The 115343-nt window shown below is 73.2% G+C and carries 96 protein-coding genes (1 of these 96 running past the window's edge); 57 read left to right on the top strand and 39 right to left on the bottom strand.

Annotated elements, in window-relative coordinates:
• On the bottom strand, positions 1 to 1312 hold the 5' portion of the coding sequence (locus FXF60_RS10195) for a hypothetical protein (RefSeq protein ID WP_151525866.1). The gene continues 752 nt to the left of window position 1, outside the view; 1312 of the gene's 2064 nt are visible here — the first part of the coding sequence; it begins with the start codon at positions 1310 to 1312; the stop codon falls past the left edge of the window.
• 98 nt (positions 1313 to 1410) lie between these two features.
• Between FXF60_RS10195 and FXF60_RS10190 the strand changes: the two genes are divergently transcribed.
• Together FXF60_RS10190 and FXF60_RS10185 are read left to right on the top strand one after the other, a co-directional pair.
• Positions 1411 to 2127, top strand: a complete 717-nt coding sequence (locus FXF60_RS10190) for a response regulator transcription factor (protein ID WP_151525865.1) — start codon at positions 1411 to 1413, stop codon at positions 2125 to 2127.
• Positions 2117 to 3145 carry a sensor histidine kinase gene (locus FXF60_RS10185; RefSeq protein WP_151525864.1) on the top strand — a complete coding sequence of 343 codons (1029 nt, stop codon included), beginning with the start codon at positions 2117 to 2119 and terminating at the stop codon, positions 3143 to 3145. Before FXF60_RS10190 ends, FXF60_RS10185 begins: the two co-directional genes overlap by 11 nt.
• A 72-nt stretch (positions 3146 to 3217) precedes the next feature.
• Here the strand turns inward: FXF60_RS10185 and katG are convergent, their stop codons facing one another.
• The 4 genes from katG to FXF60_RS10165 form a co-directional block, all read right to left on the bottom strand.
• Positions 3218 to 5410 (bottom strand): catalase/peroxidase HPI, encoded by a 2193-nt coding sequence (gene katG / locus FXF60_RS10180; RefSeq protein ID WP_151525863.1) that lies wholly within the window; start codon positions 5408 to 5410, stop codon positions 3218 to 3220.
• Positions 5407 to 5901, bottom strand: a complete 495-nt coding sequence (locus tag FXF60_RS10175; RefSeq protein WP_151525862.1) for a Fur family transcriptional regulator — start codon at positions 5899 to 5901, stop codon at positions 5407 to 5409. Before FXF60_RS10175 ends, katG begins: the two co-directional genes overlap by 4 nt.
• 72 nt (positions 5902 to 5973) lie before the next feature.
• Positions 5974 to 6711 (bottom strand): cytochrome c biogenesis CcdA family protein, encoded by a 738-nt coding sequence (locus FXF60_RS10170; protein WP_151525861.1) that lies wholly within the window; start codon positions 6709 to 6711, stop codon positions 5974 to 5976.
• A 1-nt stretch (position 6712) separates the two neighbouring features.
• On the bottom strand, positions 6713 to 7327 hold the full coding sequence (locus tag FXF60_RS10165) for a thioredoxin family protein (RefSeq protein WP_238335804.1): 615 nt from the start codon (positions 7325 to 7327) through the stop codon (positions 6713 to 6715).
• A gap of 71 nt (positions 7328 to 7398) precedes the next feature.
• Between FXF60_RS10165 and FXF60_RS10160 the strand changes: the two genes are divergently transcribed.
• The 3 genes from FXF60_RS10160 (at position 7399) to FXF60_RS10150 (ending at position 10796) form a co-directional block, all read left to right on the top strand.
• Entirely contained in the window at positions 7399 to 8364 is a 966-nt protein-coding gene (locus tag FXF60_RS10160; protein WP_151525860.1) for a threo-3-hydroxy-L-aspartate ammonia-lyase, read from the top strand.
• Positions 8365 to 8433: 69 nt separating this feature from the next.
• Complete coding sequence (locus FXF60_RS10155) at positions 8434 to 9540, top strand: ATP-binding protein (RefSeq protein WP_151525859.1); 1107 nt, start codon at positions 8434 to 8436, stop codon at positions 9538 to 9540.
• Positions 9537 to 10796: an MFS transporter gene (locus tag FXF60_RS10150; protein WP_151525858.1), complete on the top strand. Its 1260-nt coding sequence runs from the start codon at positions 9537 to 9539 to the stop codon at positions 10794 to 10796. The genes FXF60_RS10155 and FXF60_RS10150 overlap by 4 nt, the downstream gene beginning before the upstream one ends.
• A 49-nt stretch (positions 10797 to 10845) precedes the next feature.
• On the opposite strand, the gene FXF60_RS10145 is transcribed toward FXF60_RS10150, so the two are convergent.
• Positions 10846 to 11451 carry a GNAT family N-acetyltransferase gene (locus FXF60_RS10145; protein ID WP_151525857.1) on the bottom strand — a complete coding sequence of 202 codons (606 nt, stop codon included), beginning with the start codon at positions 11449 to 11451 and terminating at the stop codon, positions 10846 to 10848.
• Positions 11448 to 11963, bottom strand: coding sequence for an O-acetyl-ADP-ribose deacetylase (locus FXF60_RS10140; RefSeq protein WP_151525856.1), 516 nt, complete (start codon positions 11961 to 11963; stop codon positions 11448 to 11450). Before FXF60_RS10140 ends, FXF60_RS10145 begins: the two co-directional genes overlap by 4 nt.
• A gap of 57 nt (positions 11964 to 12020) precedes the next feature.
• Between FXF60_RS10140 and FXF60_RS10135 the strand changes: the two genes are divergently transcribed.
• From FXF60_RS10135 to FXF60_RS10085, 11 genes are all read left to right on the top strand, one after another.
• On the top strand, positions 12021 to 12824 hold the full coding sequence (locus tag FXF60_RS10135) for a ZIP family metal transporter (protein ID WP_151525855.1): 804 nt from the start codon (positions 12021 to 12023) through the stop codon (positions 12822 to 12824).
• Between the two features lie 109 nt (positions 12825 to 12933).
• Positions 12934 to 15504: an ATP-dependent chaperone ClpB gene (clpB, locus tag FXF60_RS10130; RefSeq protein WP_151525854.1), complete on the top strand. Its 2571-nt coding sequence runs from the start codon at positions 12934 to 12936 to the stop codon at positions 15502 to 15504.
• 225 nt (positions 15505 to 15729) lie between these two features.
• Positions 15730 to 16845, top strand: coding sequence for a phosphate ABC transporter substrate-binding protein PstS (gene pstS, locus FXF60_RS10125; protein WP_367889964.1), 1116 nt, complete (start codon positions 15730 to 15732; stop codon positions 16843 to 16845).
• Positions 16846 to 16946: 101 nt separating this feature from the next.
• A complete protein-coding gene (gene pstC / locus FXF60_RS10120; RefSeq protein ID WP_151525853.1) occupies positions 16947 to 17900 on the top strand; it encodes a phosphate ABC transporter permease subunit PstC in 954 nt (317 codons plus the stop codon).
• Positions 17900 to 19063, top strand: a complete 1164-nt coding sequence (gene pstA / locus FXF60_RS10115) for a phosphate ABC transporter permease PstA (RefSeq protein ID WP_151525852.1) — start codon at positions 17900 to 17902, stop codon at positions 19061 to 19063. Before pstC ends, pstA begins: the two co-directional genes overlap by 1 nt.
• Before the next feature lie 22 nt (positions 19064 to 19085).
• Complete coding sequence (gene pstB / locus FXF60_RS10110) at positions 19086 to 19865, top strand: phosphate ABC transporter ATP-binding protein PstB (RefSeq protein ID WP_151525851.1); 780 nt, start codon at positions 19086 to 19088, stop codon at positions 19863 to 19865.
• 54 nt (positions 19866 to 19919) lie between these two features.
• Complete coding sequence (locus FXF60_RS10105; protein WP_151525850.1) at positions 19920 to 20663, top strand: LppX_LprAFG lipoprotein; 744 nt, start codon at positions 19920 to 19922, stop codon at positions 20661 to 20663.
• Positions 20663 to 22429, top strand: coding sequence for an MFS transporter (locus tag FXF60_RS10100; protein WP_151525849.1), 1767 nt, complete (start codon positions 20663 to 20665; stop codon positions 22427 to 22429). Before FXF60_RS10105 ends, FXF60_RS10100 begins: the two co-directional genes overlap by 1 nt.
• A gap of 58 nt (positions 22430 to 22487) precedes the next feature.
• A complete protein-coding gene (locus FXF60_RS10095; protein WP_151525848.1) occupies positions 22488 to 22865 on the top strand; it encodes a VOC family protein in 378 nt (125 codons plus the stop codon).
• Positions 22866 to 22943: 78 nt separating this feature from the next.
• Positions 22944 to 23525, top strand: a complete 582-nt coding sequence (locus FXF60_RS10090; RefSeq protein WP_151525847.1) for an HhH-GPD-type base excision DNA repair protein — start codon at positions 22944 to 22946, stop codon at positions 23523 to 23525.
• A complete protein-coding gene (locus FXF60_RS10085; protein WP_238335803.1) occupies positions 23522 to 24739 on the top strand; it encodes an MFS transporter in 1218 nt (405 codons plus the stop codon). Before FXF60_RS10090 ends, FXF60_RS10085 begins: the two co-directional genes overlap by 4 nt.
• An 88-nt stretch (positions 24740 to 24827) precedes the next feature.
• On the opposite strand, the gene FXF60_RS10080 is transcribed toward FXF60_RS10085, so the two are convergent.
• On the bottom strand, positions 24828 to 25625 hold the full coding sequence (locus FXF60_RS10080; protein WP_151525846.1) for an exodeoxyribonuclease III: 798 nt from the start codon (positions 25623 to 25625) through the stop codon (positions 24828 to 24830).
• Between the two features lie 71 nt (positions 25626 to 25696).
• Between FXF60_RS10080 and FXF60_RS16525 the strand changes: the two genes are divergently transcribed.
• Together FXF60_RS16525 and aztD are read left to right on the top strand one after the other, a co-directional pair.
• Entirely contained in the window at positions 25697 to 26230 is a 534-nt protein-coding gene (locus FXF60_RS16525) for a DUF2231 domain-containing protein (RefSeq protein ID WP_192796684.1), read from the top strand.
• Positions 26231 to 26332: 102 nt separating this feature from the next.
• Positions 26333 to 27718, top strand: a complete 1386-nt coding sequence (aztD, locus tag FXF60_RS10070; protein ID WP_238335802.1) for a zinc metallochaperone AztD — start codon at positions 26333 to 26335, stop codon at positions 27716 to 27718.
• Here the strand turns inward: aztD and FXF60_RS10065 are convergent, their stop codons facing one another.
• Positions 27719 to 28129, bottom strand: coding sequence for an SRPBCC family protein (locus FXF60_RS10065; protein ID WP_151525844.1), 411 nt, complete (start codon positions 28127 to 28129; stop codon positions 27719 to 27721). It abuts the gene before it with no gap.
• Positions 28130 to 28173: 44 nt separating this feature from the next.
• Here FXF60_RS10065 and FXF60_RS10060 point away from each other — a divergent pair, with 44 nt between their 5' ends.
• Genes FXF60_RS10060 through FXF60_RS10050 form a run of 3 tightly spaced genes read left to right on the top strand, consistent with a single transcriptional unit; the run spans position 28174 to position 31286 of the window.
• Complete coding sequence (locus tag FXF60_RS10060; protein WP_151525843.1) at positions 28174 to 28974, top strand: deoxyribonuclease IV; 801 nt, start codon at positions 28174 to 28176, stop codon at positions 28972 to 28974.
• 48 nt (positions 28975 to 29022) lie between these two features.
• Positions 29023 to 29976 (top strand): hypothetical protein, encoded by a 954-nt coding sequence (locus FXF60_RS10055; RefSeq protein WP_151525842.1) that lies wholly within the window; start codon positions 29023 to 29025, stop codon positions 29974 to 29976.
• Positions 29973 to 31286 carry a polysaccharide pyruvyl transferase family protein gene (locus FXF60_RS10050; RefSeq protein ID WP_151525841.1) on the top strand — a complete coding sequence of 438 codons (1314 nt, stop codon included), beginning with the start codon at positions 29973 to 29975 and terminating at the stop codon, positions 31284 to 31286. The genes FXF60_RS10055 and FXF60_RS10050 overlap by 4 nt, the downstream gene beginning before the upstream one ends.
• Before the next feature lie 9 nt (positions 31287 to 31295).
• On the opposite strand, the gene FXF60_RS10045 is transcribed toward FXF60_RS10050, so the two are convergent.
• The gene (locus FXF60_RS10045; protein ID WP_202879605.1) at positions 31296 to 33191 is read right to left on the bottom strand and encodes a glycosyltransferase; all 1896 of its coding nucleotides are present in this window, start codon (positions 33189 to 33191) and stop codon (positions 31296 to 31298) included.
• 158 nt (positions 33192 to 33349) lie between these two features.
• Between FXF60_RS10045 and FXF60_RS10040 the strand changes: the two genes are divergently transcribed.
• Positions 33350 to 34576 (top strand): acylneuraminate cytidylyltransferase, encoded by a 1227-nt coding sequence (locus FXF60_RS10040; protein WP_151525839.1) that lies wholly within the window; start codon positions 33350 to 33352, stop codon positions 34574 to 34576.
• Positions 34577 to 34692: 116 nt separating this feature from the next.
• Positions 34693 to 35583: an N-acetylneuraminate synthase family protein gene (locus FXF60_RS10035; RefSeq protein ID WP_151525838.1), complete on the top strand. Its 891-nt coding sequence runs from the start codon at positions 34693 to 34695 to the stop codon at positions 35581 to 35583.
• On the opposite strand, the gene FXF60_RS10030 is transcribed toward FXF60_RS10035, so the two are convergent.
• Complete coding sequence (locus tag FXF60_RS10030) at positions 35576 to 36763, bottom strand: DUF6716 putative glycosyltransferase (RefSeq protein WP_151525837.1); 1188 nt, start codon at positions 36761 to 36763, stop codon at positions 35576 to 35578. The two genes, FXF60_RS10035 and FXF60_RS10030, sit on opposite strands and share 8 nt — an antisense overlap.
• Positions 36760 to 37836 (bottom strand): hypothetical protein, encoded by a 1077-nt coding sequence (locus FXF60_RS10025; protein ID WP_151525836.1) that lies wholly within the window; start codon positions 37834 to 37836, stop codon positions 36760 to 36762. The genes FXF60_RS10030 and FXF60_RS10025 overlap by 4 nt, the downstream gene beginning before the upstream one ends.
• A gap of 80 nt (positions 37837 to 37916) precedes the next feature.
• Between FXF60_RS10025 and FXF60_RS10020 the strand changes: the two genes are divergently transcribed.
• Genes FXF60_RS10020 through pyrE form a run of 3 tightly spaced genes read left to right on the top strand, consistent with a single transcriptional unit; the run spans position 37917 to position 40611 of the window.
• Positions 37917 to 38702 (top strand): SDR family NAD(P)-dependent oxidoreductase, encoded by a 786-nt coding sequence (locus tag FXF60_RS10020; RefSeq protein ID WP_151525835.1) that lies wholly within the window; start codon positions 37917 to 37919, stop codon positions 38700 to 38702.
• Positions 38699 to 40039 carry a glycoside hydrolase family 15 protein gene (locus FXF60_RS10015; RefSeq protein ID WP_151525834.1) on the top strand — a complete coding sequence of 447 codons (1341 nt, stop codon included), beginning with the start codon at positions 38699 to 38701 and terminating at the stop codon, positions 40037 to 40039. The genes FXF60_RS10020 and FXF60_RS10015 overlap by 4 nt, the downstream gene beginning before the upstream one ends.
• A 26-nt stretch (positions 40040 to 40065) precedes the next feature.
• Positions 40066 to 40611 carry an orotate phosphoribosyltransferase gene (gene pyrE / locus FXF60_RS10010; protein ID WP_151525833.1) on the top strand — a complete coding sequence of 182 codons (546 nt, stop codon included), beginning with the start codon at positions 40066 to 40068 and terminating at the stop codon, positions 40609 to 40611.
• 60 nt (positions 40612 to 40671) lie between these two features.
• On the opposite strand, the gene FXF60_RS10005 is transcribed toward pyrE, so the two are convergent.
• Entirely contained in the window at positions 40672 to 42474 is a 1803-nt protein-coding gene (locus tag FXF60_RS10005; protein WP_151525832.1) for a sunset domain-containing protein, read from the bottom strand.
• Positions 42475 to 42578: 104 nt separating this feature from the next.
• On the opposite strand from FXF60_RS10005, the gene FXF60_RS10000 reads away from it, so the two are divergent.
• Together FXF60_RS10000 and FXF60_RS09995 are read left to right on the top strand one after the other, a co-directional pair.
• Positions 42579 to 43259 carry a TrmH family RNA methyltransferase gene (locus FXF60_RS10000; RefSeq protein WP_151525831.1) on the top strand — a complete coding sequence of 227 codons (681 nt, stop codon included), beginning with the start codon at positions 42579 to 42581 and terminating at the stop codon, positions 43257 to 43259.
• A 5-nt stretch (positions 43260 to 43264) separates the two neighbouring features.
• Entirely contained in the window at positions 43265 to 44068 is an 804-nt protein-coding gene (locus tag FXF60_RS09995; protein ID WP_151525830.1) for a transglutaminase-like domain-containing protein, read from the top strand.
• Between the two features lie 8 nt (positions 44069 to 44076).
• On the opposite strand, the gene FXF60_RS09990 is transcribed toward FXF60_RS09995, so the two are convergent.
• Genes FXF60_RS09990 through FXF60_RS09980 form a run of 3 tightly spaced genes read right to left on the bottom strand, consistent with a single transcriptional unit; the run spans position 44077 to position 47434 of the window.
• Positions 44077 to 44919 carry a transglutaminase family protein gene (locus FXF60_RS09990; protein ID WP_151525829.1) on the bottom strand — a complete coding sequence of 281 codons (843 nt, stop codon included), beginning with the start codon at positions 44917 to 44919 and terminating at the stop codon, positions 44077 to 44079.
• Positions 44919 to 45851: an alpha-E domain-containing protein gene (locus tag FXF60_RS09985; protein WP_151525828.1), complete on the bottom strand. Its 933-nt coding sequence runs from the start codon at positions 45849 to 45851 to the stop codon at positions 44919 to 44921. The genes FXF60_RS09990 and FXF60_RS09985 overlap by 1 nt, the downstream gene beginning before the upstream one ends.
• Positions 45845 to 47434, bottom strand: coding sequence for a circularly permuted type 2 ATP-grasp protein (locus FXF60_RS09980; protein ID WP_151525827.1), 1590 nt, complete (start codon positions 47432 to 47434; stop codon positions 45845 to 45847). The genes FXF60_RS09985 and FXF60_RS09980 overlap by 7 nt, the downstream gene beginning before the upstream one ends.
• A gap of 115 nt (positions 47435 to 47549) precedes the next feature.
• On the opposite strand from FXF60_RS09980, the gene fbaA reads away from it, so the two are divergent.
• The 6 genes from fbaA to FXF60_RS09950 all read left to right on the top strand — a co-directional run bounded on the left by fbaA (position 47550) and on the right by FXF60_RS09950 (position 52905).
• Positions 47550 to 48578, top strand: a complete 1029-nt coding sequence (gene fbaA / locus FXF60_RS09975; RefSeq protein WP_151525826.1) for a class II fructose-bisphosphate aldolase — start codon at positions 47550 to 47552, stop codon at positions 48576 to 48578.
• Positions 48575 to 48985: a DUF3151 domain-containing protein gene (locus FXF60_RS09970; protein WP_151525825.1), complete on the top strand. Its 411-nt coding sequence runs from the start codon at positions 48575 to 48577 to the stop codon at positions 48983 to 48985. Before fbaA ends, FXF60_RS09970 begins: the two co-directional genes overlap by 4 nt.
• Before the next feature lie 176 nt (positions 48986 to 49161).
• Complete coding sequence (locus FXF60_RS09965; RefSeq protein WP_151525824.1) at positions 49162 to 50136, top strand: helix-turn-helix transcriptional regulator; 975 nt, start codon at positions 49162 to 49164, stop codon at positions 50134 to 50136.
• Between the two features lie 72 nt (positions 50137 to 50208).
• A complete protein-coding gene (locus FXF60_RS09960; protein WP_151525823.1) occupies positions 50209 to 51516 on the top strand; it encodes an adenylosuccinate synthase in 1308 nt (435 codons plus the stop codon).
• A 75-nt stretch (positions 51517 to 51591) separates the two neighbouring features.
• Complete coding sequence (locus tag FXF60_RS09955; protein WP_151525822.1) at positions 51592 to 52062, top strand: SRPBCC family protein; 471 nt, start codon at positions 51592 to 51594, stop codon at positions 52060 to 52062.
• Between the two features lie 165 nt (positions 52063 to 52227).
• Complete coding sequence (locus FXF60_RS09950; RefSeq protein WP_238335800.1) at positions 52228 to 52905, top strand: maleylpyruvate isomerase family mycothiol-dependent enzyme; 678 nt, start codon at positions 52228 to 52230, stop codon at positions 52903 to 52905.
• 66 nt (positions 52906 to 52971) lie between these two features.
• Here the strand turns inward: FXF60_RS09950 and FXF60_RS09945 are convergent, their stop codons facing one another.
• Genes FXF60_RS09945 through FXF60_RS09935 form a run of 3 tightly spaced genes read right to left on the bottom strand, consistent with a single transcriptional unit; the run spans position 52972 to position 55245 of the window.
• Positions 52972 to 54066, bottom strand: coding sequence for a winged helix DNA-binding domain-containing protein (locus tag FXF60_RS09945; RefSeq protein WP_151525820.1), 1095 nt, complete (start codon positions 54064 to 54066; stop codon positions 52972 to 52974).
• Positions 54063 to 54737, bottom strand: coding sequence for a YdeI/OmpD-associated family protein (locus tag FXF60_RS09940; protein ID WP_238335799.1), 675 nt, complete (start codon positions 54735 to 54737; stop codon positions 54063 to 54065). The genes FXF60_RS09945 and FXF60_RS09940 overlap by 4 nt, the downstream gene beginning before the upstream one ends.
• A complete protein-coding gene (locus FXF60_RS09935) occupies positions 54727 to 55245 on the bottom strand; it encodes a pyridoxamine 5'-phosphate oxidase family protein (protein ID WP_151525819.1) in 519 nt (172 codons plus the stop codon). The genes FXF60_RS09940 and FXF60_RS09935 overlap by 11 nt, the downstream gene beginning before the upstream one ends.
• Positions 55246 to 55326: 81 nt before the next feature.
• On the opposite strand from FXF60_RS09935, the gene FXF60_RS09930 reads away from it, so the two are divergent.
• Together FXF60_RS09930 and FXF60_RS09925 are read left to right on the top strand one after the other, a co-directional pair.
• Positions 55327 to 56172, top strand: coding sequence for a helix-turn-helix domain-containing protein (locus tag FXF60_RS09930; RefSeq protein ID WP_151525818.1), 846 nt, complete (start codon positions 55327 to 55329; stop codon positions 56170 to 56172).
• A gap of 29 nt (positions 56173 to 56201) precedes the next feature.
• Positions 56202 to 56633 carry a VOC family protein gene (locus FXF60_RS09925; RefSeq protein ID WP_151525817.1) on the top strand — a complete coding sequence of 144 codons (432 nt, stop codon included), beginning with the start codon at positions 56202 to 56204 and terminating at the stop codon, positions 56631 to 56633.
• A gap of 124 nt (positions 56634 to 56757) precedes the next feature.
• Here the strand turns inward: FXF60_RS09925 and FXF60_RS09920 are convergent, their stop codons facing one another.
• The 4 genes from FXF60_RS09920 to purD form a co-directional block, all read right to left on the bottom strand.
• Positions 56758 to 57387: an alpha/beta fold hydrolase gene (locus FXF60_RS09920; protein WP_151525816.1), complete on the bottom strand. Its 630-nt coding sequence runs from the start codon at positions 57385 to 57387 to the stop codon at positions 56758 to 56760.
• 133 nt (positions 57388 to 57520) lie between these two features.
• Positions 57521 to 61504, bottom strand: coding sequence for a phosphoribosylformylglycinamidine synthase (gene purL, locus FXF60_RS09915; protein ID WP_151525815.1), 3984 nt, complete (start codon positions 61502 to 61504; stop codon positions 57521 to 57523).
• A gap of 23 nt (positions 61505 to 61527) precedes the next feature.
• Positions 61528 to 62475 carry a phosphoribosylaminoimidazolesuccinocarboxamide synthase gene (locus FXF60_RS09910; protein ID WP_151525902.1) on the bottom strand — a complete coding sequence of 316 codons (948 nt, stop codon included), beginning with the start codon at positions 62473 to 62475 and terminating at the stop codon, positions 61528 to 61530.
• Positions 62476 to 62482: 7 nt separating this feature from the next.
• Positions 62483 to 63793, bottom strand: coding sequence for a phosphoribosylamine--glycine ligase (gene purD / locus FXF60_RS09905; protein ID WP_151525814.1), 1311 nt, complete (start codon positions 63791 to 63793; stop codon positions 62483 to 62485).
• Between the two features lie 321 nt (positions 63794 to 64114).
• Between purD and FXF60_RS09900 the strand changes: the two genes are divergently transcribed.
• The 7 genes from FXF60_RS09900 to FXF60_RS09870 all read left to right on the top strand — a co-directional run bounded on the left by FXF60_RS09900 (position 64115) and on the right by FXF60_RS09870 (position 72932).
• Positions 64115 to 66973, top strand: a complete 2859-nt coding sequence (locus FXF60_RS09900; protein ID WP_192796683.1) for an ankyrin repeat domain-containing protein — start codon at positions 64115 to 64117, stop codon at positions 66971 to 66973.
• Positions 66974 to 67135: 162 nt separating this feature from the next.
• A complete protein-coding gene (locus FXF60_RS09895; protein ID WP_151525812.1) occupies positions 67136 to 70120 on the top strand; it encodes a DUF4040 family protein in 2985 nt (994 codons plus the stop codon).
• On the top strand, positions 70117 to 70449 hold the full coding sequence (locus FXF60_RS09890; RefSeq protein ID WP_151525811.1) for a cation:proton antiporter subunit C: 333 nt from the start codon (positions 70117 to 70119) through the stop codon (positions 70447 to 70449). Before FXF60_RS09895 ends, FXF60_RS09890 begins: the two co-directional genes overlap by 4 nt.
• Positions 70446 to 71963, top strand: coding sequence for a monovalent cation/H+ antiporter subunit D family protein (locus FXF60_RS09885; protein ID WP_367889963.1), 1518 nt, complete (start codon positions 70446 to 70448; stop codon positions 71961 to 71963). Before FXF60_RS09890 ends, FXF60_RS09885 begins: the two co-directional genes overlap by 4 nt.
• Positions 71963 to 72340: a Na+/H+ antiporter subunit E gene (locus tag FXF60_RS09880; RefSeq protein ID WP_151525810.1), complete on the top strand. Its 378-nt coding sequence runs from the start codon at positions 71963 to 71965 to the stop codon at positions 72338 to 72340. Before FXF60_RS09885 ends, FXF60_RS09880 begins: the two co-directional genes overlap by 1 nt.
• Complete coding sequence (locus FXF60_RS09875; RefSeq protein WP_151525809.1) at positions 72337 to 72597, top strand: monovalent cation/H+ antiporter complex subunit F; 261 nt, start codon at positions 72337 to 72339, stop codon at positions 72595 to 72597. Before FXF60_RS09880 ends, FXF60_RS09875 begins: the two co-directional genes overlap by 4 nt.
• Complete coding sequence (locus FXF60_RS09870) at positions 72594 to 72932, top strand: cation:proton antiporter (protein WP_151525808.1); 339 nt, start codon at positions 72594 to 72596, stop codon at positions 72930 to 72932. Before FXF60_RS09875 ends, FXF60_RS09870 begins: the two co-directional genes overlap by 4 nt.
• 155 nt (positions 72933 to 73087) lie before the next feature.
• On the opposite strand, the gene FXF60_RS09865 is transcribed toward FXF60_RS09870, so the two are convergent.
• The 10 genes from FXF60_RS09865 to FXF60_RS09820 form a co-directional block, all read right to left on the bottom strand.
• Entirely contained in the window at positions 73088 to 73651 is a 564-nt protein-coding gene (locus tag FXF60_RS09865; RefSeq protein ID WP_151525807.1) for a DUF5063 domain-containing protein, read from the bottom strand.
• Between the two features lie 384 nt (positions 73652 to 74035).
• Complete coding sequence (recR, locus tag FXF60_RS09860) at positions 74036 to 74650, bottom strand: recombination mediator RecR (RefSeq protein WP_151525806.1); 615 nt, start codon at positions 74648 to 74650, stop codon at positions 74036 to 74038.
• Between the two features lie 184 nt (positions 74651 to 74834).
• Complete coding sequence (locus FXF60_RS09855) at positions 74835 to 75509, bottom strand: lysophospholipid acyltransferase family protein (RefSeq protein WP_151525805.1); 675 nt, start codon at positions 75507 to 75509, stop codon at positions 74835 to 74837.
• A 13-nt stretch (positions 75510 to 75522) separates the two neighbouring features.
• Positions 75523 to 77823, bottom strand: coding sequence for a DNA polymerase III subunit gamma and tau (locus FXF60_RS09850; RefSeq protein WP_151525804.1), 2301 nt, complete (start codon positions 77821 to 77823; stop codon positions 75523 to 75525).
• Between the two features lie 10 nt (positions 77824 to 77833).
• A complete protein-coding gene (locus FXF60_RS09845; protein WP_151525803.1) occupies positions 77834 to 80080 on the bottom strand; it encodes a HelD family protein in 2247 nt (748 codons plus the stop codon).
• 86 nt (positions 80081 to 80166) lie between these two features.
• Positions 80167 to 81183: a helix-turn-helix transcriptional regulator gene (locus tag FXF60_RS09840; RefSeq protein ID WP_151525802.1), complete on the bottom strand. Its 1017-nt coding sequence runs from the start codon at positions 81181 to 81183 to the stop codon at positions 80167 to 80169.
• A gap of 218 nt (positions 81184 to 81401) precedes the next feature.
• Positions 81402 to 82181: an IclR family transcriptional regulator gene (locus FXF60_RS09835; RefSeq protein WP_151525801.1), complete on the bottom strand. Its 780-nt coding sequence runs from the start codon at positions 82179 to 82181 to the stop codon at positions 81402 to 81404.
• A gap of 37 nt (positions 82182 to 82218) precedes the next feature.
• The gene (locus tag FXF60_RS09830; RefSeq protein WP_151525800.1) at positions 82219 to 84768 is read right to left on the bottom strand and encodes a glycogen/starch/alpha-glucan phosphorylase; all 2550 of its coding nucleotides are present in this window, start codon (positions 84766 to 84768) and stop codon (positions 82219 to 82221) included.
• Positions 84769 to 84926: 158 nt separating this feature from the next.
• On the bottom strand, positions 84927 to 85763 hold the full coding sequence (locus FXF60_RS09825) for a VOC family protein (protein ID WP_151525799.1): 837 nt from the start codon (positions 85761 to 85763) through the stop codon (positions 84927 to 84929).
• Positions 85764 to 85809: 46 nt separating this feature from the next.
• Positions 85810 to 86442 carry an ASCH domain-containing protein gene (locus FXF60_RS09820; RefSeq protein WP_151525798.1) on the bottom strand — a complete coding sequence of 211 codons (633 nt, stop codon included), beginning with the start codon at positions 86440 to 86442 and terminating at the stop codon, positions 85810 to 85812.
• A gap of 25 nt (positions 86443 to 86467) precedes the next feature.
• On the opposite strand from FXF60_RS09820, the gene FXF60_RS09815 reads away from it, so the two are divergent.
• Positions 86468 to 87202, top strand: a complete 735-nt coding sequence (locus FXF60_RS09815) for a glutamine amidotransferase (protein WP_151525797.1) — start codon at positions 86468 to 86470, stop codon at positions 87200 to 87202.
• Between the two features lie 133 nt (positions 87203 to 87335).
• Here FXF60_RS09815 and FXF60_RS09810 read toward each other — a convergent pair whose 3' ends face one another.
• A complete protein-coding gene (locus FXF60_RS09810) occupies positions 87336 to 88592 on the bottom strand; it encodes a glycosyltransferase (protein WP_151525796.1) in 1257 nt (418 codons plus the stop codon).
• Between the two features lie 206 nt (positions 88593 to 88798).
• Here FXF60_RS09810 and hutH point away from each other — a divergent pair, with 206 nt between their 5' ends.
• The 5 genes from hutH to FXF60_RS09785 all read left to right on the top strand — a co-directional run bounded on the left by hutH (position 88799) and on the right by FXF60_RS09785 (position 94395).
• Positions 88799 to 90406 carry a histidine ammonia-lyase gene (gene hutH / locus FXF60_RS09805; protein ID WP_151525795.1) on the top strand — a complete coding sequence of 536 codons (1608 nt, stop codon included), beginning with the start codon at positions 88799 to 88801 and terminating at the stop codon, positions 90404 to 90406.
• A 98-nt stretch (positions 90407 to 90504) separates the two neighbouring features.
• Positions 90505 to 92163 (top strand): urocanate hydratase, encoded by a 1659-nt coding sequence (gene hutU / locus FXF60_RS09800; protein ID WP_151525794.1) that lies wholly within the window; start codon positions 90505 to 90507, stop codon positions 92161 to 92163.
• A 78-nt stretch (positions 92164 to 92241) separates the two neighbouring features.
• Entirely contained in the window at positions 92242 to 93573 is a 1332-nt protein-coding gene (locus tag FXF60_RS09795) for a YjiH family protein (RefSeq protein WP_151525793.1), read from the top strand.
• A 36-nt stretch (positions 93574 to 93609) separates the two neighbouring features.
• Positions 93610 to 94029, top strand: coding sequence for a PPOX class F420-dependent oxidoreductase (locus FXF60_RS09790; RefSeq protein WP_151525792.1), 420 nt, complete (start codon positions 93610 to 93612; stop codon positions 94027 to 94029).
• A gap of 39 nt (positions 94030 to 94068) precedes the next feature.
• Positions 94069 to 94395, top strand: a complete 327-nt coding sequence (locus FXF60_RS09785; RefSeq protein WP_151525791.1) for a Uma2 family endonuclease — start codon at positions 94069 to 94071, stop codon at positions 94393 to 94395.
• 17 nt (positions 94396 to 94412) lie between these two features.
• Here FXF60_RS09785 and FXF60_RS09780 read toward each other — a convergent pair whose 3' ends face one another.
• On the bottom strand, positions 94413 to 94880 hold the full coding sequence (locus FXF60_RS09780) for an aminoacyl-tRNA deacylase (protein ID WP_151525790.1): 468 nt from the start codon (positions 94878 to 94880) through the stop codon (positions 94413 to 94415).
• A gap of 124 nt (positions 94881 to 95004) precedes the next feature.
• Here FXF60_RS09780 and FXF60_RS09775 point away from each other — a divergent pair, with 124 nt between their 5' ends.
• From FXF60_RS09775 to FXF60_RS09740, 8 genes are all read left to right on the top strand, one after another.
• The gene (locus FXF60_RS09775; RefSeq protein WP_151525900.1) at positions 95005 to 96222 is read left to right on the top strand and encodes an allantoate amidohydrolase; all 1218 of its coding nucleotides are present in this window, start codon (positions 95005 to 95007) and stop codon (positions 96220 to 96222) included.
• Positions 96219 to 97562 carry a formimidoylglutamate deiminase gene (locus tag FXF60_RS09770; protein WP_192796682.1) on the top strand — a complete coding sequence of 448 codons (1344 nt, stop codon included), beginning with the start codon at positions 96219 to 96221 and terminating at the stop codon, positions 97560 to 97562. The genes FXF60_RS09775 and FXF60_RS09770 overlap by 4 nt, the downstream gene beginning before the upstream one ends.
• Positions 97563 to 97660: 98 nt before the next feature.
• Positions 97661 to 98434: a hypothetical protein gene (locus FXF60_RS09765; RefSeq protein ID WP_202879604.1), complete on the top strand. Its 774-nt coding sequence runs from the start codon at positions 97661 to 97663 to the stop codon at positions 98432 to 98434.
• A gap of 57 nt (positions 98435 to 98491) precedes the next feature.
• On the top strand, positions 98492 to 99706 hold the full coding sequence (hutI, locus tag FXF60_RS09760) for an imidazolonepropionase (RefSeq protein WP_151525788.1): 1215 nt from the start codon (positions 98492 to 98494) through the stop codon (positions 99704 to 99706).
• A gap of 80 nt (positions 99707 to 99786) precedes the next feature.
• Positions 99787 to 101109: a sensor histidine kinase gene (locus FXF60_RS09755; protein ID WP_151525787.1), complete on the top strand. Its 1323-nt coding sequence runs from the start codon at positions 99787 to 99789 to the stop codon at positions 101107 to 101109.
• Positions 101106 to 101822, top strand: a complete 717-nt coding sequence (locus tag FXF60_RS09750) for a response regulator transcription factor (RefSeq protein WP_151525786.1) — start codon at positions 101106 to 101108, stop codon at positions 101820 to 101822. The genes FXF60_RS09755 and FXF60_RS09750 overlap by 4 nt, the downstream gene beginning before the upstream one ends.
• A 331-nt stretch (positions 101823 to 102153) precedes the next feature.
• Complete coding sequence (locus tag FXF60_RS09745; protein ID WP_202879603.1) at positions 102154 to 102915, top strand: ABC transporter ATP-binding protein; 762 nt, start codon at positions 102154 to 102156, stop codon at positions 102913 to 102915.
• The gene (locus tag FXF60_RS09740) at positions 102915 to 105404 is read left to right on the top strand and encodes an ABC transporter permease (RefSeq protein WP_151525784.1); all 2490 of its coding nucleotides are present in this window, start codon (positions 102915 to 102917) and stop codon (positions 105402 to 105404) included. Before FXF60_RS09745 ends, FXF60_RS09740 begins: the two co-directional genes overlap by 1 nt.
• Before the next feature lie 121 nt (positions 105405 to 105525).
• On the opposite strand, the gene FXF60_RS09735 is transcribed toward FXF60_RS09740, so the two are convergent.
• From FXF60_RS09735 to recC, 4 genes are read right to left on the bottom strand one after another with little or no spacing between them, the layout of a single operon-like run.
• On the bottom strand, positions 105526 to 106374 hold the full coding sequence (locus FXF60_RS09735) for a hypothetical protein (RefSeq protein ID WP_151525783.1): 849 nt from the start codon (positions 106372 to 106374) through the stop codon (positions 105526 to 105528).
• Positions 106375 to 106425: 51 nt separating this feature from the next.
• Complete coding sequence (recD, locus tag FXF60_RS09730) at positions 106426 to 108333, bottom strand: exodeoxyribonuclease V subunit alpha (protein ID WP_151525782.1); 1908 nt, start codon at positions 108331 to 108333, stop codon at positions 106426 to 106428.
• Complete coding sequence (locus FXF60_RS09725; protein ID WP_151525781.1) at positions 108326 to 111754, bottom strand: UvrD-helicase domain-containing protein; 3429 nt, start codon at positions 111752 to 111754, stop codon at positions 108326 to 108328. Before FXF60_RS09725 ends, recD begins: the two co-directional genes overlap by 8 nt.
• Positions 111751 to 115266, bottom strand: a complete 3516-nt coding sequence (gene recC, locus FXF60_RS09720) for an exodeoxyribonuclease V subunit gamma (protein WP_151525780.1) — start codon at positions 115264 to 115266, stop codon at positions 111751 to 111753. Before recC ends, FXF60_RS09725 begins: the two co-directional genes overlap by 4 nt.
• Positions 115267 to 115343 lie beyond the last annotated feature (77 nt).

Genomic DNA, 115343 nt, shown 5'->3' with positions numbered 1-115343 from the left:
GGCGGCGGGGGACCTCGGGGAAGAGCTGGTTGACCCAGGTGAGGCGCCGCGGGGTGGACACCAGCCGGGTGGGGGTCGCGGCGAGCTCCAGGTGCGTGTCGCCGCGCCGCTCGTCGAGGATCGGCACCCGGGTGCGGACGGTCGTGGCCTGCCCGCCCGGGTCCGGCACGGGCGCGGGCTCCAGCAGAGGGTATGCCGGGTCCGTCTCGGCCCCGGACGTCCCGACGAGGAGCTGGCCGGCCAGCCGGCCGACGGCGGCACGCACGGTGTCGGTGGTGAGGGCGCCCGCCTCGGCGGCGCGGACGGCGCCGTCGGTGCGCTCGCCGGTGAGCAGGCGGTGCAGGGCGAGCACCGACGGAGCAGGCGGCTGTGCCGCCTGCGTGCGGGTGTGCTCGAGCTGGCGCACGAGCGTCTCCTCGGACAGCTCGGGGTAGGCCGCGAGCGCTTCGCCCGACGCGGCCCGGGCCCGCTGGTGGTCGTACTCGCCCGGGGCCGCCAGGGCTCGCACCGTCACCAGCCGGCTGCCGCCGACCGGGTAGGCGGTGATCGCGAGCTGCTTGGCCGCGCCGGTCATGCTGACGACGCTGCGGTGCAGGGTGCTGGCGAGCAGGTCGATCGCCGTCAGGCCGGTGGCACCGAGGTCGGCCCGGCCGCTGAGCAGGTTGTTCTCGAAGGTCGCGCCGACCGCATGGCCACCGACGTCCCTCCAGTGCAGGCGTGGGACCGCCTCCGACCCGCCGCCGCGGGGCAGCGGGCAGATGACCTCCGGATCGGTGACGAAGCCGACGACAGGGGCCTGGGCCGGGCCGGCTGCCGCCACCGACTCGCGCAGCACGGCGACGTCACCGGTCCACGCCGGGTTGACCTGGGCGGAGAGGCTCGCGGGGCCGAACCCGAACCAGGCTCCGAGCTCCTTGTTCCACCCGGCCCAGGGGTGCTCGTCGCCCGCCGGGAGCTGGCCCTCCGGGACCTCGAGGAGCATCGGGTCGTCGAGGACCGCGACGAGCCGCTGCAGCGCACCGGACACCGCCGACCGGGTGCCGAACATCGACACGGTCGTCTCCAGCAGTCCGACCGTGGACCGTGCCTCCACCTGGACCGTGCCGCGGTCGGTCTCCAGCGGCCGCGACAGCTCACGGCGCAGCAGGAAGGCGATCGCGTCCGCGACGCCGAGGGTGGCGACGCTCTGGTGGGCATAGCCCCGACCGATCACCAGCCCGGCAGCGACAGGGGGCTCCCCGCCACCCTCGGGCGAGGCATAGGCCTCGCCCTCCACCCAGTCGACGTCCCCCACCCGGTGCCATGTCTGCATGGGTGTCGAACCTAGCCGACGTCGTGGCCCGGCCGCTCCCACGCCTCCGTCAGGGAACGGTAAGGACTCCGGGCAGCGCGAGCGCATACCCTCCCGGTGTGAGCACGGTGCTGGTCGTCGAGGACGAGGCGACGGTGCGGGAGGTGGTCTGCGCCTACCTGCACCGTGCCGGGCTGCCCACGCACGAGGCGAGCGACGGGCTGGTGGCGGTGCGCGCGTTCCCCGACCTGCGCCCCGCCGCCGTCGTGCTCGACCTGATGATCCCGGGGATCGACGGTTTCGAGGTGCTCCGGCGGATCCGGGCCGTGGACCCGAACGTCCCCGTCCTCATGCTGACCGCCCGGGCGAGCGAGCAGGAGCGGATCGCCGGGTTGGAGGTCGGTGCCGACGACTACGTGACCAAGCCCTTCAGCGCCCGTGAGCTGGTGCTGCGTGTGCAGGCGCTGCTGCGGCGCGCCCACGGACTCCCGGCCGGCGCCGAGCCGCCGGCCGGCACCGTGCGCGACGGGGACCTGGTGGTCGATCGGGGTGCCCGGCGGGCCGTGCTGGGCGGCTCGGAGCTGTCGTTGACCAGCCGCGAGTTCGACCTGCTGGTGCACCTGATGACCCACCCCGGCGTCGTGCTCGACCGCGACGACCTGCTGCGCGAGGTGTGGGGATGGGAGGTCGGGGACCGGTCCACCGTCACCGTGCACGTGCGCCGGCTGCGGGAGAAGGTGGAGTCCGACCCCTCGCGCCCGACGCGGCTGTCCACGGTCTGGGGCCAGGGATACCGCTGGGACCGGGCGACCCAGGAGGCCGACGATGAGGCCTGAGCTGGAGGCGATCACCCTCGCGGCCGGGACGGCGGGTGCGGTGGGGCTCGTGGGCGCCGGGGTGACCTTGCTCGTCGCGCGCCGGTCGCCGGCGGCCGCGACCCTGCTCGGGCCGGTGGTGGGCGTCGCCAGCATCGCGGCCGGGGTCGTCGTCACCACCCGGGCGATGTTCCTCTCCGAGCACGACTCGGCCCTGATCTCCCTGGTCCTGCTCGCCGCCGCCCCGGTCGCGCTCGCCATCGGCGTGCTGCTCTTCCGCAGCGTCCGCCGGCTCGACCGGCGGGCCCAGCAGCGGCTGGCCGACGAGCAGCGCGAGCTCGCCCTGGCCCGCAGCCGGCAGGAGATGGTGACGTGGGCCTCGCACGACCTGCGCACGCCGCTGTCCGCCATCCGGGTGATGGCCGAGGCGCTCGAGGACGGGGTGGCCGCGGACCCCGACGACTACCACCGGCGGCTGCGGTCCGAGGCCGACCGGATGACCGGCATGGTGGACGACCTGCTGGAGATGTCGCGCATCCGCTCCGGTCCCGGAGGAGGTGAGGCGGCACACCTCGACCTGGCCGAGCTCACCGACGGGGTGGTCGCCGGCCAGCAGCCGGTGGCCGAGGAGGGTGGGGTGCGCGTGCGGCTGGACGCCTCGGGTCCGGTGCCCGTCGACGGCGTGGCCGCACAGCTGGAGCGCGTCGTCGCCAACGTCGTCAGCAACGCCGTGCGGGAGACGCCCTCGGGCCGCGAGGTGGTCGTCGCCGTCGGTGAGCGGGACGGCCTGGCCCGGCTCACCGTCGACGACACCTGCGGCGGTCTGCGCCCCGAGGACCTGGAGCGGGTCTTCGAGCCCGGCTGGCGCGGCGGGACCGCGCGCACCGCGGCCTCCGGGACGGGAGCCGGTGTCGGGCTGACCATCGCGCGCGCCCTCGTCGAGGAGGCCGGCGGGTCGATCGACCTGCGCAACCACGGTCCCGGGTGCCGGGTCACGGTGCAGCTGCCGACGGCGTACGACCCACCACCCGGCCGATGAGCCCGGGAGCGACGCACGCCCCTCCTGGCCGCCGAGGCCGGGAGGGGCGTGCGTCGTGCCGACGGCGATCCGTCAGACGTCGTAGCGGTCCAGCTCCATCACCTTGACCCACGCGGCGACGAAGTCGCGGACGAACTTCTCCTCGTTGCCGGCGCTGGCATACACCTCCGCGACGGCGCGGAGCTCGGAGTTGCTGCTGAAGACCAGGTCGGCGCGGGTGGCCGTCCACGACTGGCCCGCCGGTCCGGTGCCCTCGAAGCGCTCGCCGTCGTCGACGCTGCGCCACGAGGTGCTGACGTCGAGCAGGTTCCTGAAGACCTCGGTGGAGAGCACACCCACCTGGTCGGTCAGCACGCCGGCGGTCGATCCGGCGGTGTTGGCGCCCAGCGCGCGCAGACCGCCGACCAGCACGGTCATCTCCGGTGCGGACAGCCCGAGCAGGTTGGCCTTGTCGACCAGGAGGTTCTCCGCCGGGAGCCGGTTGTCCCGGCGCTCGTAGTTGCGGAAGCCGTCGGCCCGGGGCTCCAGCCAGGCGAAGGACTCGACGTCGGTCTGCTCCTGGGTGGCGTCACCACGGCCTGGGGTGAACGGCGTCTCGACCGGCACACCCGCGGATGCGGCCGCCTGCTCCACCCCGACGTTGCCGGCGAGGACCACCAGGTCGGCGAAGGACAGGTTGGTCCGGCCCTGGATCTCCTCCAGCGCGGCGAGGACCGGCGCCAGCTCCTCCGGGTCGTTGACCTCCCACGACCGCTGCGGTTCCAAGCGGATCCGGCCGCCGTTGGCCCCGCCGCGCTTGTCGCTCGTGCGGTGGCTGGCGGCCGCGGCCCACGCCGTCTTGACCAGCTGCTGGACGGTCAGCCCGGAGTCGGCGATGGCCTCCTTCGCGCTGGCCACGTCAGCCTCGGTGGTGCCCAGCTCGTTGGCGGGGATCGGGTCCTGCCAGAGCAGCTCCTCGTCCGGCACCTCCGGCCCGAGGTAGCGGTCGACCGGGCCCATGTCACGGTGGGTCAGCTTGAACCAGGCTCGGGCGAAGGCGTCGGCGAACGCCTCCGGGTCCTCGTGGAAGCGCCGCGAGATCTTCTCGAACTCGGGGTCCAACCGGAGCGACAGGTCGGTCGTCAGCATGGTGGGCAGGTGCAACTTGTCCGGGTCGGCGGCGTCGGGCACGATCGCCTCGGCGTCCTTGGCGACGTACTGCGACGCGCCGGCCGGGCTCTGGCTGAGCTCCCACTCGTGGCCGAAGAGGATGTCGAAGAAGCGGTTGCTCCACTCGGTGGGCCGGTCGGTCCAGGTGACCTCGAGGCCGCTGGTGATCGTGTCCGTCCCATGGCCGGTCCCGTGGCTGTTGACCCAGCCCAGGCCACCGTGCTCCATCGGAGCGCCCTCCGGCTCGGCGCCGACGTGCGCCTCCGGGTCTGCTGCCCCGTGGGTCTTCCCGAAGGTATGCCCACCCGCGATGAGCGCGACCGTCTCCTCGTCGTTCATCGCCATCCGGCTGAACGTGTCGCGGATGTCCTTGGCGGCCGCGATCGGATCGGGGTTGCCGTTCGGTCCTTCCGGGTTGACGTAGATCAGCCCCATCTGGACGGCTGCGAGGGGACCCTGCAGGTCACGCTCGCCGGAGTAGCGCTCGTCACCGAGCCACTCGGTCTCCGGCCCCCAGTAGACGTCGTCGTCCGGTTCCCAGGCATCCACGCGGCCGCCCGCGAAGCCGAACGTCTTGAAGCCCATCGACTCGAGGGAGACGTTGCCGGTGAGGATCATCAGGTCCGCCCAGGACAGCGCGTTGCCGTACTTGCTCTTGACCGGCCAGAGCAGCCGCCGGGCCTTGTCCAGGTTGCCGTTGTCCGGCCAGGAGTTGAGCGGGGCGAAGCGCTGCTGGCCGGTGCCGCCACCGCCACGTCCGTCCTGCACCCGGTAGGTGCCGGCGCTGTGCCAGGCCATCCGGATCATCAGCGGGCCGTAGTGGCCGAAGTCGGCGGGCCACCAGTCCTGGGAGGTGGTGAGGATCTCTCGGATGTCCGCCTTGACGGCGTCCAGGTCCAGGCGGTTGAACGCCTCGGCGTAGTCGAAGTCCGCACCGAGGGGGCTGCGCACCGGCTGGTCCTTGGCCAGGATCTTCAGGTTGAGGCGGGTGGGCCACCACTCCCGGTTCGCGTCGCCCTGGGTCGGGTGGGCGCGGCCGCCATGGGCCACCGGGCACTGCCCCGTGGTCTCCTCGGCGTTCATCTCGGCGAGCTGGGCGTGATCGTCGGGCGTCATGCACTGTCCTTTCGCTGGGTTGAGGATGATCCCGCGACGGGTTTGCCGTCGGGAGCGTCGGTGGGGCCGTGCTCGCGGCAGGCGGCGCAGGTGCCCCAGAAGATGACCTCGGCCTCCTCGAGGAGGAAGCCGTCGGTCGCCGGGGAGCTCCCCGGGGTGAGGCAGGGCGCGTGGCCGACCGGGCAGTCGACGTCGGCCACCGCGCCGCAGCTGCGGCAGACGACGTGGTGGTGGTTGTCGCCGACCCGCAGCTCGTAGCGGGCGAGCGACCCGGCGGGCTGGATGCGACGCGTGATGCCCGCGTCCGTCAGCGCGGCGAGGCAGTCGTAGATCGCCTGGTGCGAGACGTTCGGCAGGTCCCGGCGGACCAGCGCGATGACGGTCGCCGTCTCGGCGTGCGGCGCGGTGGCGAGGACGCTCAGCACCGCCAGGCGCGGCTTGGTCAGCCGCAGACCGGCGGCCCTGAGCCGCTCCGGTGCCGAGACGTCCATGCCCCCACCCTCGCTGCTGATCTGGAACGTGTCAAGAAAAGGACTGGCCGCTGTCATGGTGGCGCCGCCCGCTCAGAGCTCCGGGATGAAGCCGGAGTCCAGCTCCCACGGGGCGACCGGCGAGTGCTCGAGGATCCACGCCTGCAGGTCACGGTCCCAGCCCAGGCCGACCACGAGACCGACGAGGACGAAGACCAGGCCGAGGCTGCGCTGCAGCCAGCCGCGGGGGTCGGCCGCCCAGCCCAGCCGCCGGACGAGCGACTGGCCGGCGATCGCGACGGCCAGCAGGGTGCCCCCGAGACCGAGGCAGTATGCCGTGAGCAGGGCCAGCCCGTAGCCGGGCTCGGCGGGGAGCACCGTCACCACGACGTAGGCATACAACGGGCTGCAGGAGGAGAAGACCGGGCCGAGGGCGGCGCCGGTGAGGACCTGGCCGACCACCCCCTCACGCCGACGCGCCGAGCGCAGGCCCGCCTGGCTGCGCGAGGCGAGCCGCAGGGCGGCGCTGGCGCGCTCCCACGCGGCCGGGAGGAGCATCGCCGCGCCCAGGGCGAGCAGGATCCCTCCGGAGAGCCAGCGCCAGACCCCCGGTGGCACCCCGATGAGGGCCGTGGTGCCCTTGAGCAGGAGGGTGAAGGCGGCGACCGACAGGCTCAGCGAGCCGGCCACCACGACCGCGCGCCGGCGCTGGGCGGCCGGGGAGGCGTCGCTGGCCAGCGAGCCGCCGACGATGACCGGCAGCAGCGGGAGCACGCACGGAGCGAGCGTGGTCAGGACGCCCGCCACCAGAGCGCCCAGCAGCGCCAGCAACTCAGGAGCCCTCGGTCTGAGCCAGGATCTCCTCGCCGGTGGTGACGCCGGTCCAGGTGCCGAGCTCCGCGCCCTCGGCGTCGACCTGGACGAAGGTGTGCTGCTGGGTCACGCCATAGGTCTGCCGCAGGTCGGTCATGGTGTCGTAGTCGACCTTGACGACGGTGAGGCCCTCGGGCACACCGTCCGTCGTGAGGCTCTCGTCGGTGGCGCGGCAGTCCGGGCACCAGTCGGCGTGGAAGAAGAGCACGACGGGCTGCCCGTCCTGGTGGTAGGCGGCGGGGTCCGCGGCATAGGCGCCGTGGTCGACGTAGCCGCTCATCGGCATCGCCTGCTCGCCCTCCTCATCCATCTCCTCGCCCTCGTCCATGTCGTCCTCGGAGGTCATGTCGTCGTCCATGTCTTCTGAGGCCATGTCGTCGTCCATGTCTTCTGAGGCCATGTCGTCGTCCGTGTCCTCGGAGGCCATCTCGTCGTCCATCTCCTCGGAGGCCATGTCTTCGGAGGTCGACGCCGGGGAGGCCTCGTCGCCCGACCCGGCATCGGTGCTGCCGCAGGAGGCCAGCACCAGGGCGGTGGCGAGCGCGGCGATCGTGGTCACTGGGGTGCGTGTCATGGCTCCAGCCTGCTCGGGGCCGGCGGGGAACGGTGTTGCCGATTCCTTACGGGTGTCGCAGGCTTTCGGTCATGACCGCGCCGCTCTCGTATGCCGACGTCGAGGCGGCCGCGGCCGTGATCGCCGGCGTCGCCCACCGGACCCCCGTCCTCACCTCCCGGCGGCTGGACGAGGAGGTCGGCGCGAGCGTGCTGCTCAAGGCCGAGCACCTCCAGCGGGTGGGCGCCTTCAAGTTCCGTGGGGCCTACACGGCGCTCTCCGCCCTCGACGCCGCGAGCAGACGGGCCGGCGTCGTGGCCTACTCCTCGGGCAACCACGCGCAGGCGGTCGCGCTCGCGGCCCGGGAGCTGGGCATACCCGCCACCATCGTCATGCCGCACGACGCCCCGCAGCTCAAGGTCGAGGCGACCCAGGGCTACGGGGCGCGGGTGGTCCGCTACGACCGCTACACCCAGGACCGGGAGCAGATCGGTGCCGACCTGGCCGCGGAGTCCGGGGCGACGGTGGTCCCGCCCTACGACCATCCGCACGTCATCGCCGGTCAGGGCACCGCGGTCAAGGAGCTCGTCGAGGACGCCGGGCCGCTCGACGTGCTCGTGACCCCGCTCGGCGGCGGAGGTCTGTTGTCCGGGTCGATCCTGGCCGCGCGCGAGCTCTCGCCGGGTGTCCGGATCTACGGCGTCGAGCCGGCCGCCGGGGACGACGCCCGCCGATCCCTGCAGGAGGGTCGGATCGTCCACATCGAGACGCCGGTCACCATCGCCGACGGGGCGCAGACGCAGCATCTGGGCGAGCTGACCTTCCCGATCCTGGCGTCGGGGGTGGAGGAGGTCGTGACCGCGACCGACGCCGAGCTGGTGCAGGCGATGCGTCTGGTGGCCGGCACGCTGAAGCAGGTGGTGGAGCCGACCGGGGTGCTCGGGCTGGCCGGTCTGCGCAGCGGCGCGGTCCCGGTCCGCCCGGGGGAGCGCGTCGGCGTGGTGCTCACCGGGGGCAACGTGGACGTCCGGCGGTATGCCGAGCTCCTGGGTGAGTAAAACAAGTAAAACTCACCGAGGCTGGTATAACAGATGAAACAGCCCGCTGACCCGAGGAGGAAATGACCGGTGACGAGGCGCGGCAACCCCTTCCGCCCCAGCTTCGGCGCCAGCCCACGCGTCGTGGTCGGGCGCGGTGACCTGCTGGACGAGTTCGACGTCGCGCTCGACGAGGGCCCGGGCTCGCCGATGCGGTCCATCCTGGTCAGCGGTGCCCGGGGGATGGGCAAGACCGTCGTGCTCAACGAGCTGGAGGAGCGCGCCCGGACACGCGGCTGGCACGTGCTGCGGCTGCCCGAGGGTCCGGGGCTCCTGGCCGAGCTGGAGCGCACGCTCCTGCCCGCCCGGCTGGCCGAGCACGACCCCGGGGCCGAGCAGCGCCGGGTGACCGGCGCCGGGATCGGCCCCGTGGGATCGGTGTCGACCGAGATCTCGCAGACCTATCCCGCCAGCCAGAGCGTGGGCAGCATGCTGGAGCGCCTGACCGAGATCGCCGAGTCGCACGGCACCGGCGTGCTGCTGACCCTCGACGAGGTGCAGGCCGCACCGATCGACGACGTGGCCCGGCTCGCGTCGGCATACCAGCACCTGCTGCGCGACGAGCGGGAGGTCGCCTTCGTCGGGGCCGGGCTGCCGGTGGGCATCGGCACGCTGCTCGACCAGCAGGGGTCCACCTTCCTGCGGCGGGCCGAGCGGGTCGACCTCACCCCGCTGCGCCACGACGAGGTCCGGGACGCCGCCGTCCGGACGGTGCGCGAGGCGGGGCGGGTGATCAGCCCCGAGGGCGCGGAGCGGCTGAGCGAGATCGCCCACGGCTACCCCTACCTGCTGCAGCTCGTCGGCTACCAGGCCTGGCGCGCCGCCGGAGACGACGAGGTCATCACCGCCACCGACGTCGGGACCACGCTGCCCCTCGTGGTGGACCGGATGAGCCGGCTGGTCCACACGCCCGCACTGCGCCAGGTGCCGCAGGGCCAGCTCGACTACCTGCGGGCGATGGCGGCCGACGACGGACCCTCCTCGACCGGCGAGGTCGCGGCGCGGCTCGGCGTCAGCAAGCAGCACGGCAACGTGGTCCGGAGCCGACTCATCGACCGGGAGCTGATCGCTCCCGCCGGGCACGGCCTGGTGGACGTCGCGCTCCCCTACCTGCGCGAGCACCTGAGGCGCGGGTGAGCGCCACGACCGAGCGGATCCGCATACCGTCCGAGGTCTGGATCCTCGTCGGCGCCTCCTTCGTCATCGCCGTCGGCTTCGGGCTGGTCTCGCCCGTGCTGCCGGGCTTCGCGCGGTCCTTCGACGTGGGGGCCACGGCCGCCACCATCGTCGTCTCCGCCTTCGCCTTCTGCCGGCTCGTCTTCGCGCCCGCGGGCGGCCGGCTCGTGCAGCGGCTGGGCGAGCGGCCGGTCTACCTCACCGGGCTGCTCGTCGTCGCCGCCTCGTCGCTGGCCACCGCGTTCGCGCAGAGCTACTGGCAGCTGCTCGTCTTCCGCGGGCTGGGTGGCCTGGGGTCGACGATGTTCACCATCTCCGCGATCGCGCTGCTGGTGCGGCTCGCGCCGCCGGGCATCCGCGGTCGCGTGTCCTCGCTGTGGGGCAGCGCGTTCATCATCGGCAGCATGGTGGGGCCGGTCATCGGCGGCCTCCTCGCCGGGTGGGGGATGCGCCTGCCCTTCGTCGTGTATGCCGTCGCCCTGGTCGTCGCCGCGCTCGTCGTGGGCGTCGGGCTCGGGGGAGCGCGGCTGCGGCCGCCACCGGGGGAGGCCGACCGCCCCGTCCTGACGGTGCGGGAGGCGCTGGGGAACCCGGCATACCGTGCCGTGCTGGCGTGCGGGGTGGCGAACGGGTGGGCCAACCTCGGCGTCCGGATGGCGGTGATCCCGCTGCTGGCCGCCGCGGTGCGCGACGAGACGTGGGTGGCCGGCGCGACGCTGACGACCGCGGCGCTGGGCACGGCGATCACGCTGCAGGTCACCGGGCGGTTCTCCGACCGGGTCGGCCGCCGACCGCTCATCATCGCCGGGATGATCATCTCCGGCCTGGCGCTCGGAGGCCTCGGGCTGAGCCTGCTGCCCGGGCTGGGGGCGACCACGTCACTGCTGGTCCTGCTGGTGCTGAGCTTCGTCTCCGGCATCGGCGCCGGCTTCGTCAACCCGTCGGAGCAGGCCGCGCTGGCGGACATCGTCGGGCAGGAGCGCAACGGCGGCACCGTGCTGTCCACCTACCAGATGGTCACCGACGCCGGGGTGATCGTCGGGCCGGTGCTGACCGGCCTGGTGGTCGACCTCGTCGGCTTCGGGACGGCCCTCGCGGTGACCGGGGTGGTGTGCGTCCTGGGTGGGCTGGTCTGGCTCCGCGCCCCCGAGACCCTCGCCCGAGCGGCGTCTCCCGCACCGTCTGCCCCCTCCCCTCCGGAAGTGACCACGGGATAGCACAACCTCCATCGGGAAGTTTGCCGATGAGGGTTGTGCTATGCCGTGGTCACTCCCCAGGGGGAGGGGGCTGGGCGTCGTGGGAACCGGCCCAGTCGCTCGCCAGCAGCCCCATGACGTGGCAGTCGACCCAGCCGTCGGCATACCGCAGCGCCTCCCGCCTGGTGCCCTCGAGCACGAAACCGACCTTCTCGTAGACGTGCCGCGCGCGGGGGTTGAAGGCATACACCTCGAGCTCCACCCGGTGCAGCCCGAGCTCCTCGATCGCGTGCCGCACACTCAGCCGGGTCGCCTCCGTGCCCAGCCCACGCCCGCGGGCGCCGCTGATCCAGATCCGGAACCCGATGGAGGCGTTGCCGGGATCGTGGTCCAGCAGCACGCTCTCGCCGACCACCTGGTCGCTCTCGCGGTCCACCACCGCCCAGACCACCCTGTCCACGTCGGTGGCCCAGCGGGCATAGATCGCCTGCAGCTGGTCGACGCTCCAGGGCAGCTCGTCCACCTCGTCGTCGGCGTGGATCGAGCCCGTCAGGCGGGACACCTCGAGGTCACCCATGAGCGCGTGCAGCCGGGCGACGTCGGCGGGCGTGACCGGACGCAGCTCGACCAGCTCTCCACGCAGCACGGGGGTGTGGGTGAGGTCCGGTGGGCTCACGCCAGCGCCCGCTCGAAGTGCTCGAGCACGTCCTCGCCGAAGAGCACGAAGCGCACCTCCTGCACACCCGGCACGGCGTCCGCGGCATGCCGCACCGTCGCCACGGCGACCTCGGCCACCTCGCCGGGATCCCAGCCGTAGACCCCGGCGCTGATCGCCGGGAAGGCGACGGACCGCGCACCGATCTCCTGCGCGACCTCCAGGCTGCGCCCAAAGCAGGAGGCCAGCAGGTCGGGGTCGGTCTGGCCACGATGCCGGTTGGGCCCCACGGTGTGGATCACCCAGCGGGCCGGCATCCTCCCCGCGCCGGTCGCCACCGCCTCGCCGACCGGGAGCCCGTCGTGCCAGCGGGCGGCCCGCACCCGGCGGCACTCCTCGAGCAGCTCCGGCCCGGCCGCGGCATGGATCGCCCCGTCGACGCCACCGCCGCCGAGCAGGGTCGAGTTGGCGGCGTTGACCACCGCGTCCACGTCGACGGTCGTGATGTCACCGAGCGCTGCCGAGAGGTCCATGACGTCATGGTGTCGCGATCCGGCATACTTCGCACGGCCACCAGGAGGAGGTTCGACGTGGCGTTCGCGCTGCTCGTCACCGTGCTGGCCGGCCTGTCCACCTGTGTCGGCGGCTGGCTCGGGACGCGCCGTCAGGCGCTGCATCCTGGCGTGATGGCCGCGGCGCTGTGCTTCGCGGCCGGGGTGATGATCACCATCTCCGTCGTCGAGATCGCCCCGTCGGCGCTGGATGCTCTCGCCGACCTCGTGGGTGAGCAGGCCGCGCTCGCCTGGGTGCTCGGCGCGATGGCCGTCGGGGCCGCGCTCGTCCACCTCCTCTGCCACCTCATGCCGCACCGGCTCAGCCCGGCCGAGGCCGGGGGTGGTGAGGACCTGCGCCGCATCCGGTCCGGCGCGCTCGACCTGGGACTGCTGCGCACCGGCCTGCTGCTGGCGGCGGTCGTGGGCCTGCACAACCTGCCCGAGGGCCTGGCCACGCTGGTCTCCACCCTCGAGGACCCGACGGGCGGGGTGATCCTCGCCGTCGCCATCGCGATCCACAACGTGCCCGAGGGGATGGTCGTCGCCGCCCCGATCTACGCAGCCACCGGGAGCCGTGCCCGGGCGATGCTGTGGGCCGCCCTCTCCGGGCTGGCCGAGCCGCTGGGCGCCGTGCTGGGCTACCTCGCGCTGCGGGTGCTGCTGCCGCTGGAATGGGTGGACCTGTCGCTGGCGCTGGTCGCCGGGATGATGATCGCGGTCAGCGTGGTCGAGCTGCTGCCCACCGCGATGAGGTATGCCCGTCGCCGCCGGGACCTGCTCGTCGGCTTCTTCCTGGGGGCCGTGGTGATGGTGCTCTCGCTCGCGCTGCTCAGCCTGTGAGCGGACCAGAGTTGAGTGGAATAGACTCAACTTTGACGCGTTGACTCCAGTAGACACCGACAGGGGAGTGGCCGGGCAGGCCACGAGCACGAGGAGCATGACAACAGCGATGGATCTCAATCTGACCACGAAGGCGCAGGAAGCGCTGTCCACCGCGGTGCGGGACGCCGCGGCCGCCGGGCACGCGCAGGTCGAGCCGGGCCACCTGCTGGCCGCGCTGGCGCAGCAGGGGGACACGACGACCGCCCCGCTGCTGGAGGCGAGCGGGAGCTCGACCGACCAGGCCCGGGAGGCGGCGCGGTCCGCGCTGGCGGCGCTGCCCTCGGCCAGCGGCAGCAGCATGGGCAACCCGGGGCTCTCCCGGGCCATGCACGCCGTGGTGAAGGGTGCGCAGGACGCCATGTCGGCCATGGGCGACACCTTCGTGTCGACCGACCACCTGCTGCTCGCGCTGGCCCGCTCCGGCGCCTTCGCCGGGCTGGACGCGGACGCCATCGCCGAGCGCATCCCGGCGCTGCGCGGGGGCAAGCCGGTCACCTCGGCCGACCCGGAGTCGACCTTCGACGCGCTGGGGAAGTACGGCACCGACCTCACCTCCCTGGCCCGCGAGGGCAGGCTGGACCCGGTCATCGGGCGCGACTCGGAGATCCGCCGCGTCGTCCAGGTGCTGTCCCGGCGCACGAAGAACAACCCGGTGCTCATCGGTGAGCCGGGCGTCGGCAAGACCGCCGTGGTCGAGGGCCTCGCCCAGCGGATCGTCGCCGGGGACGTGCCCGAGTCGCTGCGGGACAAGACCTTGATCTCGTTGGACCTGGGCTCCATGGTCGCGGGCGCGAAGTACCGCGGCGAGTTCGAGGAGCGGCTCAAGGCGGTCCTCGCCGAGATCACCGGCAGCGACGGTCAGGTCATCACCTTCATCGACGAGCTGCATACCGTCGTCGGCGCGGGCGCCAGCGGCGACTCCTCGATGGACGCCGGCAACATGCTCAAGCCGCTGCTGGCGCGGGGCGAGCTGCGGATGGTCGGCGCGACGACCCTGGACGAGTACCGCGAGAACATCGAGAAGGACCCCGCGCTGGAGCGCCGGTTCCAGCAGGTCTTCGTGGGCGAGCCCAGCGTCGAGGACACCATCGCCATCCTGCGCGGCCTCAAGGAGCGCTACGAGGCGCACCACAAGGTCGCCATCGCCGACTCCGCGCTCGTCGCCGCCGCGGACCTGTCCGACCGCTACATCAGCGGACGTCAGCTGCCGGACAAGGCCATCGACCTCGTCGACGAGGCCGCCTCCCGGCTGCGGATGGAGATCGACTCCTCCCCGGTCGAGATCGACGAGCTGCAGCGGCAGGTGGACCGCCTGACGATGGAGGAGATGCACCTCGCCCGCGAGGACGACGACGCCTCCCGCGCGCGGCTGGCCAAGCTGCGCGCCGACCTCGCCGACCGGCGCGAGGAGCTCGCCGCGCTCACCGCCCGCTGGGAGGCCGAGAAGGGCGGGCTCAACCGCGTCGGTGAGCTCAAGGCGCGGCTGGACGACCTGCGCACCCAGGCCGAGCGGCTGCAGCGGCAGGGCGACTACGAGGGTGCCTCGCGGCTGCTCTACGGCGAGATCCCGGCCGCCGAGACCGAGCTCGTCGCGGCGCAGGAGGAGGAGTCGGCGCTTAGCGTCGAGACCCAGGGCGTGCCGATGGTCAAGGACGAGGTGGGCGCCGACGACATCGCCGACGTCATCTCCGCCTGGACCGGCATCCCCGCCGGGCGGCTGCTCGAGGGCGAGACGGAGAAGCTGCTGCGGATGGAGGACGTCATCGGGCAGCGGCTCATCGGGCAGCGGCGCGCCGTGCGCACCGTGAGCGACGCCGTCCGCCGCGCGCGCGCCGGGATCTCCGACCCGGACCGGCCGACCGGCTCCTTCCTCTTCCTCGGCCCCACCGGGGTCGGCAAGACCGAGCTCGCCAAGAGCCTGGCGGACTTCCTCTTCGACGACGAGCGGGCGATGGTCCGCATCGACATGTCGGAGTATGCCGAGAGGCACGCGGTCGCGCGCCTCATCGGCGCACCCCCCGGGTATGTCGGGTACGACGAGGGCGGGCAGCTCACCGAGGCCGTCCGGCGCCGGCCCTACTCGGTCGTGCTGCTGGACGAGGTCGAGAAGGCGCACCCGGAGACCTTCGACATCCTGCTGCAGGTGCTCGACGACGGCCGGCTCACCGACGGCCAGGGGCGCACCGTCGACTTCCGCAACGTCATCCTCGTGATGACCTCCAACCTGGGCAGCCAGTTCCTCATCGACCCCACCACCGACGAGGCCACCAAGCGGGAGCAGGTCATGAGCGCGGTCCGCGCCAGCTTCAAGCCCGAGTTCCTCAACCGGCTCGACGAGGTCGTGATCTTCGACCCGCTCAGCCAGGACGAGCTGGCCACGATCGTCGGGCTCCAGGTGGCCGAGCTGAGCCGCCGGCTGGAGGGTCGCCGGATTACCCTCGAGGTGACCGACGCGGCCTCCCGGTGGCTGGCCGAGCGTGGCTTCGACCCCGCCTACGGGGCCCGGCCGCTGCGCCGCCTGGTGCAGACCCAGATCGGGGACCGGCTGGCCCAGGGGCTGCTTGCCGGCGAGGTCCGGGACGGCGCACAGGTCGTCGTCGACGTCGACGAGAGCGGAGGCGACCTGCTCCTGCGCTGAGCCGACGGCATACCTCTCACGATGCGGCTGACCTGCACCGATGCGGTGCGGGTCAGCCGCGCGCGTCCGTGATCTTCGGTCCTCGTTCACGCCGCATTCACCTGAGGCGCCCGAGCGCGTCACGTCCGCTCCCTATCGTCGACCGCGGTTGGCGACGCCGCCTCCGCGCCCTCGGCCCCATCTGACGCGGCGCGGACCTGACAGACGTTTTCAGAGAGGTACCCCGTGAAGCTTCACCGCTTTGGTCCCGCCGTCGCCGTTGCGATGGCGGCCTCCCTCACGCTTGCCGCCTGCGGCAACGACGACCCCACCGCCAACGCGGAGGGCGGCTCCGAGGACTCCAGCGCGGAGGAGGGCGGCTCCGAGGAGATGTCCGGCGACGTGCTCGCCTCCGGCGCCTCCTCGCAGGAGGCCGCGATGACCGCCTGGATCGCCGGTTACAGCGGCGTCCAGCCCGAGGTCACCCTCCAGTACAACTCCGTCGGGTCCGGCGCCGGCCGCGAGAACCTCATCGCCGGCGCCTCCGACTTCGTCGGTTCCGACGCCTACCTCGACGAGGAGGAGCGCGAGGCCGTCAAGGAGTCGTGCGGTGAGGGTGGCGCCTTGCACATCCCCGTCTACATCTCCCCGGTCGCCGTGCCCTACAACCTGCCCGGTGTCGACAACCTGCAGCTCTCCCCCGACACGCTGGCCCAGATCATGAACCAGGACATCACGACCTGGAACGACCCGGCCATCGCCGAGGACAACCCCGACGCCGAGCTGCCCGACACCGAGATCACCGTCGTGCACCGCTCCGACGACTCGGGCACGACCGAGAACTTCATGGAGTACCTCTCGGCCGCCGCCCCCGACTCCTGGCCGCACGAGGCGGACGCCGCCTGGCCGGTCCCGGCCGAGGCCGCCGCGCAGAACACCGGCGTCATCCAGGTCATCAACGACAACGAGGGCACCATCGGGTATGCCGACGCCTCGGTCGTCACCGGCCAGGCCGCCGCGGTGGGCGTCGGCGAGGAGTTCGTCGACTTCTCCCCGGAGGCCGCCGCCAAGGTGGTCGACGCCTCCGAGCCGGCCGACACCGGCGTCGAGGGCGACATGGCCCTGGAGCTGGCCCGCGACACCACCGAGTCCGGTGCCTACCCGATCGTCCTGGTCAGCTACCACATCGCCTGCACCTCCTACGACGACCCGGCGCGGGCCAACCTCGTCAAGGACGTCCTGACCTACGTCGTCTCCGAGGAGGGCCAGCAGGCGGCGGCCGACGCCGCCGGCTCCGCGCCGATCTCTGCGGACACCCGCGAGAAGGCGTTGGCCCTCATCGACACCATCCAGGGCGGCTGACACCTGAGCGTCCGACCTGGCACCATGGACCGGCGGTCGACCCCGCGTCGACCGCCGGTCGGGCCGCGTCTCTCCCCTCTCTCCTCCCGTGAAGGAACCCCATGAACGCGAAGGCCCCTGCCACGCCCACGCGGCGTGACCGCGGCAGCGCCCGTGCGGTGCGACGTCCCGGAGACCTGTTCTTCTCCGGCGCCTCCGTCGGCTCCGCGGTCCTCATCCTGCTCATCCTGGCCGGCGTCGCCCTCTTCCTCGTCGTCGAGGCCATCCCGGCGCTCACCGCGCCCACGGAGGAGATCAGCGGTGGCCGTGGCTTCTGGTCCTACGTCGCCCCCCTGGTCTTCGGCACCGTTGTCGCCTCGCTCATCGCCATGGTCCTCGCGACCCCGATCGCGGTGGGGATCGCGCTGTTCGTCTCGCACTACGCACCCCGCCGGCTGGGCAAGAGCATCGGCTTCGTCATCGACCTGCTGGCGGCCGTGCCCTCCGTCGTCTTCGGCATGTGGGGCATGGCGGTCTTCGCCCCGCGGCTGGTGCCTCTCTTCGACTGGCTGGAGAAGTACCTCGGCTTCGTCCCCCTCTTCGCGGACGCGAGCTCGACCGGGCGCACCCTGCTGACCGCCTCCATCGTGCTGGCGGTGATGATCCTGCCCATCATCACCTCGGTGTCCCGCGAGGTCTTCCTGCAGACCCCGCGCCTGCACGAAGAGGCCGCGCTCGCCCTCGGCGCCACCCAGTGGGAGATGATCCGCACCGCGGTCCTGCCGTTCGGGATGCCTGGCGTCATCGGCGGGACGATGCTCGGCCTGGGCCGGGCGCTGGGGGAGACGATGGCGGTGGCGATCATCCTTGCCCCCGGCGTCTTCACCTGGAACCTCATCGGCAACGGCAACTCCACGATCCCGGCCGAGATCGCCTTGAACTTCCCCGAGGCAGCCGGGTTGCGCCTGTCCGAGCTCATCGCGGCCGGGCTGGTGCTCTTCGTCATCACCCTCGGGGTCAACCTTTTCGCCCGATGGATCGTGGACCGTCGCGCCGAGTTCTCCGGAGCCAACTGATGAGCACGCCCACCCAGACCCCCGCCTCACCACCCTCCGGTGGCGACATCCACCACTCCCGGCTGGACGACGTCAGCGGCATCGTCCCCTCGCAGGTGCACCCTGCGGGTCGTCGCCCGGCGCTCGTCATCGCCGGTGCGTCGGCTGTGGTGGCCCTGGTGCTGTGGCTGGGCCTCGGCCTCCACGTCGCCGCTGCCCTGCTGCTGTCCTTCGTCCTCTACCTCGGCGCGATCTACGTGACCTACCGCCGGATCGGTGGGGCACGGGTCGCCGTCGACCACCTCGTCCGCAGCCTGGTCTACTTCGCCTTCGTCTGCGCCGTCGTGCCGCTGGCCTCGGTGCTGTGGACGGTGATCGGCCAGGGAGCGGGCCGCGCGTTCGACCCCGACTTCCTCAGCCAGACGATGAACGGCGTCACCGGGCTCAACGACCAGCAGTATGCCGAGGGCAGCGCAGGCTTCGTGGGCGGTGCCTACCACGCCATCATGGGCACGCTGCTCATCACCGGCCTGGCCACCCTCATCTCGGTCCCGATCGGCATGTTCACCGCGATCTACCTCGTCGAGTACGGCGCCGGCGGGCGGCTGGGCCGGGGCATCCGCTTCCTCGTCGACGTCATGACCGGCATCCCCTCGATCGTCGCCGGCCTCTTCGCCTTCGCGCTGTTCACCCAGATCTTCGGGATCCGGGACGCCAAGATGGGCCTCGCCGGAGCGGTGGCGCTGTCGGTCCTCATGATCCCGACGGTGGTGCGCAACAGCGAGGAGATGCTGCGGATCGTGCCCAACGAGCTGCGCGAGGCCGCGCTGGCGCTGGGGGTGCCCAAGTGGCGCACCATCGCCAAGGTGGTCCTGCCGACGGCGGCCTCCGGGCTGGCCTCCGGCGTGACCCTGGCCATCGCCCGCGTCATCGGCGAGACGGCGCCCCTGCTCGTGGCCATCGGCTACGCGCGCGGTCTCAACTGGAACCCCTTCGACGGCCCGATGAACACCCTGGCCGTCTACGCCTACTTCATGTTCACCAAGCCGCTGAGCCCGGCGGTGCGGGAGCCGAGCCTGGAGCGTGCGTGGGCCGCCGCCCTGCTGCTCGTCCTGCTCGTCATCGCCCTCAACCTGCTCGCCCGGCTCATCGCCACGCTGTTCGCGCCGAAGACCGGCCGCTGACCACAGGAGACACTGCATACCCATGTCCAAGCGCATCGACGTCACCGACCTCGACATCTTCTACGGCGACTTCCACGCCGTGAAGGACGTCACCATGTCGATCGAGCCCCGCTCGGTGACCGCCTTCATCGGCCCCTCCGGCTGCGGCAAGTCCACCTTCCTGCGGACGCTGAACCGCATGCACGAGGTGATCCCGGGCGCCCGGGTCGAGGGCGAGGTCGCGATCGACGGCCAGAACCTCTACGCCCGCAACGTCGACCCGGTCGACGTGCGCCGCCAGGTCGGCATGGTCTTCCAGCGACCGAACCCGTTCCCGACGATGTCGATCAAGGAGAACGTCCTGGCCGGGGTGCGCCTCAACAGCAAGCGGATCTCGGGCAAGGCCGCCGACGAGCTCACCGAGAAGGCGCTGCGCGGCGCCAACCTGTGGAACGAGGTCAAGGACCGGCTCGACAAGCCCGGCTCGGGCCTGTCCGGCGGCCAGCAGCAGCGGCTGTGCATCGCCCGCGCCATCGCGATCCAGCCCGAGGTCATCCTCATGGACGAGCCGTGCTCGGCGCTGGACCCGATCTCGACGCTGGCGATCGAGGACCTCATCAACGAGCTCAAGGTCGACTACACCGTCGTCATCGTCACGCACAACATGCAGCAGGCGGCGCGCGTCTCGGACAAGACCGGCTTCTTCAACCTGGAGGCCACCGGCAAGCCCGGCGAGCTCGTCGAGTACGACACCACCCAGAACATCTTCAACAACCCCAGCCAGCAGGCGACCGAGGACTACATCTCCGGCCGCTTCGGCTGACCCACCCCGACCGGCCGCACGGTCTGCGGGGCGTCCGTGCGTGATACTGGAGGTATGAGCGCACCCGGCGGACGGCATACCCGCGGCATGCGCGTGCTCGGGGTGGTGGGGATCGCCGCCGCGATCGCGCTCGGCGGCTGTTCCGACGGCGACGGCGAGGAGACCGCGACCACGTCCGCGCCGCCACCGCCGACCGCGCAGGACCGGCTCGAGCAGGCGCACGAGGTCCTCACCGCGGCGGGATCGGTGCACCTGACGCTGTCCGGCACCGACCTGCCCGAGGACGAGAACTCCTACATCATCAGCGCCGACGGCAGCGGCACCATGGAGCCGCCCGCCTTCGACGGGACCATCACCGCGGTCGTCGCCGGCGTCCAGGCGGACATCCCGACCGTCGCGCTCGACGGCGACCTCTGGGTGAAGCTGCCCTACGTCCCGGCGCACGTCAACACCGACCCGGCCGAGCTCGGCGTGCCGGACCCGGCCACCCTGTTCGACCCGGAGAGCGGGCTGGTGGGGCTGCTCACGCAGACCCAGGACCCGCAGTTCGGCGAGCGCGCGCGGGCCGGTGCCGAGGTCGTGCAGGAAGTCGTCGGCACCCTGCCCGGCGAGACCGTGACCGACCTGCTCTACGCCGGGGACGCCGAGTCCGCGTTCGACGTGACCTACGGCCTCGTCGAAGAGAGCTGGCAGGTCCGCAGCGTCGAGATCACCGGGCCGTTTTACCCGCCGACGACCTCCACCTACACCGTGACGCTGGACGCCTACGGCGAGCCGGTCACGGTCACCCAGCCGTAGTGGCGGCGGGGGAGCGGGGGCTCTCCCCGGGGGCGGCGCGTCCCGCGCGGGGTGCCCGGACGCTGCTCACCGTCGCCGCGCTCGCGGTCGCGCTGGCCGCGGCGGACACCTATGTCGTCGTGCTGGCACTGACCGACATGATGGCCGGGGTCGGTGTGGGGATCGAGTCGCTGCAGCGGGGCACCCCCATCATCTCCGGCTTCCTGCTGGGCTACATCGCGGTGCTGCCGTTGATCGGGCGGATCTCGGACCTGGTCGACCGGCGCCGCATCCTGCTGTGGTGCCTGGTGATCTTCGTCATCGGCTCGGCGGTCACCGCGGCCGCCGTCGAGCTGCCGGTGATGGTCGGCGGCCGCTTCCTGCAGGGGCTGGGCGGCGGCGGGCTGGTGCCGGCGACGTTGGCGCTGGTGGCCGACCTGTGGCCGCCCGGTCGACGCGGTATGCCGCTCGGCGCCGTCGGCGCGGTGCAGGAGCTGGGCTCGGTCCTCGGGCCGTTGCTCGGGGCCCTCGTGCTGGCGGTGGCGGGCTGGCGGGAGATCTTCTGGCTGAACGTCGCGCTGGGCCTGCTGGCGCTGGTGGGGGTCGCACTCATCCGCCCCTCACCCCGACCGGGCGTCGCGGAGGGTTCCCCCACGGCCGACCGGGCGTCGCCCGTGGCCGGCCAGAAGCCCACCGGGCGTCGTCCGTGGTTGCTCCGGGGCGCGGCATACCTGCTGGGCGTCCTCGCGGCAGCGCTCTGGACGCTCACGCTGTGGGCCCCCGAGGCCCTGACCACCTCGATCGAGCTGGGCGCGCCGTTCGTGCCCTTCGACGCCGCCGGCGGGTCGCGCGTCGCGACGCCGGTGGGTGCGGTGGCGGCCGGGGTGACCCTGCTGCTCGTGCTCCTCACCTCACCCCGATGGCTGCCCCTGCTGCTCCGGGCCGACCTGCTGGGCGCGACCTTCGTCGCCGTGGCGCTGGGCTCGCTCGTGCTGACCTTCTCGACGGCGAACCCGGAGGAGGAGGTGCTCGGGCCGTGGGGTGTCTGGCTGCTGCCGCTGGGCGCCGCGGCCACCGTGGCCTTCCTGGTCCGCCAACGCGTCGCGGCCGCCCCGCTGATCCCGACGGGCGTGGTGCGCCGCCGGGTCTGGCCCGCGCTGCTCGTGAGCCTGCTCGTCGGCGCGGCGATCGTCGCGATCGTCGTCGACGTGCCGTTGCTGTCGCGACTGACGCAGGGCACCGACGAGACCGACGCGGCGCTGGTGCTCGTCCGATTCCTCGTGGCCGTGCCGGTGGGGGCGCTGCTCGGCGGCTGGTTGCTGCGACGGGTCGGCCCCGGCCTCGTCGCCGCACCCGGCCTGGCGGTCGCCGCGGTCTCCATCTTCGCGATGGCGCGGTGGGAGCGTGCCTCGCTTGACGAGGTCCTCGGCACCACGCTGGCCCTCGTCGGCGCCGGCCTGGGGGTCGGCCTGGCGATCGCCCCGGTCAACGACGCGGCCCTGGCGGACGCCCGTGAGGACGGTCACGGGACCGTGAGCTCGCTCGTCGTCGTGGCCCGCATGGTCGGCATGGTCGTGGGGCTGGCGCTGCTCACCTCCCTCGGTCTGCGTCGGTTCCACCTGGAGGTCGGCAACCTACCCGACCCCACCGACACCGACGCCCTGCTGGACGCGGCGGTGATCCAGGTGCAGACGGTGCTCACCGGCGCCGGCTGGGCCGCCGCGCTCGCCGCCGTCATCGCCCTCGCCCTGGGCCGGCGCCCGGTGGGTCACACGCGCCCGGACTGAGGCCGGACGGCCCTCGCCTGTCGGCCCAGCAAAGACCGCGCACGGCCATACTGGGCCGATGGCCGTGCGCTCGCTCTTCCCGATCCTCGCGACCCCCGACCTGCCCCGCCTGGTCGCCTTCTACCAGGCGACCTTCGACGGGGTGGTGGACTACCGCTTCCCCGGGGAGGACGGCGCGGACGCCTACGTCAGCCTCAGCTTCGGCTCCGGAGCCTCGATCGGCATCGCCCACGACCCCGCCGCGGACCAGCCCGCGCCGGCCGACCGCACCGCGGTGTGGTTCTACGTCGACGACGTGGACGAGGCATACCGTGCTGCGCTCGCGGCCGGCGGCTCCTCCCGGGCCGAGCCGACGGGTATGCCCTGGGGCGAGCGGGTCGCCCAGGTCAGGGACGTCGACGGCAACCTGGTGCACCTCGGCGCCGAGCCCACCTGACGGCCGGCCAGCTGGCCGACGACCTCGCGCCCCTGGTCGACCAGCCGGACCTGGCGCACAAGCCCTACCCTGGGAGGCATGAGCGACACCCTGCATCTCGTCGGCGACGCCGAGGCCGACCGCATCCTCACCGAGCACCCGTTCGCGCTGCTGACCGGCATGCTGCTGGACCAGCAGATCCCGATGGAGGTCGCCTTCGACGGCCCGCGCAAGATCCTCGAGCGGCTGGGTTCGGTCGACCCTGCGGCGATCGCCGGGACCGACCCCGAGGAGTTCATCGCCCTGTGCGCGACACCGCCCTCGGTGCACCGCTTCCCGAAGTCCATGGGTCAGCGGGTGCACGACCTCGCGACCGCGGTGGTGCAGGACTACGACGGCGACACCGTCGCGATCTGGACCCAGGGGGACCCCGACGGCAGGGAGGTGCTCACGCGGCTCAAGGCGCTACCCGGATTCGGTGACCAGAAGGCCCGGATCTTCCTCGCCCTGCTCGGCAAGCAGCGGGGTGTCACGCCCGCGGGTTGGCGCGAGGCGGCGGGTGACTACGGCCAGGACGGCGTGCACATGTCGATCGCCGACGTCACCGGCGCCGACTCGCTCCAGCAGGTCCGCGCCTACAAGAAGGAGAAGAAGGCCGCCGCCAAGGCCGCCCGCGCGTGAGCGCGGCGCTCCCCGAGCCCGAGGAGCGGCTGGAGCCACCCGGACCCGGCTCGGTCTGGGCCGCCCCGGGGATGCTGGCGCTCGCAGTCCTCGCGTTCTGTGGGTTCTCCGGGTATGCCGCCCTGCTCCCCGTCGCGCCACTGTGGGCGGTGCGCGGTGGTGCCGACAGTGGCGGTGCCGGGATGGTCAACTTCGTCCTGCTCGGCACGACCGTCGCCACCCAGTTCGCGGTGCCGTGGGCCATCGGTCGCTGGGGCTGGGCCTGGGTGCTCTCGCTCGGCATGGTGTTCCTCGGCGTGCCCTCCCTGCTGCACATCGCGACCGACGAGCTGGCCGCCCTGCTGGTGCTGTCGGCGGTGCGCGGGGTGGGCTTCGGCGTGCTGACCGTCGCCGCCAACGCCGCCGCGGTGCTGCTCGTGGAGCCGGCGCGTCGGGGCGCGGCGGTCGGGGCATACTCGGCGGCCCTGTCCCTCCCCCTCGTGCTGGTCATGCCCATCGGCGGGTGGGTGGCCGAGGACGTGGCCTTCTGGCCGGTCTTCCTCGTCGCGGCACTGCCCCTGGCCGGCATCCCCGCCTGCGTGGCGGTCGCCCGTCACCTGCCGGTGCGCGCGACCCACGACGCCGGCCACCCCGAGGTGGAGGAGGACGCGGCCACCTCCCGGACCTACCTCGCGCTGCTGCGACCGACGCTGATCCTGCTGGGCATCACCTTCGCGGGCGGCTCGATCATCACCTTCGCCCCGCAGATGGTCTCGGTGCCGTGGCTCTCCGCTGCCGGCCTCTTCGCCGTCGGCCTCGGCGCGGCCGTCATGCGGTGGCAGGTGGGGGCCGTGAGCGACCGGATCGGCACCGACCGGCTGGTCCCGGTCGCTGTCGTGGTCACCGTCGCCGTGCTGGCCGGGCTGGCCTGGCTGGTGCGCAGCCCGGTGGGGACCGAGCAGGCCCTGGCCTGGATCACGGTGTGCGCCTTCGTCGGCCTCTGCTACGGCACCCTGCAGACCCTGACGATGCTGCAGGCCTTCGCGGCGGCGGGGCCTCGTCGGGTCGGCACCGCCAGCGCGGTGTGGAACGCCGGCTTCGACACCGGCACGGCCACCGGATCGCTGCTCGTGGGGTGGGTCGCCGTGGGTGCCGGCTTCGGTGCGGGCATGGCGCTCACTGCCGTGCTCTGCCTGCTCACCCTGCCGCTGGCGCTGATCCACGCCCGCCGCTGAGGGACCGACCACGGGATAGCACAACCTTCATCGGCATACTTCCCGATGAAGGTTGTGCTATCCCGACCGCACTCCGGGTGGGGGCGGGTCAGGCGAGGTCGACGACGACGGGGGCGTGGTCCGAGGCGCCCTTGCCCTTGCGCTCCTCGCGGTCGATGAAGGCGCCCTCCACCCGTGCCGCCAGGGCCGGTGAGCCGAGGCAGAAGTCGATCCGCATCCCGCGCCGCTTGGGGAACGCCAGCTGCGTGTAGTCCCAGTAGGTGTAGACGCCGGGGCCGGGCGTGTGCGGCCGCACGACGTCGGCATACCCCGCGCCCACGACGGCGTCGAAACCGGCCCGCTCGGATGGGCTGGTGTGGGTGCGGCCCTCGTAGTAGGACACGGACCAGACGTCGTCGTCCGTGGGCGCGATGTTCCAGTCGCCCATGAGGGCGATCTGCGCGTCCGCGTCCCGCCCCAGCCAGCCGGACCCGGCGACCTGCAGCGCCTCGAGCCACCGGAGCTTGTAGTCCAGGTGCGGGTCGTCCAGGGACCGCCCGTTCGGGACGTAGAGGCTCCACACCCGGACCCCGCCGCACGTCGCGCCGATCGCGCGGGCCTCGACGACGGCCTCGGCGTCCCCGGAGGCCCACGTCGGCTGCCCGGGGAAGCCCACCTCGACGTCTTCCAGCCCGAGCCGGCTGAGGATGGCGACGCCGTTCCACTGGTTCAGCCCGACGTGCGCGACCTCGTAGCCGGCCTGCTCGAAGGGCAGCAGCGGGAACTGGTCGTCCCGGCACTTGGTCTCCTGCAGGGCCAGCACGTCGATGTCGTGCCGCTCCAGGAGGGCGACCGCCCGGTCCGCGCGGGTCCGGATGCTGTTGCAGTTCCACGTCGCGATACGCACCGGACCAGGGTATGCGTCGGCTCCGGTCCGACATCCGGATCCCCTGACGGCGACGAATCCACCGTGACACAGTGAGACAGAGCCACCGCACGGTCGCGGTGGACCTCGTGCATCCTCGACCCGAGAGTGAGGCGGTCGCCATGGTCATGGGACTACCGGCACATCCGTTGCTCGTGCACTTCGCCATCGTCCTGCTGCTCCTGACGGCGGGGGGCCAGATCCTCTCCGTGCTGCTGCCGCGCTTCCGCCGGTGGTTCGGCTGGGGGCTCCCTGTCCTCGGGGTGGTGAGCGCCGTCCTGGTGCGGTTCACCCAGAGCGCCGGGGACTACCTGCTGACCAACGGCAACGTCCCCTCCACGGACCTGCTGTCCGAGCACGGGATGTGGGGGGTGCGCACCGGGTGGGCCGGCATCGTCCTGGGCGCGCTCACCGTCGTGTACTGGGGCGTCAACTCCGAGTGGGGCAGGGACCGGATCTCCGGCCGGTGGCCGTCCTGGGTGCGGGTCGTCGTCTCCGTCCTCGCGGTCCTCGCGGCGGTCGCGGCCGTCGTGTCGGTGACGATGGCGGGGCATACCGGCTCCTCCTCCGTCTGGGGAGGCCGCTGACCTCCTCTCGTCCGGCTGCCCTGAGACGGGCGTGGTCGAGCCCCCGGGTTGACGTGCGCCGTTAGAACAATAATGATTCTCACTATGAGAACGAAGAGCGCCATGCTGACCCTTGCCCTGACCTCCTCGATGCTGGTCGCCTGTGGGCCGACCACCTCCGACGACGCAGGGGGCGCGGACGACAACGCGCCCGCCACATCGAGCCAGGACGACACCCCGGAGGAGGCGGGTACCGCCGACCTCGGCACCGACGCCGCGGAGGATCCTGAGGCCGCTGCCACCGTCGAGGCGGCCGGACCGACCCCGCGGCTGGCGGTCACCTATGACGGGGGCGTCCTCGTCCTCGACGCCCTGTCGCTGGAGGTCGAGGCGGACCTCGAGGCCGCGGGCTTCACCCGGCTCAACCCGGCCGGCGACGGGCGCCACCTGTTCCTCACCGAGGGCGACGCCTTCCGCCTGCTCGACGCCGGGACCTGGAGCGAGCCGCACGGCAACCACAGCCACAGCTACACGACGAACCCCGCCCTCACCGACCTGGCCGCCGAGGGGTCCCACCCGGGCCACGTCGTCCGCCACGCGGGACGCACGGCGCTCTACTTCGACGGAGCCGGCCGGATCGACCTGGTCGACCCCGCCGAGCTCGACGGCGAGGCGGGCGAGCTGCCGGTCGACGACACCCTCGAGGTCGAGGACCCGCACCACGGCGTGGCAGTCCTGCTCGAGGACGGCTCGCTGCTGCAGACCGTCGGCACCGAGGAGGAGCGCAGCGGGGCCGTGGTCACCGATGCCGACGGGGAGCAGCTCGCCGTCACTGACGAGTGCCCGGGAGTCCACGGCGAGACCGTCGCCGAGGGCGGAGCGGTGGTCCTCGGGTGCGAGGACGGCCCGGTGATCTATGCCGACGGAGCCTTCACCAAGGCCCAGTCCCCGGACGGCTACGGGCGCGTGGGCAACGTGGCCGGCACGGAGCTGTCGCACGTGGTCCTCGGCGACTACAAGGTGGACGAGGACGCTGAGCTCGAGCGGCCCGAGCGCGTCAGCCTGACCGACACCGAGACCGGCGAGCTGCAGCTCGTGGACCTGGGCACCTCCTACTCCTTCCGCTCCCTGGGTCGGGGGCCGCAGGGCGAGGCGCTCGTCCTGGGCACCGACGGTGAGCTGCACGTCATCGACCCGGCCACCGGGGAGATCACGGACGAGCTGTCCGTGGTGGAGCCCTGGGAGGAGCCGGAGGAGTGGCAGGAGCCGCGGCCGACGCTCTTCGTGCACGGGCAGTTCGGCTACGTCAGCGAGCCGGCCTCGAACGAGCTCCACATCGTCGACCTGGACACGATGCAGGTCATCGACTCCGCCAGCCTCCCGGAGCAGCCGAACGAGCTGTCCGGCGTGTCCGGTGACGTCGAGGCCGGGCACGAGGGCGAGGGCCACGACCACGAGGACCACGACCACGAGGACCACGACCACGAGGAGGAGGAGCCCACCTCCTGATCAGGGTGCGGTGATCTGCCGCACCGCCCGGAGGTAGGCCGACCGGACGACCGGGGCCGCCAGCGCCGCCACGGCGTCGGGCACCCCGGTCACGGCATACTCCTGCTCCCACCGCACCCGGGTGTCAGCCCCTGCGGCGCGCAGCAGGACCTCGATCCGGCCGGTGAGCGGGCGGCCGACCTTCTCCACCACGGCCCGGTGCGGCGGGTCCCACCCGCGGACCCGCATCCGGTCGTCGACCCGCAGCGGCCCGACGCCGGTGCGGGCGACGAACTCCGCGTCCGGGCCGAGCGGACCGCCCAGCGTGCGGGTCAGCGGGATCGCCGCGGTGTGGCGGTCCAGGTCCCAGAGCCGTTCCCACACCAGCGCAGGGGCACCGGGCACCAGGACGTCGAACCAGAAGGAGGCCACGGCTCCAGACTAGAGCTGTCGCACGCCGCGCCTACCATGACGGTATGAGCACGCTGGCCCTGGGAGCACACGTCGAGCAGACCGACCCGATCGCCGAGGCGCAGGCGCGGAAGGCGCCGCTGGTGCAGTTCTTCCTGGGCGACCCGCAGGGATACAAGAAGCCCGTGGTGCGCTACGAAGGAGGCGCGCAGGCGCTGCGCGCCGCCGCGCAGGAGGCGGGGGTGGACCTCTACGTCCACGCCCCCTACCTCGTCAACGTCGCGACCCTCAACAACCGGATCCGCATCCCCTCGCGCAAGCTGCTCCAGCAGCACCTGGACGCCGCCACCGAGATCGGCGCCAAGGGGCTGATCGTGCACGGTGGGCACGTGGCCGGCCCGGACGAGGAGGAGAAGGGGTTCGACAACTGGCGCAAGGCGATCGAGTCGCTGACCATCACGGACACCCCGGTCCTCATCGAGAACACCGCCGGCGGCGACCACGCGATGGCGCGCCACCTGGATCGCATCGCCCGGGTCTGGGAGGCGATCAGTTCCGCGGAGGGCTCCGACAAGGTCGGCTTCTGCCTCGACACCTGCCATGCCTGGGCAGGTGGCATCGAGCTGGGGGACGTGGTCGACCGGGTGCGGGAGATCACCGGACGGATCGACCTCGTGCACGCCAACGACTCGCGGGACGCCGCCGGCTCCGGGGCCGACCGGCACGCCAACCTCGGAGCCGGTCAGCTGCCGCCCGACGAGCTGGCGGACGTCGTGCGCGGGGCCGGTGCCCCCGTGGTGGTGGAGACCCCGGGGGGTGCCTCCGAGCACCTGGCCGACCTGGACTGGTTGCGCGAGCACCTCTGAGTCCCCGTCGTCACGGCAGCGTCGCCGGGTGCCGCTAGGGTGGGCCGTGTGGACAACCTGGTGCTTCACGTTGGCCTCCCCAAGACCGGCACGACCTTGTTGCAGAAGGCGCTCAACGCCTCCCGGGACCGCTTCACCGCCCGCGGCTACGACGTGCTGGTGCGGCACGAGTTCGACACCCTGACCGGCCGGAAGCATCGGCGATGGCGCCTGGGGAACGCACCGTTCGAGACGCTGCGGGAGGGGTTCGCGGCGGTCGCGGCGGCGTCCGAGGCCCCGGGCCTGGTCATCTCGCACGAGGACATGCTCGGCTCGCTCGCCTGCTTCCGCCGGGACGACGGGGCCTACCCGGACGCCGTGCCGGTGATCCGGCTGCTCCGCGAGGTCCTGGGCCCGCGGCGCACGACGGTCCTGGTCTACCTGCGCCGGCAGGACCGGTTCATCGAGAGCGTCTACCTGCAGCTGGTGCGGATGGGTGCCGTCACCATCACCTTCGAGGAGTTCTTCGCGCAGGTCCGCCCGGAGGCGCTGCGCTGGGACGACCTGGTAGAGCGGGTCCGCTCGGCGCTCGGGCCGGACGACGACCTGCAGGTGCGCTACTTCGAGTCGATCTCGACCCTGCAGGCACGGGGCTTCTGCCAGGAGTTCTTCGATGGGCTCGGCACCGGGGTCACGCCCGCGCTGTCCTTCAACACCGACGGCGTCAACCGCGGCTACTCGGAGGTCGCCATGGACGTGGCGCTGACGGCCAACCCGCACCTTCCGCCGCCGGCCCGACGCGAGCTCCGGGCCTTCCTGGACGCCCACCTGTCGAACATCACCCACCCCAAGCCGCGCCTGCTCGAGGAGGAGCAGCGCACCGAGCTCCTGGACCTGCTGCGGGGGTCGAACGAGCGGTTGCACGACGTCGTGTCCGAGGCGGGGGCGGGAGCCTCTCCCTACCTCACACCGACGCAGGGCCCGCCGGGGTCGGCGCGGCCGGTGGCGGTGGAGCGGTCATGAAGCGACTGCGGCTCTTCCACTTCGACATCAAGACCTACGGCAACTACGGCGACACCCTGCTCTTCGAGGCCGTCCGTGAGACGTTCGAGGGCTTCGGCGGTGGTGCGTACTTCGAGGTGGCCGGGAGCCGGCCGCTGCGTGACCCGGTCGGTCCCAAGGTCATGGACCGCATCAACAGCGAGTTCGACGCGGTCGTCGTCGGCGGTGGTGGCCTCTTCCTGCGGGACACCAACCCGAACTCGCGGTCGGGCTGGCAGTGGAACATCTCGCTGCCCATGCTGCGCCGCCTGAAGATCCCGCTCGTCGTCTTCGCCGTCGGCAACAACCGCTTCATCGGGCAGGAGGACTTCGGTCCGCCGTTCCACGAGCACCTCAACCTCACCCTGGACAAGTCCGTCTTCGTCGGGCTGCGCAACCACGGGTCCGTCGAGAGCATCCGTGACTACGTCACGCACGACCCCGAACGCGTGGAGTACCAGCCCTGCCCCACCACGCTCGCGTCCTACCTCTACCCCGACCTGTTCCGACCCAGCATCGAGAACCGCCGGGTGATCGGCGCCGAGTCGATCATCGGCAAGCGCCAGAAGGCCGTGGGCTTCGATGCGGACGCGATCTACCGGGATCAGGTCGCGGCCCTGTCCCGGCTCTCCGCAGAGGGGTGGTCGGTGTGGTCCTACCCGCACGCCCGTGCGGACATGACGTTCCACGAGCGGCTCGGGGAGGCCGGTCTGGTCGACCGGGAGCACATCCTGTGGGGCAGCTCGGACGTCCTCTTCCAGGGTGTCCAGGCGTTCGCCGACCTGCCGGTGATCCTCGGCACGCGAGGGCACGCGCAGATGGTCCCGTTCGGTATGGGTTCGGTCCCGCTGTCGCTGCACGTGCATCACAAGACCCGGTACTTCGCCACGGACATCGGGCATCCCGAGTGGGCGATCGACCCCAGGGCGGACGACTTCCAGCAGGTGCTCTACCGCACCGTCCGGGAGGTCCACGAGAACGGCCCCGAGCTGCGTGAGGAGCTCGCGGGCGTGCGAGGACGGTTCTTCGACCTGACCCTGGACAACCTCGCCACCATCTACGAACGCATCACCGGGGTGCGGCCACCCGCCTCGTTCGAGCCGTTGACACCGCGCGCCCGCCGGCAGGCGGACCAGCTCTACCACGAGACCTTCGAGCGCACCCGGCTGGAGGAGAAGCTGCAGGCGGTGCGGGACGCGTCCGGCGGGACACCAGGTGGGACGACGGATCAGCCCCGCGGTGCGGTGCGCCGGGCGGCCGGACGGGCCTGGCGTCGGGTGCGGCGCCGCTGAGCGCGAGCCTCAGCGGCTGCGGCTCCTGGACCGCAGGTAGGCGCTGGCGATGCCCTGGCCGATCCGTGCCGCGGTGACCGGGCTGTTCGCGCGCTCGAGCACCCGGAGCGCCTTGCGCCGGTGCCCGACGCCGACGTAGGCCATCGCCATCAGCCGTCGCTCGCCGGTCGACAACGTGCGCGTGGCGGCCTCCTGCTCGAGGACGCGCAGGGCGGTGGCGGGACTGCCACCCCGCAGGTGCTCGCGGGCACGGACGGCTGGGTCGCCGGTGGGGATCTGCGTGCTCAGGTCCTCCTGCCGGCGCAGGTCCCGCACGAGCTCGTTCTTCTCGGCGTCGGTGAGGTAGTCCAGCCAGGCATACTCGAGCTCGTCGAAGACGTCGTGGTCACCGGTGACCTCCCAGGGCTTCTTGCCGACGTAGTGCAGGATCTTGACGTCGTCGTCGTGGAACAGCGCCGGGTGGTGCGCGGCCATCCGCTTGGTGGTGTTGTACTCGAGCGGGAGGGCACGCCACCGGTCGAAGAAGACGTTGAGGAAGCCCTGGTCGCCGCCGTCGTAGGAGGTGATCTCCGAGAGGCGACCCATCATCTGCTCGAAGAGGGTCCGCGACGGGGTGAAGGCGAAGACGCCGCTGTTGAAGGTCCGCCCGTTGGGCAGGTTGATCCCGGCATCCGGCACGGCGGCGAAGTCGTCACCCTCGAAGAGCTCGTCGATCGGTGCGCGCACGACCGCGTCGCTGTCGACGTAGACGGCGCGGTCGAGGAAGTCGAGTCGGAAGACGTGCAGCTTGGTGTAGGTCGCGGCGAACCGGGACTGCATCTTCTGCCGCCGCCGCCGGGAGGGGCTCAGGGCGGGGTTGAGGATCGGGGGGACGTCCAGGGTGAGGATGCCGCTCGCGGCCAGGGCGGCCTTGTCCGCCCCCGGGGTGCACAGGGCGATGAGCGGAACGTCGGAGACCCGGCGGAGCGAGTTCGCCAGGGCGCGCGCCCCGTGGTGGTATGCCCCGGACACGACCGTGACGTAGGCGCACCGCCGCCCGTCGATCTCCTTCCACCGGGGTCCGGGGACGGCCGGGATGGTGATGGGCTCCTGCTCGTCGACCATGGGGACCTGCGGTTCGGAGGTCTCCTTGGTCAGCCCGACGACGGAGCCCTCGGCGGGCTCGAGCACCGGGCGGTCGTCCAGGTCGGTCGCCGGCGGGACGTAGAGGTGCAACGTGTCGGACTGGCTGACCGAGCGGACCCGGGCGTCCGGGTACTCGGCGAGACAGGCACGCAGGAAGGCGATGTCGGTGTCCAGCCCGTGCGCGGCCTCGTAGCCGGGTGCCAGGTCCTTGGCCATCAGGCCGCGTTCCACGACCTCCGGGATGGTGTAGCCGTACCGCGCGTCCTTGGACTCGTAGAGGTCCAGCCCGGCGAGGTAGATCTCCCGGAAGCCGACGCCCAGGCCGAAGGCCAGGGCCTGCATCCCGGTGGTGGGGAGCCCAGGTCGGCTCATGAAGTGCCGGGCCAGCCTCGGGTTGCGCGCCGGCATGCTCCAGGAGTCGAGCTCGGTGACCTGGACCCTCGGGTCGAGGCCGTAGCCCTCGCCGTCGCGCTGGGAGGCCAGGCGCATCGGGGTGAGGATGCGACGCACGTCGTACCGACCGGTGCGGATCTCCTCCTGTAACATCCGCTCGAGCGTCTCGTTCGGCACGGCGCTGAACCACGCGTCCACGCGGTCGCCGAAGTGGTAGTTGCTCTCGAGGAAGAACCAGTTCATCCGGATCACCACGGCGTCCGCCGGGATGCGCCGGTAGGGCGGCATGGCCGAGGACGGGCCGTTGCCGACGACCAGCAGCGGGCGGTGGACCTCGTCGGCGAAGGAGGCGATCTCGCGGGCACCGACCTCCTGGCTCAGAGGCACGCTGCGCATGGTCGCCATGGAGTACTCCTGTCGAGTGGAGATGACTGTCCCGAGCGGGGCAGGCCCATCGTGGCACACGGGCAGCGGCGAGCGGACCTTCCCTGACCGGCGCGTGGCTAGGCTGGAGCCCCGCTCCCGAACGTCACCCGAGGTGAGTCATGTCTGCACCCGCAGCGCTGGTCGTGATCCCCGCCCGAGGCGGTTCGGTCGGGGTGCCCCTCAAGAACCTGCAGCGGGTGGACGGTATGTCGCTGGTCGGCCGGGCGGTCCAGGCCGCGACCTCCGCGCCGTCGGTGCTGGCGACGGTCGTGTCGACCGACCACGACCAGATCGCGGCCGAGGCCCGCGCCCGGGGGGCGATCGTGGTGGAGCGGCCCGCCGACATCGCGGGCAGCACGGCGTCCTCCGAGTCGGCCCTGCTGCACGTGCTGGACCTGGTGGAGCAGGGCGGCGTGCCCGGGCTCGGCCCGGCCCTTCCCCCGGTCACCGTCCTGGTCCAGGCCACCTCCCCGTTCATCGACGCCGCCGACCTGGACGCCGCGGTGCGCCGGGTCCTCGCCGGGGAGCACGACACGGTGGTGGCGGTGGCGCCGACGCACGACTTCCAGTGGCGGCTGGACGGGGAGGAGGCGAGCCCGGTCGGCCACCGGACGACGCACCGCCCGCGCCGGCAGGAGCGCGCGCCGCACTTCCGCGAGACGGGCGCCTTCTACGCCATGCGGACCGAGGGGTTCCGCCGGGGCCGGGTGCGCTTCTTCGGCACCGTCGGGCTGCAGCCGGTCGCGCCGGAGTGGGCCGTCGAGATCGACGAGCCCCGGGACCTGTGGTGGGCGCGACAGCTCGTCGGGCAGCCCACGGACGACGCGCTCCGCGCGGGCTCGGACGGCGCAGGCTCGGACGGGCAGGTGGGTCACGCCATCGACGTGGACGCCCTCGTGACCGACTTCGACGGGGTGCACACCGACGACCGAGCCGTCCTGGGGCAGGACGGCTCCGAGAGCGTGCGGGTCCACCGGGGCGACGGGATGGGGGTGGCCAGGCTGCGTCGGGCCGGTGTGCCGATCCTCATCCTCTCCACCGAGGTGAACCCGGTGGTGGCGGCCCGCGCCGCCAAGCTGTCGGTCGAGGTGCAGCACGGGGTCGAGGACAAGGTGGTCGCGCTCCGGGCCTGGCTCGGTGAGCACCACCTGGACCCCGACCGGGTCGCCTACGTCGGCAACGACGTCAACGACCTCGGGGCGATGGGCGTCGTCGGCTGGCCGATCGCGGTGGCCGACGCCCGCCCCGAGGTGCTGGACGCCGCCCGGGTGGTGCTGGGTCGCGGTGGCGGCGACGGTGCCGTCCGGGAGGTCTGCGAGCGGATACTCGCCGCACGCGCCGGCTAGCGCACTGCGCCGTTCATCCGAATTTAGGCGACCCGACATGTCGGATCCGCCGTCCGTGCATGTCGCTGTCCTTGGCTGACGGTGACCTCAGGAAGCACTCGACACAAGGACGGGCGATGACGGCAACCCCCACCCAGCTCCGCACGGTGCCGGTCGGTGCCCACGCGGTCGGCCTGGACCAGCCGGTCTACGTGATCGGCGAGATCGGCATCAACCACAACGGCGACGTCGGCATCGCCAAGCAGCTCATCGACGTGGCGGTCGACGCCGGCGCCCAGGCGGTCAAGTTCCAGAAGCGGACACCGGAGATCTCGACCCCGAAGGACCAGCGGGACACGATCCGCCAGACGCCGTGGGGGGAGATGACCTACCTCGACTACAAGTACCGGGTCGAGTTCGAGCAGGCCGAGTACGCCGAGATCGACGCCTACTGCCGCGAGCGCGGCATCCAGTGGTTCGCCTCCCCGTGGGACGTCCCCTCGGTCGCGTTCCTCGAGTCCTTCGACGTGCCGACGCACAAGGTCGCGTCCGCGTCGGTCACCGACCACGAGCTGCTGCGCGCCCTGCGCGACACCGGGAAGCCGATCATCTGCTCCACCGGGATGTCGACGCTCCCGCAGATCGACCAGGCCGTGGACATCCTGGGCCCGGAGCGGCTGGTGCTGCTGCACGCCACCTCCACCTACCCGCTGCCGGCGGAGGAGGCCAACCTGCGCGCGATCCACACGTTGCGCGAGCGGTACGGCGTGCCGGTCGGCTACTCCGGGCACGAGACCGGGCTGCAGATCTCGCTCGCCGCCGTCGCCCTCGGCGCCGTTGCGGTCGAGCGGCACATCACCCTGGACCGGGCGATGTGGGGCTCGGACCACTCCGCGTCGCTCGAGCCGAGGGGTCTGGCGACCCTGGTGCGGGACATCCGCATCCTCGAGCAGGCCATGGGCGACGGCGAGAAGATCGTCATGCCCGGGGAGGAGGCCCCGATGTCCCGCCTCCGTCGCGTCAGCTGACCGGTCGCCGTCGGGCGAGCCGGCTGCCGAGCGCGAGCGGGACGCCCGCGCGGAGCCTGGCCCGTGCATAGGTCGGCCACGAGGCCGGCGCCAGGGCCGTCGGTCCGGGCAGCCCGCCGGTCGCGCGCCGGTCGCCGAGCTGCTGGAGCAGCCGGGGGACCTCGGACGGGTCGTGGTGCAGGTAGTTGGCCTGCGCCCAGTCCGCATCCAGACGGGGGCCGCCCGAGGCCAGCAGCTCGGGGATCTCGGCGAGTCCGGCCAGGCAACCGCTGCCGACGAAGGCGGCGTTGAGCAGGTCGTCGGACACGCCGAAGTCGTCCACCACCACGGTCGGCAGTCCCAGCGCCATCGACTCCAGGGCGGCCGTGGAGCTGACCGTCACCAGCGCGCTCGTCGGTGTCAGCCAGTCGGCCATGGGTCCGGTCGCGAAGTGCAGCACGTCGCTGCGGTGTCCCGTCGTGGCGTGCTCCTGCTCCCACAAGCGGTTGAGCGGGTATGCCTCGTTGTGCGTCTGGCGCTCGCCGTCGGCGACGCGGAGCTTCACCACGACCTCGTAGCCCGCCTCGCCGAGCCGTGCCAGTCCCTCCAGCAGGGCGATCCGCTGGGCCCGGGACGTCGGCACCAGCGACTGGGCGGCGAAGACGACCCGCGCTGGCGCGCCGTCGCGCGGCAGGGGGGCGGGTGCCAGGAAGGGCAGCCGGGTGCAGGCGATGCGGGGGGTCGCTCCGACCGCGGCGAAGGCCTGGCGGTATGCCGCTCGTTCCCGGTGGCTGTGCACGAGGAAGGCGTCGCACCAGCGACGCCGGGTGACGCCGAGGGGTGTCGCCGGCAGCGCCATCCCCGGAAGGCCGGTCACCAGGGCCGGGCGGTCCCGGGTCCCGGCGGCCGCCACGACGTGACGGGCCACGACCTCCGCGGTCGGCCCGGTCGTGGCGACGAGCACGACGTCCGGGCGTCCCTGCCGCACCCGCCGACGCAGCCCTCCCACCGACACCAGGCTGGGCCGCGCCACCCGCGCCCCGTGGGTCGCGGTGCGCATCTGCCCCGTGGAGGGGGCGACCGGGGTGCGGAGCACCAGCAGCTCGCCGTCGACGGCCGGGTCGGCCGCCGTCGCTGCCGACACGGTGGCGGCGGCCCACTTGAGGTAGGCGTCGCTGTCGGCGACGGCGAGGACCCTCACGGAGCCCGCTCGCAGCTCGGGTCCTCCCGCGGTGCGGCGTCGCCCCTCCCGCGGGAGGCGTCGGCGCGGGCCCGCTCGGTCAGCTCGAGGATGCTGGACAGGTGCCGGCGCAGCTCCGGGCTGGCCGCGGAGGTCCACCAGGAGTCCGGCACGGGCCGCGGCCGCACCTGTGCGCCGTCGCCGAGGATGGTGGTCAGCAGCAGGGCGGAGGTCGAGGGGAGGGACCGGACGGTGTGGGTGCGGGAGAGGCCACGGAGCCGGATCTCGACGGGGCCGCGCGGTTCGTCGACGGTGACCCCCGGATGGGTGCGCAGGGCGTCCAGGACGTCCGGGCTGTTGCGGCGGTGCGGGATGTAGCGGATCGGTGACCTGGCGGCGAGGCCCTGGACCCACCGCACGTAGTCGTCGGGGTCGATCAGCTGGTCGGCGACCATGCCGGAGCCCACGACGACGACGGGCTCGGGCGGTGGTGGTGGTGCGGTGCGGCTCCGCAACCACCCGAACGCGTTCCGTTCGATGTGCACCCCCAGGCCGCGCAGGTCCGCCTCGACCGTCGGCTCCAGCGGGAGGGCCGTGAAGAGGACCAGTCTCCCGGAGCGGGCGAAGCGCCGCAGCTGCTGCCCGGTGCGTGCGCCGAGGACGGCCCGGAGCGCGTGCGAGCGTTGTCTGGTCCGCACCAGCGGACGTCTCGTCGTGAGCCGGCGCACGAGGTCCAGCGTCGACAGACCGTCGTCGACGATGATCAGCTGCGCCGGCGGCCGCAGGGCGAGCCGGGACTGCGCCGTCCCGGAGAAGGCGTCGCCGACCACCCGGGGCCCGCGCGGTCGTGGAGGGGTCGGGAGACGGCCGCCCGCCCGGACCTGGACGCCGGGGGGCAGGGTGAGCTCGACGAGAGAGGCCGACGCCGCCTCCAGCGAGGGGACGTCGGAGCGGGTCGCGAGGTCCAGGCCCAGCGGGGTCAGGCCTGCGGCATGGGCCTCCACCGAGCACAGCAGCTGCAGCGGGGACTCGACGATGGCGCGGGAGACGGCGGGTCCGTCGCCGGGTCGGGGAGGTCGCCGCACGTTGCCCACGGCAGCGATTCTTCCACGGCACGGACCGGGGCAGGTGGGGGCAGGAGGTGGGGTCGGCGGCCTCGACATACGCTGGTCGCATGGCGACTGCGCTGGTGACCGGGGCCTCGGCGGGGCTGGGCAAGGAGTATGCCGTGCAGCTCGCGGGGCGCGGCCACGACCTGGTGCTCGTGGCGCGGGACCGGGGCCGGCTCGACCTGCTCGCCGAGGAGCTCTCTGAGCGGTACGGCTCCCGGGTCGAGGTCCTGGTGGCCGACCTGTCCGACCGGGCCGCGACGGGGCGCGTGGCCGACCGGCTCGCCGACCCGGAGCGGCCGGTCGACCTGCTCGTCAACAACGCCGGGTTCGGCTCCCGGCGCGGCTTCGTGCGGGGCGACCTGGCGGAGGAGGAGGCCGCGCTCGAGGTGATGGTGCGGGCCGTCATGGTGCTGTCGCACGCCGCCGCCGGTGCCATGCGAGCCCGGGGACGTGGGGCGATCCTCAACGTCTCGTCGGTCGCCTCCTATGCCGTGATGGGCCACTACTCGGCGATCAAGGCCTACGTCACCGTCTTCACCGAGGCGCTCGCCACGGAGCTGGCGCCGCACGGGGTCACCGCCACCGCCGTGTGCCCCGGCTTCGTGCACACCGAGTTCCACCAGCGCGCCGAGATGAACATGTCCAGGCTGCCCGACGCCCTCTGGCTCGACGCCGGTGACGTCGTGCGGTCCAGCCTCGACGACGTCGCACGGGGACGGGTCGTCTCGGTGCCGTCGTGGACCTACAAGGCCGTGGTGGGGGTGCTGCGGGCCGCGCCACGAGGGCTGACCCGCACGGTGGCCGGCTCGCTCGCCGCGCGGCGCCGCTCACCGCACCGGCCGGGATGAACCGCCGGGCGCGGCTGGCCGCCGTGCTCGTGGTGCTCCTGGTGAGCGCCGGAGCCCTGGTGTGGCAGGGCAGCCACCGACAGCTCACGCTGCACCAGGAGGGCGTGACCCGGGACGCCTGGGGCAGGCTCGTCCCGGTGGCCGTGGGACGCAGCGCCGACGGGTGGCTGCCGTTGTCGGCGGACGGCGAGACCATCCCCCTGGAGGTGTCCGTGCTGGCGGCCCGGGCCGCGGGTCGTCAGGCCTGGCTCGGCTCGGGCTGGCAGCCGGACCCCGCCGACCCGCACGCGCCGATGGTGCGGGCGGCCCTGCGGGACCTGCACACCCTCGGCGCTCCCCACGGGTCGGCTCCGGGCGCCGTCCTGGCGGGGGCCTCCCCGGCGTGGCAGTTCGTCTGGCCGCGGGACGCCTCCTTCGTCGCCGTGGCCCTGGCCCGCACCGGGCACGAGCAGGACGCCCTGACCACGATGCTGCTCCTGCAGGAGCTGCAGGCGCCGGACGGGTCGATGCAGGCGCGCTACCTGCCGATCGGTGACGGCAGCGTCCCGGACGACCGGCCGGTCCAGGAGGACGGCCCGGGGTGGGCGCTGTGGGCGGCGCGGGAGGTGGTCGACGCCGGCGTGCCGGGCGCGGAGCCGGCGGGCGGGCCAGAGCGGCTGCTGGCCCCGCTGATCACCCGGTCGGCCGCACGGCTGCTCGACCGCATCGATGCCGGGACCGGCCTGCCCGAGCCGTCCCCGGACTACTGGGAGCGACCGGAGGAGCGGGTGACCCTCGGCATCGCCGCGACGTCGCTGATGGGGCTGGAGGCCGCGGCCGACCTCGACGCGCGCGGCCTGGTGGACCCTGCCGCCTGGCGTGCCGCGGGGGTCGACCCCGGCGAGCTCACGACGGCCGCCGCGGCGCTGCGGCGACAGATCGAGACCGACTTCGGTCCAGGCTTCGGGCGGTATGCCGGCGGTCGCCCGGATGCGGCCGTCACCTTCCTGCTGCCTCCCTTCGTCGACGAGCCGGTCCGCGGGGCCGACGGCGCCCGGTTGCGGTCGCAGGCTGCGCAGCTGCGGCCGGCGGGAGGAGTCGCGCCGGGCGCCGGGTGGCGCAACGACGGTGTGTCATGGACGCCGGAGACCGCGCTCCAGGCGCTCGCCGCCGCGCACAACGGCCATCCGGCCGAGGCGCAGCGGTGGCTCACCTGGCTGGACGAGCACCGCACCCCGGCCGGTGCCCTGCCGGAGAAGGTCCTGCACGACGGTGACCCGGCGGCGGTGGCGCCCCTGGCGTGGACGGCCGCGCTCGTCGTGCTGACCACCGGGCCTCGCGGCGCTGGTGGGGAGTGAGCCGTCGGCCCGCATAGGCTGCGGCCATGACCACCGCACGCGACCGTCTGCTCGAGCTCATCACCGACCTCGCCGTCGTGCACGGCAGGGTCACCCTCTCGTCGGGGGCGGAGGCGGACTACTACGTCGACCTTCGGCGGGTCACCCTGCACGGTGAGGCGGCCCCCCTGGTCGGGCAGGTCATGCTCGACCTCATCGGCGATCTGGACGTCGACGCGGTCGGGGGCCTGACCATGGGGGCGGACCCGGTGGCCGCGGCGCTGCTGCATGCGGCCGCGGCCGGCGACCGCGGCCCGCTGGACGCCTTCGTCGTCCGCAAGAGCGAGAAGGCGCACGGCCTGCAGCAGCGGATCGAGGGGCCCTCGGTGGCGGGGCGTCGGGTGGTGGTGGTGGAGGACACCTCGACCACGGGCAACTCACCGCTGACCGCCGTCGAGGCCGTCCGCGCGGCGGGTGCCGAGGTCGTGGCCGTCGCGGTCATCGTCGACCGGGACAGCGGTGCCCGGGAGCGGGTCGAGGAGCAGGGCCTGACCTACCTGGCCGCCTTCGGGCTCGGTGACCTGGGGCTCTGAGCCCGGTAGACGCCACGAGGGCCCGCCACCGACCGGTGGCCGGCCCTCGCGGTGATGCGCTCAGCGCTGGCGCCGGTCCCAGTGCGCGAAGCCGGCGGCGCGGGCTGCCTCCTCGCTCTCGAACCACACCTCGGCGCGCACCCCGTCGTAGCTGGGGGACTCCGGCGTGTGGAAGAGCATCGAGCCGGCGTTGCCCTTGATCGCCCAACCGGCCGGCCCGGTGCCGTCCTCGAGCGGCTCGGCCGAGCCGGCGCCGTAGATCGACTCCGCGAACACGGGCGCCTCGGCCTCGGCGGCCGGGGTGGTCGGGGCCACCGGCGCCTCCGTCTCGGCGCCCGCCGGGGCCACGGTCTCGTCGACCTCCTCGGTGCCGGCCGGCGCGACGGTCGCCTCCGTGTCCGCCGGGTCTGCAGGCGGAGCGGGGACGGCCGCGTCGTCGCCCCCGTCGGCCCAGGTCTGGGCCGGCTCGTCCTGCAGGTCCGGCTCGGTGCCGGTCGCGGTCGCCTGGTCGGACCAGGTCTGACCCTGCTGGTCGTCGGTGACGGGGGCGGCTGCCGTGGGCGTGCTCTCCTCGGTCCACGAGGCATCCGTGCCGGTCGCCGTGCCCCGCTCGGTCCACGTCTGGGCCTGCTGGTCCTCGACCACGGGCTCCGACCCGGTGGACGTGCCCTCGTCGGTCCAGGAGCGGCTCTGGCCGTCCAGGTCCGAGGCCGTGTCGTCGCTCCAGCGCTGGTCGGCGTGCCGTTCCTCGGTCACCGGCGTGTCCGTGGCGCCCGTGTGCTCGTCCGCCGCCGGGGGCGTGTCCGGCAGCGTGCCCTGCTCCGGCTGCGCGTACCGCCCTGCGTCGGACTCCTCCACGACGACCGCCTCGCCCTCGTCGGCGCGGTAGGTCGTCGACGAGTCGCCCACGGGGAACTCGTCGGACGTCTCGCCCTGGGCATCCAGCACCTCGTCCGCGGTGAGCGGCTCGGCGGAGGCGGCGTCGGTCGTCTCCGGCTCCGCCGAGGGTGCCTGGTCCTCCATCGGGAGCGGCTCCTCGCTGGCGCCGGCCGTGAACTCCTCGTCGGAGAGGGCGTGCACGCCGTCGGTCGGCTCGGCCGTGGTCGTGGCCTCCTCGCTCACCGCTCCCGCCGGGGTGGCTGCCGCCTCGGTGGCCGGATCTGCCGGCGCCTCCGAGCCGGCCTCGTCCTCCTGGCTGCCCACGACGGCGGCACCACCGGCGGCGCCCACCGCGCCGATGGCTGCGGCCTCCCGCCACCGACCGGGGTCGTCCTCGTCCACGTCGTCGGCGGCCGTGCCCTCGTCGACCCGGGACTCCGCGGCGAAGTCCTCCGTCGCGGGTGCGGTCTCGCCCGACGCGGTCCCCGTGCCGACGCCGTCGTCGACGGTCTCGCCGGCCGGGGGCGCCTGGTCGGGGTAGGTGTCGGTGGCCCCGGTGTCCGCCGGGGCGGGGTCGTCGACCTCGGCAGCCGGCGGGGGTGGTGCGGTGTCGTAGCGCGACTCGACGGGCGGCGGGGACTCACCGCTGTCCGTGGAGGGGCCAGGTCCGGCGCCGATACCCTCGTCGTGGGTTCCAGGCTCGGTCACCGGCTGGTGGCTCTCGGTCCCTCCGACCGGCTCGCCGACGGGCGCGGGCCCGGTCTGCCCTGGAGAGGGCCTCGTCGGGTCGTAGCCGGTCGTCGACCCGGCCTCGGCCTCGGCCCCGCTCAGGCCGCCGTGGTCCGGCCCGTCCAGTCGTCCCTGATCCCGGGCGTCGAGGGCGGCAGCACCGTCGTCACCGGGACGGCGCAGCAACCAGAAGACGACGACGCCGATGAGGAGCAGCAGCAGGATCAGCATGATCCAGGTGGTGGGGCTGTCCATCGTGGTCCCTCCGTTCGGCGGCCCGGGCGGGCCGCATATCGGTTCTCTGCGGGCTGAGTGCCCGCGACCGATCCCTACCGTAGTGCGAAACCTGCAGGTCGGCCATGGGAAGGACGCGGGGAACTGCCACACTCGTGCGGGTGAGCGAGTCGACCGAACCGGCGGTGGGAGTCGGGCCGTGGCCCGGCGAGTGGCCGCAGGACGGGCGGGGAGATCTGCCCCGTCACCTCGACCCCGAGCTGCTGGCCGAGGGTGACCGGCGCAACGTCGTCGACCGCTTCCGCTACTGGCGGCACGAGGCGATCGTGGACGAGCTGGCGACCCGGCGGCACGGCTTCCACGTGGCGGTCGAGAACTGGGGGCACGACTTCAACATCGGTTCGGTGGTGCGCACCGCGAACGCGTTCAACACCGCGGGGGTGCACATCGTGGGTCGGCGCCGGTGGAACCGCCGCGGGGCGATGGTCACCGACAGGTACCTCGCCGAGCGGCACCACCCGGATGTCGCTGCCCTGCTGGCCTGGGCCCGGGGACAGGACCTCCCGGTCCTCGGTGTCGACAACGTGCCCGGGTCGGTGCCGCTGGAGGGGTATGCCGTCCCCCGGGACTGCGTGCTGCTCCTGGGTCAGGAGGGGCCCGGGCTCAGCGCCGAGGCGGTCGCCGGGTGCCGGGACGTGCTCGCCATCACGCAGTACGGCTCCACCCGCTCGCTCAACGCCGGGGCGGCCGCCGCGATCGTGATGTACCACTGGGCGCTCCAGCACGCCGGCCGCCTGACACCATGACCTGCATGCACCGACGCCTGACCGCCGACCTGTCCGCCACCGTCACCAGCCCTGTCGAGGCCACCCTCGGCGTCGGCGTGGCCGCACAGGTCAGCCGCGACGACGAGCAGCTCACGGTCACGCTGGACGGCGACCCGGTCGAGGTCCAGGACGTCCTCGACGAGGCGTCCGGGACCCGTTGGCAGGTGCTGCGCGACGTCGGTCCGGGACGGCTCTCGGTGAGCTACTCGGCGGGCGTGCGCGACGGCGGGGCCAGCGGCCCGGTGCGCCCGCTGGACCGGATCCACTACGTCCGCCCGAGCCGCTACGTCGACCTGGACCGGCTGGAGGCCGTGGCCCGGGCCGAGGTGGGGGACGTCGTCGGGGAGCAGGGGGTGCTGGACGTCGCCTCCTGGGTGCACGACCACGTGGCCTACGTCATCGGGTCCTCGGTGGTGACCGACGGCGCCAGCGACACCTACCTGGCGCGGCGCGGGGTGTGCCGCGACTTCGCGCACCTGACGCTGGCGCTGCTGCGGGCCCGCGGCATACCCGCCCGTCTCGTCGCCTGCTACGCGCCCGGGCTCTCCCCGATGGACTTCCACGCGGTCGTCGAGGCGGCGGTGGGTGACCGCTGGGTCGTCGTCGACCCGACCCGCCTGGCGCCCCGGCAGGGGCTGGTGCGGATCAGCGCCGGGGCGGACGCCAGCGAGACGTCCTTCCTCACCGTGCACTCCGGCGGCATGACCTTCCACAGCCTGCACGTGTCCGCGACGGTGGACGGCGACCTGCCCATCGACGACCACCTCTCGACGGTGGCCATCGGCTGAGCGGGCCCTCAGGCGCGCAGGGCGGTCAGCTCCACCTCGACGAACATCGAGCTGCTCTTGGTGCCGGTGTAGATGCCGCGCAGCGGCGGGACGTCGCCGTACTCCCGCCCACGGGCGACCTCCACGTGCCGGCCGCCGGGCTGGATCGCGTTGGTCGGGTCCATGCCGACCCACTCGCCGTCCCACCAGCGCACCCAGGCGTGCGACTCACCGGTGTAGGGCGTCCCGGTCTCCGGCTCCGGGGCCGGCAGGAGGTAGCCGCTGACGTAGCAGGCCGGGATGCCCACGGCCCGCAGGCACCCGATGGTGAGGTTCGACATGTCCTGGCAGACGCCGGAGCGGTTGGCCCAGGCCTCGGAGGCGCGGGTGTGCACCCCGGTGGACCCGGAGACGTACTCCATCTCGTCGTGGATCAGCTCGACGACCTCCCGTGCGCAGGCGCTCGGTGTGGCGCTGCGGCCGGCGATCTCCTGCACCCGGTCCTTGAGCTCCTCCGGCGGCTCGACCATGGGGGAGGTCAGGAGGTACTCGCTCAGGTCGTCGAAGACCTCCGAGCTGCGGATGTCCTCCCAGCTGATGCCGTCCCCCGACACCTCGGGACGTTGGACGTCGACCGTGGCGGACGCCGTGACGGCGAGCCGCGGGTGCGGCTCGTGCACCTCGAACTGGGTCACGGTCGTGCCCCAGTAGTCGGTGTAGGTGTTGGTCCACGCCGTCGGCGCGATGTCGACCTTCGTGTGCAGCACGGCCTGGTGCAGGGTCGACCGGGGTGACATGCGCGCCTCGTTGAACGAGTGCGACGCCATCCCGGCGTACTCGTAGCCCGTGCGGTGGACGATCCGCAGCAGCATCAGCGCACCCCCGCCCGCCAGACGGACTGACCTGCGCCGTCGAAGTAGTGCGTGGACACCGCGTCGTTGACCGCGCTGCAGGTGCGCTGCAGCCGGCTCATCCGCTCGGGCAGGTTGGCCATCGTCTCCTCCAGCGATCCGAACTCGAGCTCCGCGCGGGCACGTCCCAGCGCCCGCACCGCCTCCCCGGTGACCGCGGTGCGTCGCCCCGCGGTCCCGGCCTCCAGCTCTCCGAGGGCCTCCTCGGCGCCCTGCAACGACACCAGCACGGAGCGTGGGAAGAGCTGGTTCAGCAGCAGGAACTCGGCGGCCTGCGCGTCCGTCGCCGCGCCACGGTAGGCCCGGATGAACGCGTGGTGGGCACCGCAGGCGCGCAGGGTCTGGGTCCAGGCATACGGGCTGTCGGCGTTGTAGGCGGCCGACTCGATGATGCGCGAGGTCATGTCCACCCGCTCCAGCTGCCGCCCGAGCATCATGTACTGCCAGCCCTCGTCGTGCGTCATCGTCGCGTCGGCGAGGCCGCCGACCACGGCGCACCGCTCACGGACGAGCTGGCAGGCCCGGTGCGCGGGCACGTGCTGCAGGCGGTTGCCGCGCATCATGTTCCACGTGGTGTTGATGGCCTCCCACATCTCGAGCGAGACCGTCTCCCGGGAGCGGCGCGCACTCTCCCGCGCGCCGTAGAACGCGGCGACCATGGAGGTCATCGACGTCTCGTCCCACCCGAGGAGCTGCAGCACGGTCTGGTGGTCGGGGCTGGCCTCGTCGTCGATCCCCATCACCCGCAGCAGCACCTCGCTGGTGGCCTCCTCGTCGACGACGGGGTCCTCCAGCAGCAGGGTCAGGTGCACCTCGAGCAGCCGGGAGGTGTCCTCGGCCCGCTCCAGGTAGCGGCCGATCCAGAAGAGCGACTCGGCGATCCGGCTCAGCATCCCGCACCTGCCTCGCTCGTCCCGCCCTGTTGTTGCTGTTGCTGCTCCTGCTCCGCCGGCTCGGCCTCGGAGCGCTTCAGCGCCACCTGTGGTGCGGTGCCGATCTGCACCTGCCGCTGGGCGCGCGGCTCGACCCGGGTGCGACGCCCGTCACCGGAGAGCACCCAGGTGTCCTTGGAGCCGCCACCGCGGCTGGAGTTGACGATCAGCTCTCCCTCGCCGAGGGCGACGCGGGTGAGGCCGCCGGGCAGCACCCAGACCTTCTCGCCGTCGTTGATCGCGAACGGGCGCAGGTCCACGTGCCGCGGCCGCAGCCCGTCGTCGACCATCGTCGGCACGGTGGAGAGCTGGACCACCGGCTGGGCGATCCAGCCGCGCGGCGAGGCGGTGACCGTTCGCCGGAGCTGGTCCAGCTCGTCCTTGCTGGCCTGGGGGCCGATGACGATGCCCTTGCCGCCGGAGCCGTCCACCGGCTTCAGCACCAGCTCGTCCAGGCGGTCCAGGACCTCCTCGCGGTGGCCCGGGTCCTCCAGCCGCCAGGTGTCGACGTTGGGCAGGATCGGCTCCTCGCCCAGGTAGTAGCGGATGATGTCCGGGACGTAGGAGTACATCAGCTTGTCGTCCGCGACCCCGTTGCCCACGGCGTTGGCGATGGTGACGTTGCCGGCGCGGGCCGCGTTGAGGATGCCCGGGCAGCCGAGGACGGAGTCGTTGCGGAAGGCCACCGGGTCCAGGAAGTCGTCGTCCACCCGGCGGTAGATCACGTGCACCGGCTGCAGCCCGTGGGTGGTGCGCATCATCACCCGCCCGCCCTGGGTGACCAGGTCGCGCCCCTCCACCAGGCGGCAGCCCATGAGCCGGGCGAGCAGCGAGTGCTCGAAGTAGGCCGAGTTGTAGGGGCCCGGGGTGAGCACGACCACCTCGGGGTCGGTGATGCCGGACGGTGCGGCGGCGCGCAGCGCCCGCAGCAGCCGGCTGGGGTATGCCGCCACCGGGCGGATCCGGTGGGTCCCCACGACCTCGGGCAGGGTCGAGGTCATGGCCCGGCGGTTGGTGAGGACGTAGGACACCCCGCTGGGGATCCGGACGTTGTCCTCCAGGACGCGGAAGGTGCCGTCGCCGTCCCGGATGAGGTCGATGCCGGAGACGTGGACGCGCACCCCGTTGAGCGGCTGGATGTCGAAGGCCACCCGGTGGTAGTGGCTGGAGGTGGTGACGATGTGGCGCGGCAGCACCCGGTCGGTGATGATCTGCATCGGGCCGTAGATGTCGGCGAGGAAGGCCTCGAGCGCGGTGACCCGTTGCGCCACCCCTGCCTCCACGTGCGACCAGGTGTCGGCGTCGATCACCCGCGGCACGATGTCGAGGGGGAAGGGACGCTCCTCGCCCTCGTAGTCGAAGGTCACGCCCTGGTCGTGATAGCTCTTGCTGACGTACTCCCCGCGGTTGCGGACGTCCTCCAGGCCGAAGTCCTCGAACTGCCGGGTGATCTGGTCGTAGCCCGGCCGCACGGCGCCCTCGGCGCTCACGGTCTCGTCGAAGATGGACGGCGTGGTCGGGTAGTCGGTGAACGCGCCAGTCATGTCGGCAACCCTAGTGGCCGCCCTCCACGCCCGCAGGCCCGCCCCGCCCGGTCCGGCTCCCTGTGGAAGCATGGGCGGTGACCTGACGTCATCCCCGCGTCCCCAGGAGGAGCCCATGCCCATCGCCACCCCCGAGGTCTATGCCGACATGATCGACCGGGCCAAGGAAGGCAACTACGCCTACCCGGCGATCAACGTCAGCAGCAGCCAGACCCTGAACGCCGCGATCAAGGGGTTCGCCGACGCCGGGTCGGACGGCATCGTCCAGGTCTCCACCGGTGGTGCGGAGTACTGGTCCGGCCAGGGGGTCAAGGAGATGGTGACCGGGTCGCTGGCGTTCAGCGCCTTCGCCCACGAGGTCGCCAAGAAGTACGACGTCAACATCGCGCTGCACACCGACCACTGCCCGAAGGACAAGCTGGACGGCTTCGTCCGCCCGCTGCTGGCGGCCTCCGTGGAGCGGGTGAGCAACGGCGGTCTGCCCTACTTCCAGTCGCACATGTGGGACGGCTCCGCGGTCCCGCTGGACGAGAACCTGCAGATCGCCGAGGAGCTGCTGGAGCAGTGCCGGGCCGCGAAGATCATCCTGGAGGTCGAGATCGGCGTGGTCGGCGGCGAGGAGGACGGCGTCGCCAACGAGATCAACGACCAGCTCTACACCACCCCCGAGGACGCCGTCGCGACCGTGCGGGCCCTGGGCTCCGGGGAGAAGGGCCGCTACCTGGCGGCACTGACCTTCGGCAACGTGCACGGGGTCTACAAGCCGGGCAACGTCAAGCTGCGCCCGGAGATCCTGCAGACCGCGCAGGAGGCCGCGGCGGAGGCGCTGGGGTCCGACGCCGACAGCCGCCCGTTCGACCTGGTCTTCCACGGCGGGTCCGGGTCCACCCGGCAGGAGATCTCGGACGCCGTCGACTACGGCGTGGTCAAGATGAACATCGACACCGACACGCAGTACGCCTTCACCCGCCCGGTGGCCGGCTTCATGCTGAGCAACTACGAGGGGGTGCTCAAGGTCGACGGCGAGGTCGGCAACAAGAAGCAGTACGACCCGAGGTCCTGGGGCAAGGTCGCCGAGGAGGCGATGTCGGCCAGGGTGGTCGAGGCCTGCGAGAACCTCCGCTCCGCGGGGACCCACCAGTGACCTCCGGGTCCGGCGACCTCCTGGGCATCCCGGCGACCGAGCTGCCCGAGGACCCTGCCGCCCGCGCCCTGGTCGAGGGCGACCCGAGAGCGGTCGCGGCGGCATACCCGACCTCGTGCCTGGCGTGGGCGATGCTGGCCGAGGACGCCCTGCACGAGGGTGACGACGTGGCGGCGTATGCCTATGCCCGCACCGGGTACCACCGTGGCCTGGACCAGCTGCGCCGTGCGGGGTGGCGTGGGCAGGGTCCCGTCCCCTGGGAGCACGAGCCGAACCGAGGGTTCCTGCGGGCGCTGGCGGCGCTGGCCACGGCGGCCGGTCGGATCGGGGAGACCGAGGAGCAGCACCGCTGCACCGAGTTCCTCCGCGCCTCGTCCGCGACAGGTGCGCGCGAGCTCGGTCTCTGAGGAGTCCCCGGGGACAGTGCGAGCGGCGCCCGGGTCCGTGACCGCCCCGGGTGCCGCCCGCTCCCCATGACGTCGGAGCGATCGCGTCCCCTGACGTGCGGTCCGACGACGTCATCCAACCACGTGTGCCGACGTGGCGCTGTCAAAAGGCTGCCACTGGCCGTATCCTGCCATAGGTGAATGCTCAACCAGGATCCGTGGGTCTCACCGAGGCGGCGGAGCTGCTCTACCGCCACGTGCTGCGCTCCACGCCCCGGCCGCTGGCCGACCACGCCGAGGCGCTGGGGTGGCCGATCAGGCAGACCGAGCAGGTGGTGCGCGACCTGGAGCGGATGCGGCTGGCCGCACGGGGCGCGGACGGCACGGTCAAGGTCGACGACCCGCGGGCCAGCATCGGCCGGCTGCTCGACTCCGAGGAGGCCGACCTGGACGAGCGTCGGCGCCGGCTGCTGACGCTGCGGGAGTCGCTGGAGGGCTTCGAGTCCGACTACCGCCGCGGGCTGCAGCTGTCCGGTCCGCGGGTCCCGCCGTGGGAGGAGGTCTCCCCGACCGAGGCACCCGCGGTGGTGGAGCACCTCTACCGCACCTCGCGGGGTCCGATCATGCAGGTGACCGCGAGGATCTCGACCGGCCCCGGCCACGAGGACGCCGTGCGGCGGCAGTGGGAGGGCGCGGCCAGTGCCGGCCGGGAGCTGCGCGCGATCTTCCCGCTGTCGGTGCTCACCGACCCGCAGTGGCACGCGTTCGCCCAGGACCGGGCCCGGGCGGGGGAGCAGCAGCGCTACCTCGCCGACGACGCCATCAGGGTCGAGTTCGGCGTCTTCGGCCGGTCCGGGGTGATCCTGGCGGAGTCCGGCGCCGACGAGGACTTCCTGCTGCTGCGCCCACCCACCATCATCGACGCCTACACCACCCTCTTCGACGAGCTCTGGCGCCGGGCCGAGCCACTGATGCTGCGGGACGCGTCCGCGCAGGACGTCAAGCTGCTGGAGCTGCTCTCCCTCGGGTTCAAGGACGAGGCGATCGCCCGGCACATGAGCCTGGGGCTGCGCACGGTGCGCCGGCGGATCGCGGCCCTGATGGAGGAGCACGGCGCGGACACCCGCTTCCAGCTGGGACTGGCGGTCAGCCGCCGCGGGCTGGTCGACTGAACGGTGGTCGGTGCCGGCCCCCGGCGTCGATAGAGTGAGGGGTCAGTTGAGCGAGGGAGAGGAAGGCACCCCATGCCCGCGATCGTCCTGGTCGGCGCCCAGTGGGGAGACGAGGGGAAAGGCAAGGCGACCGATCTCCTCGGCTCGGACATCGACTACGTCGTGAAGTTCAACGGGGGCAACAACGCCGGCCACACGGTCGTCATCGGGGACCAGAAGTATGCCCTCCACCTCCTCCCCAGCGGCATCCTGTCGCCCGGGTGCACGCCGGTCATCGGCAACGGCGTGGTCATCGACCTGGCAGTGCTCATCGAGGAGCTGGACGGGCTGCAGGCGCGGGGCATCGACACCTCGCTGCTGCGGATCAGCGCCAGCGCCCACGTCATCCCGCCCTACAACCGGGTCCTGGACAAGGTGACCGAGCGGTTCCTCGGCACGCGGCGGATCGGCACCACCGGTCGCGGGATCGGGCCGACCTACGCGGACAAGATGAGCCGGGTGGGCATCCGGGTGCAGGACCTCTACGACGAGTCCATCCTGCGGCAGAAGGTGGAGGCCGCCCTCGACGTGAAGAACCAGCTGCTGCTCAAGATCTACAACCGCCGGGCGGTCGAGGTCGACGAGGTGATGGAGGAGCTGCTGCGCCACGCCGAACGCATCCGCCCGATGGTGACCGACACGGTCCTGGAGCTGGGCGAGGCCCTGGATGCCGGCAAGACCGTGCTCTTCGAGGCCGGCCAGGCGACGCTGCTGGACGTGGACCACGGCACCTACCCCTTCGTGACCTCCTCGAACGCCACCGCCGGGGGCGCGTGCACCGGGTCCGGCGTGCCGCCGACCCGGATCGACCGCGTCATCGGGGTGTTCAAGGCCTACACCACCAGGGTCGGCGAGGGGCCCTTCCCGACCGAGCTGGACGACGAGCACGGCGAGCACCTGCGCGAGGTGGGGGCCGAGTTCGGCACCACCACCGGCCGCCCGCGCCGGTGCGGCTGGGCCGACGTGGTCATCGGGCGCTACGCCCGCCGGGTGAACGGCCTCACCGACGTCGTGCTGACCAAGCTGGACGTGCTCACCGGGCTGGAGACGATCCCGGTGTGCGTCGGCTACGACGTGCAGGGGGAACGCTTCGACGAGATGCCGGTCAACCAGTCCGACCTGCACCACGCCCGGCCGGTCTACGAGGAGCTGCCGGGCTGGACCGAGGACATCACCGGTGCGCGACGGTTCAGCGACCTCCCGCTCGCGGCGCAGCGCTACGTCGAGCGGCTCGAGGAGCTCATCGGCGCCCGGATCTCGGTCATCGGCATCGGCCCCGGTCGCGACGAGGTCATCGTCCGCCACGACCTGCTCGGCCGGGACGAGGCCGCCGTCGCCTGAGGCACCCGGCGACGGGGTGCGACCGGCACGTCGCACCGCTGACGCCTCGGAGCGTCCAGGCATACCCTGTGCCTCATGGATGTGACGGTCGCCACGATCTTCGACGCGCCGCGACCGCTCGTGGCCGCCGTGGCGGGCGACCCGGACCAGGCGATGCGGTGGTACTCCAACATCCGCTCGGTCCGCTGGGAGGCTGACCCGTGCGTCGAGGAGGGGGCACGGGTCGACTTCGTCGCGCGGTTCCTCGGTCGCGAGCTGGCCTACACCTACGAGATCGTCGACCTGGTGCCCGACGAGCGGCTGGTGATGCGCACCGACGACGGGCCGTTCCCGATGGAGACGACCTACACCTGGTGGGACGAGGACGAGGCGGAGGGGCGTGCGCGGACCGGGATGAGCGTGCGCAACGCGGGGCGGCCGAAGGCGATGACCACCCTCGCCTCCGGGGCCGTGACCCTGGGCATGAAACGCGCGATGCGCCGCGACCTGGAGCGGCTGCGGCTGGTGCTGCGCGAGGAGCAGGACGCGGCCGGGGGCCGCTCGTGAGCTCGTGAGCCCTCACACCCCGACCGGCCGCACGGTTTGCGTCGACCGGCCGCACGGTTTGCGTCGACCGGCCGCACGGTCTGCGTCGACCGGCCGCACGGTCTGCGCCGATGAGTGGAGCCGCTGGCGGGGGTCCCACCCCTGAGGACACGACCGGGACGAGGTATGCGCATGGAGACGTGGTCGCGCGACGAGCTGTGGAAGGCGGTCGCCACCGAGCGGTCTCGGCTGGCCGACGACCTGGCCGGGCTGGCGCCGGCGGACTGGGACCGCCCGTCGCTGTGCGGTGAGTGGACCGTCCGCGAGGTCGTGGCTCACCTCACCGCGGCGGCCAGCGTCGGTCGGCTGCGCTGGCTGACCAGCGTGCTCGCGGCCCGGTTCGACTTCGACCTGCACAACCGGCGGCGCCTGGCCGAGCACCTCGGCACGGGTGCGGCCGACACCCTGGCGCGGTTCCAGGCCGTGAGGACCCGCACCACCGCCGCGTCCGGGCACACCCCGGCCTGGCTGGGGGAGGTGGTCGTGCACGGCCAGGACGTCCGCCATCCGCTCGGCCTGGCGACCCGGCCCGATCCCGCGGCCGTGGCGCAGGTGGCGCAGTTCTTCGCCGGTCGGGACTTCACCGTCCCGAGCAAGACCCTCGTGGCCGGGCTGCGGCTGGAGGCCACGGACAGCGACCTCGCCGTCGGTGACGGGCCGGAAGTGGTGGGCTCGACGCTGGCGCTGACCATGGCCATGGCCGGGCGTCCGGCCTTCCTTCCCGAGCTGACCGGAGCGGGGCTGCCGGTGCTTGCCGAGCGGCTGGGCGCCGGCCCCCCTGGTGACGGACCGACCACGGGATAGCACGACCCTCATCGGGAAGTATGCCGATGAGGGTCGTGCTATCCCGACGTCGGTCCGCTCCTTGGGTCAGGCGGGCAGGTCCGCCGTCAGGCGGGGCAGGGCGCGCTGCACCGGCCCGGGCAGGGGAGGGGCGAAGGGCTCCACCACGACGCTCTCGCCAGCCCGACCCGGCCGCTTCCACGTCCCGAGTGCCTTCCCGGCGCGCACCAGGGTGGCGCGGAAGACGCCGTTGCCACCCGGCACCACGGCGGCCTCCTCGGCCTGGGTGAGCACGGCGCGACGGTCGCCGTAGCCGAGGACCAGCTCGTCGAACCCCGGCAGGAGGAGCGGCCGCGCGGTGGCGCGGCGGGCCGCGGCGTAGGTATCCAGGACGGCGGGGTCGACCCAGTGCTCGGTCCCGTCGACCAGGATGGCTTCGAGCACGTCCGTCTCCGTGCGCAGCTGGTCCAGCACCGGCGCGACGTCCCGCTTCAGCAGCTTGGTCCACCACAGGAAGTCGGCCACCGGGACCGGGCCGTGGCTGCGGGCATACCGGGTCAGCCACTCGGCCACCGCGGTGTCGCGGTCCAGCCGACGCGGCGAGGCGATCCACTCGTCAGTGAGCACGAAGCGCTGCTCCTTGCCCACCGTGGGTCCCTGGCAGAGGAGGCCGCGGACCGCGAGGTGGAAGATCGAGTGGTAGCCGCGTCCGCCCTCCGTGCTGTGGCCGGCCTGCTCCCAGGCGGCCAGCAGCTCGGCCCGGGTCAGCCCGTCGCCGCGCAGCACGTCGAGCGCGACCGCCTCCGCCCGGGCGAGGTCGCGGTCGCCCAGGCCCAGCTGCTCCCGACGCCTCGTGGTCTCGCGCAGGACCTTGGGCCCGGTGAGCCCCAGCATCCAGCCGAGGTCCTCCGCGGGGACGACGAAGAGCGTGCCGCGCATCGGCCAGCTCCGCACGATCTGGCCCGCGTCGTAGGTGGCACGGACCTGGTCCAGCCGGCGCGACTGCGTGCGCAGCGCGATCGACGTGGTGGATCCGGGGTAGTCCTGGCCCTGGACGCAGGTCAGGTGGCGGACCACGTCGGTGGGTGTCGGCAACGGGTCGACGAGCCGGTGCGACAGCAGCCGCATCCGGGCGACGTCGTCGGGGGTCCAGCGAGCATCAGCCCTGCGGGAGGGGCTCACGGCGGGGAGCCCGCGTCGCGGGCCGCTGCCGCCGCCCGGCCCAGCCAGGCCGGTGCGTCGCCGTAGCGCTGCGGCGGCACCAGCGCTCCGGCGGCGCAGTCCTGGACCAGCTGCTGCAGCCGGGAGGCTCGGGTGGCCTCGCGCTTCGCGCCGGTCAGCCAGCTGATGACGGTCTTCCGGTAGCCCGGGGTGGCCGCCTCCCAGAACGCCCAGGCCGCGGGGTCGGCGCGCAGCGCGGCCAGCTGCTCGGGCTCCAGCTCCGCGGTGCCCTGCTCGAAGGAGTAGACACCCGTGCGCTCGGGGGTGCGCGCCTCGAAGGCGGCGATCCCGGCCGGCCGCATGAGGCCCTCGGCGGTCAACCGCTCCACGTGCGCGACGTTGACCGCGCTCCAGATGCTGCCCCTGCGACGCGGGGTCCACCGCTGTCGGCGGGAGTCCTCGTCGATCCGTTGGCTCACCGAGTCGATCCACCCGAAGCACAGCGCCTGCGGCACCGCCTCCGCCCAGGTGAGCCCGCGCGGCTCGACGTGCTTCTTGCGCAGGCCCATCCAGAGCTCGTCGGCGCTCTCGTGGTGCTGCTCCAGCCAGGCGCGGAAGTCCTCCGGGCCGTCGAAGAAGAGGGCCGGCCGCTCCGGGGTGCCGCCCTCGTGCCGGCCCACCTCAGTCGCCACCGAAGGTGAAGCGGGTGCAGTCCGTGGGGAAGGAGAACCACGCCAGCGCCCGCTGCGGCGTGATCACCCGCAGTCCACCCCCGTCCTGGCCCGACCACGAGTCCGGGCCGGGGGAGTAGCCGGAGTCGGCATACTTGCCGAAGGCCTCGGACAGCCGTGCCCCGAGCTCGTCGGGGTCCGCCCGGGTGGCGCGCGACTCTCCCTCGACGATGACCACCTCGGTGCCGCTCTCCAGGGTCAGCGTGACCGCCGGGTTGCGCTCCACGTTGCGGGTATGCCGGGTGGTGGGGGCGCCGTCGTACCAGAACCTGCCCTCCAGCCACACGCCCCAGCGGGGCACGGAGTGCGGGCGCCCGTCCGGTCGCACGCTGGCCAGCCAGTAGTGCTGGGCGTCGCGCAGCCTCGGCTCGACCTGGTCCCAGGTGAGCTGGCCCTGCGCGGTCTCTGGGACGCCGTAGCCGTCCGGGAAGGTCGGCCGACCGGGCTGCGGGCTGCTCGGGGAGTCCATGGACCGACGGTAGCGCCGACCACCCACAGACCCCTGTGCAGCGCGCCTGCGGTCGTGCCGCCGCCGTGGCACGCTGGAGCGATGAGCGGGCGCGAGGGTGCGGGAGCGCGGCCCCGCCACGCCGTGCTCGCCTGGCCGGGGATGGAGGCGGACGGGGTGCTCTCCGCCGTGGCCTTCACCGATCCAGGCGGTGCCGGGCCGGGGTGGCACCGAGGTCTGCCCAGCGCGGGACTGACGCTCATCATCGGGACCGTCGACCCGTTCCTCGTCGGCGGCGGCACGGACGGCCCGCCCAGCACGCAGCAGTCCCTGCCCTCCCTCGTCGGCGGCCTGCAGCGGACCGGGGCGTGGACCCGGCGCCAGGGCGTGTGGGCGGGGGTCCACCTCGGCCTCGACCCGCTCGCGGGACGGCGGTTGCTCGGTATGCCCGCAGCCGAGCTCGCCCCGGGACGGCACGGGCATACGACCGTCGCCGCGGACGCCGTGCTGCCGGACGAGCTGAGCCGGCTGGCCGAGCAGCTGGCCACGAGGCCCTCGGCGACCGCCGACCTGATCGCGGGGTGGGTGCGCGGACGGCCTGCGGCGCCGTCACCGCGACCCGAGGTGGCGGCCGCGTGCCGACTCATCTGCCGCCGTGGCGGCCGGGTGCGCATCGGCGACGTGGCCCGGCACGTCCACCTCAGCCCGCGGCAGCTGCGGTCGCTGGTGCGGGCCGAGCTCGGGGTCGGCCCCAAGCACCTCGCCCGGCTGGCCCGCTTCGAGCGGGCCGCGGCCCAGGTCGGGGCCGGCGGCCGGCGCACGCTGGCCGAGGTCGCGCATGCGACCGGACATGCCGACCTCGCCCACCTCGATGCCGAGTGGCGGGACCTCGTGGGGTGCTCGCCGACGACGTGGCTGGCATCAGAGCGCCGAAACGTCCAAGCCTGAACCGGGCGGGAGCGGGCAGGATCAACATCATGAGCGAGCTGCGAGTGAGCCCGAAGCTGGTGGTCGACGGCGCCGACCGAGCCATCGCGTTTTACCGATCCGTGCTGGGGGCGAGCCTCGCCACCCGGCACGTCATGGGCGAGCAGGTGGTCTTCGCCGCGCTCGACCTGCCCGGCGGGTCGGTGCTCCAGGTGAAGGACCCCGACGACGTGGACCCGGCGCCCCCGGCGGGCGGGGGTGGCGTGATCCTCGACATCCTCACCGACGACCCGGACGGGGTCATGGCCGCGGCCGTCGAGGCGGGTGCCGAGGTGGTCTTCGAGGTCGACGACCAGCCCTACGGCTCCCGGCAGGGCCGCTTCCGCGACCCCTTCGGCCACCAGTGGATCGTGGGGACGCCCGTCACCATGGACGACGCCGAGGTGCAGGCCGCCCTGGACGACTGGGCCAGGCATACCTGAGCCACCGCGGTGGGTTCCTGCTGCCCTGGCGACACGTCGCCACCGCGGTGGGTCCGTGCTGTCGGGGCGACACCTCGCCACCGCGGTGGGTTCGTGCTGCCGGGGCGGCACCTCGCCACCGCGGTCAGGCCTGCAGCGCGGCGGCGAGCTCCTCGGGGCGGCTGAGCGCCGCCATGTGACCGCCCGGCACCACCCGCACGTCCAGACCCAGCCGCTCGCGGGCCAGGCGCCGCTGGAAGTGCACGGGGAACAGCCGGTCGTCCGCACCGGCCAGCACCTCGGTCGGCACGTCCGGCCACCCCGCCAGCGGCCACGGCTCGGCGAAGGCGGTCTCGCTCTGCCGTGCCTCGGGCCGGGCCAGCGCCTCGGCGCGCACGTCGGTCGGAAGGTCGTGGTAGAAGTGCTCCACCTCGTCGAACTCGCCGATGTCGACCTGGGAGTGACCCGAGCCCTCCCACCACTTCGAGCCGCTCTCGCCCGGTGCGGGGATCATCGCATTGAGCAGCACCAGGCGCCGCACCTCGAGGCGACCGCAGACCAGCGGCACCGACAGCCCACCCATCGAGTGAGCCACCACGGTGACCGGCCCCGGGTCGGGCCCGGCGGCGGCCACGATCACGTCGGCATACGTCTGCAGGCCCGCACTGTCGTCCGCGGCCGGGAGCTCGACCGCCACCGCGTCGTCGAGCAGGGGGACCAGCCGGTGCCAGTCCCAGGCCTGCCCGCCCGCTCCAGGCACGAGGAGATAGGTCATGTCACCATCGACCCGGGCCAGTCACCGGACTCATCGATCCCGTCGGCGGTGGTGCGCGAACGGTGCGTCACATCGGTCGTCCCCGCGACGGATGTGACACACGGTTCCTGCACCAGCATCGTCGGCGCCGACCTCAGCCGACCCAGGCACGAGCGTTGCGGAACATCCGCAGCCACGGGCTCGGGTCCTCCGGCGCGCCGGTCGTCCAGGACAGCTGCACGTTGCGCTGCACCCGCTCCGGGTGCGGCATCATCGCGGTGAACCGGCCGTCGGGGGTGGTGACCGCGGTGAGTCCGTCCGGCGAGCCGTTCGGGTTCGCCGGGTATGCCGTCGCCACCTCCCCGTGGCCGTCGACGTAGCGCATGGCCGGGTGGCTGGCGGCCGCGTCACCCTGTCGGGAGAAGTCGGCCCGGCCCTCACCGTGGGCGACGGCGATCGGCAGCAGCGACCCGGACATACCGCTGAAGAAGATCGACGGGCTGTCCAGCACCTCGACCTGGGAGAGCCGCGCCTCGTACTGCTCGCTCGCGTTGCGCACGAAGCGCGGCCAGGCCTGCGCCCCCGGGATGTGCTCGGCCAGGGCGGCGAACATCTGGCACCCGTTGCAGATGCCGAGCCCAAAGGTGTCGGGCCGGGCGAAGAAGCCGGCGAAGGCGTCGGTGAGCCGCGCGTCGAAGAGCACCGACCGGGCCCACCCCTCCCCGGCGCCGAGGGTGTCGCCGTAGGAGAAGCCGCCGGCGGCCACCAGCCCCACCACGTCAGCGGCCGCCAGGTCGAAGCGCCCGGTCTGCAGGTCGGTCATGTGCACGTCGACGGTGTCGAAGCCCGCCCGGTCGAAGGCGAAGGCGGTCTCGACGTGGCTGTTCACCCCCTGCTCGCGCAGGACCGCGACCCTCGGCCGCACCGCGCGCCCGACGTACGGCGCGCTGACGTCCTCGGCGGGGTCGAACGAGGGACGCACCACCAGGCCCGGGGCGCCTGCACCGACCCCCGCGTGCTCCTCGTCGGCGCACGCGGGGTTGTCGCGCAGCGAGGCGATCCGCCAGGACACCTCGTCCCACGCCCGGGCCAGCTCGTGCACCGGCTCGTCCAGCTCCACCCCGTCGCCGCGCACGACGACCCGCCGGTCCCCGGTCGCCGCACCCAGCCGGTGGACCGCGCCCGCCCCGAGGTGGCGCCCCAGGACCTGCTCGGCCTCCTCCACCCGGTCCGGCGCGACCCCCAGCACCACCCCCAGCTCCTCGGCGAAGAGCCCGGCGACCCCGGCGCCGTCGGGCAGCGCGACGTCGACACCGACACCCCCGGCGAAGGCCATCTCGCACACGGTCGCCCACAACCCGCCGTCGGAGCGGTCGTGATATGCCGTGACCAGCCCGGCGGCCCGCAGCTCACCCAGGGCGGCGGCGAGCGCGACCAGGCGCGCCGGGTCGTCCAGGTCCGGCACGTCGCCGCCGAAGGCGCCTCGGACCTGACCCAGGATCGAGCCGCCCAGCCGGTCCTCGCCGCCGGCCAGGTCGACGAGCAGCAGGACCTCTCCGGCGGCCAGCTGCGGGGTCCAGGTGCCGCGCACGTCCGGCAGGGACGCGAAGGCGGAGACCACCAGCGACACCGGCGAGACGACGCTCTGCTCCTGCCCGGCCCCGTCGGTCCACCGGGTCCGCATCGACAGCGAGTCCTTGCCGACCGGCACCGAGATGCCCAGTGCGGGGCACAGCTCCAGCGCGACGGCGCGGACGGTGTCGTAGAGGGCGGCGTCCTCCCCGGGCTCGCCGCAGGCGGCCATCCAGTTGCAGGAGAGCTTCACCCCGGTCAGCGTGACCGGCGCGGCGAGCAGGTTGGTGAGCGCCTCGCCGACGGCCATCCGCCCCGAGGCCGGCGCGTCCACGGCCGCGAGCGGCATCCGCTCGCCCGAGGACATCGCCTGCCCCGCCAGCCCGACGAGATCGGTGAGGGTCACCGCCACGTCGGCCACCGGCACCTGCCAGGGGCCGACCATCTGGTCCCGGTGGCTCAGGCCGCCGACGGTGCGGTCCGCGATGGTGATGAGGAAGCGCTTGGAGGCGACGCTGGGGTGGCGCAGCACGGCGTATGCCGTCTCCCGCAGGGCGTCGCCGGTGAGTTCGCCGAGCTCCAGGTCGGCACCGCGGCGCACCATCCGGCGCACGTCCCGGGTCATCCGGGGTGGCTTGCCGAGCAACACCTCCATCGGCATGTCGACGGGGTCGACCGCCCCCGGGGTCTCCGAGCGGCCCGGTTCGGCGACGGATCGGGGCCCTTCCGACGGCATAGGTGGGCCACTGGGAGCCTCGCGGTCGGCGACCACGAGGTCGGCCGCACCGGTCGCGACGCCGACGACGGCATACGGGCAGCGCTCGCGGGCGCAGATCGCGGCGAACCCGTCCAGCGACTCCGGCGCGATCGCCAGCACGTAGCGCTCCTGGCTCTCGTTGGACCAGATCTCCTTGGGCGACAGGCCGGACTCGGCCACCGGCACCTGGGAGAGGTCGAAGCGGGCGCCCAGGCCCGCGTCGTCGACGAGCTCGGGGAAGGCGTTGGACAGCCCGCCGGCGCCGACATCGTGGATCGCCAGGACCGGGTTGTCCGCACCCTGGCCCCAGCAGTGGTTGATGACCTCCTGGGCCCGACGCTCCATCTCCGGGTTGCCGCGCTGCACGGAGTCGAAGTCGAGGTCCGCGGCGTTGGTGCCGGCGGCCATCGAGCTCGCCGCACCTCCACCCATCCCGATCCGCATGCCGGGGCCGCCGAGCTGGACCAGCAGGGTGCCGGCGGGGAAGCGGACCTTCTCGGTCTGGTCGGCGCTGATCGCGCCGAGCCCGCCGGCGCTCATGATCGGCTTGTGGTAGCCGCGCCGCACCCCGTCGACGGTCTGCTCGTAGACCCGGAAGAAGCCGCCGAGGCCGGGCCGCCCGAACTCGTTGTTGAAGGCGGCCGCCCCCAGCGGCCCGTCGATCATGATGTCCAACGGGCTCGCGAGGTGGTCGGGCGTGCCGGCGGCCTCGTCGGCCTCCCACGGCTCGCGCGTGCCGGGCAGCCGCAGGTTCGACACGGCGAAGCCCGTCAGCCCGGCCTTCGGGGCGCTGCCCCGCCCCGTCGCGCCCTCGTCCCGGATCTCACCGCCGGCGCCGGTCGCCGCACCGGGGAAGGGGGAGATCGCGGTGGGGTGGTTGTGAGTCTCGACCTTCATCAGCACGTGCACGTCGTCCTCGCGCAGGGCATACCGCGCCGGGCCGGAGCCCTGACCCTCGGGCAGGAACCGCTGCGCCCGCCCGCCGGCCATGACCGACGCGTTGTCCTTGTAGGCCACGACCGTGCCCGCGCCGGCGACCTGCTCGGTGTGCCGGATCATGCCGAAGAGGCTCTGGCCCTGCACCTCGCCGTCGATGACGAAGTCGGCGTTGAAGATCTTGTGCCGGCAGTGCTCGGAGTTGGCCTGCGCGAACATCGTCAGCTCGACGTCGGTGGGGTTGCGCGTGAGCCCGGTGAACGACTCGACGAGGTAGTCGATCTCGTCCGGGGACAGGGCCAGGCCGAACCGCGCGTCCGCCTCCTCCAGGGCCTCCCGGCCGCGCCCGAGCACGTCCACCAGCTCCATCGGCTCGGCGACCCGGTCGGCGAAGAGGAGCACCGCCGCCCCGGCCACGTCGCTCAGCAGCGCGGACTCGGTCATCCGGTCGTGCAGCAGGGCCGCGCAGGCCGTCCACGCGGCCTGGTCCAGCGGTCCGTCGGCGAGCTGCAGGACATACTCCGTCACCCGCTCGACCCGCTGCACGTCCAGCCCGCAGTTGTGCAGGATGTCGGTCGCCTTGCTCGACCACGGCGAGATCGTGCCGAGGCGGGGGGACACCACGACCCGAGAGGTATGCCCGTGCTCACCCTCGTCGCCCGGCCACGGCTCGCCGTAGGTGAGGATCGCCCGGAGCGCCTCCAGCTGCTCCGTCCCCGGGTCGCGGTCGGCGGCGACGACGTGCAGGTGGCGGGCGGTGACGCCGCTGACCTGCGGCGCGACCCGCTGCAGGCGCGAGAGCAGACCGGCGGCGCGGAAGTCGGAGAGGGCGGACCCACCCGGCACGGTGGTGAGGACGTGGTCGTGGGCCATGGGGGTGCGGCTCCCGTCGTGGGTCAGCGGGCGGGGGTGAAGGTCTGCCCGGTGAGGGCCTCGTAGGCCTCGACGTAACGGGCGCGCGTGAGCTCGACGACCGACCCGGGCAGCGCGGGGGGAAGGGCGTCGCCGGCCCGGTCCCACCCGCTGTCGGGCGAGGTGAGCCAGTCGCGCAGCACCTGCTTGTCGTAGGACGTCTGGGTCCGGCCGGGCGTCCAGTCCTCGGCCCGCCAGAAGCGCGACGAGTCCGGGGTGAGCACCTCGTCCGCCAGGGTGATCTCGACCGTGTCCGGGTCGACCTGGGACCACTGCGGCTCGCCGTCGTCGCTCAGCGGGACCTGGGCCGGGTCGATGCCGAACTCCACCTTGGTGTCGGCGATGAGGATGCCGCGCCCAGCGGCGATGTTGTTGCCCCGGTCCAGGATGTCGACGGTCAGCGCCCGCAGCCGGTCGGCCAGCCGCGGCCCGACCAGCCCGACGACCTGCTCCAGGCTGATCGGCTCGTCGTGCTGCCCGACCGGCGCCTTGGTGCTCGGGGTGAAGATGGGCTCCGGCAGACGGGACCCGTCCGCCAGCCCCGGGGGGAGCGGGACGCCCGAGACGGACCCGGTCGCGGCATACTCCGCGAGGCCACCGCCGGTGAGGTAGGCCCGGGCCACGCACTCCACCGGCAGCATCGTCAGCCGCCGGACGTAGACCGCCCGGCCGACGACCTGCTCGGGCACGTCGGTCGAGAGGACGTGGTGCGGAGCGAGGCCGGCGAACTGGTCGAACCACCACAGCGAGAGCTGGGTCAGGACCGCGCCCTTGTCCGGGATCGGGGTGTCGAGGATGTGGTCGTAGGCGCTGACCCGGTCCGAGGCGACCAGCAGCAGCCGGGACTCGTCGACGGTGCCGTCGGCGTGCAGCGGGGCATACAGCTCGCGCACCTTGCCGGAGTAGAGCAGCTGGTGCTGCGGGAGCGTCATGGGCACCTCAGGACTCCTGCGTCGGGACGGCGACCTGGCCCTGCTCGGCGGCGAGGGCGATGTCGGGCCGGTGGTGGCTGCCGCGCAGGTCGATCCGGCCGGCGGCGGCGTAGGCGCGGGCGCGGGCCTGCGGCAGGTCGTCGGCGAGGCTCACGACGCTGAGCACGCGGCCGCCGGCCGAGACGAGACCGGGCGCCTCGAGATCGCCGTCGGCGTCGTCGCTCGGGCGGGTCCCCGCGTGCAGGACGTGCACCCCGTCGACCTGCTCGGCCTGCTCGATCCCGCTGATCGGGTCGCCCGTGGTCGGGCTTGCGGGGTAGTGCTCGGCGGCGATGACGACGTTGACGCTGGTGCGCGGCGACCACTCCAGGGCGGGCAGCCCGCCCAGCTCGCCCCGGGCGGCGGCGCGCAGCACGCGACCCAGCGGGGTCCGGAGCCGCGCCAGCACGGTCTGCGTCTCCGGGTCGCCGAAGCGGGCGTTGAACTCCACCACCCGCGGCCCGGTCGAGGTGAGCGCCAGGCCGACGTAGAGCACCCCGACGAAGGGCATACCGCGGACGGCCATCTCCGTGATCGTGGGCCGGGCGATGGTGTCGAGCACCTGCGGCACGAGGTCCTCGGGCGCCCAGGGGAGGGGGGAGTATGCCCCCATCCCGCCGGTGTTGGGGCCCGTGTCGCCGGCGCCGACCCGCTTGAAGTCCTGCGCTGGCTCGAGGGCGATGACGTCGTGGCCGTCGCTGAGGCAGAAGACGGAGACCTCGGGTCCGTCGAGGAAGTCCTCGACGACCACCCTGCCCTCTCCGCGGGTCAGGCACGCGGTCGCGTGCTCGACCGCCTGGTCACGGTCCGTCGTGACGACCACGCCCTTGCCCGCGGCGAGGCCGTCCTCCTTGACGACGTAGGGCGGTCCGGTGGCGTCCAGCGCGTGCTGCACCTCGTCGATCCGCGTGCACACGTGGGCCGCGGCGGTCGGGACACCGGCCGCCGCCATGACCTCCTTGGCGAAGGCCTTGCTCCCCTCGAGCGCGGCCGCCCGCGCCGAGGGGCCGAAGCACGGTATGCCCTCGTCCGCGAGGGCGTCGGCCACCCCGGCGACCAGCGGAGCCTCGGGACCCACGACGACCAGGTCGGCACCCTCGGCCCGCGCCGCCGCGGTGACGACGTCAGGGTCGGCGGGGTCGCCCGGCAGGCAGTCGGCGAGGGCGGCGATCCCCGGGTTGCCGGGCAGCGCCACCACCCGGTCGACCTCGGGGTCGAGGGCCAGGGAACGGACCAGGGCGTGCTCACGCGCACCGGAGCCGAGGACGAGGACCACCACGGGCCAGCAGCCTATCTGGCGCACGCGGAGGCCCGAGCACGCCCGTCGTCGCACGGCGCGGTTCAAGGACCGGCCACGCACCCGTCAACGGCGCTAGACTTCGGAGGCGGCTCGCGGCGACGAGCCGTGAGTCAGAGGTTGGTGGTACAGGTGTGTGCCCAGTACGACCGTCGCGCGAACCGGGATTCTTGGTTGCGGGTCAGGGGGGCCCTCGTCTTGCCGATCGCGCTCTCCCTCATGGCGTCCTCGTGCTCCACCCAGGTACCCGACGAGCAGCGGTCGCTGCAGATTCCTACGACGCCGCCAGCCACCGTGGACCGGGTGGTCGAAGCTGACTTCCCCGAGGAGGCTCAGCTTTGGCGCGGCCGATCCCTTGTCAGCGTCGACGGTGGTCCCTGGGCGAAGGTCGCTGACGTCGAGGCCGTCCTAGCGCCCGAGGACGAGGTGACGTCACTTGTCGCCGACCTCTCCGACGGGACCACCGCCCATGCTGTGACGCAGGCCGGAGTGACCATGCTGTCGACCTCGGCGGCCGGTCCGTGGATCCGGGTCGACGGGCCTGCCCTGCTGCCGTCCGGCTTCACCGAGATCGATGCCCTCGACGGGTCCGTGGCGACTGAGGAGGTCACGCTGGACGGTGTCGAATTCACCGTGACCAGGACGATCGCAGGTGGGGTGAACGGTCCCGGTGGCTACGCCGTCGTGATCGGCACCACGTGGGCGGACAGCGACGGCGTCGTACAGCACGTCGCGTCCGAGACAGTGGTCGAGGCGGAGGGGTCGACAGTCAACGCCCTGATGGTGGCTGAGTCGACGGACGAGGGGGCGGATCCGCTCGACACGATCCCGCGAGGCGGGATCCCGGTCGAAGCCGTGTTCGCGCAGCTTCCTCGTTCAACAGACTCCCATGCAGGCGCGGCGCCGGCGGAACGGGAGCAGCCGTCGACTTCCAGGCCGGGCCTCGTTCTCGCTGCGGGTACCCCCCAACCGTTGCGAGCGCAGCCCGTTGCTCGCGACTTCACCGCCGCCGCCGACGAACTGGAGGAGGTGCAAGGTGTTCGCTACGACGAGGACGGCAATCCGATCCTCGTCCTCACCGGCGGCCGCGAGGTTCCTCTGCCCAGCACGAATCTCAACGCCCCGATCGTGCCAGACCATACCGATGACCAGACTCCCTACGAAGAGATCAGTGGGAAGCCGGGGGTGCGCTGGATCATGGCCGTCAGCACACTGTTTGGTGGTCTCCGCCTGATTTTGGGCGTCGAGGCCGCCACAACTGTCACGGGGGCCTTCCTCGGTGTAGGACTGATGACACTTGGGTTGGTGCTTGCCACGACGGGCTTGGTTCTGCTGTTTGCCCTGGCCTCCTCAGAAGGTGAGCCACACCTGCGAACATTCGACGGAGTGTCGCTCAGCTTCCAGGCAGCCGGAGAGTTCGTGCTGGTGCGGCGCGAGAACTTCGAGGTGCAGGCGAGATTCCTCGGCAACCCCGGCCGGGCGACCTCCAACCAGGCGGTGGCCGTCCGGGTCGGTTCCCACACGGTGCAGACCGTGTACGACGACAGTCGCGATACGACCGAGGAAGGCATCCCCGTCCTCATCGACGGGGAGCCGACCCGGTTGGGCCGCGGGGGAGTGCGCTTCGACGACAGCGGCTTCGCACGCCTGGAGAGCGGTGGTCAGGGAAGGACGATCGTCGTCGGTTCCCCTTCGGGTGACGTCATCCGCATCGAGAACCTCAGTGTGTCCCAGAACATCGAGCTGCAGCTCCGCAACGGCCCCTCGGAAGGGTTGTTGGGCAGCCCCGACGGTGACGCCGAGAACGACCTAAGCACGCGCGACGGCGAAGTGATGTCCGTGGCCGAACTCAGGACAATCGATGGCTTGTACGGGCGGTTCGGGGGGTCATGGCGAGTGACACCAGAGGAGCGGCTGTTCGCCGACGGCGACGCCAGCGACTATCTCACGGACGAGTTCACCGCTCTGCCTGGACAACTCGCATCGCTCAGTGACTTCCCTCCGGAAGCACGCGAAGCCGCTGAGAAGGCGTGCATCGACTCAGGCGTCGCCCCCGGCCCCTTGCTCGAATCCTGTACCTACGACATGCTTGCCGACCCCGACGAGGACTGGGCGGACCAGGCCACGAACTCGGCGACCGGGGGCGTCGTCAATGGGACCGAGCCCATCCCGTCGGAACTGCAGACCGAGTCGACTGGTGGCGTCGACGATCAGTTGCTGGACGCCGCGAGTGGCTGTGAGGCGGACGTCGTCCGCGACTTCATCGGGGAGGATCCACGGTTGGTCCAGGCCCGCGATGACGACGGCAGGACCGCGCTGTGGGTCGCGACCCGTTCCGGCTGCACCGAAGTGGTCGGTATCCTGCTCGGCGTAGGGGCGCCCGTGATGGCGACCCTAAACGACGACGCGATTCATCCGCTCTACACCGCGGCCAGGCTGGGCCACGACGACATCGTCGGACAACTCCTCGACGCTGGTGCTCGGGTCGACAGACCCATCGCTGACGGGGCAACGGCGCTGTGGGCGGCGTCCCTCAACGGCCAAACTGAGACCGTCGCCCGACTCATCCGTGCAGGAGCGAACGCGAACACCGTCAGATTCTCCGACGGCACCACCGCGCTGCTCGCCGCCGCGAACCGCGGCAACAATGATGTCGTGAAGCTACTTCTCGACGTCGGTGCCGACATCGACCGCGCTGATGATGATGGAGCATCACCCCTGTTCGCGGCCGCCGCCAACGAACACGAGGACACCCTGATCTTGCTGCTGGCCGAGGGAGCCGACCCCGACGGGTCACCCAGCTCGCGATCCCCTCTCCACGAGGCTGCGCTCCGGGGCCAGGACGACTCCGTCGAGGCGATCGTGGGAGCCGGCGCTGACTTGGACCCCATTGACGTGGACGGATCCCGACCTCTGCACTTCGCGGCCCAGCGCTGTCATGAGAGCACCACCGACCTGCTGCTGGACGCCGGCGCTGACGAGCAGGCCACAGACGACGGGGGCGTCACACCCCTGCACTTCGCCGCCCAGGCCGGTTGCCTCGGGGTCGTCCAGAGCCTTGTCGAAGCAGGGGCGGTCACGAACGCCGCTGATGATCGAGGCAACGTGCCGGCGGACTACGCCGACGACCCGACGATCAGGGAGATCCTCGGCACGTCCTAGTCGGGTGACGCACCGAGGTGGCGTGGCGCACGGCGGCCGGCCGTGGCCAAGCACTTCGCAGACGAGCGGTGACGTCGGGTCACGCATTGGTAGCCTGATCCGCATGTCCCGGCCGACCCCCCGCTGCCACGGCAGCGTCGGTGCGTCCAGGGCGGCCCTGCGATGAGCCTGCTGTGGACGCTGGTCATCTCGGCGGTGACCGTCGTCGCGACCTTCCCGCTCACCAAGCTGCTGGGTCGGCACGCCGGGTGGCCGATCGCCGCGCTCTACCTCGCGGCGGCGGCGGCATACTGGCCGGCCGCGCGCGAGGTCATGCACCACGGGACGGTCGAGTGGTCGATGCCCTGGGTGCCCACCCTCGGGCTGGAGCTGTCGCTGCGCGCCGACGGGCTGGGGACGGTCTTCACCTTCATCGCGCTCGTCATCGGCGCGGTCGTGCTCGCCTACTCCACGGCATACCTCAAGCCGGGTCGCAACCTCACCTTCTACTTCTACATGGCGATGTTCACCGTCTCCATGGTGGGGCTGGTGCTCGCGGACGACCTGATCCTGCTCTTCCTGTGCTGGGAGCTCACCTCGCTCGCCAGCTTCTTCCTCATCGCGCGCTCGGGGTATGCCGGTGAGGCCGCGTCGATGCGGACGCTGCTCATCACCTTCCTCGGCGGGCTGGGGCTGCTGGCCGCGGTGACCGCGATGGTCGTGCGCACCGGGACGACCACCCTGTCCGAGGCGCTGGCGCACGAGGTGTGGGACACCAGCCCGGGCTTCACGGCGACGATCGCCCTGCTGGTGATCCTGGCCGCCTTCACCAAGTCGGCCCAGTTCCCCTTCCACGTGTGGCTGCCGGACGCCATGGCGGCCGCCACGCCGGTGAGCGCCTACCTGCACGCCGCCGCGGTGGTCAAGGCCGGCATCTTCCTGCTGATGCGCTTCTCGCCCGCCTTCCACGACGTGCCGGTGTGGAACGTCCTGCTCATCTCCACCGGCCTGGTCACCTGCGCCATCGGTGGCTGGTTCGCGCTGCAGAAGACCGACCTGAAGAAGCTCATGGCCTACTCCACGGTCAGCCAGCTCGGGCTCATCGTGGCCACGATCGGTGTCGGCACGGAGTATGCGCTCGCCGCCGCGATCCTGCACGTCATCGCGCACGCGCTGTTCAAGTCCGGGTTGTTCATGATGGTCGGCGTCGTCGACCACGCGGCCGGGACCCGGGACGTGCGCCGGCTGCCGGTGCTCTCCAGCGCCATGCCGATCGCCTTCTGGGTCACCGTGCTCGGCTGCGCGTCGATGGCCGGCGTCCCGCCCATGCTGGGCTTCGTCTCCAAGGAGAGCATCCTCACCGCCATGCACGAGGCGCCCGGCGGCCCGGTCGCGGCCTGGGCGGCCTTCCTCGGTGTCGCCCTGACCGCGGTGCTCACCTTCGCCTACTGCGCCAAGATCGTCTTCAACGGCTTCTTCGACGGCCGCGGACAGGCGAAGTGGCCCGAGGACCGCCCGCTGCACACGACGCCGTGGGCGCTGGGCACCTTCGCCGCGCTGCCGATCGTCGTCGGGCTGCCGCTGGCCTTCGTCGTGGGCATCCTGGACACCCCGGTGGGTCGCGCCGCAGCCGCCATGCTGCCGGCGGACGCCGAGGAGCCGCACCCGCACCTGGCGCTGTGGCACGGGATCAACCTCGAGCTGCTCACCTCGCTGGCGATCATCGTCGTCGGCGTCTTCGTCATCCTGCGCCGCCGCTTCTTCTTCCCGGCCCGCGAGCACGACACCTTCTCCTTCGACGGCGCCGACGTCATCCGGGTCATCAACGACACCGCTGCCGACGTCGGGAAGTCGTTGGCCATGCTGGTCCGTGCGGACAACCCCACCCGCCACGTGGCGGTGCAGTTCCTGGCCCTCGGCGCCCTCGTCCTCGGCGGTGTGGGCGTCCTGGTCGCGGGCGACCACCTGCTCCCCGTGCAGGAGGGCCTGATCAGCCCGATCGACATCGTGGTCCTGGTCATCATCGCCATCGCCGTCGCCGTGCTGTGCCGGGCCAACTCCCGCCTGGCCGCCGTGGTCGCGCTGTCCACCGTCGGTGCCGCCGTGACGGTGCAGATCTTCGCGCTCGGCGCTCCCGACGTCGGCATGACCCAGCTGCTCGTCGAAGCGCTGACCGTCCTGATGATCATGCTCGTCCTGCAGCGGCTGCCGCAGGTCTTCGGCCGCGCACCCCGGTGGGGCAACAAGGCCGCGCTGCTGCTCGCGGTCGTCGGTGGCCTGTCCGCCGGCCTGGCCACCTGGGCCCTGACCGGCCGCCGGGACCGCAGCGAGATCGCGATCTGGTATCTCGAGGAAGGCCCCGTCGAAACCAGCGGCGACAACGTCGTCAACACGATCCTCGTGGAGTTCCGTGCGCTGGACACCTTCGGCGAGCTGACCGTCCTCGGCATGGCAGCCGTCGCGATGGTCGCCATCGTCTCCACCGTCCGCGACAAGTACCTCGACCCGCCACCCGAGGCCGACCGCAACTACGTGCCGCCGCCGGAGGTGCCGCTGCGGGAGCGCGGGTCGACGGCATACCGCGCCGTCACCGAGGCCTGGGGCAACGCCGTGCCGATGCAGCTGCTGGTGCGCGTCACGGCGCCGCTGCTCGCCATCATCTCGGCCATCCTCTTCCTGCGCGGCCACAACTCCCCGGGAGGCGGCTTCATCGCCGCCCTGGTGGGGTCCTCGATCGTCGCGCTCATCTACCTCGCGACCTCGCGCGACCGGATGGTGGGGCCGCCCCGGCTCCCGCTGCGGCTGGTCGCCCTGGGCGTGCTCATCGCGGTCGGCACCGGCATCTGGGGCATGATCGGCCACGTCTCCTTCCTCGAGCCGCTGCACGGCTACCTCTTCGACATCCACCTGACCACCTCGATGGTCTTCGACCTCGGCGTCTACCTCGCCGTCCTGGGGCTGGTCATGGAGGCCTTCAACCTGCTCGGTGCCACCGGGGGCGAGAGCACCCGCGAGCGCGCCGACGAGGCGGTCGAGGGCGAGATCAGCGGCCCGATGGACACCTCCCGCGGCGAGCGGTATGCCGAGACCCGACTGGGGATCCCCGGGCGCGGGTCCACCTACCTGCAGCAGGACCTGCCGCCGCGCAAGGGAGGGGACCGCGAATGATCCTGCCCATCACCATCGGCGTCCTCACGGCGGGGGCGATCTACCTCATGCTCCAGCGGGGCATGGTCCGGATCATCTTCGGCCTGGCCCTGCTGGCGCACGCCGCCAACCTGCTCATCCTGTCCGCGGGGGTGACCGCCTGGCGTGGTGAGCCGCTGCCCAGCCGCACCGGCGTGGAGGACGCCGGCGACCCGCTGCCGCAGGCCTTCGTCCTGACCGCGATCGTCATCGCGCTCGCCGTCACCGTGCTCATGCTCGCCATGGCCGTGATCGGGCACAACGACGACACCAAGCGGATGCCCGAGACCGGGGAGACGCACCGCCGATGATCATGACCGCAGCCCTGCTCCCGCTGCTGGCCGCGATCCCGATCGCGGCGGCCGCCGCCACCGTGCTGTGGCGCAACCTGGTGTGGCAGCGTGCCTGGCTCCTGGGCATACCCGTGCTCACCGGTGCCGCCGGGCTGGACCTGCTGCTGCAGCACCGCGAGACGCCCGTGCTCGCCGACAACGTCGGTGCCTTCGTGCCGGGCGTCGCGATCCCGTTCGTGTCGGACACGTTCAGCGCGCTGATGATCCTGGTGACCTCGTTCACCGTGCTCATGTGCCTGGTCTTCATGACCATCACGGGGGAGAACCGCTACCGCCTGGTGACGCCGCTGGTGCTCATGCTGCTCGGTGGCGTGAACGGCGCCTTCCTCACCGGGGACCTGTTCAACCTGTTCGTCTTCGTCGAGGTCATGCTGCTGCCCAGCTACGCCCTCATCGCGGTGACCGGCACCTGGCGCCGGCTCGGGGTGGGGCGCACCTTCGTCGTGGTGAACCTGCTCACCAGCACCATCCTGCTCATCGGCGTGGGCCTGGTCTACGCCACCGCAGAGACGGTGAACCTGGCGCTGCTCGTGGGCGCCGGCACGGACCCGCGCACCATGCTCAGCTCGGGCGTGGTGCTGCTGGCGCTGTCGATCAAGGCGGCCGTGGTCCCCATGCACACGTGGCTGCCGCGCAGCTACCCCGCCACCTCGGCCGCCGTGATGGGGCTCTTCTCGGCGCTGCACACCAAGGTCGCGCTGTATGCCCTCTACCGCATCACGTCGACGCTCTACGAGGGGCAGCCGCCGTGGATCATGGTGCTGGCCGTGCTCGTCGGGCTGTCCCTCGTCGTCGGGTCCTACAGCACCTTCGGCGAGCGGGTGATGCGCCGGGCGCTGTCCTGGCAGATGGTCGCCGGGGTCGGGCACATCCTGCTCGGGCTGCTGCTGTTCACGCAGTTCTCGCTGGCGGCGGGCATCTTCTACATGATCCACCACATCATCACGATGGGGGCGCTCATCCTGGGTGCCGGGGCGATAGAGCAGACCTACGGCTCCGGGCGCTACGAGCGGTTGTCCGGCATCATCCGGCGGGACCGGATCCTGACGATCGGGTATGCCCTCGCGCTGATGTCGCTCATCGGGCTGCCCCCGAGCTCGGGTTTCTTCGGCAAGGTCGGGCTGGTGCAGGCGGCGGCCCAGGCCGGGGGAGCCTGGCAGGCCGTCTTCATCACCCTCATCTGCGTCGGGGCGCTGGGCTCGCTGGTGGCCATGCAGCGGCTGTGGGTGGGCGTGTTCTGGGGCCCGGACATGGAGGACTACCTCCCTGACTCGCCGGAGACCGGGCGCGGCGCCAAGACGACGCTCACCGACGACGTCCGGGTGACCCCCCGGCTGATGGCACCGATGGCCGTGCTCGTGGTCACCCAGCTGACGATGTTCGTGCTGGCCGGCCCGATCATGGAGGTCACCTCCCGCGCGGCCGCCGGGCTGGTGGACCTCGCGCCCTACGTCGAGGCGGTGATCGGCTGATGCTCAACCCCGTGCGCACCGTCGTCTACGGCGGGTGGTTGGCCGCCGAGGTCGTCCGTGGGGCGCTCCGCATCGGCGCCGACGTGGTGACACCCGGGCTGCGGATGTCCCCGGCCATCGTCGCGCTGCCGCTGCACTGCGAGACGGACCTGGAGATCAGCACCATGGCGTCCTCGATCACCATCACGCCAGGCACGATCACCGTCGGCATCGCCCCCCGCACCGGTGAGTCGCCGCCGACGCTCTACGTCCACGCCCTCTACGGGCAGGACCGGGACGAGGTCGTCGCCGACCTGCGCGACATGGAGCGACGGCTGCTGGTGATGACCCGCGGCCGGCAGCGCAGCGACCGTGCGATGGAGGTGGAGCCGTCATGAGCGTCATCGTGTGGACCACCGTCGCGATCCTGCTGCTCGCCGCGGTGCTCGGGCTGGTCCGGGTCATGACCGCCCGGGACGACGCGTCGGTGGCTGCGGTCAGCGACCTCGTCTACTTCTGCGCGGTCGGGATCTTCCTCATGATCGGGATGGCGGCGGAGTCCATCGTGCTGCTGGACGTCGCGTCCCTGGCGGCCCTCGTGGGCATCCTCGCCACCGTCTCGCTCGCGCGCATCCTCACCAGGGGGCGCCGATGAGCATCGTGCTGACCCTCGTCATCGGCGTGCTGTGCATCGGCGGTGCGCTCTTCGTGCTGACCAGCGCCTGGGCCATGCTGCGCGCCCGCGACGGCCTGTCCCGGATCAACGTGCTCTCGGGCGCGACCGGCATGGGTGTCCCGTGGATGGTCACCGGGGTCTACGTGCACCACGTCTGGGTGCACGGCTTCGACGTGGTCGACCTGATCAAGCTGTTCGTGGCGATCGCCGGCTTCATCATCATGAGCTCGGTCGCCTCCAACGCGCTGGGTCGCGCGGCATACCGCTCGGGTGCGCAGCTGGACCCGGCGACCGACCCGAACGACCTCGCCTGACCCCACCGGGCGTCGCCTGTGGTCGTCCCTGACCCCACCGAGCGTCGCGTGTGGTTGCTCTTGAGCCCACCGAGCGTCGCGTGTGGTTGTCCCTGAGGCGACCGGGCGTCGCGTGTGGTTGTCCCTGAGGCGACCGGGCGTCGCTTGTGGTGGCCTCAGGTCGTGCCGTGAAGGGCGGCGAGCTCGGCCTCCATGACCTCTTCGTCGTCGGCGTCGAGGCGCACGTGCGCGAGGAGGGTATGCAGCACGCGCAGCGCCGAGGCGGCGCGCTCGCCCCAGGACGAGAGGTAGCTGAACTGCCACCACCACATCGCCTCGGTCGGACGACCCGCGAGGTAGTGCTCCTGGCCGTGCGCGAGGTCGGCGGCCACGGCGACGAGGTCGTCGGTGAGTGATCCGCGGGTGACCTCGCCGGTGATCACCGGGTCCTCCAGGTCGCAGTAGTCGTCCAGGCCGCCCAGCAGTCCGTGCAGGCTCTCCCGGATCCGTTCCAGGTCGGCGTCCGGGCCGGCATCCGGTTCGAACCGCTCCCGCGGCACCACGTCCACCAACGCACCCAGTCGGGCGCCGGCCGAGCAGAGCTGGCCCACGCTCAGCAGCAGCAGCGGCAACGCTGTCTCCGCCGCGCCCCCGGAGGCCACCTCCTCGAGGCTGGTGAAGTAGGCCGCCACCTCGGCGTGCATGTCCTGGGCCGGCTGGGCCCAGTCGTCATCGACCATGCCCCCACCCTACGGGCAAATCGGGTCACACACCCGGACCGAGCGACGACCCGGTGGGATGGGAGAGCAACCACAGGCGACGCCCGGTGGGGCTGGGCGCAACCACGGGCGACGCTCGGTGGGGTTGGGGTAACCACAGGCGGCGCTCGGTGGGGTTGGGGGTAACCACGGGCGACGCTCGGTGGGGTTGGGGGTAACCACGGGCGACGCTCGGTGGGGTTGGGGGTAACCACGGGCGACGCTCGGTGGGGCTGGGGGTAACCACAGGCGGCGCTCGGTGGGGTTGGGGGTAACCACGGGCGACGCTCGGTGGGGCTGGGCGCAACCACGGGCGACGCTCGGTGGGGTTGGGGGCAACCACGGGCGACGCCCGGTGGGGTCGGGTCAGCCGGTCGGACCGGTGGAGATCATCCGGCGACCCTCGAAGGCGCGTCCGAGGGTGACCTCGTCGGCATACTCCAGGTCGCCGCCGACGGGGAGCCCGGACGCGAGCCGGCTGACCCGGACGCCGTCGTAGGGGGCCAGCAGCCGCGCGAGGTAGGTCGCGGTGGCCTCTCCCTCCAGGTTGGGGTCGGTCGCGATGATCACCTCGGCCACCTCGCCGTCGGCCAGCCGGGCCACGAGCTCGCGCACCCGCAGGTCCTCCGGGCCGACGCCACCGATCGGGTTGATGGCGCCGCCGAGCACGTGGTAGCGGCCACGGAACTCGCGGGTGCGCTCGATCGCCGCGACGTCCTGGCTCTGCTCCACGACGCAGATCATGCTGGGGTCTCGGCGGTCGTCCAGGCAGATGCGGCACCGTTCCGCCTCGGCGACGTTGCCGCAGACCTCGCAGAAGCGGACCTTCTCGCGGATCTGCAGCAGCGCCTCGGCGAGCCGGGTGATGTCCTCCGGGTCCGCGGCGAGCAGGTGGAAGGCCATCCGCTGGGCGCCCTTGGGGCCGACACCGGGGAGCCGTCCGAGCTCGTCGATCAGGTCCTGGACCACGCCTTCATACACAACACGGCACTGTATGCCGTGCCGCCGACAGCGGCGGTCCCGGCACGCCAGGTCGGCGCACAGCCCGGAGGTCGACTGACAGCCGGGAACGCCCACTGACAGCCTGCTCGAGGGGGCTGCCAGGTGACGAAGGGGCTCTCAGACGAGGAAGGGATGCCAGATGACGGGGCGCTGAGGCTCGCGCTCAGGCCGGAGCGTCGCCGGAGCGCTGGGCATACTCCCCGGCCCATTCCTGGCCGGACATCGCCAGGATGCGCTCCATGACCTCGTCGGTCAGCTCGCGACGGGCCCGACCCTGCGGCACGCCGTCGAACCGGCCGACGACCTCGATCGGCTCGCCGAACTCGACGCGCACCTTGGCGCGCCGGGGAAGGCGTGAGCCGACCGGCTGGATGTCCTGGGTGCCCTGCAGCCCGACGGGGACGATCGGGCACCCGGCCTCCAGCGCGAGCCAGGCCACCCCGGTCTTGCCGCGGTAGAGCCGCCCGTCGCGGGAGCGGGTCCCCTCCGGGTAGATGCCGAACGCCCCTCCACCGCGCAGGTGGGCGAGCGCGAGGTCCAGCGACTTCTGCGCGGCGCGGGTGTCGTCCCGGTCGACCGGGATGGAGCCGACGCCGGTGAACCACTCGCGGCTGATCCAGCCGCGCACCCCGGTGCCGGTGAAGTACTCCGACTTGGCCAGGAAGGCCACCTGCCGCGGGGCGGTCAGCGGGATGACCAGGCTGTCGATGAACGACCGGTGGTTGCTCGCGAGGACCACCGGGCCGTCCATGGGGACGTTCTCCCGGCCGAGCACCTCCGGGCGCCAGATCGCGGTGGCGAGCGGCGTCACCACGGGATGGAGCAGCTCGTAGATCATGCTCGGGCCGTCCTCACGCCACGGGATCGTCGTTGATGGCGATGACAGTACCGCCCAGGACGTTCTCGACCACCGGCTGCCCCACCGTGCCGGAGGTCGCGAGGTCCTCGTCGTCGTCGCTCGGGGCGTCGCCACCAGGAGCGCGCTGGGCCGGCGCGGCCGAGGGCTGCTCCGGGGGCGAGGCTGCGGCGGTGTCCTCCGGCGGTCGGTCGGGCTGGGGGGCGACGTCCTCGGTGGCCCAGGCGGGTGCGCCCGCACCGGACGCCCGCGTCGACCACTCAGCCTCGTCGCCCCGGTCGGTGGCGCGACCCGGCGTCGCCCCCAGCTGCTCGGCGAGCGACGTCTCGGGGCCGGACGACCCCGCCTCGTCGGCGGCCGGCGGGGCGGTGGCGCCGCCGCGACGACCCCGCACCCGCACCGGTGCCGCTGCCGACTGCTCGCCCGAGGGCGCCGCCTGGCCGGCCCGGGTGCGGATGCGGCCGCGCATCGGCTCGTCCGGCACCTGCTCCGGTATGCCCCCGCTCGCCTCGGGCGGCGCGGGCTCGTCCTCCGGCCCGGGATCCGCGCCGGGGTCAGGATCTGCCGGCTCGGGGTGTGCCCCTGTCCCAGGGGCTGCCCCGGACTCAGGGCCCGCAGCAGACCCCGCGCCCGACGGCCCCGGGCCGCCTCCCGACGGCCCCGGGCCGGAGTGCTCCGGACCCGACGGCCCTGGACCACCACCCGGGCCAGGGCCCGGCCCGCCGTCGCCATCGCCACCGAGGACGGTCGCCTCGATCGTGGTGTCCAGGGCCAGCGCGTCCAGCACGCCCTGGCGCAGCGCCTCCTCGTTGGAGGTCCCCATGAAGTGACGGACCCACCGTTCGTCGGGCATACCGACCAGCAGCCGTCGTCCGTCGTAGTCGACGACCTGGATGGACTCCAGCGCCCCGGCGGTGCGGCGGCTGATCTGTCGGACCGCGGCGATGATCTCCGGCCACTGGCGCCGCACGGCAGCGGTGTCGAGCTGGCCCGGCTGCTGGGTGTCGGCGGGCTGCGGGGCCGGCTCCTCCTGCTGGGTGGGGGCCGGCGGCGGGGTCGACTCCTCCTGCGGGACCTCGGCCGGCGCCGCGGCGGACCTCGACCTCGGCGGGGCGGCCTCCCGCTCCGCCGACCCGCCCGCGCCCAGCCTGCGCTCGATCCGGTCCAGCCGGGTGCCGAAGCCGTCCTCGCCCTGGGCCGCCGGCAGCAGCAGCCGGGCCGCGAGCAGCTCCAGCATCAGCCGGTAGGACACCGCGCCGGTCATGTCGGACAGGCCGCGGCTGACCAGGTCGCCGGCCCGGGAGAGCCCCGCGGAGCCGTAACCCTGCGCCTGGCGGCGCATCCGCTCCACCTGGTCCTCGGGCAGGCCGGGCAGCAGGCCGCCGGCCCGGTCGCCCGCGGCCGCGAGGACGATGAGGTCGCGGTAGCGCTCCAGCAGGTCCTCGACGAACCGGCGCGGGTCGTGCCCCGACTCCATCACCCGGTCGATCTGCTCGAAGACGGTCGCGGCGTCCCGCGCGGCCACGCCCTCGACCACGGCATCCAGCAGCTCGACGTCGGTGAAGCCCAGCAGGGCGGCGGTGCGCTCGTAGGTCAGGCCGCCCTCGGCGGCACCGGAGATCAGCTGGTCGAGCACCGACAGCGAGTCCCGGACCGACCCCCCGCCCGCGCGGGTCACGAAGGACAGCACCCCGGGCTCCAGCGCCACGCCCTCGGTCTGGCACAGCTGCTCGAGGTATGCCGTGAGCCGCTGTGGCGGGACCAGGTGGAAGGGGTAGTGGTGGGTCCGGGAGCGGATGGTCGCCAGCACCTTCTCCGGCTCCGTCGTGGCGAAGATGAACTTCACGTGCGGCGGGGGCTCCTCGACGATCTTGAGCAGGGAGTTGAAGCCCTCCCGGCTGACCATGTGGGCCTCGTCGATGATGTAGATCTTGTAGCGCGCCGTGGCCGGCCCGAAGGCCGCCCGCTCCCGCAGCTCACGGGTGTCGTCGACCCGGCCGTGGCTGGCGGCGTCGATCTCGATGACGTCGACCGAGCCGGCACCGTCGCGCGCCAGGGCGACGCACGACTCGCAGCTGCCGCACGGCTCCGGGGTCGGCCCCTGGTCGCAGTTCAGGCACCGGGCGAGGATGCGGGCGCTGGTGGTCTTGCCGCACCCGCGCGGGCCGGAGAAGAGATAGGCGTGGTTGACCCGCTCCGCGCGCAGCGCCTGCATGAGCGGCTCGGTGACGTGCTCCTGACCGATGACGTCGGCGAAGGACTCGGGTCGGTAGCGGCGGTACAGGGCGGTGCTCACGACAGTGACCCTAACGGCCCCCGGCGACATCGGAGGAGGCCTCGTCCACAGGGCGCAGGATCGCGCTGCGGTGGGCCGCCCTGGTGAGCACGACGTAGAGGGCCCGGACCCCGCCCGGGGACTCGGCAACGACGGCATCGGGATCGACCACGACCGTGGCGTCGTACTCCAGCCCCTTGGTGGACAGCGGGTCGATGAGCACCACCTGGTCGCCCCGCACGTGCGGGGCCAGCCGCTCGTGCCAGGACCACGGTGCGATGACGGCCACCTGGCCGGCGACCTCCTCGCGCAGCTCCGCCAGCGTCACGGCCACCGCGTCGGGCAGCGTGGCGGTGGGCACCGAGAGCTCCCGCGGGTGGTGCCCGGTCTCGCGGACGGCGTCCGGGATGTCCGCCTCGGGCACGTGCTCGGTGATCACCCGGGCGGCGAGGTCGAAGATCTCGCGGGCGTTGCGGTAGTTGGTGTCCATGTGGAACGCCTGGCGGGGGGCGGTGCCGAAGGCCTCGTCCCTCGCCTGGGCCGCCTCCGCGAGATCGTCCCAGGAGGCCTGGGCCAGGTCGCCGACGACGGTCCAGGACGCCCAGCGACCCCGACGACCGAGCATCCGCCACTGCATCGGGGAGAGGTCCTGGGCCTCGTCCACCAGCACGTGGGCATACTCCTCGGCCTCGACGACCCGCCCCGCGAGCAACCGGTCGCGCGGGTCGGTCGCCACCCGGTGCCCGGCCTCGCCACCGGCCGCGGCACGCTCCGGCTCGCCGTCCTGGCCCACCCGGAGCGCGGAGACGCCGTACTGCGAGACGTCGTCCAGCTCCTCGATCTCGAAGAAGCCGCGGTCCTCGCTCGGCAGCTCCACGGGAGGGCCGAGCCTCGCCGTCAGGTCGTCCACGAGCGCGACGTCCGCCACGGTCCACGTGCCCAGCTCCAGCGCCTCGCGGTAGGACCGGGCGAGCGCGGCGACGGCCTCGGCGTCCAGCCCACCGAGCCGGGCCACGAGCTCCTCGTCGGCCAGCCACAGCAGCATCTCGCGCGGGTCGACCGGGGCCCACCACTGCCGCATGAAGGCCTCCACGTCGCCGGAGTCGGTGAACCGGTCGACGAACTCCTCGCGCTCGCCCTGCTCGACCTGCTCCCACGCGAGGTGGGCCAGCGCCTCCACAGCGGCGTCGTAGCCGGCGTTGCGGTGGTGGTGCCGCAGCACCTGGCCGCGCGCGCGGTCCAGGGCGGGGGCGTCCAGGCGGATCGCGTGCCCGCCGACGAAGACGCGTAGCTGCTGCGGCGCGCCGGGGATCGGCTCGCGCACCAGCCGGGCCAGCAGCCGCCGGATCCGCAGGCTCCCCTTGGTGGCGGCGACGGCAGGCGGGTCGAGCCGGGTGGCGGTGATCCCGGCCAGCACGTCACCGAGGGAGCGCAGCACCACCGAGTCCTCGCCGAGCGAGGGCAGCACCCGCTCGATGTATGCCGTGTAGGCGGCGGACGGGCCGACCACGAGGACGCCGCCGCCCTCGAACCGGCGCCGGTCGGAGTAGAGCAGGTAGGCGGCGCGGTGCAGCGCGACCACGGTCTTGCCGGTGCCCGGGCCGCCGGTGATCTCGGTGATCCCGCGGGCGGGAGCCCGGATCGCCTCGTCCTGGTGGTGCTGGATGGTCGCGACGATGTCGCGCATCCGGGCACCGCGGCTGCGGGTCAGGGCGGCCATGAGCGCGCCGTCCCCCACGACGACCACGTCGTCGGGTGGCTCGGCCACCATGAGGTCGTCCTCCACCCCGACGACCTGCTCCCCCCGGCACCGGAGCACCCGGCGCCGCAGCACCCCCTGCGGGTCGACCGGGGTCGCGCGGTAGAAGGGCGCGGCTGCGGGAGCGCGCCAGTCGACGACCAAGGGCTCGTAGTCGTCGTCGCGCACCCCGAGCCGCCCGACGTAGCGCACCTCACGGGTCGAGCCGTGCTCGTCCGCGACCTCGTGCGCGAGGTCGAGGCGGCCGAAGACGAGCCCGTCGTGCTGGTGCTCCAGCGACGCCCGGCGCTTGCTGGCGGAGTAGACCAGGGCGTCCCGCTCGAACAGCCCGGCGAGCTCCTCCTCCCGAGGGTCCCCGGTGCCCCTACGGTCCGTCTGCCCCCGGGCCATCCCCTCGGCGTGCACCAGCTCCACCCGCGCGGCGGCCTTCCCCAGCTCGTCGTAGACCCGGTCCACGTGCGCCTGCTCAGCGGCGATCTCGGCCGCGACCTCACGGTCGGTCGACACCAGATCCGTCATCCGCCTGCCTTCCATCTGGTCCTGACGGCTGTTGCGGGGGCGGTCACGTCGGACCCCCGCAAAGTCCGCAGTCTATCGTCCGGGGCTCAGACCCAGCCACGCCGCACGGCCTGGGCACCCGCGTGGAAGCGGGTCGCCGCGCCCAGGTGCTCCATGACGTAGCGCACCCGGCGCTCCACGGTGCGCACGGAGACACCGTGCCGTCGGGCGATCACCTGGTCCGAGGCGCCCCCGGCGAGCATGGTGAGGATGGCGTGGTCGCGCTCGTCCAGCGGGGCCGAGGACCCGCCGACCTCCTTGCGTGCCGCGGCCTCCCGCATCGGCCGGATCGGCGCGGCCATCATCCAGGTGCGCTCGATGAGGTTCGCCACGGCGGCCACCGGCGCCTCCAGCCGCACCTCGAAGGAGCCCATGCCGTTCGGCTCGAACCGGCTGATGTCGATGAGCGTCACGTCGTCGTCGCAGACCACCGCGCTGACCGGCACCCCGTTGCCGGTCCGCACCGCGGCGCCCGACTCGAGGGCCGCCTCGATGACCTGGTCGGCGCTGGGCTGCTCCAGGAGCGTGGTGTCGAGGATCAGCCGGCGGTCGACGCCGTCCCGCACCGCGAGCAGCGACGGGTCGGCGGCGGCGAGCTCCAGCAGCCGCCGGCTCGCGACGGAGCCGTCCATGGCCCACCACAGCCGCTCGGTCGTCGCGATGTGCATCGCCGCGATCCGGCCCACGATGTCGTCGATCCCCCCGAGCAGGTCCATCCCCGGCAGCGAGTCCACGCTGGTGGCGCCGGCCGCCCGCCGCCAGGCCCGCTCCAGCTCACCGGCGGTCGCCCTGGCCAGCCGCAGCCGGTGCTCGGTCACCTCGGCGTAGCGGGCGACGGCGGCGCGGGGCGGCAGCACCACCCAGGTGTCCGGCGCGTCACCCGGTCGGAGGAAGCCGCGGGCGCAGAGCTCCGCCGTGGCGTCGTCGATCTCCTCCTCCGAGAGCCCCTCCTCGAGCAGGTCCGCGCGGGTGGGGGTGCCGAAGCGCACCGCCCGACGGAAGACCCCGCTGACGAACTCCTCGTAGGCCGAGCCGTGGAGGCGCACCGGGTGCCGTGGGTCCATCGGGACAGTCTGACGGATCCCCGCCATTGGCAGCACCCCGACACCCCGCGACGTGACATCCATCGCTCGATGTGTCACTGTGGAGGGGTCGGCTCCGGCCGACGCAGGGATCGTGTGAGTCGCGTGGGCAGCCCCCCATCAGCCCGCGCCGACCCTGCCCTGCAGGTGGTCCCCTGGGAGATATCCCCCCTGCCTCCCAGGGGACCACCACACACACCTCACCCCGCCGGTGGTGGCCCGTCGCCCCGGTGACCCAGCCGCCGCGACAGCTCGTCCGCGGTCCCGCGCACCAGCCGCACCACCGCACCCACCCCTGGGCCCTCGTCCGCCGGGTAGGTGACGGCCACGCCGGCGACCGGGTGGCCCGAGTGGTCGAGCACCGCCGAGGCGACCGAGGCCAGACCCGGCGTGACGAGGCCGTCCTCGACGGCATACCCCCGTGCCCTCGTGGCCGAGAGCACCCGGCGCAGCTCGACCAACGACCGTGGACCCTGCTCGTGCCGTTGCACGAACGCGGCGCGGGAGGGGTAGAGCGCACGCACCTGGGCGGGAGGCAGCGCGGCGAGGATCGCCAGGCCGCTCGCGGTCAGGGTCGCCGGCAGCCGCACCCCGACGTCGGTGACGAGCGAGGGTCGCCCGGCCACCCGCTCCTCGATGACGTAGAGCACGTCCGGGCCGTGCAGCACCGCCAGGTGCGCGTTGTGCCCGCTCCCGTCGGCCAGCCGGGTCAGCCGGGGTCGTGCGAGCCGCTGCAGCGGCGCCTGGCGCGTGTAGGCCGAGCCCAGCTCGTAGGCGGCGACGCCCAGCCCGTAGCGCCGTTCCTCCGGCAGGTGCACGGCATACCCCTGCTCCACCAGCACCGACAGCAGGTGGTATGTGGAGGAGCGCGGCAGCCCGAGCTCACGGGCGACCGTCGCCGCGGCCACCGGCGTGGCGTGCCGGGCGAGCAGCGTCAGGATCGCCAGGGCGTGCCCCGCGGCGGGCGCGTTGCCGGTCACTCCCCGAGGGTATGCCCGCAGCGGCGCCGCGGGCCGGTCACCGCTCCTGCGGCGTCCAGATCCGGTCCAGGTAGTCCCGCATCGACCGGTCGGAGGAGAAGAAGCCGCACCGGGCGACGTTGAGGATTGCCGACCGGCTCCACCCCTCGTGGTCGGCGTAGGCCCGCTCCACCCGGCCCTGGGCCTCCAGGTAGGACTCGAAGCCGGCCAGCGCCATGAACGGGTCGTGGTTGAGCAGGTTGTCCAGCACCGCCGAGACGGCACCCGGGTCGCCGCCGGTGAAGTGACCGCTGCCGATGAGGTCGATGGTGGCCTTGAGCACCGGATCCGACTCGTAGACCGAGCTCGGGACGTAGCCGCGCTGCCGCAGCTCCTCGACCTGCGGCTCGGTCATGCCGAAGAGGAAGAAGTTGTCCTCGCCCACCAGGTCGAGGATCTCGACGTTGGCGCCGTCCAGGGTGCCGATGGTCAGCGCACCGTTGAGCGCGAACTTCATGTTGCCGGTGCCGGAGGCCTCCTTGCCGGCCAGCGAGATCTGCTCGGACAGGTCGGCGGCCGGGATGACCTTCTCCGCGAGGGTGACGTTGTAGTTGGCCGGGAAGAGCACCTGGAGGCGTCCCTGCATCACCGGGTCGGTGTTGACCTTGGCCGCCACCGAGTTGATGAGGAAGATGATCTCCTTGGCCATGTGGTAGCCCGGCGCGGCCTTGGCGCCGAAGAGCACGGTGCGCGGCGTGACCTCCTCCACCGGGGTCCGCCCCGACAACACGCCTTCGTAGACGGACACGACGTGCAGCAGCTTGAGGGTCTGCCGCTTGTACTCGTGCAGCCGCTTGACCATGACGTCGAGCAGGTGGTCCTGGGACAGCTCGATCCCGTCGCGGGCCCGCAGCAGCTTGCCCAGCCGCTCCTTGTTGGCGTCCTTCACCTCCCGGAACTGCTGCCGGAAGCCCGGGTCGTCGGCATACGGCTCGAGCTGGCGCAGCTGCTCCAGGTCGGTGATCCAGCCGTCGCCGATCGTGTCGGTGACGAGGTCGGACAGCCGTCGGTTGGCCAGGTGCACGAAGCGGCGCGGGGTGATGCCGTTGGTGACGTTGGTGAACTTGTCCGGCCACAGGGCGTTGAAGTCGGGCAGCACGTTGTCGCGCAGCAGCTGGCTGTGCAGCTCGGCGACCCCGTTGACCTTCGCCCCCGCCACCGTGGCGAGGTAGGCCATCCGCACCGCGCGCTGCGGCTGCTCGGCGATGATCGACATCCGCCGCACCCGACCCTCGTCGCCGGGGAAGGCGTCGCGCACCGCGAGCAGGAACTCGGTGTTGATCCGGTAGATGATCTCCAGGTGCCGCGGCAGCAGCCGACCGAGCAGCTCGGTCGGCCACACCTCCAGCGCCTCGGGGAGCAGGGTGTGGCAGGTGTAGGCGAAGCACGCTCTCGTGATCTCCCACGCCTCGTCCCAGTCGAAGCCCTTCTCGTCGACGAGGATCCGCATCAGCTCGGGCACGGCGATGACCGGGTGGGTGTCGTTGAGCTGGAAGACGATCCGCTCCGGCAGCTCGCGCAGGTCGACGTCGCGCGGCAGCGTGTTCTCGATGAAGTCGCGCAGGCTGCAGGCGACGAAGAAGTACTGCTGCTGCAGCCGCAGCTCCTTGCCCTGCGGGGTGGAGTCGTCGGGGTAGAGCACCTTGGAGATGTTCTCGGCGAAGATCTCCGCACGGGAGGCCTGGGCGTAGTCGCCGGCGTTGAAGGTCTGCAGGTCGAAGGCCTGGTTGGCCTCGGCGCTCCACAGCCGCAGCGTGTTGACGACGCCGTTGCGGAAGCCGGGGACCATGTAGTGGTAGGGGACGCCCCGGACCTGCCAGGCCGGGACCCAGCGGGTGCGCTCGGTGCCGTCCTCGTCGGCATACCGCTCGGTGTGCCCGCCGAAGTTCACCTGCACCGCGCGCTCCGGGTGCGGGAACTCCCACGGGCTGCCCAGGCGCAGCCAGCTGTCCGGCTCCTCGACCTGCCGGTTGTCGACGAAGGTCTGCCGGAAGATGCCGTACTCGTAGCGGATGCCGTAGCCGATGCAGGGCACGTCCATCGTCGCGAGCGAGTCCACGAAGCAGGCCGCGAGCCGCCCCAGGCCGCCGTTGCCCAGGCCGGGCTCGACCTCCTGGCCGCGCAGCGCCGCCATGTCGATGCCGCACTGATCCATCGCCTGGTCGGCGATGCCCTGCAGGTCGGAGGCGAGCAGGTTGTTGCCGAGCTGGCGCCCGAGGAGGTACTCCGCCGACAGGTAGCCCACGATCCGGGTGGGGTTCTTGCGACGCCGGTGACCGGTCTCCAGCCAGGAGGCCATGAGGTAGGAGCGCACGGTCCGGGCCAGCGCGAGGTACTGGTCGTTGATCGTGGACTGCGACAGGCTCACGCCCTGGCCGTAGTTGAGCTGGTCCAGGAACTCCCGGATGAAGCCGTCCACGGTGGCCGGGGGAGAGGTCACCGGCCCGGTCGCCATCTCGTGCGACGCGGCGAAGCTCGGGCCGCGCCGGTTCGCGTCGGAGGAGGGGCTCTCGTCGGTGATGACGGGCAGGTGGGGCGTCTGGGTCACTGGGGCCTCGCAGATGCGTGTGGTCGAGCAGGCTCGCGTGGTGGATGGGACGGTCCGACGCTACGTCAGGTATGCCGTCGCGTCGGCAGGCGCCGTTGCCCAAGTCGCCAGGGTAGAGCCTCCGGGGCCCGCGTGGGGACAGGCCCGCGTGCGCTGGGTCAGTCCCAGTCGGAGGGCGGCGTGAACTGGCTGGCGGTGAAGGTGGCTCCCTGCGGATCGCGGAGGACGGCCTCCCGGGTCCAGTCGGTGGACAGGGACTCGACGACGGTGCCCCCGAGCCGTGCGGCAGCGGCAGCCGTCGCCTCGCAGTCGGCCACCGTGAAGACGACGTACCAGCCGGGGTCCCGGTCCTGCGCCGGCACCATCGCCCCGATGGTGTCCGCGAAGCCCTCCGGTGCGTGCGCCTGCCGGGTGCGGATGTCCGGGTCGACCGTGGACTCGAGGTGGTCGCCGTAGCCGGGGACCTGGATGGCCGTCGCCCATCCCTGGTCCACCAGCTCCCACCCGAACAGGTCGCGGTAGTAGCGCGCCGAGGCCGCGACGTCGGTGGTGCGCAGGTTGCTGAAGTTCCAGGCTCCCGGGACGTTCGCGACCTGGGCGCCCAGCCGCGCCCGTGCCTGCCACAGGCGCAGCTCGCTGCCGAACGGGTCGGTGAAGGCGGCGCCCCGACCGCCGGGCCCGGCATCGGCGGCCGGCGCCAGGACCTGACCGCCGAGCTCGACGGCCCGGGCCAGGCTGGCGTCGACGTCGTCGGTCGCGACATAGGTGCGCCAGCGGGGCGGTCCCTCACCCCAGGCGATGGCAGCCGCGTCGCGTCCGTCGAGTGTCGCCACGGCATACCGCTCGGGGACGCCCGGGGGCGTCACGTCGGCGACCGACCACCCGAACAGCTCGCCGTAGAAGGCCGCGGCGGCGTCGACGTCGGGCACCTCGAGGTCGATCCAGCTGCTGACGCCCGGGGGGAAGGTCCGGGCCGGGCCGGCGGTGTCGTCCACGTGCCCAGGGTAGGGCGCACCGGCTGATCGCGCCGGTCCTGCGGCCTCAGTGGAGGGCGCGCGCCGCCCGGCGGGCCGACGCGGGCACGAGCACCTCGAAGCGCTCCAGCACGACGAGGGTGTCGTCGTCGACCGGCTCGGCCTGCGGTGCCGTGGCCGCGAAGGCGTCGCGGTGGATCGCGCGCCAGTCGGCCAGCGTGCGGTTGCCCTCGCCCTCCAGCCGGGCGTGCTCGTCGTCCACGTCGCCGAACCGGCAGACCTGCACGTCGGTGATCCGGATGAGGGCGCGCGGGCGGCCGGTGCCGTCCAGCAGGATGGACAGCAGGCCGGGCTCGGGCAGCGCCAGGTCGAGGTCGGTCCCGGTGCGGGTGAGGGTGTCGCCCTCGGCGCGCGGCTCGTCCTCCAGGGCGTGCCGTGCCTGTGCGTCCTCCTCGTAGTCCCGGAGGGCGGACGCGGTCGCGGTCTTGCGCCCCGCGAGCACCAGCCCCAGCAGCCGGTCCGCGGTCGCCGGGTCCTCGCCGAAGCTCCACGCCGGCGGCGGGAGGGTGTCGCTCACCTGGGCACCGGCATACACCTCGATGCGGTTGAGCTTGCCGCGGATCCGCGCGTCCTCCCAGAACGCGGCGATCGCGAGGTCGTGCGGGCTGCGCTCCGGTCCGGCCGGTGTCTGCTCGCTCATGCGCCCCACCCTAGGCTCACCAGGTGTGAGGCCCTTCCTGCTGCTCGGCACGCGCGCCGAGGACGACGCGGCGGACGACGAGTACGCCGGGTTCCTGCGCTACTCGGGGCTGCAGGCGGAGCAGCTGCACCGGGTCCGGGTCGAGGCCGAGCCGCTCGCGCCGGTCGACCTCGGGGCCTACAGCGGCATCATCGTGGGCGGCAGCCCCTACAACGCGTCGGACGAGCGCAAGGGAGCCGTGCAGCTGCGCGTGGAGCGGGATCTGGGCGAGCTGGTGAGCCGGGTGGTGGAGGCCGACGTGCCCTTCCTCGGCGCCTGCTACGGCATCGGGCTGCTGGGGATGGTCTGCGGCGGCACGGTCGACCGGCGGTATGCCGAGGCGCCCGCCGCGGTGGGGATCTCGCTGACGGCGGAGGGGCGGTCGGACCCGCTGCTGGCGGGGATGCCCGACCCGTTCCATGCGATCGTCGGTCATAAGGAGGCGTGCGCGTCGCTGCCGCCGGGCGCCGTGCTGCTCGCCTCGTCGGCCGGCTGCCCGACCCAGATGTTCCGGATCGGGCGGCACGTCTACGCCACGCAGTTCCACCCGGAGCTGGACGCGGGCTCGCTGGAGCACCGGCTGCACATCTACGCCGGGCACGGCTACTGCGAGCCGGAGGAGGTCGGGCCGATCGTGGCGCAGGCGCGGTCGGTGGACCTCGGGCAGGTGCGGTCGGTGCTGCGGAACTTCGTGGAGCTGGCGGCCGCGCGCACGGACTGAGTCCCCGGGCTTCTCCGGCCCGGGGCGCTTCTCCGGCCCGGGGCGACATGAGCAGTCGGACGTGCCTCGCACGCGGGTCCTGGCCCTGCATCGAGGACAGGTGCGCTGCTCATGAGGGGCGGGAGGCGGCGAGCTATCCCGGCGGTGCGCAGATGAGGTCGACGACCTCGGCCAGGTCCGGTCCGGCGGCGATCTGGTCGGCCAGCTCGCGCGCCCGCCGACGGTATGCCGCGTCCCCCAGCACCTGCTCGACCGCGCGCCGGGCGGTGCGGGCCGAGATGGAGCGGCGGGCGATCCCCACGCCGACGCCGGACCAGCCGACCCGCGCCGCGACGTCGCGCTTGTCCTCGGAGGCGCCGACGCAGACCAGCGGGACGGCATACCGCAGGGCGTGGTTGACCCCGCCGTAGCCGCCGTTCGTCACCATCACGTCGCAGCGGGGGAGCAGCTCGTCGTAGGGGAGGAAGTCGGCGACGCGGACGTTGGCCGGCAGCGGGTCGAGGCCGAGGGTGCCGCCGCAGGTGGTGACGACGACCAGGGCCTCCGTGTCGGCCAGCCCGCGGATCGTCGGCTCCACCAGCTCGCCGAGATCGGTGTTGGCGATGGTGCCCTGGGTGACGTGGACGACCGGTCTGCCGCCGTCGAGGTCGGACCACCACCCGGGCAGGGCGTGCTGGGCCGCGCTGCTGGTCGTCGTGGGGCCGATGAAGTGGATCGGCGCGGGGACGTCGGCCCTGCGGCGGGGGTACTCGAAGCCCGGGCAGGTCAGCTGCAGGATGCCGTCGCTGTGCGCCGTCCAGTCGAAGGGCACGAGGTCGGTCTCGATGCCCTCGAGGTCGGCGACCAGACGCTGCGCGAGCGCCGTGACCGGGCGCAGGAAGCGGTGGGCGACGATGCGGATGGCGGCGTTGCGCGCGCGGGCGAGCGGGCCCGAAGCCGGCGGGAAGGCCGGCAGCGGAGGCATGAGCGGCAGGAAGCCGAGGGCGAGGACCCGGGGCCGGGCGTCGCGGGGCCGCAGGACCAGGGGCATACCGGCGAGCAGGAGCGGGTCGCACAGCACGACGTCCACCGGTCGCTGCGCGAGCTGCTCGTCCACCACCCGCAGCTGGTGCGGCATCGCCTCGACGAAGCGGGTGAGGTCGAAGCGGGCGAGCCGCATCCCGCGCAGACCTGCGCGGCCCGGGATGGACCCGTCGAGGTCGGTGTCGTCGAAGTCGGCCTCGGGTGGCAGGCCGACGGTGCGGGCACCGAGCTCGTCGAAGGTCTGCCGGTAGCGCGCCCCGGTGATCACCGTCACCTCGTGGCCGCGCTCGACCAGGGCACGCACGATCGGGGCCGTCGGGCCGACGTGCCCGCGGGCCGGCTGGACGCAGACCAGGACTCGCGCCACGAGGTCCTCCTCTCCCCGCCTGATCGTCACACGGCGACGCCACCTCCGGCCACCATGAGCAGGCAGAACCGTCACGGTGCGGGGATATGTCCCTGCAGCACGGCAGGTTTCCCTGCCCGTGCGGGCGCAGAGCTCGTCTGAGATGCGAGACAGCGAGCATCGTGGAGGGGGTGACGCCGGCAGGCCGGACCGCTGCAATGGTCGTCATGAGCAGCTCTCCCGACTCCGCCCTCCCGCGCGAGGTCGTCGTGACCGTCGGCGCCCTGGCGCCCGCCGAGGTGGTCGCCGTGGCGCGGCACGGCGCCCGCGTGCGGATCGCCGACGACGCCGTCGAGGGCATCGCCGCCACCCGCCGGATCATCGAGGAGCTGGCCGACGACAGCCAGCCGCACTACGGCATCTCCACCGGCTTCGGCGCGCTCGCCACCACGAGCATTCCCCCGGAGAAGCGGGCCCAGCTGCAGCGCAGCCTGGTCCGCAGCCATGCCGCCGGGTCCGGGCCCGAGGTCGAGCGGGAGGTCGTCCGGGCGCTGATGCTGCTCCGCCTCTCCACCCTGGCCACCGGCCGCACCGGGGTCCGGGTCGAGACCGCGCAGGCGTATGCCCGGCTCCTCAACGCCGGCATCACCCCCGTCGTCCGGGAGCACGGCAGCCTCGGCTGCTCCGGGGACCTGGCCCCGCTGGCGCACTGCGCGCTGGCCGTCATGGGCGAGGGCACCGTCCGGGTCGGGGCCGAGGCGGGGGCGGACGAGCAGACCTGGGAGGCGACGCCGCAGGAGCTGCTGCCCGCCTCGGGTGCCCTGGCCCGCGCCGGGATCGCCCCGGTCGAGCTGGCGGAGAAGGAGGGCCTGGCCCTCATCAACGGCACCGACGGCATGCTCGGCATGCTCGTGATCGCGCTGCACGACCTCGGCACCCTGCTGACCACCGCCGACGTCGCCGCCGCGATGAGCGTGGAGGGTCTGCTCGGCACCGACGACGTCTTCGCCGCCGACCTGCACGAGCTACGCCCGCACCCCGGCCAGGCCGACTCCGCCGCGAACCTGCGCTCCCTGATGCGGGACAGCGCGATCCGTGAGTCGCACCGCACCGAGGAGTGCACCCGGGTGCAGGACGCCTACTCGCTGCGCTGCTCGCCCCAGGTCCACGGCTCGGCCCGGGACACCTGCGGGTATGCCGCCACCGTCGCGATGCGCGAGCTCGCCGCCGCCGTCGACAACCCGGTCGTGACCCCGGACGGCCGGGTCGAGAGCAACGGCAACTTCCACGGCGCGCCGGTCGCCCACGTCCTGGACTTCCTCGCGATCGTGGCGGCGGACGTGGCGAGCATCAGCGAGCGCCGCACCGACCGCTTCCTCGACGTCGCCCGCAGCCACGGGCTGCCGCCGTTCCTCGCCGACGACCCCGGGACCGACAGCGGGCACATGATCGCGCAGTACACCCAGGCGGCCGTCGTCAGCGAGCTCAAGCGGCTCGCCACCCCGGCCAGCGTGGACTCCATACCCTCCTCGGCGATGCAGGAGGACCACGTGAGCATGGGGTGGGGCGCCGCCCGCAAGCTGCGCCGTGCGGTGGACGGGCTGGGCCGGGTCGTGGCGGTCGAGGTGCTCACCGCGGCCCGTGCGCTGGACCTGCGCGCCCCGCTCACCCCCGCGCCCGCCACGGCCGCCGTCGTGGCGCTGCTGCGGGAGTCCGGCGTCGAGGGCCCCGGCCCCGACCGCCACCTCAGCCCGGAGATCGAGACCGTCGTCGACCTCGTCACCGGCGGCCGCGTCCGCGCCGCCGCCGAGCGGGTCACCGGACCGCTGCACTGAACGCAGAGCGTGCGGTCGGTCGTCGCAGAGTGCGCGGCCGGTCGGGAGAAGAGCCAGAGACAGAGCCAGAGCCAGAGATCGAGTCGAAGGAGACCACCATGGAAGGCGCCCGCCCCGTCCGCGCACCCCGCGGCACCCAGCTCACCGCCCGCTCCTGGGCCACCGAGGCCCCGATGCGGATGCTCATGAACAACCTCGACCCCGAGGTCGCCGAGCGCCCGGACGACCTGGTCGTCTACGGCGGCACCGGCCGCGCCGCGCGCGACTGGCGCAGCTTCGACGCCATGGTCCGCACCCTCACCGACCTGCGCGAGGACGAGACCATGCTGGTCCAGTCCGGCCGCCCGGTCGGCGTCATGCAGACCCACGAGTGGGCACCGCGCGTGCTCATCGCCAACTCCAACCTCGTCGGTGACTGGGCGACCTGGCCCGAGTTCCGCCGGCTGGAGCACCTCGGCCTGACGATGTACGGCCAGATGACCGCCGGCTCGTGGATCTACATCGGCACCCAGGGCATCCTGCAGGGCACCTACGAGACCTTCGCCGCGGTCGCCGCGAAGAGGTTCGACGGCACCCTGGCGGGCACCCTCACCCTCACCGGCGGGTGCGGCGGCATGGGCGGGGCGCAGCCGCTCGCGGTCACCCTCAACGGCGGGGTATGCCTGGTCGTGGACGTCGACGAGTCGCGCCTGCGCCGGCGGGTCAGGAGCCGCTACCTGGACGAGGTGGCCGACTCCCTCGACGCGGCGGTCGACCGGGCGCTCGCGGCGCGGGCGGACCGGCAGGCGGTGTCGATCGGTGTCGTCGGCAACGCGGCCGAGGTCTTCCCGGAGCTGCTGCGGCGCGGGGTCGAGATCGACATCGTCACCGACCAGACCTCCGCCCACGACCCGCTGTCCTACCTGCCCGAGGGCATCGACCTCGCGGACTGGCACGAGCTCGCCGAGAAGAAGCCGGAGGAGTTCACCGACCGCGCCCAGGCGTCGATGGCCCGGCACGTCGAGGCGATGGTCGGTTTCCTGGACGCGGGCGCCGAGGTCTTCGACTACGGCAACTCGATCCGTGACGAGGCCCGCCAGGGCGGCTTCGACCGGGCCTTCGAGTTCCCCGGGTTCGTCCCGGCATACATCCGGCCGTTGTTCTGCGAGGGCAAGGGGCCGTTCCGCTGGGCCGCGCTGTCCGGCGACGAGAAGGACATCGCCGCCACCGACCGCGCGGTTCTCGACCTCTTCCCGGACAACGGCCACCTGCAGAAGTGGATCCGCGGAGCCCAGGACAAGGTGGCCTTCGAAGGGCTGCCGGCGCGGATCTGCTGGCTGGGCTACGGGGAGCGGGACAAGGCGGGCGTCCGGTTCAACGACATGGTGGCGTCCGGCGAGGTCAGCGCGCCGATCGTCATCGGCCGGGACCACCTCGACTGCGGCTCGGTGGCGAGTCCTTACCGGGAGACCGAGGCGATGGCGGACGGCTCCGACGCGATCGCCGACTGGCCGCTGCTCAACGCGATGGTCAACACCGCCTCGGGCGCGTCCTGGGTGTCGCTGCACCACGGCGGCGGGGTCGGCATCGGCCGCTCGCTGCACGCCGGGCAGGTCTCCGTCGCGGACGGCACCGACCTGGCCCGGCGCAAGCTCGAGCGGGTCCTGGCCAACGACCCCGGCATGGGCGTCATCCGGCACGTGGACGCCGGCTACGACCGGGCCGACGAGGTCGCCGCAGAGCGCGGCGTCCGGGTGCCGATGCGCGAGGGCGACTGACCGTATACCCGAATTCGACCTCTGGAATGTTCGCCATGGCGACGAAAGCAGCAGTCGAAAACGGGCAGAGAGAGGACGATGAGTGACATGACCGCCCCCACCCGGACCGGCGACGCGCCGGCCAGCTCCGCGCCGATGTGGAAGTTCTTGGTGCTGTCGGCGATCGGCGTCTTCATGTTCTTCGTGCCGGTCACGATCGGGGAGCGGAGCACCATCCCGCTGGACCACATCGTGTCGTGGCTGCGCGAGGCGATCCCCGGCGTGCTGCCCTGGTATGCCCTCGCCCTCATCGCGGCGGGCGCCGTCTACCCCTGGGTCACCGGGTCGTGGAGGCGCAGCACCACCGACCTGGTCTTCGCCGTCGCCCGCGTGATCGGGCTGGTCGTCGGGGTGATGCTGGTGCTCGGGTTCGGCCCGGCCTGGCTCTTCGCCGACAACATCGGGCCGTTCCTGCTCAACGCGCTGGTCATCCCGGTCGGCCTGCTGGTGCCGATCGGCGCCGTCTTCCTCGCGCTGCTCGTCGGGTATGGGTTGATGGAGTTCATCGGCGTCCTCGCCCGACCCCTGATGCGGCCGGTCTTCCGGACGCCGGGCCGCTCGGCGATCGACGCGGTCGCGAGCTTCGTCGGCTCCTACTCGCTCGCCCTGCTCATCACCAACCGGGTCTATCTGGACGGCAAGTACACCCGGCGCGAGGCGATGGTGATCGCCACCGGCTTCTCCACCGTCTCGGCGACGTTCATGATCGTCGTCGCCAGCGCGCTCGACCTGATGCAGCACTGGAGCCTCTACTTCTGGTCCACCCTGCTCATCACCTTCGTCGTCACCGCGATCACGGTGTGGATCCCGCCGCTGTCCCGCATCCCCGACGAGACCGCGCCGGGCGCCCGGCACCAGCCCGAGCGGCCGGCCGAGGGCGGGCGGATCGCGACCGCGTGGCGGGAGGCCAGGCATACCGTGGCCGCCGACCCCGGCCTGCTGCGGACGATCTGGTCCACCTTCCTCGACGGACTCAAGATGGCCATGGCGATCCTGCCGAGCATCCTGTCGATCGGACTGCTGGGGCTGGTGCTGGCCGAGTTCACCCCGGTCTTCGACTGGCTGGGCTACGTGTTCTACCCGATCACCTGGGCGCTGCAGATCCCGGAGCCGCTGCTGGTGGCCAAGGCGGCCGCGCTCGGCGTCTCGGAGATGTTCCTGCCCGCCGCGCTCGTCGCCGAGTCCGCCATGTCGGTGAAGTATGTCGTCGCCGTCGTGAGCGTCAGCCAGATCATCTTCTTCTCCGCGATGGTGCCGTCCCTGGTGGGCACCGAGATCCCGGTGTCCATCCCGAGGCTGCTCGTCATCTGGTTCGAGCGGGTATGCCTGAGCCTGGTCCTGGCGATCCCGGTGGGGCTGCTGCTGTTCTGACCGGTGGGCGCCGGCACGGGCAGGTACGTTCGGCCCATGACTGAGGCAGCAGCACGGCTCGGCGCCGAGGAGTTCATCTCCTTCACGACCTTCCGGCGCACCGGCGAAGCCGTCCCGACCCCGGTGTGGGTGGTGCCATTGCGTGACGGCGAGCGGATCGGCTTCTACACCACCATGGGCACCGGCAAGACCAAGCGGCTGCGGCACACCTCCCGGGTCACGGTCCAGCCGTGCGGGCGCCGGGGCACCCCGACGCCCGGGACGGAGCCGGTGGAGGGGATCGCGGAGATGGTGCAGGGCGGTGCCGACTTCGACGAGGTGCAGGCGGCCGTGCGGGCGAGGTACGGCTGGCAGGCGACGGCGTTCCGCCTGGTCGGGAGGCTGGTCATGCGCCGCAAGGGCAGGACCTACGGCGACACCGTGATCCTCGTGACCCCGGAGGCCGCGCCAGCCTGACCTGTAGACAGCTCCGGCAGGGTTCCTGCCGGGCCCGCCATGCTGGACGTCATGGCGGGGGAGGGGCACGATGGAGAGCATGAGCATGCCCGAGGTCGGCATCTACACGTTCTAGTCCCGCCGGTGCTGGCGGTCGAGATCCTCTCCCCCTCCAGCCGTCGGACCGACCTCGTCGCCAAGCCGGACGTGCTTGCCCGGTTCGGGTGCCGGCACTACTGGGTCGTGGACCCCCAGACGCCGGGGATCCGCGTCTACCGTCTCGTGGGTGACGCCGACGAATCGGGCGAGGTCGTCATGGGCGAGGCGACCTTCGAGGTGCGCGAGCCGTTCGAGGTGTCCTTCCGGCTCTCCGACCTCACCCGGTGAGCGCCGTCGGGGCTCGGTCAGCCGGTGACGTCGGCGACCAGAGCGTCCAGCGCACCGAGCGCCGCGTCGGCCTCCACCGTGACCGCGACCCCGTGCGCGCCCGCGCCGAGCGAGATGCGCCGCCCGGGCTCGGCGCCCAGCGAGGCGTCGGCGACCACCGGCCAGGCACGGGTCGAGCCGAACGGCGTGATGGTGCCGCGCTCGTAGCCGGTGGCCTCCTTGGCCGTGGCGGCATCCGGCATCGAGAGCCTGCTGACGCCGAGCAGCGACCGGAGCTTGGGCCAGGCGATCTCCCGGTCGCCCGGGACCAGCACGAAGAGGTAGTCGTCCTCGCCCCGTCGCACCACGAGCGTCTTGACGATGTCGCGCGGCTCGACGCCGCGCACCCGGGCCGCCTCCTCCAGGCTGCCGACCCGTCCGTGACGCGTGAGGGCATACTCCACGCCGGCCGCCTGGAGAGCCGCGACGGCTCGTTCCTCGCTCATGCGCTCAGGCTAAGCCGTCTGGGATCCGAGACGAGGAAGCCGGCCCGGCACCTGCGGCTCGGACCACCCGCGACCTAGAGTCGTGGGCGTGAGCACCGCCGCCAGCCTCGCCAGCTTCGACCGGATGTGGGCCGACCTCGGCCCCGTCGGCCGAGTCGCCAGCGGCGGGTACCGCCGCTTCGTGTGGACGCGCGAGGACGCCGCGCTGCGCGAGTGGTTCGCCGGGGAGGCGGCCGCCCGCGGGCTCGACCTCGTCGAGGACCGGGTCGGCAACCAGTGGGCCTGGTGGTGGGACGGTCCCGGAACCGTCGACGACGCGGTGCGGGCGGGGCATACCGGGGTCGCCATCGGCTCCCACCTGGACTCCGTGCCGGACGGCGGCGCCTTCGACGGACCGCTGGGGGTGGTGAGCTCGTTCGCCGCGGTCGACGCGCTGCGGGCGAGCGGCGTGGTGCCGGGCCGGCCGATCGCCGTGACCCACTTCATCGACGAGGAGGGCGCCCGGTTCGGGATCGCCTGCGCCGGGTCCCGCGTGCTCACCGGCGCGCTGGACGCGGACCGGGCACGGGCACTCACCGACGGCGACGGCGTGACGTATGCCGACGCCTTCGCCGCGGCCGGGCGCGACCCGCAGGCGCTGGGCCGGGACGAGGAGACCCTCGCCCGCGTGGGCTGCTTCGTCGAGCTGCACGTCGAGCAGGGTCGCGCGCTGGTGGACCTGGGTGCACCGGTCGCCGTCGCCAGCGACATCTGGCCGCACGGACGGTGGCGCTTCGACTTCCCCGGCGAGGCCAACCACGCCGGCACCACGCGTCTGGAGGACCGGAAGGACGCGATGCTCGGCTACGCCGACCTGGTGCTCGCCGCCCGGGCGGGCGCCGCCGAGCGGGGCTGCGTCGCCACCGTCGGCAAGGTCGCGGTCACCCCCGGCGGCATCAACGCCATCCCGTCGCACGTCACCGGCTGGCTGGACACCCGTGGCACCGACGAGGGACAGGTCCGGGCCCTCGTCGACGACCTCGAGACGCGGGTGCAGCAGCACGGCGCCACCGTCACCCGGGAGTCGTGGACCCCCACCACCCGCTTCGACACCGACCTGGCCGACCGGTTGCGCCGCGTCCTGGGCAGCACCGACGAGCTCAGCGTGCCCGTCCTGGGCACCGGGGCCGGGCACGACGCCGGGATCCTCTCCGGTGCCGGGATCCCCACGGCCATGCTCTTCGTGCGCAACCCCACCGGGATCTCGCACAACCCGGTGGAGCACGCCGAGACGCAGGACTGCCACGCCGGGGTCGAGGCGCTCGCGGCCTGCCTCACCGACCTGGTGGCCGACCAGCCGTGAGCACGACCTTCCACGCCGCGCACGCCCACCTGCCCACCGGCGTGGCCGCCGACGTGCGCATCAGCGTCGCCGACGGCCGGATCACCGCGGTGGAGGAGGGCATACCGGCCGACGGCGGGGACCACCGCCTCCCCGGCGTCGTCCTCCCCGGACTGGCGAACGCGCACAGCCACGCCTTCCACCGGGCGCTGCGTGGGCGGACGCACGGCGGCGGCGGGACCTTCTGGACCTGGCGCGAGGCGATGTATGCCGTGGCCGCCCGCCTCGACCCGGACCGCTACCTGGCGCTGGCCCGGGCGACCTACGCCGAGATGGCGCTCGCCGGGATCACCGCGGTGGGGGAGTTCCACTACCTGCACCACGCCCCGGGGGCTCGGCGCTACATGGACCCCAACGCGATGGGGCAGGCCCTGGTCCACGCCGCGGCCGACGCCGGCATCCGGCTCACCCTGCTGGACACCTGCTACCTCGCCGGCGGGCTCGGGCCGGACGGGCACACCCCGCTGGAGGGGACGCAGCTGCGGTTCGGCGACCTGGACGCCGAGGCCTGGGCCCTGCGGGTGGACGACCTGCGCGACCACACCGACGGCGGTCCCGCCCACGTCCGGGTCGGCGCCGCGATCCACTCGGTCCGCGCCGTGCCGCGCGACCAGCTCGCCACGGTCGCAGGGTGGGCCGGGACGCGACCGCTCCACGTCCACCTCTCCGAGCAACCGGCGGAGAACGACGCCTGCCTCGCCGCCCACGGCCTGACACCGACCGGCCTGCTCGAGCAGGAGGGGGTGCTCGGACCGGAGCTGTCCGCCGTGCACGCCACCCACCTCACCGAGGCGGACGTCGCGCTGCTCGGCCGGCACCGGTCGCACGCCTGCTTCTGCCCCACCACCGAGCGGGACCTGGCCGACGGCATCGGCCCGGCCCGGGCGCTGCGCGACGCCGGGGCGCGGCTCTCGCTCGGCTCGGACCAGCACGCCGTCATCGACCTGGTCGAGGAGGCGCGGGCGCTGGAGATGCACGAGCGGCTGGCGAGCCTGGAGCGTGGGCGGCTGCGGCCTCTCGACCTGCTCGCCGCCGCGACCGCGCACGACAGCATCGGCTGGCCGGACGCCGGCCGGATCGCCGTGGGTGCGCGCGCCGACCTCGTGGCCGTCCGGACGGACACCGTCCGCACCGCGGGCACCGACCCCGCGCAGATCCTGCTGAGCGCGACGGCGGCCGACGTCGACACGGTCCTCGTCGACGGTCGCACCGTCGTGGAGGGTGGGGTGCACCGGCTGGGCGACGTGGGGACGCTGCTCGCCCGGGCCTTAAGACCCCACCAGGATGAGTCCTTGGGCTGACGACGGGGGGTGATGCCGCGTGACAGGCTGGATCACCGAGGGGGGTGGTCGAGCCCGCCCAGGTGGCCCGTCCGGGCCGGAACAGGAGAGAGAGCATGATGAGGAACACGCGACGCACGGCGACGGCGGCCGTGGCGCTGGGGGTGGCCCTGAGCCTGGCCGCGTGCGGCGAGGACGAGGCTGCACCGGAGCAGACCGGTGCCGTGGAGGAGACGACGCCCACGGAGGACGACACCGCGACCGAGGACGACACCGCGGAGGAGCCGACGGAGGACGACGGCGCGGAGGAGACGACAGAGGACGACGGCGCGGAGGAGACCGAGGCCGGCGAGGACGGTGCGGAGGGTGGCTCCACCGAGCTGACGGCTCCCGGCACGGAGCTCGCCCTCGGTGATCCGGCCGTCATCCAGGTGGCGAGCGTCGCAGACCCGCAGGACGACTACTACCGCTACCTCAGGTTGCGCACGACCGTCACCGAGATCACCGAGGCGGACCCGGGCATCCTGGACGGGATCGAGCTCGCGACGCCGGTCGAGGACGAGGTGCCCTACCTCGTCTGGGCGGAGCACGAGATCGTCGACACCGACGGCGACTACGAGAAGCTGGACCTGTATCCCGAGCTCGGCGCCGTCCACGGGGACGGCTCTGCCGCGATGACGGTGTGGGCTGACGGTGCGGACATCGGCGAGTGCACCAACGACGAGTTCGACAGCATGGAGGCCGGCGGCACCGCGCGCACCTGCGTGGTCGCCCTCGCGGACGCCGGGATGGAGATCACCGGGGCGGCGTGGGGCGGCAACGACAACGCCGACGGCGACGGCGACTGGGAGGCCAACCCGTACTACGAGGCACCCGTCGTCTGGGCTCCGTGAGGGTGCCCGCAGACGCCACCCGGCCCGGCTGACCGAGGACACGAGAGGATCAGGCCCATGAGCATGCTCATCACCGGCATCAGCGAGCTGGTCACCTGCGACGACGCGCTCGAGGACCGGGCGGCGCCGTCCGGTGCGGGGGACCTGACCCGGGGCCTGGGCGTCGTGGGCGACGCCGCCGTCGTCATCGGTGGTGGCGGCGAGGACTCGGCCCCCGTGGTGGAGTGGCTCGGGCCTGCCGGCGAGGCGCCGGACGCGGACTGGTCGATCGATATCGGGGGCCGGGCGGTCCTGCCGGGCTTCGTGGACAGCCACTCCCACCTGGTCTTCGCCGGGGACCGCTCCGCCGAGTTCGCCGCCCGCATGACCGGCCAGCCCTACGACGGCGGTGGCATCGCGGTGACCATGGCCGCCACGCGGGAGGCGGGCGACGCGGAGCTGCGCGCGCTCATCGCCGCCCGAGTGGGCGAGATGCGGGCACAGGGCACGACCACCGTCGAGATCAAGAGCGGCTACGGCCTGGACGTGGAGCACGAGGTCCGCGCCCTGCGGCTGGCGCGCGAGGTCACCACCGAGACCACCTTCCTCGGAGCCCACGTCGTGCCACCCGACGCGAGGCAGGCTGGCGGGCGCGCGGCATACCTCGACCTCGTGTGCGGCGAGATGCTCGACGCCTGTGCCCCGTATGCGCGGTGGATCGACGTCTTCTGCGAGCCGGCCAGCGCGCACGCCTTCGACGGTGAGGAGTCGCGGCGGGTGCTCGAGGCCGGACGTGCCGCCGGGCTGGAGCTGCGGGTGCACGGCAACCAGCTGTCGCACGGCCCCGGTGTGCAGCTGGCGGTCGAGCTCGGCGCGGCCAGCGTGGACCACTGCACCTTCCTCTCCGACGACGACGTGGCCGCGCTCGCCGGGAGCGACACGGTCGCGACGCTGCTGCCGGGTGTGGAGTTCTCCACCCGGCAGCCCTACCCGGACGCCCGGCGTCTCCTGGACGCCGGGGTCTCGGTGGCCCTGGCCAGCGACTGCAACCCCGGGACCTGCAACTCCTCCTCGATGCCGCTGATGATCGCGCTCGCCGTGCGCGAGATGGGGATGACCCCGGCGCAGGCACTGCGTGCGGCGACCGTCGGCGGGGCCCGGGCGCTGCGCCGCGACGATCTCGGGCGGATCCGGGTCGGGCAGCGGGCGGACCTGGCCGTCGTGGACGCGCCCAGCTTCCTGCACATCCCCTACCGCGTCGGGGTGCCGATCGTGCGAGCCCTGGAGGTCTGAGGTCCGGTCCCACCGTGGGCGGACCAGCACGCGACCCTGGTATGACGCGCCCCTGGCCGCCGAACGTCTAGGGTCGCCACGTGAACGAGTGGGTGCAGGCCGTGCGTCAGCAGGCCTCGGAGGTGTGGAGCCGCGCGCGGGGCGTCAGCTGGCTCCCCGACGCGCTGCTCGTGGCGGTGCTCCTCTTCCTCCTGCTGGTGACCGGGGTCGGTGCCGGGACGCTCCCGCTCACCCTCGTCAGCCTGCTGCTGGTCGTCCCGCTGCTGTGGCGCCGCAGCCACCCCCTACCGGTGGCGCTCGTCATCGCCGCGGGGTGCCTGATCCAGGTGCTCCTCGTCGACTCCCCGGTCCCGGCCAACGTCGCCGTGCTCATCGCGGTCTACAGCGCGGCGGCCTTCGGCAACCGCACCACCTCCCGGCTGGTCCTGGGGCTGGGGCTGGCGGGAGCGCTGATCGCCGCGCTCGACTGGGCCGGCTCGATCTACGGCGGCCTGGGCTACTACCTCGCCGTCGCGGCGATCCAGGCCGTCTTCATGGCGTGCTTCGTCGGCGTGGCCTGGGCGCTGGGCGATGTCATGCGGCGGCGCCGCGAGGTCGTGGCCCGGCTGCAGGCGCAGAACCGCGCCCTCGCGCGCGACCAGGCCCAGCGGCAGCGGCTCGCCGCGCAGGACGAGCGCGCCAGCATCGCGCGCGAGATGCACGACGTCGTGGCGCACTCGCTCGCCGTGGTCGTGGTCCAGGCGGACGGCGGCCTGTATGCCGCGCGCCAGGCGCTCTCCCGGGGCACCGACCTCGACGCGGACCGGGCCAGGGTCGCCCTGGAGCAGGCGGCAGGGACGTTGGAGACACTCGCGGACACGGCCCGCGCCTCCCTCACCGACACCCGGCGGCTGGTCGGCGTGCTCCGTGACGCCGGGAGCGACGCGGAGTACTCCCCGCTGCAGGGGCTGGCCCACCTGGACGAGCTGGTCGAGCGGGTCCGGGCCTCCGGCGTGGACGTCGACGCGCACGTCCGCGGCGAGGTGGGCGGACTCTCGCCCGAGGCGGACCTGGCGGCATACCGCGTCGTGCAGGAGGCGCTGACCAACGCGATGAAGCACGCCGGGCCGGACGCGTCGGTCGACGTCGACGTGCTCCGCACGCCGGGGGTGCTCATGGTCCGGGTCACCGACGACGGACGCGGTGCGCTCGCCCAGGAGCCCGACGGAGAGGGCAACGGGCTGCTCGGGATGCGCGAGCGGGTGGAGGTGCTCGGCGGCACGGTGCACGCCGGGCCGCGGCGACGGCAGGGCTGGGAGGTGGTCGCGACCTTCCCGGTCGACGCCCGCGACGAGCCCGCCGACCACCTGGACGTCGCGTCGGGGAGTCCGGAGACCGCGCATACACCTGGAGGGGACCGATGACCACCGACTCCCAGCCCACCCGACTCTTCCTCGTCGACGACCAGGAGCTGGTGCGCGCCGGCTTCCGGATGGTGCTCGACGCCCAGGACGACATGAGCGTCGTCGGTGAGGCCGGCGACGGGATGGCCGCCGTGGAGGCGATCGCCCAGACGCGACCGGACGTCGTGCTCATGGACATCCGGATGCCCCGGATGGACGGGGTCGAGACCACGCGTCGGCTGCTGCAGGACCGGACGCCGGACGACCCTGCGCTCAAGGTGCTGGTGCTCACCACGTTCGACCTGGACGAGTACGTCTTCGCCGCGCTCAAGGCGGGGGCGTCCGGCTTCCTGCTCAAGGACGCCGGCCCGGCCGAGCTGCTCGCGGCGATCCGCGCCGTCCACGCCGGCGACGCCGCGATGGCACCGTCGACCACCCGGAGGCTGCTGGAGCGCTTCGTCCCCGACCTGCCGGACGAGCAGGGCCGGCAGGACGCGGCCGCGCAGCGCCGTGCGGCGACGGCCCGCCTGGACGTGCTGACCGACCGCGAGCGTGAGGTGCTCGAGGCGGTCGGCAAGGGGCTGACCAACAGCGAGATCGCGGCCGAGTTCTACCTCGCCGAGGCGACCGTGAAGACGCACATCGGCCGGGTGCTGCACAAGCTCGGCCTGCGCGACCGGGTCCAGATGGTGATCACCGCCTACGAGACGGGTCTGGTCGGCCGCCCCGAATAGCCACCGAGCGTCGCTTGTGGTTGCCCCAGCAGTCACCGAGCGTCGCTTGTGGTTGCCCCAGCAGGCACCAGGCGTCGCTTGTGGTTGCCCCAGCAGGCACCAGGCGTCGCTTGTGGTTGTCCCAGGTGGCACCGAGCGTCGCTTGTGGTTGCCGCCCTCGGCGCGCGCCAACCACAAGCGACGCTCGGTGGGCTCGCAGCCAACCACAGGCGACGCCCGGTGGGGTCGTGGGCAACCACAGGCGACGCTCGGTCATACCTGGGGTGGAGGTGAGGGGCGCCAGGTCGCGACCGACGACTGATGTGCCGCACGACCGCCGGCTCATAGCGTCATGGGTATGACGACCACAGCACCGCGCTCGACCGCCGCTCTCGCGGCCAGCGCCCTGGACCTGACCAAGACCTACGGCCGTGGGGAGGCCGCGGTGACGGCCCTGGACGGGATCACCGTCGGGATCGACGCCCGCCGGTTCACCGCCATCATGGGGCCGAGCGGGTCGGGCAAGTCGACGCTCATGCACCTGCTCGCCGGGCTCGACACCCCCACGACGGGCCGCGTCTACCTCGGCGACCACGAGCTCACCGGCCTGCGGGACGCGGCGCTGACCCGGCTCCGCCGCGACTCGGTCGGCTTCGTCTTCCAGGCCTTCAACCTGCTGCCCACCCTCACGGCGGGACAGAACATCCGGCTGCCCCTGGAGCTCGCCGGGCGCCGGGTGGACCCGGAGTGGGAGCGCACCGTCGTCGACGGCCTCGGGCTCGCCGACCGGCTCGGGCACCGGCCCGGTCAGCTGTCGGGCGGGCAGCAGCAGCGGGTCGCCCTGGCGCGCGCGCTGATGACCCGCCCGGAGGTGATCTTCGCCGACGAGCCCACCGGCGCCCTGGACTCCACCACGGGCGCCGAGGTGCTGGCCCTGCTGCGCCGGTCGGTCGACGCCTGGGGGCAGACGGTCGTCATGGTCACCCACGACCCCAACGCCGCCGCGGTCGCCGACCGGGTCCTGCTGCTCGCCGACGGCCAGCTCGCCGGGGAGATCCTCGAGCCGGACGCCGACGCCGTGCTCGCCGCCGTGCGCGACCTCGGGAGGGCCTGATGGCGGCGGCATACCTGACCTCGGGGCTGGCCTCGCGGGGTCGACGCCTGATCGCCGCCGCGGTGGCGATCGTCATCGGCGTCGCCTTCCTGGCCGCCAGCGTCGTCGTGGTGCAGACGGCCCAGACCGCGCTCGAGGACGCGGTCGCCGCCGGGGTGCGGGACGCCGACCTCGTCGTCATGGGTGAGGACGGCCTGGCCATGAACACCGAGGAGTATGACGCGGTGGCCGGGATCGGCGGCGTGACCGGCCTGGTCGGCGAGGGGATCGCCACGGCCGAGCGCGACGACGGGTCCTTCGTCGCCGGGCTCACCGTCCCGAGCGCCGGGACGACCCTGCTGGAGGGTCGGGTGCCGGAGGCGCAGGGCGAGATCGCGCTCAACCCGGCCGCCGTCGAGGGTGGACTGGCGGTGGGCGAGGAGCTGCGCGTGCACTCCATCGACGCCCGGGGCGAGACGGGCCCGGTCACCGAGCTCACGGTCGTGGGCGTCCTGCGCCCCGACGCGGGGCCGGGTGGGATGTTCGGTGAGGGCTTCTACGCCACCGACGCGACGCTGCGGGCGGTCGACCCGTTGATGAGCTACCAGGCCATCCAGCTCGCGCTGGCCGAGGGGGCGGACGAGTCCGCCGTGCGTGGGCAGGTCGTCGAGGCCGTCCCCGGCGGCACCGTCATGACCGGGCCGGAGGCCGCGGAGGCGCGGGTCGCCATGCTGACCGGCGGGACCCTCGTCATGGGCGCCATGCTGCTCGGCTTCGGGGCTGTGGCCCTGGCGACCGCCGCGATCGTCATCGCCAACACGTTCACGATCACCCTGGCCCAGCGCACGGGGGAGCTGGCGCTGCTGCGCTGCGTGGGGGCCACCCGGGCCCAGGTGCGCCGGTCGGTCGTGCTCGAGGCCGCCATCCTCGGGCTGGTGGCGTCGGTCGCCGGGGTCGCCCTGGGGATCGGGGCTGCCGCGCTGCTGCTGACCATCGGCCGTCGGGTCGACATCGGCATCCCGCTGGGCACAGGCCTGAGCCTCGGCTGGCTGGCGCTGGTCGTCCCGCTCCTCGTCGGTGTGGTGGTCACCGTGCTGGCGTCGCTGTGGCCGGCCCACCGTGCCACCCGGGTCTCACCGCTCGCGGCCCTGCGGCCGGTGGACGGGGCCGCGTCGCCGACGCGTGCCGGGGTGGTCCGCGTCGGGCTCGGTCTGCTGCTGGTGGCCGGCGGCACCGCACTGATGCTGCTCGGAGCCACCTCGCGGGACGTGCTCCTCGGCGTCGCGGGCGGTCTCGTGTCCTTCGTGGGCGTCCTGGTGGCGAGCACCCTGGTCGTGCCGTGGGCGGTGCGCGCCCTGGGCGTGGGTGCCCGGGTCGCCGGGGTGCCCGGTCGCCTCGCGGTCGACAACGCCGTGCGCAACCCCGGCCGTGCCGCCAGCACCAGCGCTGCCCTGCTGGTCGGCGTCACCCTGATCACGATGACGACCGTCGGTGCCGCGTCCGGCGAGCAGACGGCCATGGGCGAGATCGACAAGGAGTATGCGATCGACCTCGTCGCGCAGGCACCGGCCGCCGACGCGTCGGGCGAGCGTCCGGTGAGCGGCGAGATCACCTCGCAGGACGCCGGACGGATCGCGGAGGTCGACGGTGTCGAGTCCGCGGTGCCGGTACAGACGGCATACCTGACCGTGGGTGAGTCTCAGGTCACCAGCCCGGCGCTCGCGCTGGACCGGCGGACGGCGGGCGAGGTGCTCCGCAGCGAGGACCTCGTCGCGTCGGTGCGCCCGGGGATGCTCGGCATGGACGGCCTGGAGATGGTGATCAACGGAGTGGAGCCGGGCGACACGATGTCGGTCGAGGGTGCGGGTGGCTCCGCCGAGCTGACCGTCACCGAGCTCGGCCTGGGCGGCGGGCGGCTGACCGTGCACCCGAGGGACCTGGCCCGGCTCGCGGGCGACGAGGCGCGCGAAGGTGCCCTCCTCATCCGGCTGGACGAGGACGGCGACCTGGTCGGCGCGTTCGGGGAGATCACCGACATCGCCGAGGGCGCGGACCTCGACCTGGACGGTGCTGCCGCACTCCGGGCGCAGGTCGTGCAGATCCTCGACGTGATGGTGCTCATCGCCGCGGCGCTGCTGGGCGTCGGTGTGGTGATCGCCCTCGTCGGCATCGCCAACACGTTGTCGCTGTCCGTGATCGAGCGGCACCGCGAGCACGCGCTGCTGCGCGGGCTGGGGCTGACCCGGACCCAGATGCGGTCGATGCTGCTCACCGAGGGGGTGCTGCTGGCCCTGGTCAGCGCCGGCCTGGGGCTCGCGCTGGGCGTCGGGTATGCCGCGCTCGGGATCCAGACGATCCTCCCCGAGGACACGCCGGTGGCCGTGAGCGTGCCGTGGGGACGGGTCGGCATCATCCTCGGCGTCGCGCTGCTGGCCGGGGTGCTGGCCAGCGTCCTCCCGGCGCGGAGGGCGGCCCGGGTGAGCCCGGCGGAGGGGTTGGCCGCTGCGTAGACCGGGCGGGGCGGCGCAGGGACTCGCCGCACCGCTTGCGGGGTCGCCCGCTTCAGGGCGCGGGCGCAGACCCCCGAGGGCCGGCCGGGACGGGACACCCGGCCGGCCCTCACTCCGTCCCTCACGCGGTGCGGGTCAGCTTGTAGTGGAGCCGGACGGCGGGGGCGGACCACAGGCGCAGCGTGTGGTCGGTCCGCAGCACCCCCTCCTCGTCGAGGTAGACCCGGAAGCTCTCGTGGACCGGCACCCGCGCCGCGTGGGTCCCGGCCTCGTCCACGACGACGTAGGCACCGTCGTCGCCGAACCGGCCCGCGGGGGAGGACAGCTCCAGCCCGCCACCGGGGAGGACACGCGGTCGGAGGAAGACCTGCACGTTGCCGGACTCCAGCGGGAAGGTCACGTGGACACTCGGCCCGTCCCGTCCCGGGAGCGACCGCGTCGCGTAGCACCCGCTGTAGACGAACTCGCCGGTGGAGCGCAGCGTCCGCATCCAGGCCGCCGCCACCTGGTGACCCTCGGCGTCCTGGATGACGGCGATCCGGCTGTCCATGCCGCGGGCGACGTCGAGCGGACGCGTCGGCAGGGCGAGCTGCTGCACCCGCCGTCCGAAGAGGCGCGAGACGAGCTCGCCACCGGGCTGGAAGATCGGGTTCCACTGGGTCCACACCTCCATCCGCCAGTCGGAGGTGTGCTCGTAGAAGTCGCGGATCTGCGGGTGCAGGTCCGCAGACCGGAAGTCGGGTCCGTCCAGCTGCCGCAGGTCGGCGAGGAGCCCGGCACCGTCCGCCTCCTCCACCACGGTCCCGCCGAGGGCGGTGGCCGCCGACCGCACCCAGGCGTCCCCCACGGTCGAGCCCTCGCTCATCGGTGCCGCGAGCCACGCCTCGGCGCCGCCCAGGTCGACCGGGCGGCCACGGACCTTCCAGAACCGCCGCGTCAGCCGATCCAGGTGCGCCGTGGGACGAGCCATGCGGTCACCGTGCCACAGCCCGGACCGCTCCGCCTGCCCTACGTCACGCGCTCAGCCGAGCCGCTGCCGCAGACCGCTGGCCCGGACGACGCGCCGCTGCACGGCGGCCCGCACCTCCTCCTCGGAGCCCACCACCCGCACCCGTCGCTCGGCCCGGGTGACCGCGGTGTAGAACAGCTCCCGGGTCAGCAGCGGGCTGTCCAGCTCGGGCAGCAGCACGGTGATCTCCCGGGCCTGGCTGCCCTGGGCCTTGTGGATGGTCATGGCGTGCATGGTCTCGACGTCGCCGAGGCGGGAGGGGGCATACCTGCTGCGGCCGCCGGCCCCGTCGATCGCGGCCATCCGCACCGGCACGCCGGCGGACGTGTGCGAGGCCACGACGACGCCGGTGTCGCCGTTGAGCACGCCGGTGGCGTAGTCGTTCGCGGTGACGAGCAGCGGACGGCCGAGGTACATCGGGTCGTAGAACGTCAGCCCGGTCGCCTCGGCCAGCCAGGTCTCGACCAGGTGGTTCCACCGGCGCACCCCGCGGTCGCCGTCGCGGTGCGCGCACAGCAGCCGGTGCCGGTGCAGCGCGTCGAGGGCGGCGACGTCGTCGCCCTCCCGGGCGGCCGCGAGGATGTCGAGCGCCTGCCGGGTCAGCTCGTCCTGCAGGTATGCGCCCGGGTCCTCCTCGCGGACCCACTGCACCTCCTCGCCTCCCGCCGAGAGGGCGCCCACCACGGCGTCCGCGTCGCCGACGCGCAGCGCCTGCGCCAGGGCCCCGATGGTCTCGCCGAACCGATGCACCGTGCGCAGCCGGGCGAGCGCGAGCGGCGCCGGGGTCGTGGCCTCCGCGACCGGGGTGTCACCGTCGGGCTGGGCGACGCCGACCGCGGCCTCCGGCACCGCCGCCACCAGGTCGGCCAGCACCGCCCCGGCCTCCACCGACACCAGCTGGTCGGCGTCACCGACCAGGATGAGCCGCGCCGTGGGCCGCAGCGCCTCCAGCAGGCGGGCCATCTGGGTGAGCGACACCATCGAGGCCTCGTCGACCAGCACCACGTCGTGCGGCAGCCGGTTGCCGCGGTGGTGCCGGAACCTGCTGCGTGAGCCCGGCCTCCACCCGAGCAGCCGGTGCACGGTGCGCGGCTCTACCTCCCGCAGCCGCTCCACCACCTGCCGGCCGGCGACGTCGGGGGTGCGTGCCTCGATCTCGTCCAGGGCCCGGTCCACCGCGGCCTTGACGCGGGCCGCCGCCTTGCCGGTCGGTGCGGCCAGGCCCACGCGGGGAGCACGCGCCCCCGTGGCCGCCGCCTGCTCGGCCAGCAGCGTCAGCACCCCCGCCACGGTCGTCGTCTTCCCGGTCCCCGGGCCGCCGGTGATGACCCCGGTCCGGGACCGCACGACGACCTCCGCCGCGGCGCGCTGCTCGGCATACCCCTCCCCAGGGAAGATCCGGGACAGCCCGGCGGCCAGCACCTCCTCGTCCACCGGTGGGGGCCCGAGCTCGGCCCGGGCCCGCAGGTCGGCCGCCACCTGCACCTCCTGGTGGTGGTACCGCTGCAGGTAGACCAGCCCGGTCGCCTCCTCGACGACGAGTCCGCCCTCGGTCGCCAACCGGCTCCCGGCGACCGCGGCCGTCCACGTCTGCGGATCCGGCCAGGCCAGGTCGGGCAGTGCCTGCGCCCCCTGGGAGGCCAGCGCGGCCAGGTCGACCGCCACCGACCCGGAGCGCACCGCCCGCGTCGCGACGGCCGCGGCGAGCACCACCTCGGGGTCCTTCTCGTGCGCCGCGCGGGCCAGCCCGGTCGCCACGTGCACGTCGGCGGCGGTGAGCAGCCCGGCCTGGTTGACCTCGCGCAGCAGCCCGGTGGCGGTGAGCGCGAGCCGGCGGTCGTGCTCGTCGACCTGCTCGAAGAGCTCCAGCACCGGGAGGTTCGTCGGGGCGGGCGGCGGTGCGCCGGCGTCCTCAGCCATGGCCCACCCCCTCGGTGGCCCCGTCCAGCAGGTCCGAGATCCCCCGCACCAGCGCGACGGGCGGCCGCCAGGAGAAGACGCCGCACGGCATACCGTCCACGAGGGGGGTGTCCGGGCCGCACATGCCGCGCAGGTAGAGGTAGAGCACGCCACCCAGGTGACGGTCGGCGTCGTAGCCGGGCAGCCGCCACCGCAGGAACCGGTGGGCGACCACGGCGTAGAGGAGTGCCTGCAGCGGGTAGGAGGAGTGCCCCATCGCCTCGTCCAGCCGCTCGGGGCGGTAGTCGGCCGCGGTCAGCGGCTCGTCGGCGCTGCCGAGCCAGTTGGTCTTGTAGTCGGCCACGAGGAAGGTCGGTTCGGCCCCGGCAGCCCCTCCCCGGGGCACCCGCAGCACCACGTCCACCGAGCCGGTGAGGTAGCCGCGCAGCTGCTGGCCGGCGAGGTCCGGGGCGGCCTCCAGCACGTCGGCCCAGGCCCGCACCGGGTCGCCCGGCGGCAGGTGCTCCCGGAGCAACGGCACGAGGTCGCCCAGCAGCGCGACGCGCCCGCCCCTGGCGTCGCGCCGGAGGTCGCCGCCCCCCAGCGGCAGCTCGAAGTCGAGCTCGCAGAGCCGGTCCGCGGTGCCGATCTCGCGCAGGGTGGTCGCCCCCGCGAGCGGCCCGAGCGGGGTGTCGCACACGGCGACCAGGGCGTCGGCGAGGGTGTCCACGCCGTCCGGGCCGAGGTCGACCGGCCAGAGCACCCGTTGCTCGCCGATGCGCCGCCGCAGCTCGCCCCGCAGGTCCGCCGCCTGCGGGTCGGCGTGCTCCAGCACGGCGTGCACGAGGGAGCCGAAGGTGGCGCCCACCGGCAGGTCCGCCATCGGCGACGGCACCTCAGCGCCCGCTGGAGGTGCCACCGCGTCCAGGCCCGGCAGGGACGGCGCGGTCTCCGGCACCGGGTCGGGCCCGCTCGGCTCGTCCTCCCGCCCGGTCAGCCCGACCTCCGGCTCGCTGCCCACCCCGGCGGCGACGGCGCCGTCGGCCGGTGTCGACAGGGCGGTGTACGACGTGCGCCGCCAGTCGTGGTCGACCCGTCGGGTCCACCTCGCCAGCGCCAGGTCGGGCACCTCCGGGGGCGGCGCCGGCGCGAGATCGGTGGCGTGGTCGGCCCGCTCCAGCGAGAACGCACCCTCGTCCACCCACTGCTGCAGGCGCTGCGTGGCGGCGTCGTCCTGCCGCGGCACCCGCACCGTCTGCGGCACCTCGCCCTGGCCCGGCTCCCGACCGAAGAGGACGCGGTGCAGCGCCGAGCTGCTCGCGTTGTTGACCGGCGCCCACCAGGTGACCACCTGACTCTGGGCCCGGGTGAGCGCGACGTAGAGCAGGCGCAGCGACTCGCCCGCGTCCTCCTCCTTGTGCCGCCGCACCGACTCGGCCCACCCGGGGTTGGCGGGGTGGTCGCCCCCGACGTCCAGGCAGCGGGTCCGCTGCGGCGGGTCACCGTGGAAGAGCGGGATCGAGGGGGAGTCGCTGACCCACCGGTCGCCGAGGGACGGGAGGTAGACGACGGGATACTGCAGCCCCTTGCTGCCGTGGATGGTGGCGAGCTGGACCGCGGCGGCGTCGCTGTCCAGCCTCCGCGTTCGCGCCCCGGCGCTGCTCGGCGCGTCCTGCGCCATCCCGGCCCGCAGCCACTCCAGCAGCGCGACGAGCCCGAGCTGGTCGCGCCGGGCGGTCTCGTGCAGCAGCTGCGCGACGTGCCGCAGGTCGGTCAGCGAGCGCTCCCCGCCGACCTGACGCAGCACCCGGTCCGGCAGACCGCGCACGGTGAGCAGCTCCAGCACCGCCGCGATCCCCTGCCGGGCGTAGAGTCCGGCGAGCTCGCGGCAGGTCTGCGCCAGCTCGTCCTCCAGGTCCGCGTCCGCCCGCTCACCGCGGTCCCCGACCCGGGCGACGGCATACCCCAGCAGGTCGGTGAGCGCGGCCGCCCGGGTGAGCATCGGCCGGTGCGGCGCGACCATCGCCTCCAGCAGGGCCAACCAGTCGTGCGCACCCTGGCTGTGCAGCACGGTCGACCCGCCCGCGCTCACCGCCGGTATGCCCAGCTCGGCGAGGGCGTCCCTGGCCTGCAGCAGGTCCTTGCCGCGGTGCGCGAGGACGGCGATGTCCCGCGCCTGCACCGGCCGGCCCTCGAAGGTCGCGCCCGAGGCGAGCAGGGCGGCGACGTCGTGGGCGAGGTCGCGCGCGATCCACGGCCGCACCGTCGGCATCCGGGTGTCGCCCCCGAGGTGGTCGCGCAGCAGCACCTGGCGCAGCCGCACCGGGGACGCGGTGGGGGCACCCTCCAGCCGGGTCCCCTCGCGCTGGGCCGTGACCGGGTGCACCAGGATCTCCTCGTCGCCGAGCTGGGCCCCGGTGAGCATCGAGCCCAGGGCCTGGGTCAGGCCCGGGTCGGAGCGGAAGTTGCGGGGCAGGGTGCGGCGGTCGTCGGCGGTCCCGGCCGCGGTGAGGTAGGTCGGGACGTCGCCGCCGCGGAAGGCGTAGATGGCCTGCTTCGGGTCACCGATGAGGACCGTCGCCCGCGCGTGACCGCTGAAGGCGCGGTCCAGCACCGACCACTGGATCGGGTCGGTGTCCTGGAACTCGTCGACGAGCACCACCTGCCACCGCTGCCGCATCCGGAGCCGGGCCGGTGAGTCCTCGCCCTCCAGCGCGTCCGCGAGCTGGGTGAGCAGGTCGTTGTAGTGCATGACCTGCAGCCGCTGCTTGCGCAGGTCCAGCTCGTGCCGCACGGCCCGGGCGAAGCGGACCCGACGGTCCGGGACCGACCGCGGCTCGGCGCCCGTGGGCGCCAGCTCGGCGTGGATGTCGTCGACGGCCGTGCGGGCGATCTGCAGCGCCTCGCGGCGGGTGAAGATCGGCTCGTCCTCCCGCTGGGCGAAGGCCCGCAGGTAGAGGTCGTCGACCACCTCCACCAGCAGCCGGTCGAGGTCCTCGACCAGCTCGGCGGAGGCATCGGCGGTGCCCGCCACCCCGAGGCTGCGCAGCACCTGCTGGCAGAACTGGTGGGTGGTGGCGATGGTGGCGGCGTCGATGTCGGACAGCGCCGTGCGCAGCCGCCGCCGGCGCACCGCCCGCTCGGCCTCGTCGACGTCGAGCAGCAGCGCGACCAGGTCGTCCCGCTCCTGCTCGGGCGGAGGGTCGGCCAGCGCCCGCTCGGCCGCCACCAGCTGCTCACGGACGCGGGCGCGCAGCTCCTGGCTCGCCGCGCGACCGAAGGTCACCACCAGCATCTCCGGCAGCAGCACGACGCCCTCGGCGACGTAGCGGGTCACCAGCGCCGCGATGGTCCAGGTCTTGCCGGTGCCGGCGCTCGCCTCGAGCAGCACGGTGCCGGTGGGCAGCGGGTCGGTGATGGAGAAGTGCGGGAGCGCGGTCATACCCGCTCCTTGCGCTCGGCCCCGCCGGTGAGCACCGGACCCCAGACACGCAGCGCGAGCTGCCCGAGCCGGTGCTCGACCCCCGGGCTCCAGCGCTCGTCCTCGCGCGGGACGCCGAGGATCTGCTGCAGCGGGACCGAGCCGCCGTGGACGTAGGCGTGGCTCGGGTCGTCCTGCTCCTTGGGGAAGGCCTGCTCGAAGGTGTCGTCGGTGCGCCACTCCCGGACCGCGTCGAGGGTCGCGGCCCGCTCGTCGCCCGGGCCGGAGAGGTATGCCTGTGCCCACCGCATCGAGGTCTGGACCGGCAGCGGCAGCGGCTCGGCCATGCCACGGGCGCGCAGGTCGACCAGCTGGTCCAGGAGCTCGAGCGCCCGGTCGCGCTCGTGCGGGCCGTGGGTGTAGTGCACGCCACCCTTGCGCCGCCCCCAGCTCTGCCGTCCGAGCACGTGGCTGGTGGCCTCGCCGTCCAGCGTGGCGGCCAGCACGAGGGAGGTGATCCAGGACCGGAGCCGCTGCCTGGCCTTCACGGTCGAGTAGGTCGCGGTCACCGCTCGCCCACCCACGAGACCGATCACGGTCCCGGTGAGCCGACGCCCGCTCGGCAGGACGAGGTCGATGTCCAGGGTGTCCCGCTCCAGCGGCACCCCCCAGCCGCCCTGGCCGACCGCCGCCCAGGTGCCCTCGGCCACGAGCTGCGCCTGCTGGGTCACCTCGCGCATCACCGCCGTGCCCAGCGCACCGGGTGGCAGCTCGCCGCGCCACAGCTCGGCGTCGACGGTGGCCCCCGGGTCGCGCCCGTCGAGCACCGCCTGCAGCACCCGGTCGCCGATCGCCCACCTGTCCAGCCCGCCCAGGTCGATGGGGATGCCCTCGCCGGCCTCCTCCGGGACCTGGGGGAGGAGCAGGCCGAGCCGGTCGCGCAGGTAGGCGCGGGCCGGGTTGTCGAAGAAGCGCAGCAGCGCCTCCAGCTCGACCCCTCCGCCGTCCTCCTGGTCGGTCGCCGGCGCCCCGAGCGCGGCATCCACCGGCCGGGGACGCGGCTCCCGCTCGCCGACGGCCGCACGCCCGCCCGCGAGGGCCGCCGGGTCGTAGCTGAATGGGCGCCCCTCCGGCAGCAGCGACGGCATACCCTCCCGCGTCGCCCCCAGGTTGCGCGGGTCGAAGGGCTGCAGCGGATGGTGGGTGAGCACCCGCCCGACACCGGGGGAGGTCGGCGCGGCGGTGTGCCGGACCGCGTCGAGCAGCTCGCCGAGCGGCACGGCGGGTGGGCGGGCGGCGCCGGTGTGCTCGTCGAAGCCGGTGTAGGTGATGACCAGGGCGTCGCTCGCGGCCGTGATCGCGTCCAGCAGCAGCTGGCGGTCCTCGCTGCGGGGGTCGCGCTCGCCGGTGACCGGCCGCCGCGCGGTCGCGTCGTCACCGTCCGCGGCGGTGGTGCGGGGGAAGACGCCGTCGTCCAGCCCCACGAGGGCCACCACCCGGTGCGGCACCGAGCGCATCGGGACCATGGTGCACACGGTGAGCGTGCCGGTGCGGAAGTTGGAGCGGGTCGCCCGGCCGGCGGCCTGCTCGGCCAGCAGGGCGTGCACGTCGGACAGCGACAGGCTCAGGCCCGCGCCGTCGGGTGATCGTGCGCCGGCGTGCGCGGCCACGAGGTCCAGCTCCCGGCGCAGCTGGGTGACCTGCCAGGCGTCCGACGGGGTGACGTCGGCCAGACCCAGCACGCCGTCGGTCAACGCCTCGACCCAGGCGTCGACCTCCTCGGCCGTCCGCAGTGCCCGCAGCGTGCGCCCGAGGCGAGCCACCAGCTCGGCCAACCGCCCGGCCAGGTCCAGGTCGCCGCTGTCCAGGTCGTCGAGGCCGAGCGTGGTCCCCAGGTGGTCGAGCTCCTCCCCGTCGACCGCGGCACCGACCAGGACCCGGGCCAGACCGGCCTGCCAGGTGTTCTGGGTCAGGCCGGTGAGCGCGTAGTCCGCCCGGTGCTCCTCGTCCAACCCCCAGCGCACCGCCACCGAACCCACCCAGTCGCCCAGCCGCTCGAGGTCGTCGTCGTCGAGCCCGAAGCGCCGTCGCACCGGCCCGCTGCGCGCCAGGTCGAGCACCTCGCCCGCGGTGAGCCGCCCGCCGGCGAGCTCGACCAGCCGGGCGGCCAGGGCCAGCAGCGGGTTCGCCTGGACGGGTGCCCGGTCGGCCAGGCGGACGCGCATCAGGTGGGCGGGGTGGGTCGACGCCGCCTCGCGGTCCGGGCCGTGTGCACCGCCGTCGTGCACCACCTCACCGAGCCCGAACCCGGCGTGCACGAGGGGCGCCAGCGTGTCGATGTCCGGGCACATCACGAGGATGTCGCGCGGCTCGAGGGTGGGGTCCTGCTGCAGCAGGTCGGCGAGCACGTCGCGCAGCACGTCGATCTGGCGCGCCTGGCCGTGGCAGGCGTGCACCTGGATGCTCCGGTCGTCCGCCGGGACGGTGCGCCGTGCCAGCTCGTCGGGGCCGGGCACGGCGTCGGCGGCGAGGTCGCCCTGGAGCAGGTGCAGCAACGAAGGGGGCGGTGCGGCAGCGGCACGGGCGGGGCGTGTCGTGGTCTCCGTGTGCGGTGCCAGGGTCAGGGTCCGCTGCAGCTCCCGGGCGTCGCGGCCCAGGCTGGCGAGGAGCGGGTGGTCGACCAGGAGGGCGGAGGCGTCCTCGTCGCGGGGCACCGGACCGGCCGCGACGCCCTCGTCGGCGGCGAGCGTCTCCCAGGCGGCGGGGGAGGCCTGCGGCAGCCACAGGTGCACGTCCCGGTGCCGGGCGAGCGCGGAGAGGACCTCGACCTCGCTGCGCGCGATCCGGGTATGCCCGAAGAGCGAGAGCCGACCCGGCAGCTGGACGTCGGGCAGGCTCGGCTCCTGGTCGCCGGAGCGCAGTGCCTCGACGACCCGCGCGTGCCGCACGTCCGGCGGCTCGGCGGGGACCTGCTCGAGCACCCGTCGCCACAGCTCCGGCTGCCAGGCCAGGTCGTCGTCGACCCGACCACCCAGGCCGTCCCCGTCACCCCCCTCGCGCCAGTCGGTGACCATGGCAGGGCGGGAGGCGGCATACGCGGCGAAGAGACCGGCGAGCCGGCGGGCGACGGCATACCGGCGGCCGCGCCGCAGCTGTGCCTCGTCGCCGGTCGCGCCCCGACCGAGGTGCACGGCCAGCGTCCGCGCCCACTCCTGCTCCAGGCTGGCGTCGATCGCCTCCAGCACCGGCCACACCAGCAGGTCCGGGTGCCACGGGTCGTCCCGCTCGATCCCGAGCACCATGGACACCAGCGAGTGCGGGTTGAGGAAGCGGATCCCGGCGCAGACCCCGTCATGACCCTGGCCCGCACCCAGCGTGTGCGACAGGCGTTGGGCCAGCCAGCGCTCGACCCCCCTGGCCGGCACCGCGACGACCTCCTCGGCGAACGGATCGGGCAGCGGCTCGGACAGCAGCCCGGCGAGCCCGTCGGCCAACGCCGCGGTGCTCACGTCCCGATGCACGACCAACGCCACGCGTTTCTCCTATGTCAAGCCGCGGCTGGTTGGCGCATCGGCTGGACGGTGTTGTGGTGATGGGCGTCGGTGGTGAG

It is taken from the genome of Serinicoccus kebangsaanensis (genome assembly GCF_008919445.1).
Taxonomy (GTDB): domain Bacteria; phylum Actinomycetota; class Actinomycetes; order Actinomycetales; family Dermatophilaceae; genus Ornithinicoccus; species Ornithinicoccus kebangsaanensis.
The sequence above is the reverse complement of the archived record's forward strand: the minus strand, read 5'-3'. Positions and strand labels throughout refer to the sequence as shown.

What these genes read in the sequence shown, in the direction of transcription:
- FXF60_RS10185 (WP_151525864.1), top strand. Translation starts at nt 2,117, where the DNA reads ATGAGGCCTGAGCTGGAGGCGATCACCCTCGCGGCCGGGACGGCGGGT.
- katG (WP_151525863.1), bottom strand. Translation starts at nt 5,410, where the DNA reads ATGACGCCCGACGATCACGCCCAGCTCGCCGAGATGAACGCCGAGGAG.
- FXF60_RS10175 (WP_151525862.1), bottom strand. Translation starts at nt 5,901, where the DNA reads ATGGACGTCTCGGCACCGGAGCGGCTCAGGGCCGCCGGTCTGCGGCTG.
- FXF60_RS10165 (WP_238335804.1), bottom strand. Translation starts at nt 7,327, where the DNA reads ATGACACGCACCCCAGTGACCACGATCGCCGCGCTCGCCACCGCCCTG.
- FXF60_RS10160 (WP_151525860.1), top strand. Translation starts at nt 7,399, where the DNA reads ATGACCGCGCCGCTCTCGTATGCCGACGTCGAGGCGGCCGCGGCCGTG.
- FXF60_RS10140 (WP_151525856.1), bottom strand. Translation starts at nt 11,963, where the DNA reads ATGGACCTCTCGGCAGCGCTCGGTGACATCACGACCGTCGACGTGGAC.
- clpB (WP_151525854.1), top strand. Translation starts at nt 12,934, where the DNA reads ATGGATCTCAATCTGACCACGAAGGCGCAGGAAGCGCTGTCCACCGCG.
- pstC (WP_151525853.1), top strand. Translation starts at nt 16,947, where the DNA reads ATGAACGCGAAGGCCCCTGCCACGCCCACGCGGCGTGACCGCGGCAGC.
- pstA (WP_151525852.1), top strand. Translation starts at nt 17,900, where the DNA reads ATGAGCACGCCCACCCAGACCCCCGCCTCACCACCCTCCGGTGGCGAC.
- pstB (WP_151525851.1), top strand. Translation starts at nt 19,086, where the DNA reads ATGTCCAAGCGCATCGACGTCACCGACCTCGACATCTTCTACGGCGAC.
- FXF60_RS10105 (WP_151525850.1), top strand. Translation starts at nt 19,920, where the DNA reads ATGAGCGCACCCGGCGGACGGCATACCCGCGGCATGCGCGTGCTCGGG.
- FXF60_RS10095 (WP_151525848.1), top strand. Translation starts at nt 22,488, where the DNA reads ATGGCCGTGCGCTCGCTCTTCCCGATCCTCGCGACCCCCGACCTGCCC.
- FXF60_RS10090 (WP_151525847.1), top strand. Translation starts at nt 22,944, where the DNA reads ATGAGCGACACCCTGCATCTCGTCGGCGACGCCGAGGCCGACCGCATC.
- aztD (WP_238335802.1), top strand. Translation starts at nt 26,333, where the DNA reads ATGCTGACCCTTGCCCTGACCTCCTCGATGCTGGTCGCCTGTGGGCCG.
- FXF60_RS10060 (WP_151525843.1), top strand. Translation starts at nt 28,174, where the DNA reads ATGAGCACGCTGGCCCTGGGAGCACACGTCGAGCAGACCGACCCGATC.
- FXF60_RS10050 (WP_151525841.1), top strand. Translation starts at nt 29,973, where the DNA reads ATGAAGCGACTGCGGCTCTTCCACTTCGACATCAAGACCTACGGCAAC.
- FXF60_RS10040 (WP_151525839.1), top strand. Translation starts at nt 33,350, where the DNA reads ATGTCTGCACCCGCAGCGCTGGTCGTGATCCCCGCCCGAGGCGGTTCG.
- FXF60_RS10035 (WP_151525838.1), top strand. Translation starts at nt 34,693, where the DNA reads ATGACGGCAACCCCCACCCAGCTCCGCACGGTGCCGGTCGGTGCCCAC.
- FXF60_RS10020 (WP_151525835.1), top strand. Translation starts at nt 37,917, where the DNA reads ATGGCGACTGCGCTGGTGACCGGGGCCTCGGCGGGGCTGGGCAAGGAG.
- FXF60_RS10015 (WP_151525834.1), top strand. Translation starts at nt 38,699, where the DNA reads ATGAACCGCCGGGCGCGGCTGGCCGCCGTGCTCGTGGTGCTCCTGGTG.
- pyrE (WP_151525833.1), top strand. Translation starts at nt 40,066, where the DNA reads ATGACCACCGCACGCGACCGTCTGCTCGAGCTCATCACCGACCTCGCC.
- FXF60_RS10005 (WP_151525832.1), bottom strand. Translation starts at nt 42,474, where the DNA reads ATGGACAGCCCCACCACCTGGATCATGCTGATCCTGCTGCTGCTCCTC.
- FXF60_RS10000 (WP_151525831.1), top strand. Translation starts at nt 42,579, where the DNA reads ATGGGAAGGACGCGGGGAACTGCCACACTCGTGCGGGTGAGCGAGTCG.
- FXF60_RS09995 (WP_151525830.1), top strand. Translation starts at nt 43,265, where the DNA reads ATGCACCGACGCCTGACCGCCGACCTGTCCGCCACCGTCACCAGCCCT.
- FXF60_RS09990 (WP_151525829.1), bottom strand. Translation starts at nt 44,919, where the DNA reads ATGCTGCTGCGGATCGTCCACCGCACGGGCTACGAGTACGCCGGGATG.
- FXF60_RS09985 (WP_151525828.1), bottom strand. Translation starts at nt 45,851, where the DNA reads ATGCTGAGCCGGATCGCCGAGTCGCTCTTCTGGATCGGCCGCTACCTG.
- FXF60_RS09980 (WP_151525827.1), bottom strand. Translation starts at nt 47,434, where the DNA reads ATGACTGGCGCGTTCACCGACTACCCGACCACGCCGTCCATCTTCGAC.
- fbaA (WP_151525826.1), top strand. Translation starts at nt 47,550, where the DNA reads ATGCCCATCGCCACCCCCGAGGTCTATGCCGACATGATCGACCGGGCC.
- FXF60_RS09960 (WP_151525823.1), top strand. Translation starts at nt 50,209, where the DNA reads ATGCCCGCGATCGTCCTGGTCGGCGCCCAGTGGGGAGACGAGGGGAAA.
- FXF60_RS09955 (WP_151525822.1), top strand. Translation starts at nt 51,592, where the DNA reads ATGGATGTGACGGTCGCCACGATCTTCGACGCGCCGCGACCGCTCGTG.
- FXF60_RS09950 (WP_238335800.1), top strand. Translation starts at nt 52,228, where the DNA reads ATGCGCATGGAGACGTGGTCGCGCGACGAGCTGTGGAAGGCGGTCGCC.
- FXF60_RS09935 (WP_151525819.1), bottom strand. Translation starts at nt 55,245, where the DNA reads ATGGACTCCCCGAGCAGCCCGCAGCCCGGTCGGCCGACCTTCCCGGAC.
- FXF60_RS09930 (WP_151525818.1), top strand. Translation starts at nt 55,327, where the DNA reads ATGAGCGGGCGCGAGGGTGCGGGAGCGCGGCCCCGCCACGCCGTGCTC.
- FXF60_RS09925 (WP_151525817.1), top strand. Translation starts at nt 56,202, where the DNA reads ATGAGCGAGCTGCGAGTGAGCCCGAAGCTGGTGGTCGACGGCGCCGAC.
- FXF60_RS09920 (WP_151525816.1), bottom strand. Translation starts at nt 57,387, where the DNA reads ATGACCTATCTCCTCGTGCCTGGAGCGGGCGGGCAGGCCTGGGACTGG.
- purL (WP_151525815.1), bottom strand. Translation starts at nt 61,504, where the DNA reads ATGGCCCACGACCACGTCCTCACCACCGTGCCGGGTGGGTCCGCCCTC.
- FXF60_RS09910 (WP_151525902.1), bottom strand. Translation starts at nt 62,475, where the DNA reads ATGACGCTCCCGCAGCACCAGCTGCTCTACTCCGGCAAGGTGCGCGAG.
- FXF60_RS09895 (WP_151525812.1), top strand. Translation starts at nt 67,136, where the DNA reads ATGAGCCTGCTGTGGACGCTGGTCATCTCGGCGGTGACCGTCGTCGCG.
- FXF60_RS09890 (WP_151525811.1), top strand. Translation starts at nt 70,117, where the DNA reads ATGATCCTGCCCATCACCATCGGCGTCCTCACGGCGGGGGCGATCTAC.
- FXF60_RS09885 (WP_367889963.1), top strand. Translation starts at nt 70,446, where the DNA reads ATGATCATGACCGCAGCCCTGCTCCCGCTGCTGGCCGCGATCCCGATC.
- FXF60_RS09880 (WP_151525810.1), top strand. Translation starts at nt 71,963, where the DNA reads ATGCTCAACCCCGTGCGCACCGTCGTCTACGGCGGGTGGTTGGCCGCC.
- FXF60_RS09875 (WP_151525809.1), top strand. Translation starts at nt 72,337, where the DNA reads ATGAGCGTCATCGTGTGGACCACCGTCGCGATCCTGCTGCTCGCCGCG.
- FXF60_RS09870 (WP_151525808.1), top strand. Translation starts at nt 72,594, where the DNA reads ATGAGCATCGTGCTGACCCTCGTCATCGGCGTGCTGTGCATCGGCGGT.
- FXF60_RS09865 (WP_151525807.1), bottom strand. Translation starts at nt 73,651, where the DNA reads ATGGTCGATGACGACTGGGCCCAGCCGGCCCAGGACATGCACGCCGAG.
- FXF60_RS09855 (WP_151525805.1), bottom strand. Translation starts at nt 75,509, where the DNA reads ATGATCTACGAGCTGCTCCATCCCGTGGTGACGCCGCTCGCCACCGCG.
- FXF60_RS09845 (WP_151525803.1), bottom strand. Translation starts at nt 80,080, where the DNA reads ATGACGGATCTGGTGTCGACCGACCGTGAGGTCGCGGCCGAGATCGCC.
- FXF60_RS09840 (WP_151525802.1), bottom strand. Translation starts at nt 81,183, where the DNA reads ATGGACCCACGGCACCCGGTGCGCCTCCACGGCTCGGCCTACGAGGAG.
- FXF60_RS09820 (WP_151525798.1), bottom strand. Translation starts at nt 86,442, where the DNA reads ATGAGCGAGCAGACACCGGCCGGACCGGAGCGCAGCCCGCACGACCTC.
- hutH (WP_151525795.1), top strand. Translation starts at nt 88,799, where the DNA reads ATGAGCAGCTCTCCCGACTCCGCCCTCCCGCGCGAGGTCGTCGTGACC.
- hutU (WP_151525794.1), top strand. Translation starts at nt 90,505, where the DNA reads ATGGAAGGCGCCCGCCCCGTCCGCGCACCCCGCGGCACCCAGCTCACC.
- FXF60_RS09795 (WP_151525793.1), top strand. Translation starts at nt 92,242, where the DNA reads ATGAGTGACATGACCGCCCCCACCCGGACCGGCGACGCGCCGGCCAGC.
- FXF60_RS09790 (WP_151525792.1), top strand. Translation starts at nt 93,610, where the DNA reads ATGACTGAGGCAGCAGCACGGCTCGGCGCCGAGGAGTTCATCTCCTTC.
- FXF60_RS09785 (WP_151525791.1), top strand. Translation starts at nt 94,069, where the DNA reads ATGCTGGACGTCATGGCGGGGGAGGGGCACGATGGAGAGCATGAGCAT.
- FXF60_RS09780 (WP_151525790.1), bottom strand. Translation starts at nt 94,880, where the DNA reads ATGAGCGAGGAACGAGCCGTCGCGGCTCTCCAGGCGGCCGGCGTGGAG.
- FXF60_RS09775 (WP_151525900.1), top strand. Translation starts at nt 95,005, where the DNA reads ATGTGGGCCGACCTCGGCCCCGTCGGCCGAGTCGCCAGCGGCGGGTAC.
- FXF60_RS09765 (WP_202879604.1), top strand. Translation starts at nt 97,661, where the DNA reads ATGAGGAACACGCGACGCACGGCGACGGCGGCCGTGGCGCTGGGGGTG.
- hutI (WP_151525788.1), top strand. Translation starts at nt 98,492, where the DNA reads ATGAGCATGCTCATCACCGGCATCAGCGAGCTGGTCACCTGCGACGAC.
- FXF60_RS09750 (WP_151525786.1), top strand. Translation starts at nt 101,106, where the DNA reads ATGACCACCGACTCCCAGCCCACCCGACTCTTCCTCGTCGACGACCAG.
- FXF60_RS09745 (WP_202879603.1), top strand. Translation starts at nt 102,154, where the DNA reads ATGGGTATGACGACCACAGCACCGCGCTCGACCGCCGCTCTCGCGGCC.
- FXF60_RS09740 (WP_151525784.1), top strand. Translation starts at nt 102,915, where the DNA reads ATGGCGGCGGCATACCTGACCTCGGGGCTGGCCTCGCGGGGTCGACGC.
- FXF60_RS09735 (WP_151525783.1), bottom strand. Translation starts at nt 106,374, where the DNA reads ATGGCTCGTCCCACGGCGCACCTGGATCGGCTGACGCGGCGGTTCTGG.
- recD (WP_151525782.1), bottom strand. Translation starts at nt 108,333, where the DNA reads ATGGCTGAGGACGCCGGCGCACCGCCGCCCGCCCCGACGAACCTCCCG.
- FXF60_RS09725 (WP_151525781.1), bottom strand. Translation starts at nt 111,754, where the DNA reads ATGACCGCGCTCCCGCACTTCTCCATCACCGACCCGCTGCCCACCGGC.